General features: G+C 36.8%; 113 protein-coding genes (2 of these 113 running past the window's edge). 30 read left to right on the top strand and 83 right to left on the bottom strand.

The window, feature by feature from the left end:
- Positions 1-168, bottom strand: partial view of an MFS transporter gene (locus BM260_RS11865; protein ID WP_093537560.1) — the start only. The gene continues 1128 nt to the left of window position 1, outside the view; the window shows 168 of its 1296 coding nt (coding positions 1-168); the start codon lies at positions 166-168; its stop codon lies off the left edge, out of view.
- A 127-nt stretch (positions 169-295) separates the two neighbouring features.
- On the opposite strand from BM260_RS11865, the gene BM260_RS11860 reads away from it, so the two are divergent.
- A complete protein-coding gene (locus BM260_RS11860) occupies positions 296-1525 on the top strand; it encodes a helix-turn-helix domain-containing protein (RefSeq protein ID WP_093537559.1) in 1230 nt (409 codons plus the stop codon).
- 222 nt (positions 1526-1747) lie between these two features.
- Here the strand turns inward: BM260_RS11860 and BM260_RS11855 are convergent, their stop codons facing one another.
- The 5 genes from BM260_RS11855 to BM260_RS11835 all read right to left on the bottom strand — a co-directional run bounded on the left by BM260_RS11855 (position 1748) and on the right by BM260_RS11835 (position 8337).
- Positions 1748-3307, bottom strand: coding sequence for a GNAT family N-acetyltransferase (locus BM260_RS11855; RefSeq protein ID WP_093537558.1), 1560 nt, complete (start codon positions 3305-3307; stop codon positions 1748-1750).
- A gap of 15 nt (positions 3308-3322) precedes the next feature.
- Positions 3323-4432, bottom strand: a complete 1110-nt coding sequence (locus BM260_RS11850; RefSeq protein WP_093537557.1) for an ABC transporter permease — start codon at positions 4430-4432, stop codon at positions 3323-3325.
- Positions 4429-5703 (bottom strand): ABC transporter permease, encoded by a 1275-nt coding sequence (locus BM260_RS11845; RefSeq protein ID WP_093537556.1) that lies wholly within the window; start codon positions 5701-5703, stop codon positions 4429-4431. The genes BM260_RS11850 and BM260_RS11845 overlap by 4 nt, the downstream gene beginning before the upstream one ends.
- 16 nt (positions 5704-5719) lie before the next feature.
- Positions 5720-6649, bottom strand: a complete 930-nt coding sequence (locus tag BM260_RS11840; protein ID WP_093537555.1) for an ABC transporter ATP-binding protein — start codon at positions 6647-6649, stop codon at positions 5720-5722.
- A gap of 293 nt (positions 6650-6942) precedes the next feature.
- On the bottom strand, positions 6943-8337 hold the full coding sequence (locus BM260_RS11835; RefSeq protein WP_093537554.1) for an L-cystine transporter: 1395 nt from the start codon (positions 8335-8337) through the stop codon (positions 6943-6945).
- Between the two features lie 171 nt (positions 8338-8508).
- Here BM260_RS11835 and cls point away from each other — a divergent pair, with 171 nt between their 5' ends.
- The gene (gene cls, locus BM260_RS11830) at positions 8509-9963 is read left to right on the top strand and encodes a cardiolipin synthase (protein ID WP_093537553.1); all 1455 of its coding nucleotides are present in this window, start codon (positions 8509-8511) and stop codon (positions 9961-9963) included.
- Positions 9964-10168: 205 nt separating this feature from the next.
- Here cls and BM260_RS11825 read toward each other — a convergent pair whose 3' ends face one another.
- The 5 genes from BM260_RS11825 to BM260_RS11805 all read right to left on the bottom strand — a co-directional run bounded on the left by BM260_RS11825 (position 10169) and on the right by BM260_RS11805 (position 14128).
- Entirely contained in the window at positions 10169-11014 is an 846-nt protein-coding gene (locus BM260_RS11825) for a M15 family metallopeptidase (RefSeq protein ID WP_093537552.1), read from the bottom strand.
- Positions 11015-11192: 178 nt separating this feature from the next.
- Complete coding sequence (locus tag BM260_RS11820; RefSeq protein WP_093537551.1) at positions 11193-11438, bottom strand: hypothetical protein; 246 nt, start codon at positions 11436-11438, stop codon at positions 11193-11195.
- A gap of 53 nt (positions 11439-11491) precedes the next feature.
- Positions 11492-12259: a membrane protein insertase YidC gene (gene yidC, locus BM260_RS11815; RefSeq protein WP_093537550.1), complete on the bottom strand. Its 768-nt coding sequence runs from the start codon at positions 12257-12259 to the stop codon at positions 11492-11494.
- A gap of 78 nt (positions 12260-12337) precedes the next feature.
- Positions 12338-13129 carry an AraC family transcriptional regulator gene (locus tag BM260_RS11810; RefSeq protein WP_093537549.1) on the bottom strand — a complete coding sequence of 264 codons (792 nt, stop codon included), beginning with the start codon at positions 13127-13129 and terminating at the stop codon, positions 12338-12340.
- A gap of 111 nt (positions 13130-13240) precedes the next feature.
- A complete protein-coding gene (locus BM260_RS11805) occupies positions 13241-14128 on the bottom strand; it encodes a diacylglycerol/lipid kinase family protein (RefSeq protein ID WP_245762715.1) in 888 nt (295 codons plus the stop codon).
- A 104-nt stretch (positions 14129-14232) separates the two neighbouring features.
- On the opposite strand from BM260_RS11805, the gene BM260_RS11800 reads away from it, so the two are divergent.
- Positions 14233-15357, top strand: a complete 1125-nt coding sequence (locus BM260_RS11800) for an MFS transporter (RefSeq protein WP_093537547.1) — start codon at positions 14233-14235, stop codon at positions 15355-15357.
- Positions 15358-15402: 45 nt separating this feature from the next.
- Here BM260_RS11800 and BM260_RS11795 read toward each other — a convergent pair whose 3' ends face one another.
- Positions 15403-15741: a hypothetical protein gene (locus BM260_RS11795; RefSeq protein WP_093537546.1), complete on the bottom strand. Its 339-nt coding sequence runs from the start codon at positions 15739-15741 to the stop codon at positions 15403-15405.
- A 218-nt stretch (positions 15742-15959) separates the two neighbouring features.
- On the opposite strand from BM260_RS11795, the gene BM260_RS11790 reads away from it, so the two are divergent.
- Positions 15960-16451, top strand: coding sequence for a GNAT family N-acetyltransferase (locus tag BM260_RS11790; protein WP_093537545.1), 492 nt, complete (start codon positions 15960-15962; stop codon positions 16449-16451).
- Between the two features lie 17 nt (positions 16452-16468).
- Here BM260_RS11790 and BM260_RS11785 read toward each other — a convergent pair whose 3' ends face one another.
- From BM260_RS11785 to BM260_RS11755, 7 genes are all read right to left on the bottom strand, one after another.
- Positions 16469-16936, bottom strand: coding sequence for a DUF4064 domain-containing protein (locus BM260_RS11785; protein WP_175496280.1), 468 nt, complete (start codon positions 16934-16936; stop codon positions 16469-16471).
- Positions 16937-17278: 342 nt separating this feature from the next.
- Positions 17279-17560, bottom strand: a complete 282-nt coding sequence (locus BM260_RS11780; protein ID WP_093537543.1) for a GNAT family N-acetyltransferase — start codon at positions 17558-17560, stop codon at positions 17279-17281.
- Between the two features lie 33 nt (positions 17561-17593).
- Entirely contained in the window at positions 17594-18562 is a 969-nt protein-coding gene (locus BM260_RS11775; protein WP_093537542.1) for a ring-cleaving dioxygenase, read from the bottom strand.
- 290 nt (positions 18563-18852) lie between these two features.
- Positions 18853-19770, bottom strand: a complete 918-nt coding sequence (locus BM260_RS11770) for a DUF1002 domain-containing protein (protein WP_093537541.1) — start codon at positions 19768-19770, stop codon at positions 18853-18855.
- A 96-nt stretch (positions 19771-19866) separates the two neighbouring features.
- Entirely contained in the window at positions 19867-20727 is an 861-nt protein-coding gene (locus BM260_RS11765) for a CvfB family protein (RefSeq protein WP_093537540.1), read from the bottom strand.
- Between the two features lie 242 nt (positions 20728-20969).
- Positions 20970-21398: a transcriptional regulator MntR gene (gene mntR, locus BM260_RS11760; RefSeq protein WP_093537539.1), complete on the bottom strand. Its 429-nt coding sequence runs from the start codon at positions 21396-21398 to the stop codon at positions 20970-20972.
- Between the two features lie 335 nt (positions 21399-21733).
- Complete coding sequence (locus BM260_RS11755; protein ID WP_322788088.1) at positions 21734-22012, bottom strand: late competence development ComFB family protein; 279 nt, start codon at positions 22010-22012, stop codon at positions 21734-21736.
- 108 nt (positions 22013-22120) lie between these two features.
- Here BM260_RS11755 and BM260_RS18210 point away from each other — a divergent pair, with 108 nt between their 5' ends.
- Positions 22121-22276, top strand: a complete 156-nt coding sequence (locus BM260_RS18210) for a lmo0937 family membrane protein (RefSeq protein WP_139219921.1) — start codon at positions 22121-22123, stop codon at positions 22274-22276.
- Between the two features lie 62 nt (positions 22277-22338).
- On the opposite strand, the gene BM260_RS11750 is transcribed toward BM260_RS18210, so the two are convergent.
- From BM260_RS11750 to BM260_RS11725, 6 genes are all read right to left on the bottom strand, one after another.
- Positions 22339-23463 carry a GNAT family N-acetyltransferase gene (locus BM260_RS11750; RefSeq protein WP_093537538.1) on the bottom strand — a complete coding sequence of 375 codons (1125 nt, stop codon included), beginning with the start codon at positions 23461-23463 and terminating at the stop codon, positions 22339-22341.
- Positions 23464-23482: 19 nt separating this feature from the next.
- The gene (locus tag BM260_RS11745; protein WP_093537537.1) at positions 23483-25579 is read right to left on the bottom strand and encodes a heavy metal translocating P-type ATPase; all 2097 of its coding nucleotides are present in this window, start codon (positions 25577-25579) and stop codon (positions 23483-23485) included.
- Positions 25563-25937 carry an ArsR/SmtB family transcription factor gene (locus tag BM260_RS11740; RefSeq protein WP_093537536.1) on the bottom strand — a complete coding sequence of 125 codons (375 nt, stop codon included), beginning with the start codon at positions 25935-25937 and terminating at the stop codon, positions 25563-25565. Before BM260_RS11740 ends, BM260_RS11745 begins: the two co-directional genes overlap by 17 nt.
- A 199-nt stretch (positions 25938-26136) precedes the next feature.
- Entirely contained in the window at positions 26137-28494 is a 2358-nt protein-coding gene (locus BM260_RS11735) for a penicillin acylase family protein (protein WP_093537535.1), read from the bottom strand.
- A gap of 234 nt (positions 28495-28728) precedes the next feature.
- Positions 28729-29646, bottom strand: coding sequence for a UDP-N-acetylmuramate dehydrogenase (murB, locus tag BM260_RS11730; protein WP_093537534.1), 918 nt, complete (start codon positions 29644-29646; stop codon positions 28729-28731).
- Positions 29647-29725: 79 nt separating this feature from the next.
- The gene (locus BM260_RS11725) at positions 29726-30031 is read right to left on the bottom strand and encodes a winged helix-turn-helix transcriptional regulator (protein ID WP_093537533.1); all 306 of its coding nucleotides are present in this window, start codon (positions 30029-30031) and stop codon (positions 29726-29728) included.
- 250 nt (positions 30032-30281) lie between these two features.
- Between BM260_RS11725 and BM260_RS11720 the strand changes: the two genes are divergently transcribed.
- The 8 genes from BM260_RS11720 (at position 30282) to BM260_RS11690 (ending at position 38640) form a co-directional block, all read left to right on the top strand.
- On the top strand, positions 30282-30809 hold the full coding sequence (locus BM260_RS11720) for a YceI family protein (RefSeq protein WP_093537532.1): 528 nt from the start codon (positions 30282-30284) through the stop codon (positions 30807-30809).
- 183 nt (positions 30810-30992) lie between these two features.
- Positions 30993-32180, top strand: a complete 1188-nt coding sequence (locus tag BM260_RS11715; protein ID WP_093537531.1) for a hypothetical protein — start codon at positions 30993-30995, stop codon at positions 32178-32180.
- Between the two features lie 111 nt (positions 32181-32291).
- Positions 32292-33467 carry a M20 metallopeptidase family protein gene (locus tag BM260_RS11710; protein ID WP_093537530.1) on the top strand — a complete coding sequence of 392 codons (1176 nt, stop codon included), beginning with the start codon at positions 32292-32294 and terminating at the stop codon, positions 33465-33467.
- 136 nt (positions 33468-33603) lie between these two features.
- Positions 33604-33885, top strand: a complete 282-nt coding sequence (locus BM260_RS11705) for a hypothetical protein (RefSeq protein WP_093537529.1) — start codon at positions 33604-33606, stop codon at positions 33883-33885.
- A gap of 132 nt (positions 33886-34017) precedes the next feature.
- Positions 34018-35739, top strand: a complete 1722-nt coding sequence (locus BM260_RS11700; protein WP_093537528.1) for an ABC transporter ATP-binding protein — start codon at positions 34018-34020, stop codon at positions 35737-35739.
- 354 nt (positions 35740-36093) lie between these two features.
- On the top strand, positions 36094-37380 hold the full coding sequence (locus BM260_RS11695; protein WP_093537527.1) for a helix-turn-helix domain-containing protein: 1287 nt from the start codon (positions 36094-36096) through the stop codon (positions 37378-37380).
- The gene (locus tag BM260_RS18795) at positions 37377-37499 is read left to right on the top strand and encodes a hypothetical protein (protein ID WP_281249753.1); all 123 of its coding nucleotides are present in this window, start codon (positions 37377-37379) and stop codon (positions 37497-37499) included. The genes BM260_RS11695 and BM260_RS18795 overlap by 4 nt, the downstream gene beginning before the upstream one ends.
- 106 nt (positions 37500-37605) lie before the next feature.
- The gene (locus BM260_RS11690) at positions 37606-38640 is read left to right on the top strand and encodes an LCP family protein (protein ID WP_093537526.1); all 1035 of its coding nucleotides are present in this window, start codon (positions 37606-37608) and stop codon (positions 38638-38640) included.
- 42 nt (positions 38641-38682) lie between these two features.
- Here BM260_RS11690 and BM260_RS11685 read toward each other — a convergent pair whose 3' ends face one another.
- The 5 genes from BM260_RS11685 to BM260_RS11665 form a co-directional block, all read right to left on the bottom strand.
- Entirely contained in the window at positions 38683-38988 is a 306-nt protein-coding gene (locus tag BM260_RS11685; protein WP_093537525.1) for a DUF4288 domain-containing protein, read from the bottom strand.
- Between the two features lie 172 nt (positions 38989-39160).
- Positions 39161-40852, bottom strand: coding sequence for an ABC transporter ATP-binding protein (locus tag BM260_RS11680; protein WP_245762722.1), 1692 nt, complete (start codon positions 40850-40852; stop codon positions 39161-39163).
- A gap of 118 nt (positions 40853-40970) precedes the next feature.
- Positions 40971-42713, bottom strand: coding sequence for an ABC transporter ATP-binding protein (locus tag BM260_RS11675; RefSeq protein WP_093537523.1), 1743 nt, complete (start codon positions 42711-42713; stop codon positions 40971-40973).
- 12 nt (positions 42714-42725) lie between these two features.
- Positions 42726-43187 carry a PadR family transcriptional regulator gene (locus BM260_RS11670; RefSeq protein WP_093537522.1) on the bottom strand — a complete coding sequence of 154 codons (462 nt, stop codon included), beginning with the start codon at positions 43185-43187 and terminating at the stop codon, positions 42726-42728.
- Between the two features lie 140 nt (positions 43188-43327).
- Positions 43328-44860 (bottom strand): FAD-dependent oxidoreductase, encoded by a 1533-nt coding sequence (locus BM260_RS11665; RefSeq protein WP_245762714.1) that lies wholly within the window; start codon positions 44858-44860, stop codon positions 43328-43330.
- Between the two features lie 100 nt (positions 44861-44960).
- Here BM260_RS11665 and BM260_RS11660 point away from each other — a divergent pair, with 100 nt between their 5' ends.
- Entirely contained in the window at positions 44961-45317 is a 357-nt protein-coding gene (locus tag BM260_RS11660) for a DUF2500 domain-containing protein (RefSeq protein WP_245762713.1), read from the top strand.
- A gap of 90 nt (positions 45318-45407) precedes the next feature.
- On the opposite strand, the gene BM260_RS11655 is transcribed toward BM260_RS11660, so the two are convergent.
- From BM260_RS11655 to BM260_RS11640, 4 genes are all read right to left on the bottom strand, one after another.
- Positions 45408-46805, bottom strand: a complete 1398-nt coding sequence (locus tag BM260_RS11655) for an alanine/glycine:cation symporter family protein (protein WP_093537520.1) — start codon at positions 46803-46805, stop codon at positions 45408-45410.
- Positions 46806-46911: 106 nt separating this feature from the next.
- Positions 46912-47559, bottom strand: coding sequence for a DsbA family oxidoreductase (locus tag BM260_RS11650; protein ID WP_093537601.1), 648 nt, complete (start codon positions 47557-47559; stop codon positions 46912-46914).
- Between the two features lie 240 nt (positions 47560-47799).
- Positions 47800-48729, bottom strand: coding sequence for a manganese-dependent inorganic pyrophosphatase (locus tag BM260_RS11645; protein ID WP_093537519.1), 930 nt, complete (start codon positions 48727-48729; stop codon positions 47800-47802).
- A gap of 38 nt (positions 48730-48767) precedes the next feature.
- Positions 48768-49217, bottom strand: coding sequence for an RrF2 family transcriptional regulator (locus BM260_RS11640; RefSeq protein WP_093537518.1), 450 nt, complete (start codon positions 49215-49217; stop codon positions 48768-48770).
- A 154-nt stretch (positions 49218-49371) separates the two neighbouring features.
- Between BM260_RS11640 and hmpA the strand changes: the two genes are divergently transcribed.
- The gene (hmpA, locus tag BM260_RS11635; RefSeq protein ID WP_093537517.1) at positions 49372-50559 is read left to right on the top strand and encodes an NO-inducible flavohemoprotein; all 1188 of its coding nucleotides are present in this window, start codon (positions 49372-49374) and stop codon (positions 50557-50559) included.
- Positions 50560-50742: 183 nt separating this feature from the next.
- Positions 50743-51507 carry a GNAT family N-acetyltransferase gene (locus tag BM260_RS11630; protein WP_245762712.1) on the top strand — a complete coding sequence of 255 codons (765 nt, stop codon included), beginning with the start codon at positions 50743-50745 and terminating at the stop codon, positions 51505-51507.
- 623 nt (positions 51508-52130) lie between these two features.
- On the opposite strand, the gene BM260_RS11625 is transcribed toward BM260_RS11630, so the two are convergent.
- The 4 genes from BM260_RS11625 to BM260_RS11610 all read right to left on the bottom strand — a co-directional run bounded on the left by BM260_RS11625 (position 52131) and on the right by BM260_RS11610 (position 55937).
- On the bottom strand, positions 52131-52730 hold the full coding sequence (locus tag BM260_RS11625; protein ID WP_093537600.1) for a DNA-3-methyladenine glycosylase: 600 nt from the start codon (positions 52728-52730) through the stop codon (positions 52131-52133).
- A gap of 1 nt (position 52731) precedes the next feature.
- Positions 52732-54003 (bottom strand): acetyl-CoA hydrolase/transferase family protein, encoded by a 1272-nt coding sequence (locus tag BM260_RS11620; RefSeq protein WP_093537515.1) that lies wholly within the window; start codon positions 54001-54003, stop codon positions 52732-52734.
- A 105-nt stretch (positions 54004-54108) separates the two neighbouring features.
- Entirely contained in the window at positions 54109-54639 is a 531-nt protein-coding gene (locus BM260_RS11615) for a DNA topology modulation protein (protein ID WP_093537514.1), read from the bottom strand.
- Positions 54640-54734: 95 nt separating this feature from the next.
- Complete coding sequence (locus BM260_RS11610) at positions 54735-55937, bottom strand: MFS transporter (protein ID WP_093537513.1); 1203 nt, start codon at positions 55935-55937, stop codon at positions 54735-54737.
- A gap of 180 nt (positions 55938-56117) precedes the next feature.
- Here BM260_RS11610 and thrC point away from each other — a divergent pair, with 180 nt between their 5' ends.
- Both thrC and thrB read left to right on the top strand, forming a co-directional pair.
- Positions 56118-57176, top strand: coding sequence for a threonine synthase (gene thrC / locus BM260_RS11605; RefSeq protein ID WP_093537512.1), 1059 nt, complete (start codon positions 56118-56120; stop codon positions 57174-57176).
- Positions 57176-58087, top strand: a complete 912-nt coding sequence (thrB, locus tag BM260_RS11600) for a homoserine kinase (protein ID WP_093537511.1) — start codon at positions 57176-57178, stop codon at positions 58085-58087. The genes thrC and thrB overlap by 1 nt, the downstream gene beginning before the upstream one ends.
- Positions 58088-58183: 96 nt before the next feature.
- Here thrB and zupT read toward each other — a convergent pair whose 3' ends face one another.
- The 11 genes from zupT to BM260_RS11545 form a co-directional block, all read right to left on the bottom strand.
- Positions 58184-58993, bottom strand: a complete 810-nt coding sequence (gene zupT, locus BM260_RS11595; RefSeq protein ID WP_093537510.1) for a zinc transporter ZupT — start codon at positions 58991-58993, stop codon at positions 58184-58186.
- A 284-nt stretch (positions 58994-59277) separates the two neighbouring features.
- Entirely contained in the window at positions 59278-59610 is a 333-nt protein-coding gene (locus BM260_RS11590; protein WP_093537509.1) for an antibiotic biosynthesis monooxygenase family protein, read from the bottom strand.
- 34 nt (positions 59611-59644) lie between these two features.
- The gene (locus BM260_RS11585) at positions 59645-60001 is read right to left on the bottom strand and encodes a hypothetical protein (RefSeq protein ID WP_245762711.1); all 357 of its coding nucleotides are present in this window, start codon (positions 59999-60001) and stop codon (positions 59645-59647) included.
- Positions 60002-60096: 95 nt separating this feature from the next.
- On the bottom strand, positions 60097-60747 hold the full coding sequence (locus BM260_RS11580; RefSeq protein WP_093537508.1) for a uracil-DNA glycosylase: 651 nt from the start codon (positions 60745-60747) through the stop codon (positions 60097-60099).
- A 45-nt stretch (positions 60748-60792) separates the two neighbouring features.
- Positions 60793-61404, bottom strand: coding sequence for a phosphatase PAP2 family protein (locus BM260_RS11575; RefSeq protein ID WP_093537507.1), 612 nt, complete (start codon positions 61402-61404; stop codon positions 60793-60795).
- A 339-nt stretch (positions 61405-61743) separates the two neighbouring features.
- Positions 61744-62781: a siderophore ABC transporter substrate-binding protein gene (locus tag BM260_RS11570; RefSeq protein WP_093537506.1), complete on the bottom strand. Its 1038-nt coding sequence runs from the start codon at positions 62779-62781 to the stop codon at positions 61744-61746.
- A gap of 121 nt (positions 62782-62902) precedes the next feature.
- Positions 62903-63670: an iron ABC transporter ATP-binding protein gene (locus BM260_RS11565; protein ID WP_093537505.1), complete on the bottom strand. Its 768-nt coding sequence runs from the start codon at positions 63668-63670 to the stop codon at positions 62903-62905.
- Complete coding sequence (locus tag BM260_RS11560; RefSeq protein WP_093537504.1) at positions 63667-64623, bottom strand: iron chelate uptake ABC transporter family permease subunit; 957 nt, start codon at positions 64621-64623, stop codon at positions 63667-63669. The genes BM260_RS11565 and BM260_RS11560 overlap by 4 nt, the downstream gene beginning before the upstream one ends.
- Positions 64610-65566: an ABC transporter permease gene (locus BM260_RS11555; RefSeq protein WP_093537503.1), complete on the bottom strand. Its 957-nt coding sequence runs from the start codon at positions 65564-65566 to the stop codon at positions 64610-64612. The genes BM260_RS11560 and BM260_RS11555 overlap by 14 nt, the downstream gene beginning before the upstream one ends.
- A 328-nt stretch (positions 65567-65894) precedes the next feature.
- A complete protein-coding gene (locus tag BM260_RS11550; protein WP_093537502.1) occupies positions 65895-66740 on the bottom strand; it encodes a DUF6612 family protein in 846 nt (281 codons plus the stop codon).
- Between the two features lie 75 nt (positions 66741-66815).
- Positions 66816-68312: a peptide MFS transporter gene (locus tag BM260_RS11545; protein ID WP_093537501.1), complete on the bottom strand. Its 1497-nt coding sequence runs from the start codon at positions 68310-68312 to the stop codon at positions 66816-66818.
- A 324-nt stretch (positions 68313-68636) separates the two neighbouring features.
- On the opposite strand from BM260_RS11545, the gene BM260_RS11540 reads away from it, so the two are divergent.
- Positions 68637-70355, top strand: a complete 1719-nt coding sequence (locus BM260_RS11540; protein WP_093537500.1) for an ABC transporter ATP-binding protein — start codon at positions 68637-68639, stop codon at positions 70353-70355.
- 159 nt (positions 70356-70514) lie between these two features.
- On the opposite strand, the gene hflX is transcribed toward BM260_RS11540, so the two are convergent.
- The 4 genes from hflX to BM260_RS11520 all read right to left on the bottom strand — a co-directional run bounded on the left by hflX (position 70515) and on the right by BM260_RS11520 (position 74874).
- Positions 70515-71786, bottom strand: a complete 1272-nt coding sequence (gene hflX / locus BM260_RS11535; protein WP_093537499.1) for a GTPase HflX — start codon at positions 71784-71786, stop codon at positions 70515-70517.
- Between the two features lie 13 nt (positions 71787-71799).
- Positions 71800-72546, bottom strand: coding sequence for a VOC family protein (locus tag BM260_RS11530; RefSeq protein ID WP_093537498.1), 747 nt, complete (start codon positions 72544-72546; stop codon positions 71800-71802).
- 94 nt (positions 72547-72640) lie between these two features.
- The gene (locus BM260_RS11525; RefSeq protein ID WP_245762710.1) at positions 72641-73159 is read right to left on the bottom strand and encodes an RDD family protein; all 519 of its coding nucleotides are present in this window, start codon (positions 73157-73159) and stop codon (positions 72641-72643) included.
- Positions 73160-73242: 83 nt separating this feature from the next.
- The gene (locus BM260_RS11520) at positions 73243-74874 is read right to left on the bottom strand and encodes an AMP-binding protein (RefSeq protein WP_407691713.1); all 1632 of its coding nucleotides are present in this window, start codon (positions 74872-74874) and stop codon (positions 73243-73245) included.
- A 173-nt stretch (positions 74875-75047) separates the two neighbouring features.
- Between BM260_RS11520 and nhaC the strand changes: the two genes are divergently transcribed.
- From nhaC to BM260_RS11505, 3 genes are read left to right on the top strand one after another with little or no spacing between them, the layout of a single operon-like run.
- A complete protein-coding gene (gene nhaC, locus BM260_RS11515) occupies positions 75048-76427 on the top strand; it encodes a Na+/H+ antiporter NhaC (protein ID WP_093537497.1) in 1380 nt (459 codons plus the stop codon).
- Between the two features lie 52 nt (positions 76428-76479).
- Positions 76480-77643 (top strand): class I SAM-dependent methyltransferase, encoded by a 1164-nt coding sequence (locus BM260_RS11510; RefSeq protein ID WP_093537496.1) that lies wholly within the window; start codon positions 76480-76482, stop codon positions 77641-77643.
- Between the two features lie 36 nt (positions 77644-77679).
- Positions 77680-77943 carry a hypothetical protein gene (locus tag BM260_RS11505; RefSeq protein ID WP_093537495.1) on the top strand — a complete coding sequence of 88 codons (264 nt, stop codon included), beginning with the start codon at positions 77680-77682 and terminating at the stop codon, positions 77941-77943.
- 50 nt (positions 77944-77993) lie between these two features.
- Here BM260_RS11505 and BM260_RS11500 read toward each other — a convergent pair whose 3' ends face one another.
- From BM260_RS11500 to BM260_RS11470, 7 genes are all read right to left on the bottom strand, one after another.
- On the bottom strand, positions 77994-79280 hold the full coding sequence (locus BM260_RS11500) for an ABC transporter permease (protein ID WP_093537494.1): 1287 nt from the start codon (positions 79278-79280) through the stop codon (positions 77994-77996).
- On the bottom strand, positions 79280-79969 hold the full coding sequence (locus BM260_RS11495; protein ID WP_093537493.1) for an ABC transporter ATP-binding protein: 690 nt from the start codon (positions 79967-79969) through the stop codon (positions 79280-79282). Before BM260_RS11495 ends, BM260_RS11500 begins: the two co-directional genes overlap by 1 nt.
- A gap of 270 nt (positions 79970-80239) precedes the next feature.
- Entirely contained in the window at positions 80240-80731 is a 492-nt protein-coding gene (locus BM260_RS11490; RefSeq protein WP_093537596.1) for a PCYCGC motif-containing (lipo)protein, read from the bottom strand.
- 339 nt (positions 80732-81070) lie between these two features.
- Positions 81071-82447, bottom strand: coding sequence for a class II fumarate hydratase (gene fumC, locus BM260_RS11485; RefSeq protein WP_093537492.1), 1377 nt, complete (start codon positions 82445-82447; stop codon positions 81071-81073).
- Positions 82448-82461: 14 nt separating this feature from the next.
- Positions 82462-83397, bottom strand: a complete 936-nt coding sequence (locus tag BM260_RS11480) for an HD-GYP domain-containing protein (RefSeq protein ID WP_093537491.1) — start codon at positions 83395-83397, stop codon at positions 82462-82464.
- A gap of 126 nt (positions 83398-83523) precedes the next feature.
- On the bottom strand, positions 83524-85041 hold the full coding sequence (locus BM260_RS11475) for a flotillin family protein (protein ID WP_093537490.1): 1518 nt from the start codon (positions 85039-85041) through the stop codon (positions 83524-83526).
- A 19-nt stretch (positions 85042-85060) separates the two neighbouring features.
- Positions 85061-85579 carry an NfeD family protein gene (locus BM260_RS11470; protein WP_093537489.1) on the bottom strand — a complete coding sequence of 173 codons (519 nt, stop codon included), beginning with the start codon at positions 85577-85579 and terminating at the stop codon, positions 85061-85063.
- Between the two features lie 288 nt (positions 85580-85867).
- On the opposite strand from BM260_RS11470, the gene BM260_RS11465 reads away from it, so the two are divergent.
- Positions 85868-86488 carry a DUF47 domain-containing protein gene (locus tag BM260_RS11465; RefSeq protein WP_093537488.1) on the top strand — a complete coding sequence of 207 codons (621 nt, stop codon included), beginning with the start codon at positions 85868-85870 and terminating at the stop codon, positions 86486-86488.
- A 12-nt stretch (positions 86489-86500) separates the two neighbouring features.
- Complete coding sequence (locus BM260_RS11460) at positions 86501-87499, top strand: inorganic phosphate transporter (protein ID WP_093537487.1); 999 nt, start codon at positions 86501-86503, stop codon at positions 87497-87499.
- Positions 87500-87570: 71 nt separating this feature from the next.
- On the opposite strand, the gene BM260_RS11455 is transcribed toward BM260_RS11460, so the two are convergent.
- A complete protein-coding gene (locus BM260_RS11455) occupies positions 87571-88203 on the bottom strand; it encodes a pentapeptide repeat-containing protein (RefSeq protein WP_093537486.1) in 633 nt (210 codons plus the stop codon).
- Positions 88204-88308: 105 nt separating this feature from the next.
- On the opposite strand from BM260_RS11455, the gene BM260_RS11450 reads away from it, so the two are divergent.
- Positions 88309-90438: an MMPL family transporter gene (locus tag BM260_RS11450; protein ID WP_093537485.1), complete on the top strand. Its 2130-nt coding sequence runs from the start codon at positions 88309-88311 to the stop codon at positions 90436-90438.
- A gap of 165 nt (positions 90439-90603) precedes the next feature.
- On the opposite strand, the gene BM260_RS11445 is transcribed toward BM260_RS11450, so the two are convergent.
- From BM260_RS11445 to BM260_RS11410, 8 genes are all read right to left on the bottom strand, one after another.
- Complete coding sequence (locus BM260_RS11445; RefSeq protein WP_245762709.1) at positions 90604-92157, bottom strand: histidine kinase N-terminal 7TM domain-containing diguanylate cyclase; 1554 nt, start codon at positions 92155-92157, stop codon at positions 90604-90606.
- A 173-nt stretch (positions 92158-92330) separates the two neighbouring features.
- A complete protein-coding gene (locus BM260_RS11440; RefSeq protein WP_093537483.1) occupies positions 92331-92936 on the bottom strand; it encodes an alpha/beta hydrolase in 606 nt (201 codons plus the stop codon).
- Positions 92937-92993: 57 nt separating this feature from the next.
- On the bottom strand, positions 92994-94034 hold the full coding sequence (locus BM260_RS11435; protein WP_093537482.1) for a hypothetical protein: 1041 nt from the start codon (positions 94032-94034) through the stop codon (positions 92994-92996).
- 132 nt (positions 94035-94166) lie between these two features.
- Positions 94167-95339: an MFS transporter gene (locus BM260_RS11430; RefSeq protein WP_093537481.1), complete on the bottom strand. Its 1173-nt coding sequence runs from the start codon at positions 95337-95339 to the stop codon at positions 94167-94169.
- A 119-nt stretch (positions 95340-95458) separates the two neighbouring features.
- Entirely contained in the window at positions 95459-95836 is a 378-nt protein-coding gene (locus BM260_RS11425; protein ID WP_093537480.1) for a YobA family protein, read from the bottom strand.
- A 13-nt stretch (positions 95837-95849) separates the two neighbouring features.
- Positions 95850-96323 (bottom strand): hypothetical protein, encoded by a 474-nt coding sequence (locus tag BM260_RS11420; RefSeq protein ID WP_093537479.1) that lies wholly within the window; start codon positions 96321-96323, stop codon positions 95850-95852.
- 154 nt (positions 96324-96477) lie between these two features.
- The gene (locus tag BM260_RS11415) at positions 96478-97416 is read right to left on the bottom strand and encodes a dipeptidase (RefSeq protein ID WP_093537478.1); all 939 of its coding nucleotides are present in this window, start codon (positions 97414-97416) and stop codon (positions 96478-96480) included.
- 27 nt (positions 97417-97443) lie between these two features.
- Complete coding sequence (locus BM260_RS11410) at positions 97444-97944, bottom strand: DinB family protein (RefSeq protein ID WP_093537477.1); 501 nt, start codon at positions 97942-97944, stop codon at positions 97444-97446.
- 141 nt (positions 97945-98085) lie between these two features.
- Here BM260_RS11410 and BM260_RS11405 point away from each other — a divergent pair, with 141 nt between their 5' ends.
- Positions 98086-98460 (top strand): nucleotide excision repair endonuclease, encoded by a 375-nt coding sequence (locus BM260_RS11405; RefSeq protein WP_093537476.1) that lies wholly within the window; start codon positions 98086-98088, stop codon positions 98458-98460.
- Between the two features lie 173 nt (positions 98461-98633).
- On the opposite strand, the gene BM260_RS11400 is transcribed toward BM260_RS11405, so the two are convergent.
- The 3 genes from BM260_RS11400 to BM260_RS11390 all read right to left on the bottom strand — a co-directional run bounded on the left by BM260_RS11400 (position 98634) and on the right by BM260_RS11390 (position 100724).
- Complete coding sequence (locus tag BM260_RS11400; RefSeq protein ID WP_093537475.1) at positions 98634-99626, bottom strand: NAD(P)/FAD-dependent oxidoreductase; 993 nt, start codon at positions 99624-99626, stop codon at positions 98634-98636.
- Between the two features lie 61 nt (positions 99627-99687).
- Positions 99688-100077 (bottom strand): thiol-disulfide oxidoreductase DCC family protein, encoded by a 390-nt coding sequence (locus BM260_RS11395; RefSeq protein ID WP_093537474.1) that lies wholly within the window; start codon positions 100075-100077, stop codon positions 99688-99690.
- A 161-nt stretch (positions 100078-100238) separates the two neighbouring features.
- A complete protein-coding gene (locus BM260_RS11390) occupies positions 100239-100724 on the bottom strand; it encodes a TraR/DksA C4-type zinc finger protein (protein ID WP_093537473.1) in 486 nt (161 codons plus the stop codon).
- Positions 100725-100985: 261 nt separating this feature from the next.
- On the opposite strand from BM260_RS11390, the gene BM260_RS11385 reads away from it, so the two are divergent.
- The gene (locus BM260_RS11385) at positions 100986-101612 is read left to right on the top strand and encodes a YfbR-like 5'-deoxynucleotidase (RefSeq protein WP_093537472.1); all 627 of its coding nucleotides are present in this window, start codon (positions 100986-100988) and stop codon (positions 101610-101612) included.
- 87 nt (positions 101613-101699) lie between these two features.
- Positions 101700-102344, top strand: coding sequence for a GntR family transcriptional regulator (locus BM260_RS11380; RefSeq protein ID WP_093537471.1), 645 nt, complete (start codon positions 101700-101702; stop codon positions 102342-102344).
- 251 nt (positions 102345-102595) lie between these two features.
- On the opposite strand, the gene brnQ is transcribed toward BM260_RS11380, so the two are convergent.
- The 8 genes from brnQ to BM260_RS11340 all read right to left on the bottom strand — a co-directional run bounded on the left by brnQ (position 102596) and on the right by BM260_RS11340 (position 110136).
- A complete protein-coding gene (gene brnQ, locus BM260_RS11375) occupies positions 102596-103951 on the bottom strand; it encodes a branched-chain amino acid transport system II carrier protein (RefSeq protein ID WP_093537470.1) in 1356 nt (451 codons plus the stop codon).
- Between the two features lie 421 nt (positions 103952-104372).
- Complete coding sequence (locus BM260_RS11370) at positions 104373-104732, bottom strand: Na+/H+ antiporter subunit G (protein ID WP_093537469.1); 360 nt, start codon at positions 104730-104732, stop codon at positions 104373-104375.
- Entirely contained in the window at positions 104710-104994 is a 285-nt protein-coding gene (locus tag BM260_RS11365) for a Na(+)/H(+) antiporter subunit F1 (RefSeq protein ID WP_093537468.1), read from the bottom strand. The genes BM260_RS11370 and BM260_RS11365 overlap by 23 nt, the downstream gene beginning before the upstream one ends.
- Positions 104994-105476 (bottom strand): Na+/H+ antiporter subunit E, encoded by a 483-nt coding sequence (locus tag BM260_RS11360; protein WP_093537595.1) that lies wholly within the window; start codon positions 105474-105476, stop codon positions 104994-104996. Before BM260_RS11360 ends, BM260_RS11365 begins: the two co-directional genes overlap by 1 nt.
- Before the next feature lie 17 nt (positions 105477-105493).
- Entirely contained in the window at positions 105494-106978 is a 1485-nt protein-coding gene (locus tag BM260_RS11355; RefSeq protein WP_093537467.1) for a Na+/H+ antiporter subunit D, read from the bottom strand.
- Complete coding sequence (locus BM260_RS11350) at positions 106971-107309, bottom strand: Na(+)/H(+) antiporter subunit C (protein ID WP_093537466.1); 339 nt, start codon at positions 107307-107309, stop codon at positions 106971-106973. The genes BM260_RS11355 and BM260_RS11350 overlap by 8 nt, the downstream gene beginning before the upstream one ends.
- A gap of 3 nt (positions 107310-107312) precedes the next feature.
- Positions 107313-107738, bottom strand: coding sequence for a Na(+)/H(+) antiporter subunit B (locus BM260_RS11345; protein ID WP_093537465.1), 426 nt, complete (start codon positions 107736-107738; stop codon positions 107313-107315).
- Positions 107725-110136 (bottom strand): Na+/H+ antiporter subunit A, encoded by a 2412-nt coding sequence (locus BM260_RS11340; protein WP_093537464.1) that lies wholly within the window; start codon positions 110134-110136, stop codon positions 107725-107727. Before BM260_RS11340 ends, BM260_RS11345 begins: the two co-directional genes overlap by 14 nt.
- Positions 110137-110477: 341 nt before the next feature.
- Here BM260_RS11340 and BM260_RS11335 point away from each other — a divergent pair, with 341 nt between their 5' ends.
- Positions 110478-111161 (top strand): adenine nucleotide alpha hydrolase family protein, encoded by a 684-nt coding sequence (locus BM260_RS11335; protein ID WP_093537463.1) that lies wholly within the window; start codon positions 110478-110480, stop codon positions 111159-111161.
- Between the two features lie 46 nt (positions 111162-111207).
- Here the strand turns inward: BM260_RS11335 and BM260_RS11330 are convergent, their stop codons facing one another.
- Positions 111208-112416: an MFS transporter gene (locus tag BM260_RS11330; protein ID WP_093537462.1), complete on the bottom strand. Its 1209-nt coding sequence runs from the start codon at positions 112414-112416 to the stop codon at positions 111208-111210.
- 144 nt (positions 112417-112560) lie between these two features.
- On the opposite strand from BM260_RS11330, the gene BM260_RS11325 reads away from it, so the two are divergent.
- Positions 112561-113268, top strand: coding sequence for a YetF domain-containing protein (locus BM260_RS11325; protein WP_093537461.1), 708 nt, complete (start codon positions 112561-112563; stop codon positions 113266-113268).
- 81 nt (positions 113269-113349) lie between these two features.
- On the opposite strand, the gene BM260_RS11320 is transcribed toward BM260_RS11325, so the two are convergent.
- Both BM260_RS11320 and nagZ read right to left on the bottom strand, forming a co-directional pair.
- The gene (locus BM260_RS11320) at positions 113350-114126 is read right to left on the bottom strand and encodes an alpha/beta fold hydrolase (protein WP_093537460.1); all 777 of its coding nucleotides are present in this window, start codon (positions 114124-114126) and stop codon (positions 113350-113352) included.
- A 4-nt stretch (positions 114127-114130) separates the two neighbouring features.
- On the bottom strand, positions 114131-115343 hold the 3' portion of the coding sequence (gene nagZ, locus BM260_RS11315; protein ID WP_093537459.1) for a beta-N-acetylhexosaminidase. The gene runs 428 nt beyond the window's last position; the window shows 1213 of its 1641 coding nt (coding positions 429-1641); its start codon lies beyond the right edge, outside the window; the stop codon is at positions 114131-114133.

Here is a 115343-nt window from a genome sequence, read left to right as displayed (position 1 = left end):
ACTACAAATCAAATTTAGTGCAAAGCTAGATGCAGATCCTGTTAACTGTAAAATATAAAAACTAATTGCAAATGCATAGACCTGTGCTCCAAAAGTGGAAACTAATTTGCTTACTGTGAACGTCCACAAATGATATGTTGCCTTCTTAAGTTTTAGTGTTTCTTCCATTTCTCTAACCCCTTCGTTTTGTGAATTGTCAAAAAGTTTAATGTGATTAAACAAATAATATCATGAATATACTTTCATTTCAAGAAAAAGTTTAATATAATTAAACTATTGTAAAGAGGTGAAAAAGTTGTCCACATTAGGCGAACGCATTCGAACATTACGGAAACAACAGAAAATGACACTTGAAGCTTTAGCAGGTACAGAATTAACAAAAGGCATGCTCAGTTTAATAGAAAACAACAAAGCAAATCCTTCTATGGAAAGCTTGAATTACATCGCGTCACAGCTAGGCGTTGAAGTAAGTGAGTTACTGGAGGAAATAAGCGGACAAGAGGTACGAGAAGTATTAGATCAAGCAGAATTACTGCTCAACACAAAGGATTATGACTTTCTAAATGAACTTGAGCAGGTGAAAAATCTAATAGAGCCGTATATACCAAGACTAACTCAAGGCTACGAGGCAACGCGGTTACTAGATATATACGGTCGATGCTTAGCTTACTCTGCTCCCGAAGAATCTGTCACGCTGCTGAAAAAGGTTGCAAAAATGTATGAAGACTTACACTTGATAACTAAAGCAGCTGACATAGGGAGAAATCTTGCGATCATTCCATTTATGAATCACCAGTATCAAATCGCACTAGATGTATTGTTAGAAGAACGAAAAAAACTGGAAGCAAACCCTCTATGGATTGATCCATTATCGCGGATGGATTTCGACTATTTGGAAGCTGTACTTTACTTTGCAGTAGGAAGAAATACAGATGCCATTCAAATGATGAACGAAGCTATTCAATATTCCAGTGAACATAAAATTTTTAAACAAATAGATAATTTATTTAGACTAGCAGCAGTTCATGCGATGATGGAAGAAGACGCGGGGAAAATGGCGCATTATTTAAAAAAACTAGAAGCCTATAGTGAATTTGCTGATGATGAGGATTCCAAAGCTTTTATCCACTATGCTAACTTGCATTACTTAAATACCTATCAAAAGATGTATATGGAGGCGGATGCTCTATACCATAAATTCTCTCTTGATAAGATTAATACGAAGTTATTTACCCCCTACTTCCAACTGGAAAGAGCTAAGACTTTATACGGATTAGGTAGAGTTTTTGAAGCATTGAAGATATTTGATGAGGTGAAAATTCCTGACATCGTTCACCATCCAATCGATCTATCTATTTTCTATGAAAAGGATGCATACATTGCATTATGCTACCTAGAACTAAACCAGGTTAAGAAGGCTGTTAATGCTGTAAATGTCGCAATAAACAACGTCGAAAAAATGCCCGACACGCCGTATAAAGTTTTTATCTACACTACGTATGAGCAAGTAATGATACGTTCTTAGGGGGAACCAATGTTTTTATTATCGAAGTTTCATTTCTTGTTTACTTACGTAACTTACAAAAACGAAGGGTTTTGGACAGACGTCTCATTTATAGTGATTACCAAGTGAGTAAAATTTCAGGGATGCTAATTGGTTGTGATATCCGTCACAACCAATTAGCATCCCATTTTTCAATAATCTTATAATATTAGTCGGAACCTAGAGAAAAGCAGTATGCGTTTATTAGTCATGATACCTTCGATAGTTCCCTAACCAATTCATAAACTTCACCCATGCGTCTTCAAAATCTGGTTGAATACAAGATACTTGCAGCAAATTTTTTACGATTAAATAATCACTTTTATAGTGAAGGTCAAAACCAGACATTCTTGCATCTTCTGCTAAGTAAGGAAACTTAACCTCTTTCCATGTGAAAATCATTGGATAGTGATTATCTGAGAGCAATTCGATCCCATGCTTGGACACTTCGTCTTCGATAAATCGCATGCGACGATGTAACAGATTGTACCTCTCTCCATTTTCATAGGCTTTTAAAGCTACCTCTAGGCTATGTACAAACTGAGAAGGAATCGTAAAAGGTATTGCATTATTCACGCTCAATCCCAGATCTAAATATGAAGGGATATTATTACTCGATGTTACTTCTGTGTTAGCGAATACAAAAGCTAATCCACTCATAGTCCCGATAGCTTTACCACTTACACCAGTTGCAAGATATACTCCTTCTAAGCTAAATGGAAGTGCTCCAAATGAACTCACACAATCCATACAAAGCAGCACACTATAACGGTTACATAATAACTTTATTTCTTCCAGGTTATTTAACATTCCAGTGGACGTTTCACCGTGGACCATTAAGAGCCAACTATAAGCTCCAGTGGCAAGTTTTTCTTCGATTAGCGATAGATTATAAGGGCTTCCCCATTCAAAAGATGCAACATCAAAAGATAACTGCCAACGTTCCGCTTGTTTTTCCAAGCGGTCTCCAAAGGCTCCATTTTTAACGATTAAGCCTTTCTCTCCTAATAAGTGTAACTGCGCTATCATCGCTTCATTTGCAAGCGTCCCACTCCCTAAAAGCAAGTGGGCATATGCTGCACCACTCATCGATAATAGATTGTTCTTCACTCGCTCTAGCATGACCTCGAACTCATGCGTTCGATGAGACAATGGACTGGCAGAAAACGCTCGTTGTATGGCGTCCGACTGTTGTACAGGCCCAGGATAAAATGAATATCTTTTTTGTTTAAACCGAGAGGCCACTGACTGGTCAAAACGATCCCTAGTTAGTACCATCGGGATAAATTTAGCTTCTTCTGTACCCACTGGATCAGCAAAAGGTTCAAAACCAAGCTGATTATACAACTTTTGTTCCCGTACCGTTCCCGATATTAGCGCTGCTCCATATCCATTTTCGTACGCATAATCGGAAAGAGCACGTGCTAAGTAATAAAACACCCGTCCATTCCGGTGAGCCTTATCTACAGCCATTAATCGAACCTCACATAACAGTCCACCTAATGCATCCTTCGGCAGATACTCCTCCACTTGCCCAAGCTTTAAATCTAGAGAAAAAGGACGGGCAGCTCGAAATGCTACCATTCCTGCTAACTCCTGATCCTTTAAAACAATGACATACACATTCTCATGGTGAAACGCATCGACCCGCATCCCACTAGGATCCGGCTCGTGCTGTGGAATCTCCTCCACAAATGTTTCATAATTTAATCGCGCTATCGCTTCAAACTCTTTTTCTGTTCGTGCAATTTTACACCAATACATCCCTATCTCCCCTATCTATTCACTGGAATGATAGCGTTCCGTTCTTTTTTCCAATAAACTAATCCCTACCATCAATAGAACTATTGCAATAACCACCATCATACTTACATACGTCCAAATACTACCAAAAGTTCCCTCATATACCGTCACTTGTTTCATAGACTCCATTGCATAATATATTGGAGAAATCCATTTCATCGCCAGTAATGCTTCCGACTGAACTATTTCTAATGGCCAGTAAGCCCCGCCAATCATTGCAAATGCTACCGCTACAAGAGAAATGATAATACTGCTTTGACTTACTGTTTTTACTAATGAAATAACAAAAACAGAAAATGCCATTACAAGCAAAACATAGATAGCAGCAATAATCCCTACTTTCCAAAATCCACCGTACATATTGGTACCTAACACATACCTGAAGACAAATAAAACAAGCATCACTTGGAGAAGCCCGATAATGTAACTAAAAGACAGATGCCCGACATAAAGTTGAAATTTACTTACTGATGCTAACTTTAATCGATTCCATACTCCCGTGCGCTTGTCTTCTAATATAAATTGAACATTAATTGAGACCGTATAAAAAACAAAGAATAGCGTAAATCCAAACAAACTTTGAAGTGCATTGTCGTAACGAAATACTTCTGACTCATCCATTGCTTCTGTTTGAATATGGAATGCTTGGTCTTCTTGCAAACTTATTTCAATGTCTTTCCAAGCTTCCACGCCACCTACCTGTATAACTTGCTTTTTAAAACTAATATTACTATAAGCCGATTCAATTCTCAAAGATAGGTTTCTCACATTATCAGAATCTGAGGCAGAATAAATAGTATAGGAATTTTCCTTCAACCCAATACCGACCATTCGAATATCTTTTTTCGCTTTTTGCTGCAACTCTTCGGCTGTAATTTCTATAAGGGAATATCCGTCCTCTTCCTTCAACTTCTCTAGTACTGCTTGAGACATTTCAGTACCGTCGACAGCCACCGACACACTCATCTTTCCATTACTAGAGCTGCCTACTACGTATGCCATTACTAATGTCATTACTGTCATCATGATTAAAACGACAGGCTTTCGTTTTAGATTTAAAAATCTAGCAATCCAAATCCCCTTCATCCTGCTACACCTCTTCTCGGAAAGAAAACAATGGCAAATAGCACGCACACAACTACTAGAACATATATAGCCAACATAAAAGGCCAAATAACTGATAAATCTTGCCCTTTTTGTATAGAGAGTATGGCAGACATTGTTGCACCATTGGGAGTAAAGTCACCAATCTTTCCGAGTGTTTCCGAAATATCACGAATATTAAAGAAGGATCCACCTAAGAAAGAAAATACCGTTATAAACAATCCATTAAACACATTCGCAATACCTTCTGTTTTTGTTCGAAATTGGAGAGTAGTTATCAAAGCAGACAATGCACCAACAAATACACTATAACTAATAATTATAAGGCCCATTCCCTCTAGAGTGATCCATTCTATACCTAATACAAGCATTCCAAATGAAAGCATAATGGCTTGCTGGATAAAGGCTACAAATGTTCCTGTAAGGAAAATAGAAAGTGTATATAAAACAGGAGACACCCCTGCAAGTAATATCCGGTCATATACTTTCCATTGTACTTCTTGCAGTGCAAAGCCTGCTAGGAAAGCAGGGATATATAATGCGAACATCACCATCATTCCAACTGTGTAGTAAATAGTGGCAGGTATTTTCCGCTCACTTGCCTCTAAAACCTGTTCTACCTTCTCTACACTACTGACGTTACTCATAATTTCCTGAGGTGATAAGTTTGCCGCTAAAAGTGCCGCGGATTGGGAATAGCCACTTTGCCAGTCTGTTAAAACAGCATCAATTATGGATGCACGAATTTCATTATCTTGATTTAGATATAAGGATACACTAGGAAAATCGGGATTATTAAAATAGGCAAATTTTATATAATTCAATCGGAAGTTAGAAGGGATATTTAGGATGCCATCTATATTTTCATCCTGTCGAGCGGTCTTTAAATCTACTTCCTTTTTATATTCCACAGCAATATACTTCTTCATTTCGTCAGCAGCTAGAACGGTGCTGTTTAATAATTCTACTGGATCACCACTTTTAAACTGAGTGAGCAAAGCATCCAAGGCTACGCCTGTTACCCCTTCTCCTTCTAAAAACAGCTTAATTTCTTTTTCCTCTTGAACCCATGATGAATTATCTAGGATGAGTAAATTTGCTTGAATCGCCGCTTCTTCTCCACCGTCCATTATGCTTCCTAACGCATTTGAAAGTATGGTTATTAAAACGAGTGGCATGACCAATAAAATAATTAACGGTTGCTTATTTCGAATCAGCATTTTCATTTGCTTCGCAATTAAACTAAACAGCATCACTTCATCTCCCCTCTTAATCCCTTAGTGCTTTTCCAGTCAAATGCAAGAACACATCTTCTAGGGATGGCACTTTGACAATCGCAGAGGTAATCACTACATTACTTGCCGCAGCAATCGCAAAAATATTAGCTAGTGGCTCTTCACTTTTGGACATTGAAATCGTTAGTATCTCTTCATCTATACGAAAAGTTGCTTGTGGGAACTGCTCTTTCAAGTTCTTTTCAAAGTTCTCCGTAAGTAAATTAGTTTTCAATTCAATTGTTTGGTTGTCGGAGACCAGTTCTTTAAGCTCTTCTTTTGTACCGTGTGCAATTATTTTCCCTTGATCCATAATATATATTTTGTCACACAGCATTTCTACTTCTTCCATATAGTGACTCGTATATAAAAGAGTCATTCCATCTGCCACAAACTGCTTAACAGTTTCTAAAATATACGCTCTCGATTGTGGATCAATTCCGACGGTCGGCTCATCCATTATTAAAATCGAAGGTTTATGTAAAAGTGCAGAACCAATATTCAGACGTCGTTTCATCCCACCTGAAAATGTTTTAACTATATCCTTTTGTCTATCCAACAGCCCAATCTTTGTTAAGACTTCTGTGATCCTCGTTGCCAAAAGTTCCCCTTTTAATCCATTAACTCTACCGAAAAAAGCGAGATTTTCCCTAGCAGAAAGCTCTGGATATAAGGCAATTTCTTGTGGAACTACTCCTAACGCTTTACGCAATGGGTCTGGATTTTTTGCAATGGATTTTTCATTCCATAAGACGTCTCCGCTTGACGGTTGGACTAAGGAAGATAACATAGAAATAGTCGTTGATTTGCCCGCCCCATTGGGACCTAGTAATCCGACCGACTCTCCCGCGAACAGTTCCACATTGACTTCTTTTACAACTACTTTGGTTTTATATTTCTTAGAAAGATTTATGGCTTGAAGCATTTCTCCATCTCCTTACAACCTAGTTATTTCGATTATAGCAAACTACTAGATTAGTTTATGTAGAAATATTTTTAATATTTAGTATTTCGATAAGTTATCTGAAAGTATATTTCTAAACATGAAAAAAACCGAGCAAAAAATGCCCGGTTCCTTAAAAATAAAATGTGCATATGCCGTTGATATCCGCTCCGAGCCACATAACAGAAAGCAGTAGTATTATTCATTCTTTAAATTTCTGTAGAACCATAAAAAAACTGCCCTTTGATGAAAGGACAGTTTTTTTGCGAGCCATATTAAACTTCGTCTGTTGCAATTTGGTTTAATGGTGTATTGTATAAATCTTTATCTAATTCACCAGTTAGTTTCGCAGTAGCTACACCAGCGGTCATTGAACCACTAACGTTTACTGCTGTACGGCCCATATCGATTAACGGTTCAACCGATACTAGGAGACCCGCTAAAGCAACTGGTAAATTTAATGCAGATAGAACTAGAATTGCAGCAAATGTTGCACCGCCACCAACTCCTGCTACACCAAACGAACTAATTGCTACTACTCCGACAACAGTTAAGATGAACATCGGGTCTAATGGATTGATGCCTGCTGATGGAGCAATCATGAACGCTAGCATCGCTGGGTAAATACCTGCACAACCATTTTGACCAATAGATAGTCCGAACGATCCAGAGAAGTTAGCAACTCCTTCTGATACACCCATTTTAGTTGTTTGTGCATTAATGTTAATAGGTAGAGTTCCTGCACTTGAACGTGAAGTGAACGCAAAGATTAATGGTTCTGCTGCCTTTTTAACATAAGTTATTGGATTTAATCCAGATAAAGTAATGATTAATAAATGTATCGCAAATACTACTGCCAATGCTACATAAGAAGCGAGAACAAACTTACCTAAATTGTATATGGCACTAAAATCTGATGTTGCAACGGTTCTTGCAATAATTGCTAAAATTCCGTATGGAGTTAAACGAAGTACTAGCTTAACTACTCGCATGATTAATGCGTAAATCGCATCAATGCCTGTTTTAATGGTTGCTGCAGTTTCTTTCTCTTTACGTGCTATTCCTAAATAAGCGAATCCTAAAAACGCTGCGAAGATAACTACCCCAATAGTGGACGTTGGTCTAGCTCCTGTAAAATCTAAAAATGGATTTGCAGGTAATAATTCTAGTATTTGATCTGGAAGTGCTTTGTCTGCAACTTCTGCAGAGCGACCTTCATAGTATTCTGCACGTTCAGTTTCAGCATCTCCTTGAATGATTTGTTCTGCATTCAAATCGAATATTGCTGCAGAGCCAATACCAATAACAGCAGCAATGGCAGTAGTTCCGATTAAGAAACTCAAAATAATTGCTGCCATTTTACCAAAGTTTTTACCGATTGTAATTTTTGTAAACGCCCCTAATATTGAGATGAATACTAATGGCATTACAATCATTTGTAGTAATTTTACATAACCAGTACCGATAAGGTTATACCAAGGTACAGTTTCTGCCAACACTTCCGAATCTACCCCATAGGCTAAATTCAATACTAAACCTAGTAAAATACCTAGTCCTAGAGCCGTGAATACACGCTTCGAGAATGAAACATGTTTCTTTTGCATTATGATTAGTACTCCAACTAAAAGGAGTAAGGCAACTATGTTTAGAATAATAAATAATAAATTCATATAAAAACCTCCATTTTTTGTGCTCATCATATATTAATACTTTTATCCCTATTGGTCAAGTAGGAATTACTTTCTATTTAATATATGTCTTCCCTACTTTCTTTGAGACAAATCAGCTATACTATAATTTAATAGCAAATGATTATATAGACATGCACCGGGGGTGAAAATTTGATAGCAAGCTTTTATGGTATTATTGTTTCTGGCATCCTCATTTTAAATATTTCTTTGGCAATAGCCCTAATATTTTTAGAACGTCGAGATGCTTCCGCTACTTGGGCGTGGATTCTAGTCCTATTCTTTATACCTATTTTAGGATTTGGTATTTATTTATTGTTTGGACGAAAGCTACGTAAAAAAACGTTATTCCGTTGGGAAGGAAAAAACAAGATAGGTATCGATAATCTCATTGAATTTCAAATGGAAGCTATCGAAGATGACTCATTTGATTTTCGTTTAGATGATGCAATGCATTATAAAGAGTTAATCGTTATGCACTTACATAATAACCAAGCAGTCTTAACTCAAGACAATAAAGTCGAAATTTTCACTGATGGACGAGAAAAGTTCGATGCTCTCCTTCACGATATCGGAAATGCAAAGGATCACATCCATATTCAATACTATATATTCCGATTAGATTCCTTAGGGCAGGAGATTTACCAGGCAGTGTTAGCCAAAGCAAAACAAGGGGTTAAAGTAAGAGTTTTATACGATGATACTGGATCACGTTCCTTAAGAAAAAGACATTTTAACGAACTGATTGAGTTAGGTGGTCGTGTAGAGGCATTCTTCCCTTCTATCTTTCCACTTATCAATCCCCGGATGAATTACCGGAACCACAGAAAAATCGTTGTAATAGACGGACGAATCGGTTATATCGGAGGATTTAATGTTGGAGATGAATATCTTGGACTAAAAAAGAAATTTGGATACTGGCGCGACACGCATTTACGTATCGAAGGTAGTTCTGTTCATCCTCTTCAAACCCGATTCATTCTCGATTGGAACCAAGCCTCCGCAGAGCATGATATCGAGTATTCTGATAGATTTTTCCCAGCCATTCCGATGAAAGGTTCTGTTGGCTTGCAAATTGTTTCTAGTGGACCCGATTCCGAATGGGAGCAAATAAAAAATGGCTACCTTAAGTTAATTATGATGGCTAAAAAGTATATTTATATTCAATCTCCATACTTCATCCCAGATGCTAGTTTCATGGATACGTTACGTATTGCATGCCTTTCAGGTATTGATGTACGAATTATGATTCCAAATAAACCCGATCATATTTTTGTCTACTGGGCGACTTACTCCTATGTTGGCGAGTTAATAAGAGCTGGAGCTAAAGTATATATTTACCAAAATGGATTCTTGCATACAAAAATGATTGTAATTGATGACGAAGCTTCTACAGTGGGAACGGCAAATATTGATGTGCGTAGTTTTAAATTGAATTTTGAAGTAAATGCCTTTATATATGATCGCGAAACTTCTCATCAGTTAGCAGAGTTATTTGAAGAGGATATGAAGTTATCTACCGAGATGACGGCAGAAATATATGAAGAAAGATCAACCATGATTAAATTTAAAGAGTCATTAGCTCGTCTAATTTCACCGATACTTTAATAATGTTTTCGAAGGGCTTTGGATAGATTTATCGCTATAAGATTACCGTTTGATTTTTTTAAGAGGCTAGTCGTGACTGACGTCACAACTAGCCTCTTTTTTCTCGGTATTCTTATGGCTTTTTACTGTCCGTAGCGCTCTGACAACTTTTAGAAATTGGTTAGTTCATTTTTGGAAACCTCTTTTTGTATTCTAATCCTGTCTACTAAAGATTTAGGAATTCTTCTAAAGTCACGTTTGCTTCGTATACTTGAGGCGCAAGTTCTTTTCCGATATACCTAAAATGCCACGGCTCATACATATAACCTGTAATTTTTTCTGAGCCATTCGGATAACGCATAATAAATCCATACTTATGGGCATTGGCTGCAACCCATTTGCCTGCTTCTGTTTCTCCGAAGCTTTCTCTAGCGAAATGTTGTTCAAAATGCTGCTCTCCGATGTCAAAAGCTAGCCCTGTTTGATGTTCGGAATAGCCCGGGCGTGCACTATAACGATCCGCAGCCTCTTGACCGTCATTTGTTACATAACGTTCATATAACTGAGTTTGATAGTCAAAAGATCGATACGTACTGAAAGCTACAAGGTCATACCCAGATAAAATTGCCTCAGCAGCCATTTCTTGAAATGCTGTTCTAGCCTCTTTGCTTTCACCAGGTGCATAAGTAGATGGCAGGGGATACTTTTTACTAGCAATTAATACACCTTTTACTATTGTAGGCTCCTGGGGTAAAACTTCGTTACCAATATAGCCTTTTGCGCCAGACATATCTACCTCTTCCACTACCGGCTCCTCCACAATAGGAATTTCCTGTTTTTGTTCTTCTATAACTGGTTTATCCACATTAGCTTCTTCTGTTTTATCAACATCGACTATTTGCTTAACACCTGTCAAATCACGGAGTTCCTCTATACTTTTATCTATATTCCATTCATTCATTCCTACCCACACTACCGCTGTGGCTACAAGTATTCCTGCAATGATTCCAGAAATAATATATGGCCATTTTTTCTTCTTTTTTTCTTGTAAAAAGCTATATCTTGACTGCATATCTTCGGACTTCCTTCTTTCTTATTACGTTATTTCTAGTTTACCATTTTTCTAATAACTATTCTCTTATTGAAATTCAACTTCGCCAAAATAATTATAACCATCCTGAACGATAAATGAATCCTCCTAAATAAGTAAAAGCGTATCTACCCATGATAGGTAAATACGCTCTCTCTTATTAAAAAATTAGCAAAAATAACACGACAAAAAATAACACTGCAAACAAAATGGACATACCTTTCATCCACTTCGCCTCTTTGACGAATCCTTTTTCTTTAAAACTTATTGCTCGGAAACCATTACTTAGAGCAAAGATTGCTGTCATAAACAAAACAGCCATATTAATATTTCCTTTAATGATAAATACCAACGCAGAAATACTAACTGCTGCAATCAGTAGTCCAAATATCCAATTTCTATTCATAAACACCTTACCTCTCAAGAAAAAAACGAAGCAACAATCGCTTCGTTTTTGTGTTATACAGATTCCTCTGCTTTTTCTGGATGATTCGAGTAAAATTTACGCCCCAAATATGTTTGGAATATTAGCAATAGTCCACCGACAGCCCAATAAACTGGAAGTGCCGCCATAGAACTGAAGGAAATAAACATAATCATAATTGGCGAAATATAAATCATCATTTTCATTTGTTTCTGTTGCTGCTCAGGTACTGTCCATAATGAAACTTTTGCTTGAATGAAATAAACCGCTCCAGCAATAAGTGTCATTGCAATATCAGGAGATCCTAAGTTAAACCATAAAAATGGATGCGCTTTAATATCCGCAGAATAGAGAATCGCAAAATACAATCCCATTACAATAGGCATCTGAATAATCATCGGTAGACAACCCATGTTCAGCGGATTTACTCCATGCTTACGGTATAATCCCATCATTTCTTGTTGTAGAGCCATTTGCTGTTCTTTATCTTTTGTTTCCTTTAATCTCTTTTGGATATCGTCCATTTCTGGTTTCAATTTATCCATTTTCTGTTTCATGCCTTGTTGATTTTTATAATTTTTAAGCATCAAAGGCATCAGAATAAGACGGATAAGTACGGTAATAGCGATAATCGCCAGTCCATAACTACCATTGAACATTTCTCCAAAGAAATGTATAAGAAATTCAAAAGGTCGAACAAAAATATTATAAAAAGTACCTTCTTTGTTTTCTACTCCAGAACATCCACTAAGCACTAGTGCTGCAAATACAAGAATAGAAAATAAACTAATCTTCTTTTTCACTCTATTCACCTTCACTCATCAAACTATAAAGAAGTATACCTTACTATGAAGCTATTTATCAAATTTAATCCAAAATATTTAAACTGATTGTTGTTCATTAGGAAAATTATATTTAAAACTAGGATATTCCTGGTTATCGCGGTATTGCTTCGGTGTTATTCCGGTATACTTTTTGAATATGCGAGTGAAATAGCTTTGATTGCAAAAGTGAAAACTACTAGAAATATCGGAAATAGCTTTATTTGTTGTTCTTAAAAAGTATTGGCATTCCTCTACTTTTCGAACATTTAAGTATTCTACAAGCGTCACTCCTGTGTGCTCTCTAAAAATACGAGAAAGATGACTTGTACTTATAGCAAATCTTTTAGCAATATCCTCTACCGTTAAATTTGTCTCTATTTCATCATTAATATAGAGGATTACTTTGTTAACCGTTTGATGGCCAAATGATGGCTTTTTCCTTTCGGTTATGACCATCACAAAAAACTCAACCAACTCATCTGCACATAATAAAAATTGTGCATCACTCATCTTCGTCTCAATAGTTTCTACACATGCAATGTTAAACGCGCTAACTTTATCAGTAGGAACTTGACTCTCATTTAGTTTTCTTCCCATAATAGCCGCTAGCTGAATGTAGTAATACTTTACATTTTGGATCATATTCTTACGTGTTCTAGCAATTATTAAATCTATCATGCTTCTTAGAATTTCTTTTGCTTCCGTTACTTCAAAAGAAAACATTTTTTGAAATAGCTGTTCTTCTAATTCTAGGAAAGAATCTAAACCTTCTACTCTTGTTGTTGTACCTATTTCTCTAGTGTATATTTTAGAGAAATTATCTAAAAATTGCTTCTCTACAGTCTTCATATTTCCCTCTTTTTCCCTAAGTAGGTCTTAATGTTTATATAACCTTTTGGGTATGTTGTATTAGTCTATATCATTATCCTGGAAATTATATATTTTTTCAACCTTTTAGACTCAGTTTTTTTGAGGGACTAGCATTTTTAAATGTTTAGGTAATATTTGAATGTTCAGTGGCGTGCAATCTCCTTCATCCCCGTCTACATTACAATATAGAGGATTTCCAGATTCGATTAATACATTACTAGATTCGATTACTTCCACTCCAGTATCTTCCTCTAGTGTACCCAACAGGACTTTTGCTCCCATTCTTGCTATAGAAGCCAATCCTGCTTGTTTTATAATATAAATATGTAACTTTCCATCATTTACTTCCGCTGCATTTACCAATTTTTCAAATCCACCTACAGAATTCGTTAAAGCCACAAGTATAAGCATAGGTGTCCCTTTCCAAATTCCTTGATCATGCGTTATTGTCATTTCTATTTCTTCGTTCGAAATAACGGCTTTTGCTCCTTCTAGCAAATAAGCAAGTGAACCCATTTTTGTTTTTTGTTCAACAGTAGTATCCGCAACACGACTAGCTATCTCACCAACAGCTACTATATTCATAAAATATTTATCCCCAATTTGCCCAATATCCACTAATCGTGTGTTCGTCATTTTTAAAGCTTCAATAGCAAGCTCAGGCTCCAATGGAATGCCAAGTGCACGAGCAAAATCGTTCACAGTACCGAGTGGAATAAATGAAAATAGAGGCCGGTTAGGTTGTTCAGCGAGACCATTGACAACCTCATTTATCGTCCCATCTCCACCCATTGCTAACAAAAAGTCTACTTTCTCAGCACACGCCTGGGTGGCAAATATGGTGGCATCATTTTGTTTACTCGTTTCCTTAATAATCACTTCATACCCCAAACCTTCTAACACATTAACTGTTGTTTCTTTATATTGCTCGGCATCCGCTTTTCCTGAAGATGGGTTATAGATGAACATTGCTTTCATAAGACTTCCCCCTTGCATGATTTGTTTTGTTCCAAATTCCCTTTATCGATACATTTAAAACCTTTATACTAGAATAAAAGCTACTATAGAAAAGAGGAGCAGTATTGCACTTTTTTATATATATTATTATCTTCATCTCATTTTTTGACTTATTTTCTCAACTACCAATTATGAGCCCCTTTGCAGAATCTCTTGGTGCCACTCCTTTTATAACTGGTTTAGTTGTAGGGATGTATTCTCTTTCGAATACATTTGGTAATATTATTTCTGGATTTCTAACTGATCGAAAAGGACCCTATTACATACTCATCACTGGTTTATTTGCAACGAGTTTCTCCTTATTCCTTTACCAATTTGCTAGCGAGCAGTTTGGATTATTACTAATACGTTTTATACATGGTTTAGTAGCTGGACTAATTGTACCTGCAGCTTTTACCTACTCAGCTAATAGGACTTCGCATGAAAAACGAGGTAAAGGAGTTGCACTATCAGGTGCATTTGTTGGACTTGCTGCAATTGTTGGTCCCGCTACAAGTGGTATTCTCGCAAGCAAAAAAAATGAGGTATTTGTGTTAGGAATGACAGGTTCTATTATGCTTGCTTTAAGTATACTGTCTTTAGTTTTGTTAAGAAAAGTAGCTATCGAAAGAAAAGAGCAGGATGTCTCTCACCATTCCGTTCACTCTATTTTCCAAAAAAGTGGAGTGATTAAGTCATTTGCAGGTGCTTTTTTCTTAATGTTCTCGCAAGGGGTATTAGCGTATATGCTCCCTTTAAAAGTAGTGCATTTAGGATTTGACACTAAAACAAGCGGATTTCTTCTAAGTACTTTCGGCTTTGTCGCAATTTTAGTGTTTATCCTTCCGATAAATCGAATATTTGACCGAGTAAAACCCATCTATACACTTACATTTGGCATGAGCATCATGGGAGTAAGTATGCTATTGCTTGGCCATACAGATTCACTGAACTTACTATATATTTGGATGGGGTTATATGGAATAGGATTTGCATTTCTTTTCCCATCTATTAACACATTATTAATAGATTCAACAGAGCAATCCTATAGAGGAAAAGCATATGGCTATTTCTATGCTTTCTTTTCTATAGGAGTAGTTGTGGGATCGAGTATCACTGGCTTTCTAGAATTGGATGCTACGAGCGGGTTTACTATGACAGGAATCATATTGTTAATAGTGTCTATCTTGACCATTACGTGGAGAAAATAAATAGGACAGGAATGTGGTTTTTGACACATTCCTGTCCTATTAAGATTATAAAGTTATTTGGTCATTAGGATTAGACTTCTTTTCTCCGTCTTGCTTATTTGTATCGTCTTTCTTCTGGTTGTCCTGAACTTCATCATTATAGTACTGGACGCTTGTAAGAGCTCCTTCATCGACCATATTATTATCTGATGTATCGTAAGGATCTGGATGTCCCGCTGCCGTTAAATCGGATCTTTGATGTTTTTGTGAGTCTATGTAAGCATTCACTTTAGATTTTGTATTATTAAAAGCCACTACTGCTTTCTCACGATTTTCTTTCTTACTGAAATATGCATACGCTCCTGCCGCTAATCCTGCCAATAATAGTGATTTGTTTTTTGCCATCCTAATTACCTCCAAGGTTTTCTATATATAATGTATATACCCACTATTAAATAAGTTAACACCTTAACAAACTAATTCTTTAGAGGTATATGATTTTAATGCTTCATTACACATCTTATATTACAGTTTGATATCTAAATGATTTTAATTGTATATATATGTAGAAGATTATAGTTATTTTTGTTATGATTACAAAAAGAATCTAGAGGTGATTTCAAATGATTAGAGCGACTACGTTAGATGACATTCAAGTAATTCAACAGATCGCAAAGGTCAGTTGGAACGATACATACAAGAATATTATACCTGATGACATACAAACTCTTTTTCTAGAAAAGGCTTATTCCCCTATGATGATTGTGAAGAGAATAGAGAAAACTATCTTCTTAATCGCTGAATATGAAGGCAATCCCATCGGTTTCGCTAACTTTACTTATACCGACGAAGATGGAGATGCAGAACTAACTGCTATTTATGTGTTACCTGAATATAAACAAAGTGGATATGGAAAAAAACTATTATTAGCTGGGCTAAACCAAATGCCAGCTGGACGACAATTATTTGTTTACGTGGAAAGCTTAAATGATAATGCCCGTCAATTCTATGAAAACTTCGGCTTCGAATGTTTAGAAGAATTCGATGAATATTTTGAGGGTCACCCTTTATCTACTGCTAAATACGTATATCTATTGAAAACACCGGCCTTATAGGTCGGTGTTTTTGTTTGTTAAAGTGACTTTTCAGTTGTATAGTATTCCTCTTGTATTTGAACTGGTGGTTTGCGAACGAAACACATGATAGCCGCAATATACAATAGAATTGATGTTAGCGATATTACACCAGCAAAAAGACCTGCAAGGATGAACATAATTCCTGCTAACTTCGGGTTTTTATTTTTGGAAATAGACATGATTCCGATAATATTTAGGATTAGACTAATGACAAGAATAATTATAAATACCCAACCAAATATGCTAAATGCATCGATTGCTAAACTCATATTATCATTTATCAATTGTTGGTCAGTTTCCGTAAATGTAGGCTCATTCGAAATCGTATTCTCAAATTCTTTTTTAAATTCTTCATCTTTCAATATGCTGCTTCCACTTACCACTAAAACTGTTACTAAAATAATACTAAGTAATGTCATAATTGCACTAATAACACTTAATACCATTTCTCCTGTACGTGACATAGAATTCAGTCCCTTCATTTTTACACTTCTTATCATTCTACGATTAATAGTTGAAAAGGTTTCGTATAATTTTAAAATCCCCTTCATAAAATAATTTAAACCTGTTTAAACATTTATAAACCAGGGTAATATTTAACTATCAACATAAAAAGAGAGGGTGGAATTTATGGAAAAAGAGATAATTTTTAACCAAGCAGATTTCCTTTATACGTTAGCAGGTGCATCGGTATTAACAGGAATTTTAGTGTTTTTCACACAAATTTAATAATGCTATTATAAAAAGGCAATCCATTTCTAAATAGAAGCGGATTGCCTTTTTGTTATGAAGTATACAAATTTCTTTTATGCTTTTACATCATCATATTCGTTAGACTTTGAGAAGGCTGCCACTACGTATGAGCAAACCGGCTCCATCTTTAGCTCCTGCTCTCTTGCATAAGAAGCAGCGCTATCTAATAACTTTTTGGCAACCCCTTGTCCTCTCAGTTGATCCGATACATATGTGTGATCCATCACCATGACATCTCCAAGTAACGTCCAAGTAATTTCGCCTAATCTTTCCCCGCCTTGTATATATTGAAACGCATATACATCGTTTCCTAATTCTTTAAATTCAAATTCCATCAATAACCACTCCTTTTCTGAATTTTAGCACATTTATTTATTGATTGACAACGGACGCAACTTCGCTTCAATTTCCACTCTTCTCATTTCTAGAAAAGGCGGTAGTGCTAATCGTTCTCCCAAGCTATCCATTTGTTCATCCGTATCGAATCCTGGCTCATCGGTAGATAATTCAAATAGAATGCCATTTGGTTCTCTGAAATAGATTGCCTTGAAATAGTATCGGTCTACTAAACCAGAAGTGGTAAAGCCATTTTCACGTAAGCGCTCCTCCCATTTTGGGTAATCTTCCATTGAAGGAATTCGGAATGCTACATGATGTACACTACCCCTTCCAGGTCGCTCCATTGGTAAATCTGTGCGTGTCTCGATATGAACTTCTCCACCTGGACCGCCTTTTCCCGTCGTATAAACTTGAATATCTGGCATGTCCAGTACCTCCGATGGGTAGGAACCAGCTAACTCAAATCCAAGTATTTCTGTTAAGACCTTTTCAGTAGGTGCTAATTTTCGAACTGTAAGCTTTACGGGACCTAAACCAACAATTGCATTGTCCGCTGAAATCTCCTCTCTAACCCATGCTTCGCCATAAGGTATTCCAGCCCCGTTGTCGACCACTATCATAAGTCTTGCCCCTTCAAAATCTTCAAAGTAAAGTGTTTTACGACCAAACCTTTCTATAATAGAATCATGTGGTACATTAAATTTTTCAAATCTACTTTTCCAAAAATGTAGAGCTTGCTCATTTTTGACCCGGAAACTTGTATTGCTAATACTAGATACACCAGGATATGTTCTTCCTGCATTGGGTATGTCAAAGTAAGTCATGTCTGTTCCTGGAGTACCTACAGCATCTGCATAAAACAAATGATAAGAAGAAGGATTATCCTGATTTACACTTTTCTTCACTAATCGCATTCCTAATATTCTTGTATAAAAGTCATGATTTTTATCAGCGTCTGCAGTAATTGCTGAGACATGGTGGATACCTGCTAATTTCATTTCTTTACCTCCTCATTATTTTATCTTGAAGTCGAGATATATTACTTCCATAATAACAAATCCTTGTATTTTGTGCAAATAAAGAAACAAGGCTTTAAGAAACTCAGTCCAGGGTCTTCAGCTCGCGCTGTTCCCACTGCAGTCACCGCTCTTCCCTCCAATCAACTAGATCCACTTTATATAATCTGCAATTGTATATAAAACCACATAAGTATTGGTGCATTTTCTTAAAATATAAATTTTGAACAAAACAACGCCCTCCTATCTATTTAAGAAGGAGGGCTCATACATTAGTTAAAAATAGAACGAATCGAATCTATTAGATTCGTAAAGAAGTTTTTGACACCTTCCCAAAATCCTTCATTATCGACTATTTTTCCAATCTTGTCTTCAATTGTTTTACTTAAATCATTCAGTTGATCTGACCATTGACTGAAATCGATATCTAATTGACGAATACGGTCCATTAAATCGATCAACAGCTGACGATCCTTTTCCGAAAGCTCAATTTTTAGATTAGCTAATTGCTCCGAAACAATTTTTTCCACCTCTTCACGAGAAACTGGATTTTGTTCTGCAATTTGCTTTTTAATCTCTGTTAGTAACTCGCTCACTTTTGCCTCATCAATACCTGCATCTTTTGCTAGATTAGTAGCAATAGATAGTTCGTCATTGGCCACATCTGTACGTTCGGGATCAAGTTCTTCCCCCGAAACCTCATAGGCTTTATATATCCCTACTAGTGCTGAATGACCCGTTACAGGCTTAGGTGCAGCAATTTCTACTACTGCGTCCTTAATGCCCGCAGTTAGCATTGCATTTGCATACATCTCGGATGTTACTTCAGTAATATTATCCGGTGTAACTATGCTTATCACTAGACCTTTACCAGCGTCTTTTCGAGTGATCTTAGCAGAAGAGAACATTCTTGCAGATGCATCTCCGTCTTGTAAATATGTTGCTAAATCTTTGCCAGTTACCTCTATTTCTTGAACATCTGATTTATCCGTTATTTTTAAGCTCTTTTTTACACTGTCTTTTTGCTCAGCAGTTAAATTTCCACCATATACGATGATAGGTGCACCAAATTTTTCATTTACAACTTCTTCTTCAGTGGAGCCATCTGAGTCTGCTAATGAATAAGTAGGCGCAATAACCATACCTATTAATAACATTGCTGTAATGAATGGCAATAATAATTTCTTCATACTATTTAACCCCTTTCCTTTCTCTTCCATTCCCTCAATAATACGAAAATAGGAGTAAAAAGTTCCGACTAATCGATTCTTTTTACTCCGTATGAACTACATTTTCAATTGTGTCCAACCATCTTCTTGAACAATTTTTTTATCTTTCATAAGTTTACCTAGGGCGCGTTTGAAAGCAGCTTTACTCATACTGAACATTTCTTGAATTTCATCTGGAGAAGACTTATCTGTGAATGGCATTTTACCACCAACATCATTCAGGTAACGGAATATAGATTCTGCATCGTCTCCTAGACGTTCATGTCTACGTGGCAAAAGGGAACCATTCAAAGATCCATCCTCTTTCACGTCAATAACGCGTACTGTTAAATCTTCACCTAACCGCGGTTCATTAAAGCGTTCTGACTCATGTACAAAAATTCGATAGTTTTCAGGAAAACTTAACAAAAACGTACCTACAGGAAGCAAGCGGTATGCACGTGCTTGTAGATTTTGATTGAATAATGTCGTTGGTGCATCTATATATAGCTCTTCTACTCGGTCCTCAGTTGCTAATCGACCGAATAACTCACCATCTTTATCGGTACGGAGTGTCATATATAAATGATCTCCAACAGCAGGCCATAGTTCTTTTATTTTTGGTAGATCATCTTCTTTAACCTGAACTTCCTTAGAAGTACCGATATCAACAAAAACGCCATCTCTATCGACTACTTTAATGACACGAGCCCATCCGTATGTGCCTTTTTGAATAGATGGAAGCTGTGTTGTGGCAGATAGATTTCCACGTCTGTCCACAAATAAGAATGCTTCTATTGTGCCACCTACCTCTACGCCCTCTGGTGCTTCAGATGCATTTAACGGAATATCCATTCCATCATATGTTAAAATCCATTTCGATCCGTCCTGTTCTTTCACTTGTAACTTTACTATTTCTCCTGATGCTGTTCCTATCAAAATTACCGCTCTCCTTCTCACCAAATATGGTATCGATCTTTACTCGCTTCTTCTGAATTATATATAAAGTGATTAGACTGCAAAAAAGGTTATGCTACTTCCCTATAGCCGATTCATATAAATCATAAACTCTATTGTAAACTCATACACACAAAAGATTATATTCTACTTTTTGTGTTAAAACTCAACCTCTATCATTCCCAAAGATTGTATGTATCATGTGGTATTCCTTTAAACAACATTTACAAGGTTTGCTCATTTTCTGGTTCTTGTAATTCCATTAACTTGGATTGTAATGCTGGATTTTCCTCTAAAAATAATACCAAATCTGCAATACGGTCGATGGAGTTCCAACTTAAATGGTGTTCAATTCCCTCTACGTCATTGTAAATATTCTCTTCCTTTACGCCAATAATTCTCAAGAAATCTTCTAAAAGTTCATGTCTTTTTACTAATTTTTTTCCGAGCTTCATTCCTTTTGCCGTAAGAGTTAACCCTCGATACTTTTCATATATTAAGAAGCCATCTTTATCAAGTTTTTGAACCATTTTGGTTACGGAAGATGGTAATACAGACAATGCTTCTGCAATATCAGACACACGAGCATATCCTTTTTGCTCTATCAACAAATAAATTTGTTCAATATGGTCTTCCATGCTTGGTGTTGGCATATTTATCTTCCTCTCATCTTTGCTCTATATATTTTACTACAATAAAGACCCTATCACAATTCTAGATATTTATTCCTATATCTTGAAAGGTGCAAGCGCCTATGTTAGCCCCGAAATGCGTTGGAAGAATTGGAATAAGGCGCTCATTGCCCAGTCGAAGTCAGTCGAAGTTCGCGACATCGTGTCGCAACGACTGACTGACCCGCATCCTGCGGCCCCGCAAGTCTGAAACGACTCGAGGGGCTAGGCGCTGGAACTAGAAAAAGTCTGAGCAAAAAGCATTTATCTATTAATATTTAAACAGAGGAAAAACCTTATCGAAAAAAGACAAGGTTTTAGTGACGATGCGGGTACTTACCCACAACATAGATGGAGTGGATAATTCTTTTGTTGATCCATTCTAAGTTTTCTGCTGTATTTAAGCGCTCAAAAACGGCTATTCTTCCTTTTTCTGTTGTAACGTAATGAGCAGGTAATGTATTTAAACTCAAGGCAATAATATCTCGTTCGCATTGTTCGCATTTGCAAAAGGTTTGATACTCGGACCCTCTCATCATCACTCTGACAAGGCTATGAACTATTTCTTGCATCACATTAGTAAGCAATGATAACACTCCTTTCATGCATATAAAAAGTGAAGCATGTTTAATACTATACCCAAACGGGTAAAATTTAAATATCAACATCACTTGATAAATTAAATAAAGAGAGGAAGATATGAAATGGGTAGAATTTTATGGGGAATTATCGTAGTATTAATCGTACTTTGGCTACTTGGTTTAGTATTAAAGATTGGCGGCGGATTTATTCATGCACTACTAATCATTGCGGGTATCATTTTTGTAGTTCAACTAATCAGTGGAAAACGATCACTATGAAGAAAGGTGTTGCCTAAACGGCAACACCTTTTTATTTTTTCATTGATATTCAAATTGAAATTTTAAATAGAATCTTGAGATTCCCTGACTTTGGCATATATGCAGGTGTCCCTCAATTTTTCCCCATCGGCAGATAAAGAATCATTTTGAAGTATGCCCTCCAACTTAAACCCAGCTCTTTCGGCTACAGAGCGACTTCGAACATTTTCACTATCACAACGAATTTCTACTCTATTGGCCAGTAGTTCCTCGAATGCAAATTGTGTTATGCGTTCACATGCTTCTGTCATTAAGCCTTTCCCCTCAAACTTACTATCAATCCAATAGCCAATTTCAAATTTCCGAACGTTCCAGTCAATTCGATGCAATCCAGAAGCACCTACAAATTCTCCTGTTTCCCTTAAATACAATTGCAGGCGTAAATCCTTTCTAGTTATAAAGTCGGCAACTGCTTGACGTATATTCGTTGTAATTTGCTCCAATGACTGCTTTTTTTGGGCCCATGGCATCCATTCTTTCAGTGCAGCATCCGAATTGACTACCGCCTTCCAAATTTCATCCGCGTCTTCTACCTTTGGAGCTCGTATCAACAATCGTTCTGTGTAAAACTCCTCCGCAAAGGTTAGCTCTTCTTTAGCAGGATAAGTCTTAGGGAAATCTTCATCCCACTTCACGGGAGTTGCAGTTCCTTTTAAGAAATCTTCTCTCGTTAGACCATACGTTACAGCATCGTAATAGGAACTCTCTTTAGGAGAAAACCATGCTTGTCGAAGTTGTGCTTCTTTTACAAATCCAGCTCGTTCAAAAGTTTTGCGCATTGCAAAGTTATCCTGTCTTGTATGTCCTTCTAAACGAATTTTCGCTTCTGGTAGTTGGAATACATACTCAGCTACAAGCTTTAATGCCTCCGGTCCGTAACCACTACCTCTCGCATGATCTGCAATTCGCAAGTCAAAAAGAGGAATTTCATCTCGTAGGTCATAAATTTTTACGAAACCAACCTTTTCATTTGTTTCATTTTCAATCCAAAAGGTTTTAACTTCATCCGATTGATATCCGCCTTCTTCAATCGTTTTTTCGATTAGTTCTCTTGCTGGGTGTGAGTTTCCATGATACGGCCAACTATTCGTCGTCATGAAGTGGATCAGTTGTTCTTGTTCTTCCATCGTCCATTCCGTAAGCTTCATTTTCCCGCCTCCGTACACGCTATTTATTTATCCTTATAAGTCTTAATGAATTAAGCACTACCAATAGAGTAGCCCCCATATCTGCAAAGATAGCAATCCATAAAGTTAACCATCCTGGAATAATGAGTAGCAATGCAATTATTTTTAATCCTAATGCAAACATAATATTTTCTTTAATAATATGCAATGCTTTTCGACTTAATCGGATTGTATAAGGTAACTTATCTAGGTCATCAGCCATTAAAGCCACATCCGCTGTTTCAAGTGCCGCATCTGTTCCTGCTCCACCCATCGCTATACCAACTGATGCAGCTGCTAGTGCAGGAGAATCATTAACACCATCTCCAACCATTGCAACCGTGCCGTACTCTTCTTTTAATGCTTTTATGGCAAAAAGTTTTTGTTCTGGCATTAACTCTGCTTCTACGTCCGTCAGACCTAGTTTTGTTGCGATAGCGTTTGCCGTACGTTTGTCATCTCCTGTTAGCATGACAGTATGCTTTATCCCTGCTTTTTTCAGTTGCTCTAACACATTTACACTAGTTTCACGGATTGGATCTGCTACAGCTATAAACCCTTGATATACACCATCTGCCGAAGCTAGCATGACTGTATTACCCTCCGTTTGTAACCGTTCAATTTTAGTAATGACTTCAAAGGAAACAGTGCTGATAGTAGAAATCCAACTAACACTTCCAACTGACCATTTTGTTCCGTCCACTATACCCTCTGCCCCTTTGCCAGTGACAGATTGAAAATGCTCGATTTCTACACTTTGAATATGCTCTTTTGCACCATATTTTACAATAGCCTTTGCCAATGGATGCTGAGAGTAGATTTCAATGGACATTACTTTTTGGATAAAGTCTTTTGGTGCATCTGCTTCTACATGCGTTACCTCTGGATACCCTTTGGTAAGCGTGCCAGTTTTGTCAAATGCAATTGCTTGAAGTCGACCAATCTCTTCTAAGTGAATACCACCTTTGATTAATACACCTTGTTTTGCTGCATTTCCGATTGCCGTAACAATGGCAACGGGAGTTGATACTACTAACGCACATGGACAACCCACAACTAATACCGCAAGCCCTTGGTAAATCCATGTTTGCCAATCTGATCCGAACAACGGAGGAATTATAGCTACTAATATAGCTATCATGATAATTGCAGGTGTATAATATTTTGCAAATTTATCTACAAATTTTTGAGAAGGTGCTTTTTCCGCTTGCGCCTCTTCAACAAGGTGTATGATTTTCGCAATTGTTGTATCTTCTACTCTCTTAGTCACTCGTACTTCAAGTGATCCTTCTTCGTTTAACGTACCAGCAAATACCTCATCGTCTACCGATTTCATAACTGGTAATGATTCACCGGTGATAGACGCCTGGTTGATTGTAGAAGTACCTTTCAGTACAATTCCATCCATTGCAATTTTTTGCCCTGGTTTCACAATTAGTACATCGTTTATTTGTATAAACTCTGTATCAACCTCTATTAACTTTCCATCTTTGCGGATCGTTGCAGTAGGTGGCGCAATATCCATTAAATGACTGATGGATTGACGCGCTTTATTCATCGAATAAGCCTCTAAAGCTTCACTCACCGCGAATAAGAATACTACTACCGCTCCCTCGCGCCACTCTCCAATAATTGCTGCACCAATAATAGCTATAGTCATTAACGACTTCATATCGAAGTAAAAACGAGATAAATTGGCTAATCCACCTCTAAATAAATCGAAGCCTCCTACTACTATAGAAATCATGAATAACCCTATAGAAAGTGGATGTGCTTCCTCATAAGTGAACGATGCGATAATCCCTATAACTAGAAATACAAATGAAATAACCGTGAGTATATTTTCTTTCCGTTTGAAAAAAGGAATTTTTTCTAATTGACTTTGTTTGACTGTAGTCACTTTTATGCCATCAAACGCCCCAGCTTTTTCAATATCCCCTATTGTTGCTTTACCAATGACCGATACTTTAGAAGCACCAAAGTTAACTGTTGCATCCTCTACATCAGGAAGTTTTTTTATATTTTGCTCAAATTTCATGGCACAATTGGCACATGAAAGATTTTCTAATCGATATTCTTGTTTAGCTACTTTTACCATCCTTTTCACCTTCTTCTATTGCATGTTCATATGCGATTTTTACTAACGCGTTCACATGATGATCTGCTAAGGAATAATAAACTTGTTTTCCCTTACGTGTTGATTTAGCAAGGGATAAGTCTCTTAAAAATCGCAAATGATGAGATGCTGTAGCTGTAGATGAACCTATAATCTCACCCACATCACAAACGCAAAGTTCTTCCTCTATTGTTAATGCAAATGCTATCTTCAACCTTGTTTCATCTGCTAGTGCTTTAAAGATTTGAGCTGCTGCTCCTAAATCTGGTATTTGGTTCTTTATGGAAAACACTATGTCTTCGTTCACCTTTGTTACTTCACACATATCCTTTGTCTGCATATTTCCACCTCATTCAAATGATTGTTTGATTGTTATATTCAGTATATGTTCAGAATATTTAATATGCAACTTATTCTAATGAGTATTTGAATGTTTTTACTATTTTAGATTTTATCGCTTAAAAACAGGGTAGCTTTTACTCTTCATTTCCTCTTAATATAAAAAAACAGCCGAAGATAAACACCTTCGGCTGCCAATTTTAGTTTGCTTTTAATATTAGTTCATATCCTTCTTTGATGTCTCCGTCTATTACGGTAGTGTGATAGTTTCCTTCTGCCCAGTCATCTACTTGGCTATGATACCACTCGGATTTCATATGACCGCTTTGTCCCGGCCCTACGATGTGATAGGCCTCATTTAAATCAGCCAAATCTGCTACAAATCGCCAGGACGCTCCGTGGTCCACTTTTCCATCCTCTCCAAAACCGGCTGCTTGCACGGTAATATTGGATCCCCCTATAGGAACTGGATCTGGATTTAAGAGATAAGCCAAGATTGGAGAGGCCCCTCCCAGTGGATGATCAAATGTTAACTGGTGGTAATCTCCCCACTTCCATTTCTTTTCATTTGAACCAAACTCTTCGGATATTTCTTCGGTTGCTTTCACAAATGAGTCATATACCCACTTGTCTACACCGCCATATGCTTCTAACCAAGCACTTTGTTCATTATTATAGCCTTTTCGTAATAATTGATCTGAAATATTACCTTTTCCTGGCAACATCGAATATACATCCTCTGGCATTTCTTCCTCGAGTAATGTCTGAGGTAACTCCTTCATCCATTTATGAAAAACTAGCGGAGCAGCTTGCTCTTTATCATCTACCTGATCCCACTGCTTCACTAAGGAAAGGATTTCTTTATATTCATCCTTGGTATCTAAGTTTTCAACTGATCCAAGCATCTGTGTCAAGAATTCTTTAGCGTATAGATTCGTTTGATCCATCTGTAAATCCATCATATCTTCTTTTGTGAAATCCGATTTGCTCTCCAGTACTTCAGCAATTCGCTCATACCGATATGATTGAGCCCAAAAATCAGTAATATGGTATGGATAGGAATCATCTACGACCTCATTATTTGCAGTCGCTATATAGCCTTCCTCCGGGTTCACAACAACAGGTAGCTCGTTATAAGGAACGAATCCTTGCCAATCGTATTCCGCCGAGTCTCCAGGAACAGGCAATTGGCCATCCCCGGTCTTTCTTAAAGGTATCTTCCCATTTGCTTTATAGGCAATGGTCCCATCTTTTGCAGCAAATACAAAATTTTGAGCTGGTGCATGGAAGTCTTCTAGTGCTACTTCAAATTCTTCCCAATCAGCAGATTTATTCATTTTTAAGATTGCTTGTAATTCAAGTGTTGGAGCTAACGCAGTCCATTGCATGGAAAATAACGCTGATGCTTCTTCCTCTTTGAATACGACATCTGAAATAATTGGGCCATGTCGAGTTACCACTACTTCAAAAGGTATATCCTCCTGTCCCTTTACTTTAATAGGTGAATTACGAACCTCTGCTTGCTCCCATTTCCCCTCATATAAGAATTGGGTCCGATCCTCTGGGTTTGGTGTTTCAATATAAAGATCCTGCACATCCGGCCCTACATTGGTTACACCCCAAGCAACATCTTCGTTATGACCAAGAATAATGCCGGGTATCCCAGCAAATATAACACCACTAACATTCTGTTCTGGTGATTCTAAATGCATTTGATACCATACAGATGGTGTGCTCAATCCCAAATGTGGATCATCTGCAAGTAGTGGAAGACCACTAGCTGTCTTGTCCCCACTCACAACCCAGTTATTACTACCGTTAAATTCATTCGGTAAAACCGATGAGTCAAAGTGACCACTTACATTTACTGGTTTACTTATATTCGCCTCTATAATCGATTTTGCATTCTCAGGATAAGTAATAAAAAGTTCCTTCGCCTTTTCTTCATCCAATTCATTTATAGCCCAATGTCGTATTGCAAGTGTCGACCAATTTCCACCTAAGTCATATGCCATATACTTTCCAATTGCTAATGAGTCAGTTGGAGTCCACTCTTCTGGCTCATATCCAAGTAATTTAAACTCATAGCTTAATTTATTTTCTTCTTTCGCAAATTCGATAAAATCATTGACCCCTTCTGCATAGAACTCTAATACTTCCTTCGCTTCCTCACTATATCCATCATAAGATTTCTCAGCAGCATCACGTAAGCTAAAGGTTAAGAAAAACTTATCTGTATCTACCGCAGATTCTCCTACCACTTCTGCTAAACGCCCACTAGCCTGTCTTCTAGCTAAATCCATTTGAAAAAGTCTATCCTGTGCTTGCACAAATCCTTGCGCACGGTAAAGGTCAGCATCTGATTGTGCAGTAATATGTGGTACCCCATCTGCATCACGTACTACTTTTACATCTGCGTCTAGCACCTTCATTGCAAGTTCACCTTCGATAATGGCTTTTGTGCTAGATAAATACAGGTTCAAACCTACAACGACAATAACTGCTAACGCAACGATAGTACCTATAAGCCAAGCAGTTATTTTCCATCCTTTTCTCATATACCTTGCCCCCTTTGTTCCTTTACAGTATTCGACATTTCCTACTTTTTTCCTTCTATATATCTCGCTAGAATACAAATAGAGAAATAGGAAACCATCCCAAAAGACCTCTAGTCCCATCCTCAACCTTCACACAATTTTTTTGGAGTGTTTCACGCTAAAAATGGTTACAATGCTCGTTCAAACATATAAAAAAGGCCCATGAATAATTATATTCATGGGCCTAGGCTTGTATTAATCTATATTTTCTCCAACAATTTTTACTTCTAACTCTAGCTCAACACCAAAGTTTTCTTTCACTTTCTCTTTCACCATTTCTATCGTGCTAATATAATCAGTTGCTGTAGCATTATTTTTATTGACGATAAAGCCTGCATGCTTCGTGGAAACCTCTGCACCACCAAAGCCTTTACCCTGTAAGCCACTGTCTTGAATGAGTTTCCCGGCAAAATAACCTGGTGGTCTTTTGAATACACTACCAGCAGAAGGATATTCTAATGGTTGTTTAGATTCTCTTTGAAAAGTAAGATCTGCAATTTTTGAGTCAATCTCTTCTTGATGCCCTTTTTCCAATAAAAATTCTGTCGACAATACGTAATAGCCTTTTTTCGTAATAATACTCTTTCGATACCCTAGCTCCAATTGCTCTTTCGAAAGAACTAACTTTTCTCCAGATGGTGTTAGTACAGTACATTGCACAATTACGTCTTGAATTTCACCACCATATGCTCCTGCATTCATCGCCATTGCTCCACCGATAGAACCGGGAATACCACAGGCAAATTCCAAACCAGTTAAGGATTCTTGTGCTGCCGCTTTTGACACATCAATAATATCCGCACCACTCTCGGCAATTACACGGTTACCATCTATTATAATATTATTTAAATTTTCCAGTCGAAGTACGATTCCTCTTACTCCACCATCCCGTACGACCATATTAGATCCATTTCCTAATAGTAGCATTGGTATATTATGTTCATAAGCATACTGCACAACAAAGGCAGCTTCATCCTGCGTGGACGGTGTGACAAACAAATCTGCCATCCCACCCATTTTTGTTACTGTATGCAAATTTAATGCTTCATCTATTTTAATATTCTCCGGGTTTAACTTTTCACTTAGGTTTTCAAACCATTTTTGTTTACTCAAAGAGAGACAATCCTTTCTTCATTAACCTTGTATCCTTACATAGTATGCATTTTCACACATAATATATCAAGAGAAAATGCTATAACCATTCTTTAGACCAAGTCTCAATTCCTCCAACTACTTCTTTTAGAGCAAGACCTTTCTCTGTCAAGTTATATTCTACCCGTATTGGCACCTCGGAAAAGACAGTTCTTTCAACAATCCCCTCTTTTTCGAGTTCTTTTAGACGCTCTGATAACAAACGACCACTTATAGGAAGGGACGACTCAATCTCATTAAATCGTTTTGCTCCATCCATTAGTTGATATACGATTAGGGCAGTCCATCTTTTACCTAACAACTCCATTGCTTTTGATAAACGTGGACATAATAACGTTTCTTTCATCTGATTCACCTCTATTACCTTCTATTATATTCTTTTTTTCTTCTAAAGTAAAATTAAAGTAATTTAATTACTTGACGTAAGTAATATATTAATCTATATTTAGTTACATAAAGTAACCTTATGTTTGCTATTTGTAAAAGAAGGTAAACGAAATGATGGCAATATATATTACTTCGAAATAAAAACTCTTGATTTCGAAGTAATATTGGTTTATAGTTAGAATAACAACAAACTTAGGAGGAAATAAAAAATGACAAAATTTAATCTTGACGCAGCGCATTCTACGATCGACTTTTCCGTAAAACATATGATGGTTTCAAAAGTAAAAGGAGCTTTCACTAATTTCACAGCAGACTTAGAAGGTAATACAGAAGACTTAACAGGTGCTACAATTAGTTTTGATATCGACGTAAAATCTATCAACTCAAATAACGTAGACCGTGATAACCACTTACGTTCTGGAGATTTCTTTGATACAGAAACATACCCAAGCATCAAATTTGTGGCTACAGATATTAAGAAAAAAGACGATGGTGAGTACGACGTAACTGGCGACCTAACGATTAAAGACGTTACAAAACCAGTAACATTCGACGTTGAATATGGTGGTAAAGGTACTAATCCATGGGGGCAAGAAGTAGTCGCTTTCTCTGCTGAGTCTAAAGTTAACCGTAAAGAGTTTGGTTTAACTTGGAACCAAGCATTAGAAACTGGTGGCGTTCTAGTTGGAGAAGACATTAAAATTACTGTTGAACTTGAGTTAAACCCAGCTCAATAATCATCTCATAAGTACAAAAAGCTATCCTTTTGGATAGCTTTTTTGTTTTTATTATTAAATAACCTGAGTAAAAAATAAGCAATTAAAATTAACTGAATATTAAGTGATATATTATATACTTTATATTGAGTAAAGAATGTGTTATTGTATGAATTATCTTATTTTCAGAAAGGACGGAATATTATGCCACAAATGCTAGCTTTGGTTATTGTTGTCGCTATTTTATTTATTGGAGACTTTGTCTCTATACGAACTAAAGCTTGGATCCCGTCTGTTTTCATAGCTGCCATATTGTTCATTCTTGGTTACTGGACATTTTTCCCTAAGGAAATCATTTCAATAGCTGGTGTACCTCCAGTAGTTGCAACAATGATGATTTATCTTCTCATCACAAATATGGGTACACTCCTTTCTCTTAGACAATTAAAGGAACAATGGAAAAGTATATTAATTTCACTAGCTGGGATTTTAGGTATAATTGTCGCATTATTCACAATAGGTACTTTACTATTCGGAGTTAAAACTGTTATCGTGGCTATTCCTCCATTGGTTGGGGGTGTGGTATCAGCGCTAATCATGTCAGAAGGTGCTGCAAATGCAGGTCTTACCACTTTGTCGGTGTTTGCAATAGTCATATATGTTATGCAAGGATTCGCCGGGTATCCACTTACTTCAATTGTACTTAAAAAAGAAGGAAAAGAACTTCTTCAAAAGTTCCGCATCGGCGAAATTACTATTGCAGGACAAACTAAAGATGAAGTAGGAAAACCAAAAGAAGAACTCAAAATGTTTCGTAAATTGCCAGAAAAATATAATACCGACTACTTTAAATTGTTTCGGCTAGCTTTCGTCGGATTCCTTGCTTATGGGGTATCTACTCTATTAAATCCTATTCTAGAAATTAGTCCTTTCGTACTTTGCTTATTATTTGGGATTATCGCGGGAAGTATTGGTTTCTTAGAAAGAAACGTCCTTCAAAAGGCAAACAGTTTCGGTATTTGTATCTTAGTATTAATGTTATTTGTTTTTGATGCCTTGAAAAACGCTACACCTTCTATGATTATGCAACTGTTTTATCCACTTGTAGGAACAATTGTCATAGGTGTCATAGGAATGTACATATTCTCCTTCATCATTGGAAAAATTCTAAAAGTCAGCAAAAATATGGCCTTTGCAGTTTCATTGACCGCACTTTATGGATTCCCTGCTGACTACATTATTACAAATGAAGTTATTAAATCTTTAACAGAGGATGAGAAAGAAAGAGAAGTTTTAACTAGTCACATGCTTCCTCCCATGCTTGTAGGAGGATTTATCAGTGTAACTATTGTTTCTGTTATTCTAGCAGGTATATTCGTAGGATTTTTATAAGACCGCTTAATGCTTGCATAGAGAGCCAATCTAATAACCTTTTAAGTGCCGCATAATTTAAAGAAACCATAAAAATATATAAAGTCATATAAAAGTTAACGGGGGATCAGCATGATAAACAATAAAATAAAAGAATCCATTAAAAATAATAAGGAAGAATTAGTTCAACTTCGCAGAAAATTGCACAGCCAGCCTGAACTATCATTTGAGGAGTTCCAAACGACTCAGTTTATATGCGAGTATTTAGATAATCTTGGAATCTCTTATCGTAAAACGGAACCTACTGGAGTTATCGCCGAAATCAAAGGCGCAACAGGTGGAAAAACCGTTGCTCTTCGAGGTGATATGGATGCCCTTGCGATTCAACAACTTAATAAACACGTCCCATATGCCTCTAAAACTGAAGGAAAAATGCATGCATGTGGTCATGACGCACATACTGCTATGTTATTAATAGCAGCGAAGGCACTTTCAGCGGTAAAAGATCAGCTTTCTGGAAATGTGCGCTTGTTATTTCAACCAGCAGAGGAAATAGCGCAAGGGGCAAAGGCTATGGTTAAACAAGGCGCAATGGATGATGTTGATAATGTATTCGGTATCCATATTTGGTCTCAAATGCCTACTGGTAAGGTTTCCTGTAATCCAGGTCCTTCCTTTGCTGCAGCCGATATCTTCAAAGTGACATTCAAAGGACGAGGCGGTCATGGCGCCATTCCAGAGGCTTGTATCGATGCAGCTCTTGTTGCTTCATCCTTCGTCATGAACGTTCAAACAGTTATCTCTAGGACGATTGACCCGCAAAGCCCTGCTGTTTTAACAGTTGGTAAAATGGTCGTTGGTACTCGATTTAATGTCATTGCTGAGAATGCCGAGATAGAGGGAACTGTCCGTACCTTCCATTCCAATACTCGCGATCATATTGAAAAGTCTATTGGTCAATATGCGGAAAGTGTTGCGGCTATTTACGGTGCAACCGCTGAGGTACAATATACAAGAGGAACAGACGCTGTAGATAATGACGAAGAAAGCGCTAATCTTGTCCAACAGGTGGCATCTGCTTCGTTTGGTTCAGACGTTGTCTATTATGAGAAGCCGACAATGGGCGGAGAAGATTTCTCGGAGTTTTTAACAAAAGCACCTGGTAGTTTTGCCCTTGTCGGTAGCGGTAATTCTAAAAAGGACACAGAATGGGCTCATCATCACGGTAACTTTGATATTGATGAGGATGCACTTTCTACTGGAGCTGAACTCTATGCTCAGTATGCTTGGACATATTTGAATAAATAAAGATTTTAAATGCATTCGGATGGAGAAAACAGTTAGTAGTTTTCTCCATCTTTTTTTCATTAATTTTTATCTGACTTTTTAAACTATTTATATAAGAAATCGTATATACTTATGTAAAAGGCTTGGAGGGATATGTATGGAGGATTTTATAGGATTAGTTGCTGTAGTGATGGTTTTTTCCATACCACTGACTGCAATATGGACAACACATCTACGAAAGTCTCAAAAAGTGAAATTAATCATTGTAAAAGATGAAATTGAACTGGAAAAACTCAAATATAATAACTTTTTGCTCGAAACAGAAAAAATGCGAATGGATCTTCAGCACAAACAAGCTAACTTACTAGAAAGCTCAGATCCACTTGTTTTAAATTTACAAAAAAGTGCACAACAAGAGGCAAAAACTATATCTTCTTAAAACAATCGTGCTGATTTCATTTCTGCACGATTTTTTTGAATGCTTATTTCCATTGTAACCCCTCTCATTCGCTACTTTAACAGTGCATCGATTACAATAGAAGTATTCTACTAAACGAAATAGGAGCTTACTATGCAAACATCTACTAAAGGATTCTTTCAACTACTCAAAAGTCTTAAATGGCCCGTCAAGATAACAATTATAGCCGTTGCTCTATCCTTGATAAGCACTGTTATTGGGTTAATCGTTCCACTTGTCACGAAGAATTTAGTTGACACATTAACTACTAGTTCTTTCAACTGGAAAATGATTGGAATATTGCTAGTCGTATTCCTTCTACAAGCGATTTCCGGTGGATTCTCATTTTATCTATTATCTTATATAGGAGAATTTATAGTTGCGGATCTTCGAAAAAAACTCTGGAGCAAAGTACTCCATCTCCCTGTCCCCTACTATGATCAAAATGAAAGTGGAGAGACGATGAGTCGTATTACACAGGACACGACTACTTTGAAATCTCTTATTACGGATCATCTAGTAAATTTTGTATCTGGGATTATTACCATTATTGGGTCGGTTATTATCCTATTTTTTATCGATTGGAAAATGACATTGATCATGCTTGTTAGTGTGCCATTAAGTATAGCAATCATGATGCCCCTTGGATCAATGATGCATAAAGTATCCAAATCCACACAAAAAGAAATGGCATTATTTTCAGGACTTCTGGGCCGAGTGTTATCAGAAATTCGGCTAGTTAAATCTTATCGAGCCGAGAAAACGGAAACTATTAGTGGAAATGAAGCTATTCAAAATTTATATCGATTTGGCTTAAAAGAAGCAAAAATACAAGCTTTCATCTCCCCTTTTATGACCCTTATTATGATGGCCATTTTAGTCGTCATTTTAGGCTATGGCGGTTTGCAAGTATCTCAAGGAATATTATCAGCTGGTGATCTTGTTGCGATTATCTTTTACTTAGTAAATATTATTGTGCCTTTTGCACAAATGGCTACCTTTTTCACATCTTTCCAAAAAGCCGTTGGGGCTACAGAACGAATTCAAGAAATTTTCTATATGGACAGTGAAGCTGTTGAATTAGAAGCACCAAAACATTTAAAAGACGGTGTTATCACATTTGAAGATGTCCATTTTTCTTATGGTCCCGATAAGAAAATAATAGATGGCATTTCCTTAATAGCACATCCTGGAACTGTCTCCGCTTTTGTCGGGCCTAGTGGTGGCGGTAAAACTACTATATTTTCCTTAATTGAACGGTTTTATGAACCCGATTCTGGAACCATCTTATTTAACGAGTCTCCTATCACCGACCTATCGTTAAATGCATGGCGTTCTAAAATTGGATATGTTTCTCAGGAAAGTCCATTAATGAGTGGTACTATTTTATCGAATATCACCTATGGTATGTCGACTATTCCTTCTATGGATACAGTCATCGGAGCAGCGGCAGCAGCAAATGCTGCAGACTTCATCGATAATCTACCAGAAAAGTATGATACGCTTGTCGGAGAAAGAGGCATTAAACTTTCTGGTGGCCAGCGCCAACGTATCGCAATTGCAAGAGCCCTCTTGCACAACCCAAAAATATTATTACTGGATGAAGCGACCTCTAATCTTGATAGTGCGTCGGAGACATTGGTGCAAGAAGCGCTCGAACGGCTAATGAATGGAAGAACTACCCTTATCATTGCACATAGACTAGCAACGATTATTCACGCCGACCAAATATTCTTTTTAGAAAAAGGAAAAATTACTGGTAGCGGTACACATGAAGAATTGCTTGCCCAACATCAGCTTTATCGGGAATTTACTCACGGACAAGGCTTGTCTTAATCACCTGTCATAATAAATAACAAAAAGAAGGATTAGAAAGTGACAAGGTCACTATCTACTCCTTCTTTTCTTATGATATTTGATTTGATATCTAATAGTCGGTATCAAACTCACAAAGAAGTAAAGCTCTCCTTGTAGAAGGTATACAAAATAATAGGTAGTAGAATTAATCCAATTTAAATATATTAACATTATTAGATCATGAAAGTTGAACTAAAATATGGGCATTATTTCAAACTTTTCATAACTTCTTTCATATTTTAAATTTTCTATGTATTACACTCTATAATATGGTATCTTATTTATAATTGGATTTGATTTCCTTTTATTGATTTAGAAGAGGGTGTGGGTTTTATGAACCTTGGGCAATTGATTAAGTTAGAGCGCCAGAGACAAAATATTAAGCAAGAGGCTTTAGCTTTGGGTATATGCGTTCCCTCTTACTTAAGCAGAATTGAAAACGGCTTAGTCATTCCAAGCGAAGATATAAAGCACCTTATTCTTATGCGGCTAAACATCTCGGCAGATACATTAACGAAAAGACCCAATGAAGAAAATACTACGCAGTTTAAAATACGGTTCAAGCAAGTTATAAACTCTCGAGATAAAGAGTTGGCTAAACAACTACTAGTTGATATTCACCTTCATATTACCGAACATCCCTTAGAAGCAGATCGACTTACACTGCTGTTATTGGAAGCTCGATTGATGCTTATGTTACCTGAGGAGTTGGAAATACAAAGGAATATAAATATTTTAGTAGATTTCAAAAAGGAAATGACAATAGAACAACTATTTTATCTGTACACGATTCAAGGTATTATTGCGTATCAAGATAATCAGTTTAGTCAGGCTTCTCATTTCTTTAAGGAAGTTTTTCAATTAATCAAAGGCTATCGTATGGAAGACTGGGAAATGGCTGAATTGCATTACATATCAGGATTATCTCTATTATCTGAGTCTCGTTACATACTTGCTATCGACTATGTAAAGGAAGCAATTTTTTATTTCAATCAAGAAATATTAATCGATCGATCCATTGAATGTTTAATGATTCTGGGGATTGCACAAAAGAATTCGGGTGTCTTAAAGGATGCTCTTGCTACTTTTGAGAAGGCAAAAGATATAAACCTGAAGATTGAATCCTCTGAGTTTAACGGGATGATTGAGCATAATCTGGGTTCATGCTACTCTTTGCAACTGCAATCTGACCAAGCCTTACAACATTTTTTTAATGCTCTGGATTCCAAACACAACCCAGAGGATAAGATTGTCACTATTCTATCTATACTTAAGGAATATCACAAAAATGGGGATTTACAGAATGCTTTAGTATGGTTGGAAAAAGGATTAGAAACTGTCCAATATGTAGGAGATAGTAAGAAAGATCTTTATACCAATCATTTTTCCGTATATGGAGCGATATTACTGGAAAACCAAGTGCTTATACCTATATTTAAAAAAAGCTTGGACTATTTCGAAGGAAAGCAAGATTATAAACATTGTATGATTTATTGCAACGTATTGGCTAAACGACTAGCTGAAACTAAACAGTATAAGCAAGCGTCCATTTACTATGAGTTAGGATTCCACTATCATTTGAAGCAATCAAAAGTATTTAGTTGGGAGGAATTGTCATGAAAAAAGTTGTATTTGGTGTTCTACTTTGTTTCGTCTTATTCACATTTCCAGTTCTAAGTTCAACCCATTCTACTGAGGACGACAAACCCAAAATTACATCTATTGGTGAGCTTATTTAATTGATTGATTGATTGAAAAACTAAGGCACAAGATTCGATTTGGAATTTTGTGCTTTTTTATTACTTATTATCATTACTACATAAGTTGCCAAAAAAAGGAGGACCTATGTCTACACGTAATTCTAAAAGAATTGGAAAGAAAAAAAAGAATTTAAAATATACCTTTATTATTATTTCTGCACTACTTTTAGTGGGTATTATTGCTTTTGCTGTAAATCTATCATTGGAAGCAAAGACAGCAACAACCAAGATGTACGTACCTTTAATACGCGATGAGAAAGCTCAGAGTGATAAGTCTCCACTTAAAACAACACCTTTTAGTCTATTAGTAGCTGGTGTGGACGATAAGAAAGAGGAAACATACGGTCGTTCTGACATGCTCCTATTAGTCACCATACATCCTAAATTAGGTAAAATTTCCATGGTGAATATCCCTCGAGATACTAGGGTTTATATCGAGGAATTGGAACGAGAGGACAAAGTGAATCACGCCTACTCACATGGCGGGATAAACTATACGATAAATTCGCTTGAAAAGCTCTTAGATGTTCCAATCGATTATTATGTTTCTACAAATTTCCAGGGGTTCGAAGACATAGTCGATACACTTGGCGGAATTGAAGTAGATGTGCCGTTTACAGTTGATATTCAAATGGCAGATACATTGGAATGGAAAACTTATACCGAAGGGCCAATGCTATTAAAGGGAAACGAGGCGCTTGCCTATGTTCGAATGCGTAAAAAAGATCCAGAAGGCGATATAGGTCGCAATAAACGTCAAAAACAAGTGATTCAAGAAATCCTAAACGAATCCACTCGTTTTAGCAGTGTAGCTAAACTAGATGATTTGATAAAAAATGTCGGTGAAAACGTCAAAACAAATATTTCAACTGCTGATTATTGGAGCTTTGTACAACTATTTCAACAAATGAAGGATTCCCCTATCGATCAATTAACGCTAGAAGGCCAAGATGAAAGAATCTACAGTAAAACAGAAGGAAAAGAATTATGGTACTTTATACCAAACGAAGCTTCCTTAGAGGAATTAAAGAAGAACCTAAAAACCAACTTGGGAAAAAAAACACAAAAAAACATCTCCCCAAGTAATATCAACTTAACACTCCACTATGAATATGAATAACAATAAAAAACGAGTCCTCAGACTCGTTTTTGTTTATAACTTCTATTCAACTGTCACTTCTTCTTCTGCAATAATATGCTGACTGTATACTTCAACAAATTCCAAAGACTCTTCAATATTATCTACTAACTCAAAAACATCCAGAATCATTACAAGTCTGATCGTCGTATCTTCCCCAAAAATGTTTTTGTAAATAACATCTTTATAATGGGATTTCACTAGCTTATCGACATCCTCTAGCCTAACGGCACGTATGATATTAATGGTCTCTTCATAGATTTTATTAGACATAGAACCGGATATGGAAATGTGTTCAAACAACAATTTAACAGAAAAAATTTTATACATTACGCTCACCTCTTACTTATAACTTTAGTATGTGAGCACGTAGATTGCTAGATATTTCATGTGTGAATGTAGTGTTGTAAATCCAACATTAAACGTCTATTTTTGTTCTTGCTTTCCTAGATGAAATAACCTAGCTAATACCTTTATATTTGTTAGGGTATTTCTCTCCCATTTAAATATTAAACTGACTTTCATATAGCTCGGAGTAGAAACCTTTTTGTTTCAGTAGCTCTGTATGGGTCCCGACTTCAATTAATTCACCTTGATGAATAACTAAAATTCTATCCGCATTTTCAATCGTTTTTAGACGATGTGCTATGACAAAACTGGTACGGCCTTCTGAAAGTCTATTGAGTCCTTGTTGAATATCTATCTCTGTTTTCGTATCAATGCTTGAAGTTGCTTCATCTAGTATTAATATATCTGAGTCTGCTAAAACGGCACGAGCAATCGCTAATAACTGTCGCTGTCCTATACTTAAATTAGATCCATTTCCGGTAATCTGGGTATCATACTTATCAGGTAAATGCTTGATAAATCGATGAGCAGACGCTAGTTTAGCTGCCTCTATTACTTCGTCATCCGTTGCTTCTAGTCTACCGTATCGAATGTTCTCCAAAATGGAACCAGTGAAGAGAAAAGTATCCTGTAAAACAACCCCAATTTTTTCTCGAAGCTTGCTTATTTGATAATCGCTAATTGATCTCCCATCGATTTTAATATTTCCCGAGTCCAATTCATAAAAACGCATAAGCAAGTTAATAATTGTCGTTTTCCCCGAGCCTGTTGGACCTACTAAAGCAATCTTTTCACCAGCTTTTGCCTCGAAGCTAATATTTTTTAGAATTGGTTTGCCACTCTCATATGAGAAGTGAACATTGTTAAAAGTAACGTCTCCTTTTAAATGATCTATTGTAAGTGCGTACTCCTGATCCTGAATATCTGGAGCTTCATCCATTATTTCAAATACTCGCTCTGCTCCTGCTATAGCAGACTGAAAAGTGTTCAATAATGTTGAGAGCTGATTAATAGGTCTGAAAAATTGTCTAGAGTAATTTACAAATGCTGCAATTATACCGATAGTTGCCAATTCTTGAACAGTCATTAGAGCTCCAATTCCAATTATTAATGCAAGACCTAAATTGTTGATAAAGTTGTTGATAGGTCCTAAAAACCCCGACACAGTATCGGCAGCTGTTGCAGAACTGCGAAGTCGTTCATTTACAATTGAGAACTTTTGGATGTTCTTTTCTTCTTGACCAAAAAGGGTAATTACTTCATTGCCAGATATGGCTTCTTCTACAAATCCATTTAACTCACCTAAATCACGTTGTCTTTTGATAAAGTTGCTACTACTATAGCTGATAATCTTTTTCGTTGTGAATATAACTAATGGAACTACCAACAGTGACACAATAGCCAACACCCAGTTAAGTATAAACATAGCTATCGTAACACCTGTCACCATCATTACAGTTGAAATAATTTGAATCACACTTTGACTTAATGCGTTATTCAAACTTTCAATATCGTTCGTCACACGGCTCATAAGGTCTCCATGGGTACGTTTATCGAAAAACCGAAGAGATAGAGTTTGAAACTTTTCATATAGATCCTGGCGTAGTGACCGAATAGTTTTTAACGACACTCTAATCATTAAAAAGTTTTGTAGCCAAGTAAATGCAGCCGCCGCTGTGTACACAATTGCTAAGATTACTAAGTACCGTAACGTTCCATCCATATCCTTTGGAATTATAAACTCATCAATGGTTACACCTATCATGTAGGGAACTAACAAGTTTAATAGAGTAGAAATAATAACTAGTATGATTGATACTACAATTGCTATTTTCTGTTTCTCCATATATCGCCATACTCGTATAAGCGTTCCTTTTTTATCTTTTGCTTTCTCTACTGGCCCTCCAAATCCTCTTGGACCCCTTGCACGACCTATTGCATTAGATACCGGTGGAGCGGAAGTTTTACTCATATGAAAGGACCCCCTTTCCACTTTGCGTCGCATAGATACTGCGGTAAACCTCACTATTTTCAATCAGTTCATCATGTGTGCCACTGGCAACAATCATGCCGTCTTCCATTACTAAAATTCTGTCAGCATTAATAATGGAAGAGACTTTGGAAGATACGATGAATACAGTTGTATCAGGTAAATCATGTGTAAGTGCTTGCTGTACTTGCACTTCCGATATGGCATCTATCGCAGAGGTAGAATCATCTAAAACTAGTATTTTCGGTTTACGGATAAATGCACGAGTCATCGATAATCGTTGCTTTTGCCCACCCGAAAGATTTGTAGCCCCCTGCATAAGCTCATGCCCAAATCGTCCATCTACTTTGTTGATAAACTCGCTTGCAGCCGCAGAGTTAGCCGCTTTTTCCATGTCCTCTATAGTTGCCTCTTCTTTACCGAAGCGAATATTTTCCTCTATGGATCCTGCAAATAACGTTGCCTTTTGCGGCACAAAACCAATTAAATCTCTTAAATTTTTAATAGAATACTCTTTTATATTTATGCCATTGATCATTACCTCTCCTAAATCCGGATCATACAATCGAGGGAGAAGTTTTATAAGTGTCGACTTTCCGCTTCCGGTCGGTCCAATAATTCCAATCGTTTCTCCACTATTCACATGAAATGAAATATCCTTTAATACATATTCTCCGTTTTTACTATAACTAAAATAAACTGATTTAAACTCAACTTCTCCCTTGAACTCGTTATTCGATAAAGGATTCACAGGATCAGTTATATCAATTTGAGTTTCCAATACTTGTTGAATTCGACGTGCCGAAGTAAACGACCTTGTAATTTGCATTAATACATGACTACTCGATACCAACCCGTTCATGATTATTGTTAAATAATTGATGAATGCTAAAATAACACCAACCTGCAGTGTTCCTTCATTTACTTTTATGGCACCCATCCACATACCAACAACCACTCCAATATTGACGATGAATAGCATCACTGGCATAAGCGTAAGAATGAGTTGTTCTGCCGACATATTACGCTTCGTTAACTCCTCGTTCACATGTTTGAATGCTTTTACCTCAAAGTTTTGTCTATCAAATGCTTTAATCACACGTATCCCTGCGAACGTCTCTTGAAGTTTTGTATTTACTTTATCCATAGCTTTTTGTACTTTCGCAAATAATTTCCCTGTTTTATACGAGAAAAAATAGATTAAAATCATCAAAATCGGAATTACTACCAATAACACTGGGAATAACTCTCTTGCTGTAAACCAAACAATCGCAACTGCTCCTATAAATAATAGTGGTCCTCTTACAAACACTCGAAGCGTCATCATAAGTGCCTGTTGAACGGCAGTAATATCATTTGTCACAATCGTTATTAGCTTACCTACACCAATATTGTCCATATTTTCACTAGAAAATCGCTCGGTCATTTTAAATACATCTTTTCGAATATCAGCAGCAAAATTCACAGCCGCTCTAGTACTATATATCGTACACCCTACTCCACCTATCAGCCCAATAACTGCGGTTACAAGCATTAACACGCCTAGTTTTATGACATAGGCTGTATCATCATTCGCAATACCATTATCAATAATATGTTGCATAATTGTCGGGGAAAGTAAATCCATGGCAACTTCAATGCACATAAACATTGGGGCTAATATTGCAAAAAGCATATATGGTTTTAAATAAGGAAGTAATTTCCAAAATGATTTCATAAGTCTCACTCCCTAATAGTTATCTGTCTTTAATCGTTCCGTTATTTCTTTCATAAATGAGATTAGTCTTGGCGAATTTTCAGGAGTCGTTCGAGTTTGCTTTATCGCCTTTCTAAGCTCAGACTCCCATAAATCTATTTGTTCCTTTAGATGAATTGCTTCTTCAGATTTTTGCCAGATCCAACGAGCCTCCCAATTACTCCAGAATAGTCCTTCGTTACGGGTTTCAAACTCCTGCAATCGATTATTTCCCTTTTCTTGAATGATATAAGTTTTTTTTTCGGCTGAAGGTTCAAGTTTTATCAATTCCTGCTCCAGTAATTCCTGAAGTGCCGGGTAAACTGTTCCCGCACTTGCAGTATAATGTCCGCTTGATCTAATTTCTAATTCCTTCATAATCTGATAGCCATGCATCGGTGCCTCTTCTAATAAATGTAAGATAGCCAGTTGAACAAAACCTCTACGCCTTTTCATGTAATCCAACTCCTTTAACTATATCGATAATTTTAATCGATATATCGATTAAAAACAATAGTAAAGGAGTTACCCATTTTATATGTGGGTAACTCCTTTGTAATCAAATTATTTAAAAGGAAATGTATATGTCACTTTTGTTATTCCCCGTATTTAACCTTCTCTAACGGTTCAAATGCTGGTCCCTCGAGTACATCACCCTTATAACTAAATCTAGAACCATGACATGGGCAGTCCCATGAACTTTCTGCATTATTAAAGGAGACATTACAGCCCATATGAGTACACGCCGGTTTTACCAAATAAACTTTTCCTTGGTCATCCTTATAGGCACCGACCTTTTTGCCATCTAGCATTATTAAATCTCCACTACCATTTTTTAAATCGTCCAGCTTCAAATCTAGTAACTCTGTCTTTCCTTTAACAAGCTCTTTTGCAACACTTGCATTCGTCTTAGCAAAACTGGTGATATCTTCTTTTTTCATCTTAGATCGGGTTGGATCATACAACTCTATATACCGATTTTCTTTTTCAAGCACTAGATCTGCCATTATTTGTGCTGCAACTGTACTATTTGTCATACCCCATTTAGCATAACCCGTAGCTACTAATACATCAGTCTTCCCCGCTGTCATTGTACCGACATAAGGAAGCTGATCTAAGGTCACTAAATCCTGAGCAGACCAACGATAATCATAATTTTTCACCTTAAACTGTTCTCGACCAAAAGCTGCGAGGTTTTCATAATTTACATTGGTATCTCCTTCGAATCGTCCAGTTACATGTCCTTCTCCACCTAATATCAAATACCTTTTACCATCTTGTCCTAACGCAGTTCGTACAGATCTGGTCGGTTTCTCTACATTTATATACATCCCTTTTGGATAATTAGTCGGGGCGATAGAAGCTAGAGCATAAGATCGTTCAGGATGCATTCTAGCAAAGTACAAACCATCCCCATCATTAAACGGGAAATGACTACATACTAGTATTTTGTTTGCTCGAATATGCTGTCCTTCCATTAGTTCTACTGTGTTCGATTTCACAGTCTTAGCACGAGATTCTTCATAAAATTCCACACCGTTTTCGATTGCTTTTTCCATTAAAGCTTTTGCATATTTTATCGGATGGAACTGCCCTTGATCTTCTAACTTAAGTGCTTGCTTCACTGTATAAGGAAGTCCAGTATCCTTTGTTAAGGAAGCACCTTCTATTCCTAGAGTGTTATAAGCTTCCATTTCTTTTTCTACTTTTTCTATACCGACCTCCGTATCTGCATAAATATAAGCAGGCATCGTCTCGTAGTCACAGTGAATGTTCAATTGTTCAATCGTTTGTTTGATATATTCTTTTGCTTGCGTATTTGCATCATAATATAATCTCGCTTTTTCTTCTCCAAAAGTAGAAATTAGTTGCTGATAGATAGGACCATGCTGCGCAGTCACCTTGGCAGTTGTGAATCCCGTAGTACCTTCTAATATTCGACTACCCTCTACCACAATCACCTTTCGACCGCTATTACTTAACAAATATGCAGCAGTGATACCTGTAAGACCAGCACCAATGATGACAATGTCCGTTTCGATATTGTTGTTTATTTTAGAGAATAATGGAAAGTCATTATTTGCTCTCCAGTAGGATTTAGATTCTGTGGGTAAAATTTGATCTGACAATGTGTATTTCCTCCTTTTTACTACAGTGTCTATCTATTGATGAAACTTTATTCATTTTTTTGCGTATAACAGAAAAACAGTTTTAGTAAGGGGAATGACTGTGGATACTTTTGGTTTATATTTTGTAGGTTTTGCTCCTATTTTTATCGGTGCTGTATTTGTCATAGTTTTTGGATTTATTATTTTTGCGATTATTAGCAGTGTAAAACAGTGGAACAAAAACAATAACTCTCCTAAGTTATCTGTACCCGCTCAAATAGTGGCGAAACGTGCTAATACACGTGGTGGTTCAGGCAATAGTTCAGCTTCAACAACCTACTATATTACTTTTCAGTTTGATAGTGGCGATCGTTTGGAGTTACAGCTTAGTGGAAAAGAATACGGAATGTTAGCAGAGGATGATCTTGGTGTATTAACATTCCAAGGAACTAGATATCATTCTTTTGAAAGAAAATAAAACCGTGCATTCTCCAAATGGAGCTGCACGGTTTTTGAGGGTTCGTATACTGTTAAACTGTCCTAATAAGTTTTGCTTTTGCCGCTGACTTTAACGATCCTCTTCTTCCCAACATTCGGTGTTCTTTAACCCAGGAATTGTTTTTGCATAAAATACTGGATTTACTCCCTTTTTACGTTGTTTCGTATAATCATTAAGCACTTGGAATGCTGTCTTTCCAAGTAAAAGTATCACTGCAATATTCAATATCGCCATTAGTCCCATGAATAGATCCGCTAAGTTCCATACGAGTTGTACATGTGCGATAGAACCAAACATCACCATAACTAGTACTAGCATACGGTAACCGGTCATCCAACCCTTATGCGCATGGATAAATTCAATATTCGTTTCACCATAATAATAATTTCCTATAATAGAACTGAACGCAAAGAAGATTATTGCAATCGCGATAAAGTATGGTGCCCAACTACCAACATGTTCGGCCAATGAGTTTTGAGTTAACACGATTCCATCATTTTCTCCGGTCTTATAGAGACCCGCCAAAATAATTATGAAAGCAGTCGCTGAACAAATAATAATCGTATCAAAGAATACTCCTAGACTTTGTACTAAGCCCTGTTTAGCAGGATGTGAAATACTTGCAGTCGCTGCCGCATTTGGCACACTCCCCATACCAGCTTCATTGGAGAATAGTCCACGACGTACCCCTTGCATGATTGCAGCACCAAGAGTTCCTCCTGCTGCTTCTCGAAGACCAAATGCTTCCGTAAAGATCAAGCTAAATACTGCTGGAATTTCTGTGAAATTCGTCACCACGACATACATCGCGACGATTAAATAAAATATAGCCATTACTGGCACGATGACTTGTGTCACCTTAACAATTCTATGTACTCCTCCAAATATAATGGTTGCGGTTAACAATACTAGCAAAATACCTATTACATAAGGCTGGATACTAAATACATCCCCTACTGAAGCAGCGATTGTATTAGATTGAACCGCATTAAAGATAAAGCCAAAGCATAGCGTTAATAGAATACTAAATATGATTGCTAATTTGCGTGTGCCCAATGCTTTCTCCATATAATATGCAGGTCCACCTCTAAAAGTATCTCCGTCCTTCACCTTATAAACTTGGGCAAGTGTACTCTCGATAAAAGCAGTTGCCATCCCGATAATTGCAATAATCCACATCCAAAAAACAGCCCCTGGTCCACCAACACCAATTGCCAGTGCTACACCAGTAATGTTCCCAGTCCCTACACGGGAAGCTGTACTAATGGTAAAAGCTTGAAATGGTGATACTCCTCCCTTTTCTTCCTTTTTTTCAACAATCAGTCGGAACATTTCTCCAAACAGACGAAATTGTACAAACTTCGTACCAATAGTAAAGTACAGTCCAGCGATTATTAACAAAGCTATCAATATGTAAGTCCATAAAATATTATTTACTCCATCGACTAAGTTCCCTAACCAGTCCATAATTTTCTCCTCCAATTTTATTAACTTTGTTTATATACCCTTTTCACTCATTATAAAAACCAATAGAATAATTCCTATTGGTTTAGTGGAATGGCATTATTATATTTTAGGCTTGAAGTCCTTCTTCTTCTACTACTTTTTGTAAGGCACCAACAAATGTTTCCGTTGGTTGAGCTCCTGAAATGGCATACTTGTCGTTTATGACAAAGAAAGGTACTCCACGGACTCCGATTTGTCCTGCTTTAGCAATGTCTATACGTACATCTGCTAAGTATTCCTTAGAGTTTAATACTTTTTCTGCTTCTTCTCTTGATAGATCGAGCGATTCCATCAGATCCAACAGTACATCATTATTTCCAATTGCTTTTCCTTCGATAAAATAAGCATGTAGCAATAGCTCGTTAGCCTCTTTTGCTTTACCTTGTGCAGATGCCCATTTTACTAACCGATGTGCATCTAAAGTGTTGGCAGGCTTCATTTTTTCAAAATTATAATCAAGACCTACAGTTTTTGCTTGCTCTACTACTCCTGCTGTCATCGTTTTCGCAGCTTCTACAGTAGAACCATATTTTTCTGCTAGCACTTCATACATCGTTTTATCTGATTGTTTTGGTGTATTCGGATCTAATTCAAAGCTTTTAAATTCTACTTGAGCTTGTGAAGCAAAACCGGTTTGTTCTAAAGCTTCTTCTAACCTTCTCTTTCCAATATAACAAAAAGGACATACAAAATCGGACCAAACTTCAATTTTCATTATCATCATCACCTCTTCTACATTGTAATAGGAACAAATCTTGAATTCAAAATTACTGCCTCATAATATGAGTGGACTAAATTAAGAAAATAAACGAGCAGTTATCTCAAATATTCCACTAAACTAACAACCAATATATAACCGCAAATAAATCCCTTTAAACGGGAGGGGATACTTGAGGTGAAATTACCTGTAATAGAAAAAACGATGCAAATTAAATGCATCGTTTTTTAGCGATTTTTATTCAGCTAGAGCTTCTGTAAGAGCCGGTACTACTTGTTTTTTACGGGATACTACACCTTTTAGAAGGGCGGTATTATTTACAAATGGCACATTGAATGCCGCTTCTGCTTTTAACGCTAATTTTCCTAGAGCTAATGCTACAGAATCGTTATTTAGGATGTCCGTTACAACAAAGAAGAATAAATCTAATTCTTTTTCTTGGATTTCACGTGTGATTAACTCTTCTAGTTCAACTTGACGATCCATTACATCATTGACGTCTACAGCATTTACTTGTGCAATGATTACTTTCGATTCGCCCATTCCAAACTCTTTAGCATCTAGTGTAAGCAGGTCTTCTAAGCTCTTGTCACTTAAATCTGCCCCTGCTTTTAACATTGCAAGTCCGTACTCTTCTACATTGACTCCAGCAATTTGTTCCAACTCTCTTGCAGCTACTATATCTTCCTCTGTGCAAGTAGGTGATTTGAATAATAATGTGTCTGAGACAATGGCAGAAAGCATTAATCCTGCAATATTTGCAGGCACTTCTATGCCTTTTTCTTTATATATTTTATTGATAATTGTTGCTGTACAGCCTACTGGCTCAGCACGATAATATAGTGGGTCAGCTGTTTCAAAGTTTGCGATACGGTGATGATCGATTACTTCTGTTATTTGAACCTCTTCTATACCCTCTGCACTTTGTTGTTTTTCGTTATGATCAACTAAAATGACCTTTTTTGCTTCTGTCGATACGTTTTCTATAAGTCTTGGTGAGTCGAAGCCAAATTTTTCTAAAGCAAACTTCGTTTCATTATTTATATCACCTAAACGAACCGCCTCTGCTTCCATACCAATCTGATTTTTTAAGTGTGCATAAACGATTGCTGATGTAATTGTGTCTGTATCTGGGTTTTGATGACCAAAAACGAGTACCTTTGTCATGAATAATCCTCCTAAAATCTATTTCCGATTATATTTTATCATACATCTTGGGTGTCATTGAAAAGTAAATCTGCTAGTTTATGCTTTTGATGCAGATAATCTTGAAGCGTATATTCGTCTAACACCTTTAAATAAGCATTCAGCGCTAAGCGAAGGGTTGCCCGTAGCCCACAAACTGGGGTTATAACACAACTATTTGTTTGACAATCAAAGCATTCGACGAGATGAAAATCGTCCTCTGTATGCCTTACGACTTGTCCTATATTAATATCCTCCGGTTCCATCGCTAAACGGATGCCGCCACCTCTACCTCTAACAGTTTGTATATATCCAAGCTTTCCAAGTTCATGGGTCACTTTCATCAAATGGTTTTTAGAAATACCATATGCATCTGATATAGCTTGTATTGTAGAGAGTTTATCCTTTTCCTGTGCTCCAAGGTATATTAACACGCGAAGTGAGAAATCTGTATACATAGTCATTCTCATATTGCCACCGCCATTCTTCCATATCATTATAACGATTTTGACAACATTGTGGTATAAATGTGTCTGATTTATTAAAGATGTATTTTAAATATTGCTTTTAAAAAATTACAGGAGTATATTGTGGATATAAACAAAGAAAAGGACGTGGATTAGAATGTTATCTCAAAAAACAATTGATATTGTAAAATCTACAGCACCCGTTTTAGAAGTACATGGTGTCGCTATTACCACCGCTTTCTACAAAAATATGTTTGAAGCTCATCCAGAATTATTAAATATATTCAATCATGCTAACCAAGCAAAAGGACGTCAGCAAACTGCATTAGCTAATACCGTTTATGCTGCTGCTGTTCATATTGATAATCTTGCTGCAATCATTCCTGTAGTAAAACAAATTGGTCAAAAACATGTAAGCTTAGGTATCAAACCTGAACATTATCCAATCGTTGGTGAGCATCTTCTCGGTGCTATTAAAGAAGTACTAGGTGATGCAGCAACCGATGATATTATCAATGCTTGGGCAGAGGCATACGGAGTAATCGCTGATGCATTTATCGGTATTGAGGAAGAAATGTATACCGCTACGGAATCCAAGCAAGGCGGTTGGAGATTCTTCAAGGATTTCGTTATTGCCGAAAGAGTAAAAGAAAGTGATAATATCACTTCTTTCTACTTAAAACCTGCTGATGGTTCAGCAGTTCCATCTTATGAACCTGGTCAATTCATCACGATTCGAGTGAGTATTCCTGGTGAAAAATACTTGATGAATAGACAATATAGTTTATCAAAAGCTGCGGACAATGAATCTTTCCGTATTTCTGTAAAAAAAGAGGATGAAAATAACCCCGAGGGTAAAGTATCGGTTCACCTTCACAATAATGTGAAAGTTGGCGATAAAGTAGAGCTTACCGCTCCAGCGGGAGATTTCGTTTTAGATCCATCACAAACAACACCAGTTACTTTTGTAAGTGGTGGGGTTGGAATCACACCAATGATGAGTATGTTTGAGACGGTTGCAAAAAACAACCAGAGCCGTCCTGTATCCTTTATCTATAGTGCCCGCAATGAGAACTTGCATCCATTTGACCAAGATATCCGTTCTTTAACGGAAAATATGGATGATGCAAAATATGTAACACTTTACTCTGAAAGTGGCGATGGTTTTATCACGAAAGACGTGCTTAAAGAACATACTATTGCAGATGGTGACGTTTACGTTTGTGGTCCAACAGGATTTATGGAAGCTATGATCAACTACTTATTGGAATTAGGAGTTCCAAATGAAAGAATTCATTATGAATTCTTTGGACCTGCCATACAATTAGAGCTGGCAAACGCTTAATAAAATAATCTCAAAAAAGTGTCACTTCTATATGGAGTGACACTTTTTTATAATGGAATAATTATACATTGCGAGAGATGTGAAGTTATCAACAATAATGTTATAATTAGGATATATTCCTAATTCAGAAGAAATGAGTGAACATGTTCAATGCCCAAAAATTCCGAGAGCAAGTACATTCCATTGGCAGCCTTTTTTAAACAATCGACTACCCAAGAAATTACATTAACATATGTTGAAATTGAAGCAATTATTGGTCATGTTCTGCCGAATGCCGCCTATTTAAGTAGTAGCTGGTGGAAAAAAACAAAGCCCCCTGCTCTTCATTATTTTGCATGGACCGAATCTGGGTATTCTGTAAAAAACGTGGATCTTGGAAAAGCCATTCATTTCCAAAGTATTTTACATGAATCCAATGAACGGAATTCTGATGATGATAGTCAGGATATCCTTATAATTCGGGAAGCTGATTTAGAGGATGCTCGCCCTTTCATTAACTTACAAGAAACTATCTTTACCGAGACTGATTTTATGCTATTTGGAAAAGCAGATAGACAATTAACAGTCCAAAGTATCCGTAAAAGCATGAACACTTGGAAAACTTCACCAAATTCTACTTTACTTTTAGCAATTATGAATGGCCAATATGCTGGTTATGTACAGTTTATCGGAGGTCCTGCTCCCCGTGCTGTCCACCGAGCTTCCGTAGTTATCGGGGTCAAACAGGCCTTCTCTAAGAAAGGAATTGCTTCTTCACTCATGCTTCAAGGAGAGAAATGGGCAAAGGGATCTGGTATTTCTAAGCTAGAACTTACGGTTATTAAAGAAAACACGAATGCTCAAAAGCTGTATAAGAAACTGGGGTTTGAATTAGAGGGCACTCGAAAAAACGCATTGGTTATAAATGACCAATTCGTTGATGAATATTACATGGGGAAACAGATTTAAGGAAATGAACTAAGTTACTTAAGAAACATAGATATGCCGTTGATTTTCGCTGCGAGCGGACGCTTTCCGTGGGCACGGCTTCAGCCGCTTCCTTCGCTTATGCTCAGTCCAGGGTCTTCAGCTCGCGCTGTTCCCACTGGAGTCGCCGCTCTTCGCTCCAATCAACTATGACCACTTTATATACACGAATAATTGGATATAAAACCACCTAAGAATACTTGTTTTATCTTAAAAAAAGTAATAATAAAATGGACTCTGAAAAATGAAGATTTATTTTCTTCTTTCATTATAAAATAGTATTCCTAGCCGGGCAGAAGGTTTTATCCTTCTATTAACTTTGACTACTCTTTTCATCTAAGCGAGAGGCTATGCCAAATCTTATAGTGGAGTACTACTCACTTAGTTGATTGTAGTGAAATGTGGCGTCTCCAGCGGGATAAGCGAGAAAGTCGAGACCCCGCAGGGAGCGTAGCGTACGAGGAGACTCGGCCTCGCCCGCAGAAAGCGTCCACATGTAACGGAAATCAATAGTATTATTCATTCTTTTAAGTCTCATGAACTCAATGTTCACGTTACCTTTTTATAAATTCTTATCTTTCAACAAAACCAGTGAGGACCTAATTTCAGGTCTTCACTGGTTTTCTTGTTTTTGATACGAATGGATTATCTGTTTCCCAAAATCTATAGGGGTAATGTACAGCCTCTCCGCTGTTTTCGATGCCTATTCTCGGACCCGTTGATACAGCGGTTACTGGCTCACCCTCTGCTATATACAAAGGCTTCTCAGTCCAATGGGAACCATAATGTTCCATGGATATACCCATGGCTTTTGTTAGCTTTCCGGGTCCGTTCGTCCACTGCTTCATCGGAAGATCATTACGGAATTCCTTCATCAATTCTAAGCCCTCTACTGGTTCCACAGCACGGATTAATATCGCATTAGGAATATCTGGAGGTGCCGAGACAACATTGATCAGGGTATGGGTGTGCATTTGATAACTGTATATCAAACCTGGCTCACCAAACATAATCTCTGTGCGCTTCGTTCTTCTATTTCCAAAACTATGCGCGGCTCGATCATCTGGTCCCATATACGCTTCCGTTTCTACAATCCTACCGATTATTAATCCACTTGGATGCTCATGAACAATATAGTTGCCTAATAATTGGCGGGCAAGCTCTAGAGTCGGTTGTTGAAAGAAACTTACATCAATTGGCTCCATATTAAATATAACCATTTTGTTTTGCTTCAAATGTTAACTCTTCCCTAAATTTCGGGTGTGCTATCGAGATAAGTTGTTTCGCACGTTCTGAAATTGGTTTTCCAAACATTTTAGCTACTCCGTACTCCGTAACAATCATATCTACATCATTTTTAGAAGTCGTAACAACTGAACCTGGACTAAGACTTAGTTTTATACGAGAAATTTCATCATTTTTTGCTGTAGAAGTCATACAAACAAAGCCTTTTCCTTCTTTAGCAAATCGAACACCACGAGCAAAGTCAGCTTGCCCACCAGTAGATGAATAGTACTTTCCAGCTACTGTTTCGGAAGCACATTGCCCGAATAGGTCAACTTCGGTAGTGGCATTAATCGAAACAATTCGCTCTTCTTTAGCAATTTCTCTTGGGTCATTCACAATACTGACAGGTAAAAACTCTACCGAAGGATTATTGTTTAGGAAGTCATACATTTTCTTTGAGCCATGAGCAAATGTTGCAATAATCTTCCCTTTATTCGTAAACTTTTGTGTACCATCTATAGCACCAGCTTGTACTAAATCAACAATGCCATCGACGAACATTTCTGTATGAACTCCTAAATGACGATGATTTTTTAACAAGCTTACTACTGCATTGGGAATTGAGCCAATACCTATTTGGAGCGTGTCTCCATTTTCAATCGACTCCGTCACATACTCAGCAATTTTCATGTCTTTCTCACCAATAGGAGCAGCAACATCCTCGAATAAAGGACGATCATTTTCAACAAATCCTGCTATTTGGCTAATGTGTATTTGGTTTTGGCCAAAAGTACGAGGCATATGCTGGTTTACCTCTAATATAAATGGTACTGTACCGATAAACTCACTTACGATATCTGCTTGTGTTCCAAGTGAAAAGTAACCAAATTCGTCCATTGGTGAAGCAACAGCCATAATCATGGAGAGATTTGTGGAGCTTTTTAATATACGAGGCATTTCATGAAAATGATTTGGCACTAAGTCTACTAAACCTTGGTAAAACTGTTTTCTTGTTGCCCCACTTAAGAAGTAAGAGACATGGTGTAGTTGCCCAGGAAACGCACCATTCATATACTTTCTAGATTGCAATGCAAGCAGTTGATGTATTTTCACATTCGTTAATTGATGTGCTCGATCTTCTAAAATGTCCAGTAATTTATGTGGTTCACCGTTCGTTAGTGGAAGAATAATATCTGCATTATGTGGAATCAAATCGATTACTTGTTGTGCTGTTAGTAGTTTGTTATTCATATTGGCATACTCCTATGGTATTCGATATTTTTTTATGCTCTTAGAAATCATAAAATCTACGACCTGTGGATAAACTTCTACAAATAATTATCCGTCCAGCGTTTTTCACGATTTACTACTTGGTGCAGTCATTAGAAATCCTTCTACTTCTTTAGGATTTCTTAAAATGCATATATCTGTATTTTTGACGTTCCTTAATATGTCGAGGGTATGCGGACGTACATCCTGTGGAAAACGCCATACCCATTTTGCAAATTCCATATCCATTTTTTCCTTACAGCCCACAGCCATATCCGGTCGTGTTTTACCCCGATAGATCCATGCTCTCTTCAAGACTCTGTACGAGCATAATACTCTAGAGAAATCCAAAAAGACTATTAAATCTGCATAGGAAGCCCGCAACTCTAATGTCGAATCAAAATTTCCATCTATAATCCATTTATCCTTTTTTAACTCTTCTTGAATTTTTCCACGAAATTCTGGCTTTGGTGTAGGGACCCAACCCTCATTCCAAAAAAGGGTATCGAGATGTATTAAAGGCAAACCCCATTGTTTAGATAATTGTTTGGACAATGTAGACTTACCAGCACCGCTTGAACCGATGATGAGTATGCGTTTATGTTTTAATTGATACATCCTCTGCGCCCCTTGTATAGCCATTCTTCATTTTACTATGTTTTCACCCTTAGGCAAAACAAAACCTGCTCCCAAGGAGGAACAGGTTTTGTTTTCTACTCTAATTCTATTTGTTTTGTTTCTGTGCCTAGGAACAGTACCGCCAATACTCCGATTACAATCGCAATACAGAAAATAGTGAAGATGTAGCCAATTTCATAGCCTCTCATAACTAGAGTCCCAACTAATAGAGGTCCTAAAATGCCTCCAATACGTCCAACAGAGGCAGCCATACCAGAACCAGTAGCTCGAATGACAGTTGGATATTGCTCTGGAGAATATGCATATAAGGCTCCCCATGCACCAAGGTTAAAGAATGATAGAAGAATTCCTGAAACCATCAATAGCGTTGTTGTCTCCGCAGAACCAAAGACGAATGCACTTGCCGCAGTTCCCAATAAATATGTAATTAATACAAATTTACGTCCTGCCTTCTCTATTAACCAAGCTGCTGAGAAATAACCCGGTAATTGAGCTATCGTCATGATCAATACATATTCAAAGCTTTTAATAAGCGTAAATCCTTTAATGACCATTACACTTGGTAACCATAGGAACATTCCATAATAGGAAAATACAACTGTAAACCATACTATCCATAACATTAACGTTCGCTTCGCATATTTCTTTGACCAAACCTCACTCATATTTTGCATAATCGTTCTAGTTTCGGACTTTTTCTCTGTATATTTAGGCGAATCGGGTAATTTTAAACGTAAGTAAATTGCATAAAATGCAGGTAATGCAGTAATTATTAAAGCAATTCTCCAACCGTAATCAGGAATAATAAAATAGGCAATGATTGCGGAAATAATCCATCCTGCGGCCCAAAAGCTTTCTAAAAGAACAACTACTTTTCCTCGTTCTTTTGCTTCCACACTTTCAGATACTAATGTTGACGCTACCGGTAGCTCTCCACCGAGACCCATTCCTACAAAGAATCTTAAAATTAAAAATGCCGCAAGTGTTGTTGTTAGTGCGGACAATCCACTTGCAATAGAAAACAACAGTAATGTAATCATAAATATTTTCTTACGTCCTACTTTGTCTGCAAAAACTCCAAAAACAAGAGCCCCTACTGCCATTCCAATAGAGTTGACACTACCAATCCATCCCATTTGCTCTGGTGATAAGTTCCAATCTATCGCTAAGGCTGCAATTACAAATGAAAGAATCCCAACGTCCATTGCATCGAACATCCATGCAAGTCCTGCTATCCCGAGTAATTTATTTTTTGATATCTTTTTTTGTTCTTTCATGCTACTTTTTCACTCCTGTCTTTACACCTGTAAAGTTTTTAGTTTACCTGTTTAGTATACGCATCCAATATCAAAGTTACAATATAAATTTTACCTTGTTTTTTCCACTTTATTAGAGTAAAATGTCCTTTATACAAATACATATGTTTGTTCGAGGAGAACAGAGAGGTGGAATACATCATGGCTTGGCAAGGACTAATCGAAGAATATAAGGAGTTTTTACCAGTAACAGAAAATACCCCTAAATTGACTTTGCTGGAGGGTAATACTCCTCTCATTAAACTAGAAAATATTTCAAAAGAATTAGGCGTCGAAGTATATGTGAAAGTAGAAGGAGCAAACCCTACTGGATCTTTTAAAGATAGAGGGATGGTTTTTGCAGTTGCAAAAGCAAAAGAAGAAGGAAGCAAAGCAGTTATTTGTGCTTCTACAGGAAATACGTCAGCCGCGGCTGCTGCTTATGCGGCTCGTGCTGGAATGCGCGCAGTTATTGTTATACCCGAAGGAAAAGTAGCTGCAGGAAAATTAGCTCAAGCATATATGTACGGAGCAGAGGTTATTCAAATAGAAGGAAACTTCGATGTAGCACTCGATATGGTACGCGCAATTAGCGAAACCTCTCCTATTACACTAGTGAACTCAGTTAACCCATATCGTATTGAAGGACAAAAGACTGCTGCCTTTGAAATTTGCGATGTGTTAGGAATAGCTCCAGACTATCTAGCAATACCAGTAGGAAACGCCGGTAATATTACGGCTTACTGGAAAGGTTTCAAAGAATATAACGACAAAAAACAAACAGGTTTACCTCAAATTTTTGGATTTGAGGCAGAAGGCTCTGCTGCTATTGTACAAGGAAAACCTATCGAATTCCCTGAAACAATTGCTACTGCAATTCGTATCGGTAATCCAGCAAGTTGGAAAGGTGCTGAAGCTGCCCGCGATGAATCTAATGGTGTCATCGAAGCTGTAACGGATGATGAAATTATCGAAGCCTATAAACTAATCGCAAGCAGAGAAGGCATCTTCGCAGAGCCTGGCTCATGCGCTTCAATAGCTGGACTACTACGTTCCGTAAAAGAAGGAAAAATAGCAGCAGGAAGTACAGTAGTTGCAGTATTAACTGGCAATGGCTTAAAGGATCCACAAACTGCAATTGATGTTAAAGTTGCTGAGCCCCATAAACTTGAAAGTAATGCTTCAGCTCTTAGCGCATTTATAGAGGAGGTGCTAGTCTAATGGTTTGGTGTATTTCAATACCAGCAAGTACAGCGAACCTTGGACCAGGCTTTGACTCCATCGGTATCGCCCTAGACAAATATTTAGAACTGGAAGTCGAATTAGGATTTGATTGGAAAATCATTAACTTGTCCGGTAATCTTCCGGATGTTCCAAACCCACTAGATCACTTAATTGTCCAAGCAGCCGAAAAAACGGCCGAGTTACATGGTTTTTCCCTCCCTCCATGCACAGTGAGAGTGAAGAGTGAAATTCCACTAGCAAGAGGAATGGGGAGCAGTGCTTCAGCCATTGTTGCTGGTATTGAGTTAGCCAATCAAATTATGGAATTACATCTAACTGCACAGGATAAACTAAAAGTTGCAACACTAATGGAAGGACATCCTGACAATGCAGCAGCTTCCATTTATGGAGGTTTTACCATCTCTTCTAATGCAGCAAACGGGGAGATAAATGTATTTCATGCAAATCACATCGAGGCCTCATTTGTGTTATTTATACCCAACTTCGAATTAAAAACAACAATGGCGAGACAAGTTTTACCGGATTCTTATTCACGTCAAGAAGCAGCACAAGCAAGTGCAATCGCAAACTTATTAACTGCGGCTTTCCTATCATCAGCTTTTGAACAGGTTGGAACTTATATGGAACAGGATTTGTTACACGAGCCTTACCGACTTGATATGATTCCACAGAGCAAAGAGATAAAAATAGCAGCTAAACAAGCGGGTGCTTATGGAACTTGTATCAGTGGTGCAGGACCTACCCTGCTCTCGTTAGTGGAAAAAGGAACAGAACAGGATTTCATCTCTAAGTTAAAAGGTCAATTTCCTGATTATAATCTCGTTGAAGTACCTATGAATCGCACAGGTATTGTCGTTACGATTAAAGATACAGAGAATGCCCACTAAAGGAAACTTTCACTAGTCAGAAGTTATACATTCCATTATAAAAGGCAGTGCAACTTCGTTTGAAGGTTACACTGCCTTTTTATGATTAAGCTTTTATTAAGCTAGGAGAACAAGACTTAAGGCCATTACTGCCATTCCTGCAACGAGTCCATAAATAGATGAATGGGTTTCATCATATTTTTTCGCTGCTGGCAATAACTCATCTAAAGAAATAAAGACCATAATCCCCGCTACTCCGGCAAATATTACTCCAAACATGACTCCATTTAAATAGGGCATCAGTATTAAATAAGCTACGAACGCTCCAACCGGTTCCGCTAAGCCAGACAAGAAAGATAACTTGAAAGCTTTCTTACGACTACCAGTTGCATAATATATAGGAACTGCTACAGCAATTCCTTCCGGTATATTGTGAATAGCTACGGCAACGGCAATTGCAATCCCTAAATTGGGATCTTGTAGAGCAGATGCAAAGGTTGCAATTCCCTCTGGAAAATTATGAATCCCTATTGCAAGTGCTGTAAAAACACCCATTTTCATGAGTTTTGTCTGCTCAGCATTACTGATTTTGACATCCATATCTTCTACACTTTTAACTTCATGTGGGTTACCAAGACTAGGTATTAATCGGTCAATTACCGCAATTACGAACATCCCACCGAAAAAACCAACTAATGTCATCCAATACCCATTTGTCTCTCCAAGTTCAGCAACGAGAGAGTCCTTAGCTTTCACAAAAATTTCTACCAAGGATACATAAATCATGACACCTGCTGAGAAACCTAGTGCAACGGATAAAAATTTAGTATTTGTGCGAGATGTCAATAATGAAAGTAGACTACCAATACCAGTTGCCAGACCAGCAAATAATGTAAGTAATAAAGCAAACGCTACATTTCCATCCATTGACCCAACTTCTTTCTATTTATCGATTTTCATTTATTATACGCAAAATGTTTCCTTTGCGCAACTCTTTTCAACTAGTGAAAATATATTTTTTTTATTTTTACGAATTCTACAAATTTATTACTAATTATGGAGACATCACTTCGTTATTTATTTCTTCCCTAAGCAACAGTGGTTTAACCTATAGGTGATGTTATTAAACAAAAAAGCATTGGAAGAAGTGTATACCACTTAATCCAATGCTAATTTTTTTATCATAATATGACTACTTTTGTTATTATATTCTATTCCACTACAGTATAACTTCCATGTTCCATAGCAATTACAAATTCAGGCTGTGGTGGTTTTCCACCATGCTCTTTTATTTTCTTTTTATGTCCGGCAATATGCTCAGGACTCTTTTCCCATGCTTTCCAAGCCTCTTCTGATTCCCAACGAACAATCATTACTACTTCTTCTTCACCTCGACGAACATTCTTAACTAATAACTCACGCCCGATGAATCCTTCACGTTGTTCAATCAATGATGGACCTTGATCTGGTTTCTTCTTAAAACGTTCAAGAATCTTATCGGCATTTCCTTCTGTCACTGTCCATTTACGAATTTGTACTAACATTTCTATTCCCCCATTTTTATCTTAGCGATTGTTTTTAATTTTGTGTATCAATTGGTTTTTCTTCATTAATTGTGTCTTGAGTTGTGGGTTCTTCTACTTCATATAGTTCAAATAATTGTGCAAACTCTTCCATAAGAGTTTCTACTGCCTTCAATTCACCAACTATAATCGGATTAATCGATTGTAATTCAGGAGTTTCTAATTGCTTCTTTAATGCGTTTGATTTCATATTCATCATATCATAAAACGCTAACGCTCTCCCACGTCGGAACGTTTTCGCACCATGTCTTTTTTCTTTGTCTTCTGCTTGTATTGGTCTTCCTCTACGTCTACCCTCCCGATGATTTTCGTCTCGGTCATGTCTCCCTCGAGGATGTGATTCACTTCTCATACAAAGCCCCCTTTGTATACGTTTGTATACTTATATATATATATTGTATACAAACGTATACATCGAGTCAATCAATTAACTCAATTCAAATACAATCAATACTTTCTATTCGTTAAATAATTCCCAATATTAATCCAATCTTGCTCAAGAAAATCGCGGTTGGAAGGTCTATAAAACACAGAGGCAGGGTGGTAGGTAGGAATAATCATATAGCTTTCATCCGACCATTCAAATTCAATAGAATCTAGTGATTTTAAGTGACGTACTGGTCGATGAAGCAGTTCTCCATGTAACTTGGAAACCTTTGCCTCTTTTCCTAACAAACGCTGTAAACCTACATTCCCTAACGTAACAATAATATTAGGGACAATATTTTTTAGTTCATAATCTAATATGGGTGCATGTGCCACTATTTCTAATTGGGTTGGTGGGCGATTATACTTTTTTTGTATTAACTCACCATTACGAGTCTTCTTATCTCTCCATACATATGGTCGGCTACGAACTGCACTAGTCATATATACGTCTTCTCTGGTCAATCCAATACTTTCTAATGACTTGTTGAGTTCGTCACCTGCTCTACCGATAAATGGAACTCCTTTTATAGCCTCATTCTCTCCAGGAGCTTCGCCTATAAGTAAGATACTTGGGTTTTTAGGTCCCTTCCCTTTAACAAATCCTTCTACAGGAAAACCCTCTATCCGGTTGATCCCAAGTTTAATAAGCTCCTTTGGTATTTCAAACATATACCCCACTCCTTTAGAAAAAACCTTTCCAACGAGGAAAGGTTTCTACTCTGTATACTTTTTAAAAACTCTGTTTCTGTATTCATACCACAATGCTACGATGACAAACCAAGAATACCCAATCATCCACCCAGCTAAAACATCTGAAGCATAATGCCTATGTTCCGCAATCCGTGAAAGTCCAACCATTATGGTAGCAAGTATAGCGACTAACCAGATTAGAACCCGTTTCGGTTTACTCGACTGATGCTCTGTTAAAAAGTAGGCAATGGTAAATAAATATAAAAGCCCCACCATTGCATGTCCAGATGGAAAGCTAAAGGTCTCCAACTGTTGTGGAATATCTGGTCGTTCTCTTTCCACCCACTTTTTAAGCATTTGATTCAGAACATTTCCAAACCCTACAGAGAGTAAAACAAAGAGCATTCCTCGATAATTTTTTGAGCGTAACCAAAGATAAATAACTAATAACAGCGTGACAAATATAATAAATTTAGTGTCCCCGAAATTATGAAAAAATCCTATAATATTATTATCTCCAAATATTTGGGTCATCTGATTATCAAACTGTGCTATTTCTTTTGAATTGAAATATACGAACAGTGCTGCAAAACCTAATAATGTTACCAGACTAAGTGGATAAAACCATTTCTTCAAAAAATCCCTCCTATCCCATAACAAAATTATAAGCTAGTAATATATGGATGTACAATGAATAACTACCCTTTAAGCAAAATCTATTTCCAATGTCTTCGAAGCACTGTGGACAGAATTCTGCCTAATTATTAACCGAGTTATTCTGATGGAGATTATGAGAAGTTGGAAAATCAGGAGGGATGATTGAGTCAGATAAGACATCAAATGACGCGTTAGAGATGATAGTAGCTCATCGATCCTCTGTAACTGAAATCAGCAGTATAAGTGCCGTTATAAACGTATAAAAAAAGAGCTACTCTACTCGTTTACACGAATAGAGTAGCTCTTGGTTACTATGAATTATTTTAATTCATCTAAGATTTCTTGTAATTTTGCTGTTTCAGTTGTTACACCGTTGCTTGAGAAGTACCAGTTCGTACCATCTAAGTATACGATTTTGCCTTCTTTATAAGCACGAGTTTGTTTAATAATATCATTTTCGATATCCGCTTTAATCGTTTCTACATCCGAAACTGTGCGGTCAATTACTAATAATACTTCTGGATCTACTGAAAGTATTGACTCATAAGAAAAGTCTGATCCGTGTGAAGATGCTTCAATATCAGTTGTTGCTGGTTTGAAACCGAAATCATTGTACACATATGCAAAACGTGATTCTGCACTGTTATCAAAGCCAGACATTTTTTTGTCATTATACATAGCAACTAATGCATTTTCATAGCCAGTTGCTTTTTCTTTCACTTCATCTACTTTTTCTTGTAATGCAGCTTTTAGCTCTTCACCTTTTTCCACTTTATCAAACATATTAGCCGCTAAGTCTACTGTTTCATAAACTGCATCAATATAGTTAGAGTTATCTGAACCGATAAATACTACATTTGGTGTAATTTCTTTTAACTCTTCATAGAAGGCTGTTTGACGACCAGAGATAAAAATGATATCTGGATCTGCAGCTGCAACTGCTTCGAAGTTAATAGATTTTAAAGTTCCAACATCAGCAATTTCATCACTTGGTGCATACTTTTCTTTCAAGTGTTCTGGAATATTCCCTTGACCACCGTTAGCTGCTACACCTACGATACCTTCAACACCTAAAGCATCAAGAGTATCTAAGAAACCGTAGTCTAAAGAGATAATGCGCTTAGGCTCTTCTTCTAATGTAATATCTTCAAAAGTAACTGAAGCACCTTCTTCTGTTTCACGAGCAGTACTTAAAGAAGATACCGTCATCGGATATGCCGACTCTTCTGCTACATCTTTTTCTGTATCACTTGCTTCGTTTGTTTCAGTTGCCTTTGGTGTTTCTGTTTCTTCTGATCCACATGCAGCTAACATTAATGCTAATGCAGCAGCAGTTATTATATTCCATTTCTTCATTCTAAATTTCTCCTCCTAATAAATGCTCTTTCAAGTTTCGACTGATAATGAAAATCATTCTCAATCAACTACCTCAAATTCTAATTTAGTTTGCTTCAATTGTCAAATACTATCTTGAAAATTAATTGTGTGAATTAAAATAGACGCAAATTCTACATCCATCTTGCACTTGAACAGGAATGTGCATATCATACACTTCACGTAAAGATTCTGAGTTGATAATCTCTTCCGTAGGACCATCTTTTACTAGACGTCCATTTTTTAATGCAACAATTCGGTCTGAATAGACAGAGGCAAAGTTAATATCATGCAATACGATTACAACTGTTTTACCTAGCTCATCCACCAATTTACGCAAAATTTTCATAATTTGTACAGAATGCTTCATATCGAGATTGTTTAAGGGTTCATCAAGCAAAATATATTCAGTATCTTGCGCAATAACCATCGAAATAAATGCACGCTGTTTTTGACCACCTGAAAGCTCATCTAAAAACATATCTTGCATATCTGTTAAGTTCATATAATCTAACGCTTGGTCAACGAATTTGTGATCTTCTGCGTTTAACCGGCCTTTTGAATACGGATAACGCCCAAAAGCTACAAGTTCCCTAACAGTTAAACGAATATTAAAATGATTTGCTTGCTTCAAAATTGCAACACGTTTTGCAAATGCATCAGACTTCATTTTCTTTACGTTTGATTGATCTAACAATACTTCTCCTGTATCCGCATCTAACAATCGACTTACCATTGATAATAGCGTTGATTTACCCGCACCATTAGGTCCAATAAAGGACGTAATGGCTTTCGAGTGAATTTTTAGAGTGACGTCTTCGACAACAGTTTTTTTCCCAAAGCTTTTAGAAAGCCTTTTAATCTCAATCATGCCGCTTTCCTACTTTCCTTTAGTAATAAGTATATAAAGTAAAGACCACCGATAAAGTTAATAATGACACTAATCGTTGTTGTTAAATTAAATACATGTAGCACTAAAAATTGTCCGCCGACTAATGCAATAATGCTTATTAAGCTTGCACCTATTATTAAGACTGAATGTTTGTATGTAGCAAAATATTGATATGCCAAGTTAGAAACTATTAAACCTAAAAACGTAATTGGTCCTACTAACGCTGTGGATACAGCTATTAAAATCGAAGATAAAATCAAAATACGTAATACCATTTTGTCATAGTCAACGCCTAAGTTCATAGCATTGTCACGCCCTAAAGCCATAACATCCAACTTATGTAATATGCGTGAACCATAAAGAAATGCTAAAACTAAAATACCTGCGGATAAAAATAGCAACTCTGTTTTTACGTTCATAAAGCTCGCAAACAATCGAGCTTGTAAACTTTCATATTCTACAGGATCAATTATTACCTGCATAAAGGTACCTAAGCTTCCAAGTAGCGTACCGAGAACCATCCCTGCTAATAGTAATAAAAAAATTGGATACTTATCTGCACGGAATAAGAAACGGTATAATATTAAAGCAAATAAAACCATCGCTATAATGGATACTCCAAAGTTTAAGTAGCGACTTACAACAAAAATGGAAGTCGATCCTAGCGCAAAGTAAATAATCGTTTGAACTATCTCATACATAGAGTCAATACCCATAACCGACGGAGTTAATAGTCGATTGTTCGTTACGGTTTGGAACGCTATAGAAGCAAAAGCGATTGCTGTTCCTGTAATGACCATCGCAAACATTCGTTCTAAACGTTTCGGAAATGCATAACTAAACCCACCTTGGATATTATAAAAAGCAAATAACAGCATACAAATAATTGCAATAACTGCTAATATAATTAGCTTCGTACTATTTTTGCGCATATGCTTTCCCCCTAAACAACATAATTAAGAAGATCACACTACCGATTACTGCAACGGTTGTGTTAACGGGAATTTCATATGGATGTACGATTAAGCGGCTAATAATATCACAGAACAATAAAAATGCTGCACCCATAAAAATAGTATGGGGTATCGTTTTACGCAAATTATCCCCTAAATACAGAGAAACAAGGTTTGGCACTATTAATCCCAAGAACGGAATTACACCAACAGTTAAAATAACTGTTGTCGTAATAATAGCCACAATTATTAAACCAATATTCAACACTGTTCGATAACTTAAACCTAGATTTTTAGCAAAATCCTCACCCATACCTGCAACAGTAAACTTATTGGCATATATATAAGCAATAATGATCGCTGGTACAGCTACATATAGAAGCTCATAGCGCCCAGATACAACTAACGTGAAGCTTCCTTGGAAAAACGCATCTACATTTTGTAAAATGTTTGCTTCGTATGCTAAGAAAGTAGATAGTGCTCCAATAACATTTCCGTACATAATCCCGATAAGTGGAACAAACACGGCATCTTTGAACTTAATACGCTCAAGTAGTTGCATAAAGATAAATGTACCAATTAAAGCAAAAGCAAAACTAAAAAGGATTTGTCCAATATAAGATAAACCTGTAAAGAATATCATTGATATGATAATCCCTAATTTTGCTGCATCTAATGTACCAGCCGTTGTTGGCGACACAAATTTATTTCGACTTAAACTTTGCATGATTAAACCTGCAATACCCATCCCTGCGCCAGCTAAAATTATAGCTAATAATCTTGGTAAACGACTTATTAAGAAAATCTGTGTCTCTAACGATTCCCAATTAAGCAAATGACTCGGTTTTATGTCAATCGCACCAATAAATAGCGAAATAACTGACAGGATGATCACTGTAACTATCAACATCCACAGTCTCATTTTAAACCCCATATTTCTTTTATTCTCAGACGATAGTGAAATTTCTTCCACACTGAGTAAACATTTATTTATTGTACATAGAAGATATTTTTATAATAAACAGCATTGAAAATCATTATCAATTACCATTAGTTTAATTATAGCATCCTGACTATTTAAGTCAATGTCTAAATGAAAACGCTTGTCATTTAGATATAGGAACGAGTGACTTTTCCCCTATATTAATCCCACCCTATCCTACTTTGGTTTAATTAAAAAAACTGTTTCAATTGTCGAATTTCATAACAATTGAAACAGCCTATTAGCTAAAACCTATTCTATTATTTTATTAAATTGATGTAGCGCTATCAATAATCTCTTGAGGAACGACAATTTCCCCTATTTCATTGAACTTAGAGAAGTCTGTTTTAGCATCCATTTTTAGATTAATCGTTTCTCCTTCCATCGTCATATCCATATCTATCACTGTATCTAATTTGGTCGTTTGATACGATTCTTTATCAATATGGACTACGTAGTCAACCGAGTTAATCGTAAAGTCTAAGTTAATATTTTCACCTGCAGTTAAATTTTGAAGTGCTTCATCTACCTGGTCTTTCACAAGGGCAGTAAACTCTTCACCACTGCCTTTCAGTGTTAGAATATAGGTGTCATCGTCTTGTTCAAATTCTACTTGTTCTAAATATTCTTGTAAGGGTTGCAGTTGAGTAGCTGGATCTGTTTGGTTTGCAGAACTCTTGATTTGGTCTACCATTTCCTGAGGGAACTTCTTCCATTGTGCAGTGGTGCCTTCATACACATACATTGCATCTTCTGTAATATAAGTCTCCATCTCAGTTTCTTGAGACTCTCCACCTTCACCCATACCCATCATAGTCGTTGTGCCCTTTTGGTGCATTTGCATTGGTTCCAGTATATATTCCATATCTAGAACTGACTTAATGTCCAAAGTCATTTCCTCACTAGGCATTGTCATCGTCTGATTCATATCTATCGTGCCTTTTACGCTTTTTAACTCTTCAGAAACTTTCATTGACTTGTCATATACTTCTTGTAAAGTCAGTTTACTAGTTTCTGTTACCTCTTTTTCTTGTACGGGTGTTGCAGTTTCGTTACAAGCAGCTAAGCCTAATGTTAAGGTTGCTATAGATAATAGAGCTGTCCATTTCTTCATAAAAATAATCATCCCTTCTCAGTAAGATACTTACTTTACGGGATGATTACTTAAAAAGTTTCATTATTTCGAATTTTACTTAACGCCACGCATATATTTTTGGATTAATGGAGTCATTAAATAGAGTAATAAACCAATTACTAAAGCTACTACACCTATAACACCTATAACACCGAAGTATATAATTTCGTTTTCTGGTGAGTAAAATTTAACAACTTGGGCATTGATAGCCTGAGCTGACGCGTTCGTCATAAACCATAAACTCATCGTTTGTGCTGCGAATGCTCCCGGTGCAAGTTTCGTTGTCGCAGATAATCCTACTGGTGATAATAATAACTCACCTAATACTACAAGGAAGAAACTCAGTACTAGCCAGAAAGGACTAACTAAAGAGTCAGTACCATTGAAGTAAGCTGGAATAATCATGACGATGAAGGACATCCCCGCAAAGAACAAACCAAATGAGAATTTCTTAGGTGTAGATGGTTGTCTGTCTCCTAGTTTTACCCACATCCACGCAAACACTGGTGCAAGGGCAATGATGAACAATGGATTTAAAGATTGGAACCAGGCAGGTGAAATCTCAACAGATCCAATCATTAAGTCTACTCGTTCATCTGCATACTGTGCTAAAATGTTGGACCCTTGTTCTTGAATTGCCCAGAACATCATAGCTGCAACAAATAATGGGATGTATGCAAGTAAGCGAGACTTTTCATCCTCTGTTGTTTTACTGCTTCTATACATAACGATAAAGTACAAGGTAGGAATAACAATACCTAAAATAGAAACTGTCATGATGAAACTATCAATTGTTAAAATACCTTGTTGAATCAATATGAATCCAACAATTAAAATAATGACTAAAGCAATACCAATTCTAGTTAGTACTTTTTTACGTTCATCTTTGGCCATTGGGTTTGGCACATATGTACCTGCTAACCCTAGATATTTCTTTTTAGTTACTAAAAATACGACTAAACCAATTGCCATACCGACCGCAGCAAGACCAAATCCTAAATGGAAGTTATACTCAAGACCAATTGTTCCAACGATTAAAGGTGCGATAAACGCTCCCATATTAATCCCCATATAGAAAATGCTAAAACCTGAATCGCGACGAGTATCTTCTTTAGAATACAGATCCCCGATAATACTTGAAATATTTGGTTTCAACAAGCCTGTCCCAATGATGATTAATGCCATCGAGGCAAACAAAGTAGTTAAACCACCAGGGAATGCCAAGACGATATGACCGAACATGATGAGAACCCCACCATAGAATACCGTTTTCGTCGTACCGAATAGGCGGTCAGCTATCCAACCTCCAATAATTCCAGACATATAAACTAGTGAACCATACACAGCCATAATGGAGTTAGCAGTAGAACGTTCTAGTCCCAATCCTCCCTGCGTTACTTCGTAATACATATAGTAGATTAGTATTGCGCGCATTCCATAGTAAGAAAAACGCTCCCAAAACTCCGTGAAAAACAATGATAGTAATGCTTTCGGATGACCAAAAAATCCCTTCTGAGGGACGGATTTAACTATCTCTTCTTTTGTTGCCATTTTTTTACCTCTTTTCTAATTTTGAAAACATTAGGAATACACTCTATCGCCATATTAATGGATTACATGAAAAGTAACCTAATGCCCATAAAACTAACAAGACACATATTATAAACTGCCCTTTTGCAATTGTCAAAAAACCTTTTATATTTCAACTAGGAAGATTTCTAGTAAAAAACAGCGTAATATCAACGTTCTAATATAAAATACAGAGCAAATTTTTACTGAAATTGGAATTTTATTTATTCTATCGAATTTAATTATTTCGACTTTTGAAATTGTTGGTTATAATAGTCGTTATGACAGAAGGAAGGAGCTAAGAAAATGCTCAAGAAGTTTTTTTCATATTACAAACCGCATAAACGACTATTTATCATTGACTTCAGTAGTGCTGTATTTGTCGCAATTTTAGAGCTCGCATATCCAGTTGCAGTTCAATGGTTTATCGATGACTTGTTACCTACTGGGGATTGGAGCATGATAACAAAAATCAGTATCCTACTATTGGTAGTATTTATCCTCAGCACTTTTCTACAGTATGTCGTAAGTTATTTTGGCCATAAACTCGGCATTAATATAGAGACCGATATGAGACAGCAATTATTCACCCACGTTCAACGCCAATCATTCCGGTTCTTTGATAATACGAAGACAGGTCATATTATGAGTCGAATTACAAATGATTTATTTGATATTGGTGAACTTGCCCATCATGGTCCGGAGGATTTGTTCATTGCTATTATGACATTAATCGGTGCTTTTACGATTATGTACAATATTAATCCCGAACTTGCGATTATCGCTATTGTCATGGTGCCGATCTTATCCGTCGTAGCAACGTACGGTAACATTATGATGAATAGAGCATGGAAAAACATGTATGGAAAAATTGCAGATGTAAATGCACGAGTGGAAGACAGCGTTTCTGGTGTTCGTGTTGTTCAATCATTTACCAATGAAACTTTTGAAATTGCCCGTTTCAAAGAAGATAATGGACAATTCCGTTTAGCTAAACTGGTGGCCTATAAAGTGATGGCCGGTACACATTCTAGTATTTATATGTTAACTCGTCTCGTAACATTGGTCGTGCTTGTTGTCGGAGCTTGGTTTACATATAAAGGAGCTCTTACCACCGGAGAACTTGTAAGTTTTGTACTATATGTCAACGTGTTGATAAAACCTGTTGATAAAATTACGGCACTACTTGAGCTATATCCTAAAGGAATGGCTGGTTTCAAACGCTTCTTAGAGCTAATTGAACAGGACCCTGAAATTCAAGACTCTCCAAACGCCCTAACTGTTCAGCATTTAAAAGGAGATATAAATTTCGAGCAAGTTGGTTTCCGATACGATGAACATAAACCTGTATTAGATAATATTAACTTGTCTATTAAAGCAGGAGAAACTATCGCATTCGTAGGTCCATCTGGAGCAGGTAAAACTACTATTTGTTCCCTAATCCCAAGGTTTTACGATGTTCAAGAAGGAGCGATTTCCGTAGATGGATTGAACATCCAAGATATTACGATGAAATCATTGCGTTCTCAAATTGGAATTGTTCAACAGGATGTATTTTTGTTCACGGGATCTATTCGTGAGAATATTGCCTATGGTAAACAAGATGCAAGTGAGGAAGAAATTCGAGACGCTGCCAAAAAGGCACATTTAGAAGATATGATTGCTTCTCTACCAGAAGGTTATGATACACAAATCGGGGAACGTGGACTTAAGTTATCAGGTGGACAAAAACAACGCCTTGCGATAGCTCGTATGTTCTTAAAAAACCCACCAATTCTAATTCTGGATGAAGCTACATCAGCTCTTGATACGGAAACAGAGCGGTTTATCCAGAAGTCTTTAATGGAGCTAGCCGAAAATAGGACTACCCTCATCATTGCACATAGATTGGCAACTATCCGTGATGCCGACCGCGTCCTTGTTGTAACAGAAAACGGAATCGAAGAAGATGGTTCCTACAGTGATTTAGTAGCACAGGACGGAATATTTGCTAGATTGCATAACATACAGTTCCAAGAGGTTTAATATTAAGGCAACCAAAAAAGTTGTCTCCCAGTAGAATATCTACCGGCGAGACAACTTTTTAATTTGTTCTATTAGTTCTTGCGACTTTGCGGTGATTCTTGACTACATTGCGATGGTTCTTCGTTACTTTGGGGTGTTTCTCTACAACATTGCAGCTATCTATTGGACAAATAAAAATTCTTGAAAACGATCATAATCTGATTTTTTCATTTCTACTTGTACAACGGTACCCTCTTCCTCATACGAAGTAGTGGAGACTGACGCATGCTCATTTAAGTAAGATACAATATCTCCACGGTCAAACGGGATTAGTAAGGAACAACTAACATAATTAGAGAAAATATGTTTTCTAATAATCTCTATCAGCTCATTCAACCCTGCTCCCTCTTTCGCAGAAATCCAAATATTATCACCTGCGATATGTGGGTATTTCATATCTGCTAAATCAGATTTGTTGTAAACAAATACAGTAGGTACATCTTCAACACCAACAGCATGAAGTGTGTCGTTCGTTACGTCCATCATGAAGCGATGCTCTGCGTTCGATACATCCACAACGTGTAGAAGTAAATCTGCATCACGTGCTTCTTCCAATGTTGAACGGAAGGCTTTTACTAAATGATGGGGAAGCTTACTAACAAAACCTACCGTGTCTGTTAATAAAAATTCCTTTTGGTCCGGAAGTTTAATCTGTCTGACGGAAGTTTCTAGCGTTGCAAAAAGCATGTCTTTTTCAAATACTTGCTTCGATTCCATTTGTCCGACTTTGTTTAACAATTGGTTCATAATTGTAGATTTACCAGCATTCGTATAACCTACTAAAGATACAACGGGAATTGCATTTTTCTTACGTTGCTTGCGCTGCGTTTCACGTTGATCTTTTGCATGCTCGAGGTCTCGTTTGAGTTTGGCAATCTGATCTTCAATTTTACGTCTATCCAGCTCTAGCTTTGTTTCCCCAGCACCACGGTTTTTAAATCCACCGCCAGTTCCCCCACCTTGTCGCCCTAGAGATGCTCTAAGTCCCACAAGACGTGGAAGCATATATTGAAGTTGCGCTAAATCTACTTGCATTTGAGCCTCGTTAGATTTTGCACGTCGAGCAAAGATATCAAGAATTAGCATAGTACGGTCAATAACTTTACAGTCCAAGTCACGTTCTAAGTTCCTAATTTGTGATGGGGAAAGCTCATCATTGAAGATAACTAGATTAGCTCCGGCTTCTTCATATAGGCTTCTAATCTCCTCTACCTTACCGGTCCCCACATAATGAGATGAGGTAACTCGTTCAAGATTTTGCGTTACTTCCCCAACTACCTCTACATCTAATGCCCCTGCTAAATTGTGTAGTTCTTCCAATCCGTATTCAAAATGCTCATCTTTTTGTAATTTTACAGCTACGAGTATTGCCTTTTCTATTATTTCATCCATATAATTTCTCCTTTTAAAGAAAGCGATAGGTTGCTTGTTCATATGTGATTTCTTCATGTAGATTAGAACCATCAATATCAATGCTTGCAAGTCGCTCTTTTGTTTCGATTTTACTTTGTTTAAATATTAATCGTGTATTTTCTAAAAGTAATGTTTGTTCATCATACTTGATTAGTTGAAAATAATTTTTCCACTTATTCATTACTTCCCTTGGATCTCGAACGTGAAACTCACAAGCAGTAATAGATAACTTCAGATTACTGGCATTTATTGTTCCATCCTCTTGCAGTGAGTGATATCTAGCCTCATCGCTCTCCTCCCATTCTATAAAGAACGGAAAAGGCAAAGCATTACTAACTTCCTCGTGGATAAATAACATTTTCCATTTACGTATTAATCCACTAGTTGTCTTTCTCTCAGCATGTAGAACTCCCGAAGTTTTTATACCCTGGTCCATTAGCTGGTTACTAAGATGAGCTATATTAGTAGTGCGGATACAGATTGTATTGAATCCTGCTCCACTTGTTTTCAAGTCATGAAGCATAAGATTTATAAGAGGATGATCAGCGTTGTTCGCAACTTCCTGCCGTTCTACGGAAAGCCACTCAATATAGCTGGTTTTCGTATAAAGAAGTGCGTTGTATGTTCCCCATTGAGTATGTTGACCACCCACTACTGTATGAACTTCATTTTCCATCCAATCTTTCGCTACCTCTAGCGGTTCTTTTGTAACGCTATGAACGATATGATCCAAATACATCGTAGCACCTCCTTTCAATAATTCCCATGCCATCAGTATATCAATAAATATGAAGAGCATCGATCGGAAAACTGATGCTTCTCAATTACTAAGATCACACCTTAATAACCTGTGTTTCGACAACCATGTCATAAAGTGATTTTTTACGCTTACTAAATAGAGCGGTAAGGATATAAGCAAGCATAAGCCCATAGATAATTCCACCAATTGCATAGTAGCTAATTGGAACTTCTGCATCTCCAAGGTAAATCAGGCGATACACTAGATAATGTGAAAGTTCCCAAGGGAGAAATTTCACAATGGTTCTAAAAACGGACTGGAGTATCGAAAGGTTTTGATTATGTTTATTGACTACTTTAATTCCCATATATTTCTTGCCTATGGACTGTTTCCCTAGCACTGAATCACTAATAATAAAATAGAGCGAAACCGGCAATGTTACCATTAGAAATCCTGTGAACTGCGCAACTACAAGTGAGTTAATAAACAAACTCTGTACAGAAGGAAATACAAATATATTGAAGACAGCAAGCACACTCAAGTAGGCAAATATAAGCAAGTAATCCAGCATAAACGCTTTGAATCGCATTATGAAAGTTGCATTCACATTCACTTAAAGTTACTCCTCGTAATGGATTTGTTTTCTTACCTTTCTATTCACATGAAATTTGTCGATTTCCCAGGAAATAATACGAATTATACTTTGGCCTTCTCTTTAGACATTTCACGAAGGAGAAACTTTTGAATTTTGCCTGAAGCTGTCATTGGATATGACTCTATGAATTCAATATACTTTGGTATTTTATGATATGAAATTTTCCCTTTACAGTATTCTTTTAATTCATCAGAAGTTATGTGTTCGCCGCTTTTTAGAATAACCCATGCCATAAGCTCTTCTCCGTATTTAGGATCAGGTACTCCAACTACTTGAACGTCTTGGACCTTAGGGTGCTGATATAAAAATTCTTCTACTTCTTTTGGATAGATGTTTTCTCCACCACGGATTACCATGTCTTTAATACGTCCCGTGATATCTATATACCCTTCCTCATCCACCACTGCGATATCACCCGTGTGAAGCCAACCATTAGGGTCAATTGCCGACCTAGTTGCTTGTTCGTTTTTATAGTATCCTTTCATCACTAAATAACCTCGGGTACAAAGCTCACCAGGGACTCCAGTTGGTGTATCTTCCCCTGTAAGTGGATCTATAATCTTCACTTCAACCGCAGGATGAGGCTTCCCGACAGATGACACTCGCTTCTCAATAGGATCGTCCGTCTTCGTTTGTGTAATGACCGGAGAGGATTCTGTTTGTCCATAAGCTATTGTTATTTCACTTGCACCCATATCGGTGATCACTTTTTTCATCACTTCAATTGGACAAATAGAGCCTGCCATAATACCTGTTCGCAGTGTAGACAATTTAAACTGCTTAAAATCTGGATGGTTCAATTCTGCGATGAACATTGTTGGTACCCCGTGCAATGCTGTACATTTTTCGTCCTGAACTATTTGAAGTACTTTACCTGGATTAAATTGCTCGATAATGACCATGGTAGTTCCATGTGTTACAGATGCGATTGTTCCCATTACACACCCAAAGCAGTGGAAAAAAGGAACTGGAATACAAAGACGATCTTCTTCTGTTAAATATATATAGTCGCCTACGAGTTGTCCGTTATTTACTACATTTTTATGCGAAAGCATTACACCTTTTGGAAAACCAGTCGTTCCAGAAGTATATTGAATATTAATCACTTCTTCATTATGAAGTGACTTCAATGCGTTCTCCAACGTGTCGTCCGACACCTTATCTGCATGTGATAATAGCTCCGCCCATGAATACATACCTTTATACTCATTGTCAGTCATTACTATGACTCTTTTAAAATGCGGGAACTTTTCTGAGAGAATATTGCCTTTTTCTGAATGAATAATTTCCGGGCAAATTGCAAGGACAATATCTAAATAGGATGTTCCTTTAAAAGATTCGCATAATATGAGCGTCGTAGCATCTGATTGTTGCAACAAGTATTCTAGTTCTTTCTCTTGATAATTTGTATTCACTGTTACGAGTACGGCACCCATTTTTCCTGTTGCGAATTGGCTGAGTAACCACTCTCTCTTATTGTCAGACCAAATGGCCACATGCTCCCCTTTTTGAATGCCCATACCGATAAAGGCTTTTGCAAGCTCATCCGTTTCTTTGTCAAACTCCTTATACGTCTTTCGAATGCCATGCTCTGGATACACATACGCTTCTATATCTGGAAATTTCCTGGCTGCTTCTTTCACAATTTCCCCAACTGTTTTTTCATTTAACAAACCAATCACCCCTTGATTGTTTATATACACTCTATTTTATCACAAAATTCTGATGAAATAGACTTTTCCTTTTCCGATTGACAGTTTGTTGAAACCTGGTAAAATCCTAATTACTTTAGTGATTGAAAGCGTTGAATCGCCAAAGTGTTAAAATTAGTTTAGGAGGATATTTTATGTTTCGAATTTCATCTACAATTACGCCTCCTTTTCGAGAGGCATTATTTCTAATCTTGTTAATAGTTTCTTTGATGGTAGTTTGTATTATAAAATTTGATGCTGTACCACATTTACCAATTTTATTTGCCATTCTACTTTTAATTGGTTATGGGCTATTAAAAAGGGTTCCATTCGAGTCATTGGAAGAAGGACTAATAGAAGGTTCTAAAACGGGACTCGGCGCTGTTTTCATCTTTTTCTTTATAGGAATTTTAATAAGTAGCTGGATGATTGGCGGTACTATTCCGACGCTTATTTATATAGGATTTAAGTTAATTTCACCTCATTTTTTCTTTGCAATAGTCTTTTTAGTAACATGCGTTATCGGTCTTGCTATTGGCAGTTCATTAACAACCGTTGCCACAGTAGGTGTTGCTTTTGTTGGTATAGCAAGTGCTATGGATATTTCATTGGCTATTACTGCTGGGGCCATCGTTTCAGGAGCCTTTTTCGGAGATAAGATGTCTCCATTATCAGATACCACGAATCTAGCTTCAGCTATAGTTCGCGTTGATCTGTTTGAACATATACGTAATATGGGCTGGACGACAATCCCAGCATTTTTTATAGCGATAACTGGATATGCACTACTTTCGCCTAACAAAGAAATTCAACAATTAGAGCAAATAACTACACTGAAAGAAGGTCTACTTCAAACTGGTATGGTCCATTGGTATTCATTACTTCCATTAGTTTTGCTCATTGTACTTTCTGCCAAAAAAGTGCCTGCTATGTTAGCACTTGCTCTCACTTCAGCAAGCGCAATAGTTGTAGCTTATTTCCATCAGTTTTTCACAGCAAGTGAAGTATTACACATCCTATTTAGCGGCTATACATCTCAAACTGGTTTAGAAGCGGTTGACTCCTTATTATCTAGAGGTGGAATGACTAGCATGATGTTCACTATCTCCTTAGTCTTACTGGCTTTGAGTATGGGGGGGCTTTTATTTACTTTAGGAATAGTGCAAAGTTTACTACGGAAAATAGAAAGTTTACTAACGAGTGTAGGAAAGGTCATTTCAGCTGCAGCTTTCACAGCTATAGGAGTGAATGTACTAATCGGGGAGCAATACTTGTCTATTTTATTGACAGGCGAAACCTTTCAAGCCCATTTCCAAAAAGTTGGGTTAGCAAACAAAAACCTTGCTCGTGTGATGGAGGATGCGGGGACTGTAGTAAATCCACTAGTCCCTTGGAGTGTATGTGGAATCTTCATAACAGACGTACTATCTGTTTCAACAATTGATTACTTGCCATTTGCCTTCTTCTGTTTACTTTGTCCGGTGCTCACCATTTTGTTTGGACTGACTGGCAAAACACTTACTTATAATAAATGAAGTCGATGTGATACACTATTTCCAAGTATATTACGAAAAAGTAGGCGATTTTATGGAATTTCAAGAAATGAAAGAATACATGCTTGAGCAAATAATAACGAAGCAGTTAGTCACGGCAACTATTAGTCAACCACGCGCAAAGTCTAATGAAGTGAAACGTGTAAAATTGAAACCAATCGAGATAAAGAATACGTATCATATCCAATTAGAATACCAGTACGAAAGAATATTAAAGCATGAGAATATTGCTTTAGATGCTTTTTCAGAGACATTAGATGGACTCTTAGAACAGTTCCGTCAGTTTCATATAGATTTCAGAGAGGAAAAAGTACAGGCTCAGCTTTCCAAGAAAAACAAAGTTATGTGGAAATCAGAAAAAGCCACTGTCTCTAAAGCTGTAGACCTCTCTCATAACCGTAAAAAGAATTATTTATTGGATGCGAATACACCATACCCTTTTCTTATACGCTTAGGTGTCCAAACAGCAGATGGAAAAGTCAAAAAGCAAAAGTACGATAAATTTAAACAAATAAATCGTTTTATCGAATTTATCGATGACACCCTTGCCTATTTACCAAAGGATAAGGCCGTTAGAATTCTCGATTTTGGTTCAGGTAAATCTTATTTGACATTCGCACTGTATCATTACTTGAAAATCGAAAAAGGACTCGATATTCGAGTTACTGGTCTTGATTTGAAAAAAGAAGTAATTGAAGAATGTGCTCAAATAGCCAATGATTTAGGATACGAGCAGTTAGAGTTTCTAGTAGGAGATATAAATGACTATAATGACGAAACTGCGGTAGATATGGTGGTGACGCTTCATGCCTGCGATGTGGCAACTGATATGGCACTTGCCAGAGCAGTTAAATGGAGTGCTAGTGTTATATTAAGTGTACCTTGCTGTCAGCACGAATTAAATACACAGCTAGAAGCACCTGGTCTAGATATAATGTTAAAACATGGTTTGATAAAAGAACGTTTCGCTGCTTTAGCGACGGACTCCATTCGAGCAGAGATTTTAAATATGGTCGGGTACGAAGCACAATTAGTAGAATTTATCGATATGGAAAACACCCCTAAAAACATATTGATACGTGCCTATAAAACAGGGAAAAAACCTACCTCTGAACAAATGGCAAGTTATCAGCAATTTAAACAGCTACTTAATGCAAAACCATTTTTGGAGAATGAATTGAAAGATTATCTGAATTGAAAAGATTGAAATACTATGCCGCCGGAGGATCTTATGATGAAAGAACCAACAATTAAAAAAGTGGCTTATGGTTTTGCTATGGCCATCGCAATTATTATTGTGCATTTTATTGATGCCCGCGTTTATGCAATGCCTCCAATATTAGCTTTGTTTTTGGCAATTTTCGTCACCTATCTGGGGATTGTATTAATAAATAAATCGGATAAACTAAATAAACCGATCTCTAGAACTAAATATAATTTAATAAATGCAGTCGTTGTGTTTATACTGTTTATCGCTTATTTTACGATTTCCGTATAAAAAAGAGTGAGCAAGAAATGTCTTAAGACACTTCTTACTCACTCTTTTCTTTATAACTCCTGACGTAATGCTTGAATCACGTCTATTTTTGTTGCTTTGCGAGCTGGTCTCCAACCAGAAATCATTGCGACTCCGATACTCATAGCTGATGCAAGAAGCACTAACTGCCAAGGGATTAACGAGAACGTGATAGATAAATCTGAGAACTCATCCTCTCCTAGAGCAGCGCCAACAACCAGCGGGAGTAACCAGTTAGCTAGGAAGCTCACTGCGTAGGAAATAACGATCGCTAGTAGAGTTCCGATTATCCCAATCCACGCACTTTCCATCAGGAACAATCGTTCAATTAGCTTAGGACTAGCTCCGATTGCTTTCATCACGCCAATCTCACGAGTTCGTTCAGTTACGGCCATTGTCATTGTGTTGAAAATACCTATAGATGATATAAGAATTGCAATAGTCCCAACAAAGATTAGTCCAATTTTAAAAGCCATAAAAAATACATCGATCTGTTCTAATTGCTCTGATACAGAAAAGACGTTATAGCCCATATCCTTTAAATCTTTTGTAACTGATTTCACATGCTCTAAACTAGATGTATAAATTTTTGTGTTTGTATAAATTTCAGGAACTTGTTCTCCATTTGCTTCATAAGCTGCTGTTAATTTCGGTAACCATGATTCATCCATTAGAATGCTTGAATCTACTATCCAATCTTTTGCTGGATTTTCCATCACTCCAACTACAGTAAAATCCCACCGTTCTGGAAATGCACCGTCCGATTCATACGGTTGTAAGGATAGAGAAACTTCTTTACCTATAATCGACTTTTCATATCCCTTAGGAAGATCCGCTTCCTCTACTCCCTCTTCTACTTTTATACGTTCTGCATCTGTCCACAAGTTCTTAGCAAAGTGATACCCTACTATTATCTCCGATTCATTTTTGGGCAATCGTCCTTCTGATAATTTAAGGTTTGATTGTTCTTCCTCTTTCATGTCAGTTAAGCGCAAGTCTCCTGACATCATTCGATCCTCAAAATGGAAGCTTGTCATTGTATCCATGCTAGTTCTTTGGACGATTGCTCCAATAAATGGTACAGCTTTGATTTCTTTAAGATTCAATTCTTCATTTTCACTCGGGAAAACTTCTACCTGCGTGATGGCTTGATCTTGCAGTATTTCCTTGCGCATCGTATCTTGAATACCAAATCCAATAGAAGCTAATACGATTAAAAATGCACAACCCATCGTTGCGGCAAGAATAGTCATAAATACACGTAATTTATTTTTCTTAATATGTTGGCGAACAAAATCGACCTGATCTTTAAATAACATTACTGTAAATCCCCCTTCACTAATTCCCCGTCGCGCATTTTAAATGTTCGATGGGCAATACTAGCAACTTCCTCATCGTGTGTAATCATTACAAACGTTACACCAAGCGTTTGATTTAAATTTTGTATTAGCAATAATATATCTTGCTCCGTTTCAGAATCTAAACTCCCCGTTGGTTCATCTGCAAATAATATCGGTGGATTCGTTATTAATGCTCGAGCAATACTTACACGCTGCTGCTGTCCCCCCGACAATTCATTTGGATAATGATCTCCAACCTCTGTCAAACCTACCTTGTCCATCATTTGTTTAACACTCGCTTTTCTTTGCTTAGCGGATATACCTTTTAGTTTTAGTGGTAGTTCTACATTTTCAAAAGCCGTTAATCCAGGCATCAGTTGAAAATTTTGAAAGATGAAGCCGAAGTTATTTAATCGGAATGCTGCTCTTTCTGTTTCATTTAAATTAGCTGTTTCCTGTCCATTTACTGTTATGGAGCCTTGTTCAGGGCTCATAAACCCTGCTATCGTATGAAGCAAAGTTGACTTACCCGAGCCGCTTTTCCCTATAATTGCCACGATTTCTCCCTTTTCCACTTCGAAGGATAAGCCTTTTAAGACCGGTACTTTCTTTTCCTTTCCTTTTTTCCCTATTAGGAATGTATGATTCACTTGCTTCACTTTTATCATCTTTTTACCTCCCGTTTCACTACTCATTTCATTGTATCCTTCATTTCTTAACATTTTAGAAGGATAAAAATGAAGAAATTCTTAAGATAGTCTGAAATGCGGAGGGGGCCTGGTAGTCCTGAATAGCTCTGGAAGATTTGAGGAGCTAGGGTCAGTGATGATTACATTAGATGATTTCAAGGATCATATTTATTCACCAGTTACTAAAATGATGGTATTTAAAAACTGCTCCTTCTCACGAAATGTGAGAAGGAGCAGTTTATTTTTTAGTTATGAGGGCATCGGTGTTTCGGTTGGTTTTGCATAGCCTTCTTTATACGTTTCATCAATTGTATTACGAATTTCTACTAGTGATTTACCCTCTTGTATCATTTGGATTGATGCGATAGCTGTTTCTAAACAGGCTGCGCAACGAGTTCCATGATCATCCCAAACGACCTCTCCATTTTCCTTTATCTCATGGACGAAGCAGTTGAAATTACTTTTGTGTCCTGCACTATCTCCACAACCACAATAACAAGGCATCCATTTTAGTACATCATTCGCTTTTGCAGCTGCTTGATAAACGAGCTTCATGTCCTCGGACTGAGCATCTAAAAATGCAGGCAATATATCTGATGAAGCTGTTGTTTCTTGTAAATCCCCATTTTCTAGATGACCAACATGATCCTCGTGTTCTTCATGATTTTCTTGCTTATTTTCCTGTCCACATGCGGAAAGCAATAATATACCGCTTAGTAACATAAGTAATACTTTTTTCATAATCATATACAATCCTTTTTACATATTATCAGTCTAGCTCCAGCACCTATCCCTCGAGTCACTTCAGACTTGCGGGGCCGCACGATGCGGGTCAGTCAGTCATTGCGACACGACGTCGCGAACTTAGACTGACTTCCCCTAGGCAAAAACCGCCTTTATTGCATTTCTTCCAGCGCTTTTCAGGGCTTACATAGGCGCTTTCGCTTTTCTTTCTGTCTAGCTACAGCGCCTAGCCCTTCGAGTCGCTTCAGAATTGCGAATAAAGGCAAAAACCGCCTTTATTGCATTTCTTCCAGCGCTTTTCAGGGCTTACATAGGCGCTTTCGCTTTTCTTTAATATTAAATCATATTTTCCGGTTTTACGATTTCATCAAATTTGTCAGCAGTCAGAAGTTCTAGCTCGATTGCTGCCTCTTTTAATGTTGTACCGTTTTTATGTGCATGTTTAGCTATTTTAGCGGCATTCTCATACCCGATATATGGGTTTAATGCTGTTACGAGCATTAATGAGTTATTTACATGGTGCTTAATCGTATCTAAGTTAGGCTCAATTCCCACTGCACAATTATTATTAAAGCTAAGAATAGCATCACTTAATAATCCAACTGATTGTAGGAAATTGTAAATGATTACTGGTTTAAAGACATTTAATTGGTAATTTCCTTGGCTTGCTGCAAAGCTGATCGTTGTGTCATTCCCCATTACTTGGGCAACAACCATTGTCATCGCTTCACTTTGAGTTGGATTTACTTTACCTGGCATAATGGAACTTCCTGGTTCGTTTTCTGGAATAGAAATTTCTCCAATACCTGAACGCGGTCCACTTGCAAGTAAACGTACATCATTTGCAATTTTCATCAAGTCTGCAGCTAATGCTTTTACAGCACCATGGACATAAACAACATCATCATAACTTGTTAACGAATGAAATTTGTTTTTAGCAGAGGTAAATTCGATTCCTAGTGCTTTAGAAATTTCTGCTGCCACTTGGTCACCAAAGCCTTTGGGAGCATTTAAACCTGTTCCAACGGCTGTTCCACCAATTGCAAGTTCCTTCATATCTTCTACGCTTTGTGTAATCATTTTTGCTGATTTCTCTAGCATCCGATGCCAGCCACTAAACTCTTGTCCTACTGATAGAGGAGTCGCATCCTGTAGATGTGTACGACCGATTTTTATAATATCCATAAATTGCTCGGATTTTTTTCCTAATGTCTCCTTCAAGACATCAATTGCTGGGAGTAGTTGGTTTTCTATTGCAAGTACTCCAGCAATATGAAGCGCCGTTGGAAAAGTATCATTGGAGCTTTGTGATTTATTTACATCATCGTTCGGATGAAGACGCTCTTCGCTTCCCTTTTCCTCTAATAACTGATTCCCTCTGTAAGCGATCACTTCATTAACATTCATATTAGATTGAGTACCGCTACCTGTTTGCCATACAACTAAAGGAAAATGCGCATCTAGTTTACCAGCTAATATTTCATCTGCTGCTTCTGCGATAGCATCTTTTTTCGCTTCCGACAGATTGCCTAACGAATGACTTACAACCGCTGCAGATTTTTTTAAAAGGGCCAATCCATGAATTACGCCAATTGGCATCTTTTCTGTACCAATTTTAAAATTTTGTTTGGATCTTTGAGTTTGGGCTCCCCAAAGACTATCTTCTGGAACTTTTATTTCTCCCATAGAGTCATGCTCAATACGATAAGACATTAACCTCGCTCCTTTTAAATCCATTTATTTTGTTTTTCTTCCAACATTGCTAAAAATTCATCCACTACCTCTGGGTGAAATTGAGTGCCTTTTCCATCTTTCATCTCTTGGATCGCTTCCTCAATGGTCATCGCCTTGCGGTATATTCGATTCGTAGTCATTGCATCAAATGCATCTACTACAGAAACAATCGAAGCCTCTATAGAAATTTCATCTCCTATTAAGCCATATGGATATCCTTTTCCATCATACCTTTCATGATGTTCTTCTACAATAAAAGCGGCTTTTCGTATACGTTCAATTTCATGATTACGCATCATTTCTGCCCCTAGAGTTGTATGCATTTTAATGACTTTCCATTCTTCGTCAGTTAACTTACCCGTTTTGTTTAGTATTTCTAAAGGAATTGCCAACTTACCTATATCATGAAAGTACGAACCCATCGATATAATAGCAACGCCTTGGCGACCTGGTCTCATTTTTTTCCAGAGTTCGATAGAATAATCACGAATTCGCGAGCAATGATGATAAGTATATCCGTCTACTTCTTGAATACGTTTAGCATCTCTTTGGATAATTTCACGCTCAGAAAAGCTTTTTTCAAATATCGAAGAAGTCATTTCAAATAAAATCTCGACATGTGATTCTGCATTACAGGTGACGACTCCAGTACACTTATTGACATCAATGACATCGCCTTGATGCAATATAGACTTTTGTCCATCGCAATCTATGTCTAAAACACCAGTTAAAATCGTATATCGCTCTACAAAATCAGCGGAATTATTTGAGTTATTATAAACCCAAGTTGTTGTGTTAGGAAACAATGTATATAGAGAGTAAGAAATATCTTCTGCACTTCCAAGATAGGTTGTAACCGATTGATCGGTAAATACTCTCGGTAGGTATGCTTTTATACGTATATCCTGTATTTGTTCAACGGTTAACATATTTCATCCCCCATACCTATGACAACATTCTGCTTTATCTGCTTTTATTATACAATTCAATTAACTTAAAAGAAATACAATAAAAAGAACCTATGAACATTTTCATAGGTTTTTTTCATTAAAACGTTATGGAGTTTCATTTACATTTATTATTTCTTCCGTTAAACGGTCAATACTTGGACGTATATTCCCTTTACCTGCATAGCTTTCAAGCATTTCTTTTACATCAATTCCAGAAGATGCTTTTAGAGTTTCTTGAAGAGTAGACATCAAGTTCGTTGCATAAGAGGTGACTTTGTTAGCTCCTCCACCTTCTCCGCTACCAGTGTCCACAACCGTAATTTTATCAATATTAGCAAGAGGACTTGCAATTTGTTTAGCGTACTCAGGAAGCATATGAACAATCATATCGAGAACAGCTGCTTGACCGTACATTTCAAAAGCTTCTGCTATCTTACGTTTAGCTTCTGCTTCGGCAAGACCTTTCAATCGAATAACATCTGCCTCTGATTCACCCTGTGCCCGCTGAGAATCTGCTTTTGCTTGACCATCTAAGCGTACCTTCTCCGCATCAGCCTTTGCTTTAGCTTCTATTCTATACTTCTCCGCATCTGCCTCTGCCATTTCACGAGACTTAGAAGCTTCTGCATTTTGTTCAATAGCATAGCGATCTGCATCGGCTTTTTTCTTCACCTCAGAATCATATTGCTTCTCTCTTCTTAGAATTTCTTTTTCTTCTAGTTCTATTTGTTTTTGACGCTCAATAATTTGAATTTGCATTTCTTGCTCAATAACATCCTGCTTAGAACGCGCCGTTTCTAATTCATATGCTTGGTCTGCACGGGCTTTGGCAATATCCGATTCGCGACGATATTCCGCTACCTTTAACTGGTTATCTTTTTCGGATTCAGCAATTTCCGTAGCTCTTTCTATTTCAGATCTTTGCGCATCTTTGGAAGCCTCTGCCCGTTTAATACGAGTTTCTTTTTCAGCTTCTGCAGTAGCAATGTCTGCATCACGCTTTACTTGCGCAATTCTTGGTTTCCCTAAGGAATCCAAGTATCCGTTTTTGTCACGTACATCTTTGATAGTAAATGATACAATGACCAATCCCATTTTCGCTAAATCTTGAGAAGCTACCCTTTGCACTTCCTGTGAGAACTTATCTCGATTTTTATAAATTTCTTCTACAGTCATGGAACCTAATATAGAACGAAGATGACCTTCTAATACTTCCTTGGCTTCGTTTTCACGATCTTCTTTCGACTTACCTAAAAACTGTTCGGCTGCAGTGGCAATTTCCGAAATAGAACCACCAATTTTAATAATTGCCGTTCCATCTGCCATTACTGGAACACCTTGTTCCGTATATACTTCAGGTGTAGTAACTTCTAATTTACTAGATAGTAGACTAAGTGGTTTTGCTTGTTGAAACACTGGGAAGATAAATGCACCACCACCACGAATAATCTTAATGCGGTTGCCAGATTCATCTGTGTGTACATTTCCAGAACCCAAATAACTTCCCGTTACAATTAGTGCCTCATCAGGACCAACTGTACGATACTTAGTAACAAAAACTGCTAAAATGGCAATAATCACAAAAACTACTATTCCTATAACAATAAACATTTCCATTTGCATTTCTAATTCCCCCTATTATTTATACTAGTGGTACATATTCTTTTACTAAAAAGGTGCCTTTGTCTACATCAATAATTAACACCTTTTTGTCATAATCTATTTCCTCATTGTCATAACCTGTCGCTCTTTTAGAAATGATCCCATTGACTGTTTCAATTACTATTTCACCAAACCCGTCTATTGGTATCGGGACAATAACTCTTCCAACCTGTCCTTGAAGTGACTCATCCGTATATGCTGTCGATACTTCTGCAGAAGCGAGCGGAACTAGTATGAAAAAGTAAAGTAAAAATGTTAATACACTAGAAATAATAAGAGCTACTACAATGACAATTTTTTCGTCCCATTCTGTTAGCTTCAATAAGATAAAACCGGATGCACAAATAAATAATAGGAAGGAAAGAACCGTTGTTGGATTTAATATTCCATTGTCCATTCCATCAATTGCATCTGCAAATAACACATACAAAATTGTAATTAGTCCAATACCAATTAGGCCATATAAAAAGAATTGTTCTATTTCAATCACCTCTTCCATTATATAAATCTCTTTGTACTATATACGGAACTAAAATCAGAAGGTTTCATATATTCTACTTTTTGTGAGAACTTAATATTGCGTAAAATTTTTCGCTTATTCTTTAAATTCTGTCAAAAACCCTCCATTTTCAACAAAAAATACGTATATTAGTTCTAATTTGTCGAACTAATGTTACAGGATTGTAAATTTGTATAATCTAGAGTAAAAAATGTGTTGATTTAGTAATTTTTTTGTTATGCTATTTGAGGAAAAAGTAAATATATTAATTAAGTCCAGGAGGCTTTTATGATTAGTTCAAAAAAACCCGATCCATTTTTCGTGTCTCTATTAAAAATTGCCGAAAACGTACGTGATAGTGCTCACTATGCAGATGACTTCCGCATTAATACGGTTGCAGATTTAAAAGAAATCAGCGTACATTTAAAAAATTACGAAACTGCTGGAGACACATTAATACACGAATTGATCGTTATGTTAAATAAATCCTTTATGACTCCAATTGAGCGTGAAGATATTCTTGAACTTGCGATACGTATGGATGACATTTTAGATGGTATTGATAATTTTACCGCTCATTTAGAAATGTTTTCATTAATCGAAATTGATGAATCTATGCGTACATTTTTAGGGTATATCGTGAAAAGTACAGATGAAATTGTGAAAGCAATGGAGCTTCTAGCGAGTAAAAAACTTTTGAAGATGCATGAGCATTCCATCCTTATCAAAGATTACGAGAGAAAATGTGATGACGTACTTCGTTCATCGATTAAACAGTTATTCTTAAATGAAAAAGATCCAATTCGCATTATTCAATTTAAAGATATATATGAACAATTAGAAGAAATCGCTGATTATTGCCAAAACGTTGCAAATACGTTGGAAACAATTATCATGCGAAACGCGTAGGAGTAAACCTTTATGGAAACAGTATTTATATTAACCATTCTAGTAGTAGTCTTTGCTCTTGCATTCGATTTCATCAATGGGTTTCATGATACTGCAAACGCCATTGCCACATCCGTTTCCACAAGAGCATTGAAACCTAGAGTGGCAGTATTAATGGCAGCTGCTATGAACTTTGTAGGTGCTTTAACCTTTACGGGAGTTGCTAAAACAATAACAAAAGATATTGTAGATCCTTTTGCTCTGCAAAATGGCTCGCTAATCATTTTAGCTGCATTACTCTCTGCAATTATCTGGAACTTAGTTACTTGGTATTACGGAATTCCTTCCAGTTCGTCACATACATTGATCGGCTCTATTGCCGGTGCTGCAGTGGCATCTTCTGGTTTTGCAATATTAAACTGGGAAGGTTTCATAAAAATCATTCAAGCATTACTTATTTCACCATTTCTAGCCCTTGCTGTCGGATTCTTAATGATGTCATTATTTAAAGTAATATTTAAAAACGGTAGTTTATATGGGACAAACAAGAAGTTCCGTATATTCCAAATTGGGACTGCTGCCCTTCAATCCTTTACGCATGGTACAAATGATGCGCAAAAAGCAATGGGGATTATTACGATGGCTTTAATCGCTGCAGAATGGCAAACAAATGATGATATTCAATTATGGGTTCGTATTGCTGCAGCTACTGCAATGGGACTTGGTACTTCTATTGGTGGTTATAAAATCATTAAAACTGTTGGTGGTAAAATCATGAAAATACGTCCTATTAACGGAGCGGCAGCTGACTTGTCTTCTGCAATGATTATTTTCGGAGCTACCACTATTCATTTACCAGTTTCCACTACACATGTTATATCCTCTGCTATTATGGGAGTTGGATCTGCTCAACGTGTGAAAGGTGTAAAATGGGGAGTTGCGAAAAAAATTGTTTTAACATGGATTATCACTTTACCAATTTCCGCTGTAATGGCAGGCATTATTTTCCTAGCATTAAATTTATTCTTTTAATATAAAAAATGATCCTTTGTCTTTTTGGACAAGGGATCATTTTTTGTTCATTAGAACTCTCCTAAAACAACTTATTCTTTAATTTGTAAACCTAATGATTTGGCAAAGCCGATTGCTTGTTCTGTGGATACAGTACAACCTTGCATTTTATCCAATGATACGGTTAGTTGTTCGTATGTATTCGAGCTTAAGTCTACACCGTTTAGAGCTGTGCCATTGAAATTTGCTTCATTTAATTCACAGCCTTCAAAATTTACTTTATCAAACGTCGTCTCTATAAAATCTGCACGATTGAATGACGTTTTAGTGAAGGAGACTTTTTTCAATTTGGAAAAACTCAAACTCACATAGTTGGCAACCGTATCTACTACTTTTACATCCGTCATCCTGCTTTGTGATATGTTAGCTCCCACTAACTTCGAACTAAGAATTTCTACACGATGGAATACAGCATTCCCAAAATCCACATTGGATAAGTCACACTTTTCAATAATACAATCAATAAACTCTACTTGTTGAAATCGAACACCTTCCATAGAGATATCCCGAAAATGTATTTGATCGAAAACGATTTTATCTTCTTGCTCCTCGTCTAACTCTAGCTTAGTGACCAATCCATCTGATACATAATAATCTTCCAACAGTGCTTGTCGCACATCTAGCTCTTGTAATGATTTTGATATTTTTGGTACTGCTATCTTCAATGAAATCCCTCCTGTGGAATTGCTCTTCATATTCTACCATTATATTAGTATTTTAGTCTTTGTTTGCTTTACAATGTAACTAGGTTTTAATGGAGGAGGAATTACATGAAAGGCTTGTCTAAAATAGTGACTCGTCACTATAAGGTAATACTAGGTATTTGGTTATTATTATTTGCCGCTTTAGCTGTATTAGCTATTCGTTTGCCTGGACTATTGGAAGGTGATGGATTTAGTACCGATGGGGAACACGCAGAGGTAATGGATGAATTAACGAAAACATTTGATTTTCCTGCTGAGTCCCTTTTCGTGGTTTTTGACCAAACATCCGATGATACCATCAAAGAAACGTTACAGGAGATAGAAAAACTTGAGATTGCAGAATCTATTCAATCTCCTTTAGAGGATGACGCTTTATATAAAGATCACGTAGCCTATGCCATGCTTCACTTCGACTCAGATGCCGATATGACAAGTGCAGTTGATGACATCAGAGAAGCTATTGACGGGGAGAAAGGCGTTACGTTAACTGGTGGTGCTGCTATTAACAAAGATATTAATAGTGCTAGTCAGAAAGACTTAGCGAGTGCAGAGGCAATTGGATTACCAATAGCAATTATTGTATTACTTCTTGCGTTTGGTAGTGTCGTTGCAGCATTTATCCCACTTGCTATAGGAATTGTCACAGTGGTATCCGCTTTCGGTGTGATGACCTTATTTAGTGAGACGATGGATTTATCCATTTTTGTTATGAACATTATTCCAATGCTCGGATTGGCATTAAGTATTGATTTTGCTCTATTACTCATCAATCGCTACAAAGAGGAACTTGCCAAGAATTCCACAATAGACGCTGTACAAACCGCTATCCAAACTGCTGGTAGATCCATCATCTTCTCAGCAATTTGTGTATTTATTGGTTTGGGAGCTATGCTTGTTATGCAAGTAGAGATATTCCAAAACATTGCACTTGGTGGAATGCTTGTCGTAACGATTGCAGTACTTTCGTCTATTACTTTGCTTCCTTCTATATTAATGCTATTAAAAGAACGTATAAACAAATGGACAATTATTCGTGTTAAACCAGGTGCTACAACTAAATGGCGTAACTTCGCTTCATTTGTCATGAAGCGTCCCGTGACATTAATACTTGTCGCACTAATTTTGTTAGGTATCGGAATAATTCCTGTGAAGAATATGGAATTGACAATTCCACAGGTCGATTCACTTCCAAAAACTTATGATTCTAGACAAGCATATGAACTAATGGACCAAGAGTTTGGTCTAGGTGATCAATCGACTGTCTATATGATTGCTGAGAGAACAGATGGCTGGGATAGTACTGCCGGCTTAGAAGATATTAAAAAAATTGAAGAGAGACTACTTGAAGATAATGATGTCACCACGGTTGACACTATCTTCACAGCAAGTGAGATCCCAACTGTAGAGCAGTGGGAACAGAGTCTAATGGTTCCAGAGGTGGAAGCACAGCTCTCACCATTACTTGATACTTTTGTTCAAGACAACAAATTACTAGTACCAGTAACCTTAAACTTAAATGGATCTTCCAATGAAGCACAAGATTGGGCACGAGAGTGGGCTGAAAAAGATTTAGGTGTCGACTTTAAGCTAGGGGGCCAACCTAAATTCAACCAAGAAATTTTCGATGAGATATTTGATAAAGTAGGATGGTTATTAGCGATTATTCTAGGCTCTACTTTTATCATCTTGATGATTGCATTCCGTTCCATTTTAATACCATTGAAAGCAATCATTATGAATATTATTGGTCTTGCATCGACTTTTGGAATTCTCGTCTATATATTCCAGTACGGCCACTTTGGAATTGAGGAAACTACAATTGCATTAATTATTCCTGTTATTGTATTTAGTCTCGTATTTGGTTTAAGTATGGATTATGAAGTTTTCTTAATCTCCCGCATTCAGGAAGAATACATGAAGCATCAAAATAATACTTTGGCAACTGTTGACGGTTTGACCTCAACAAGTAAGATTATTACATCCGCTGCCTTAATCATGATTGTTATTACAGGGGCTTTTGCATTTACTGAGGTAATGCCCGTTAAACAAATTGGTGTCGGCATCGCAATTGCCGTAGCGATTGATGCTTCCATCATCAGGCTATTACTTGTACCAAGTCTTATGAAACTATTTGGCAAATGGAATTGGTGGCTACCTTTTAGAAAAGGACCTTATAAAGCCAAAAAGCTTCATTAATAGTTGCAGTTCACTTATGTCACAAGCACCGTAAAAATACGGTGCTTGTTTTTTTAAAAAAGGCTCTGTTAAAGAAAAAAGGTTATACCCATCTAATAAAAGCCTAGTTCATTATGAACTAGGCTTTTGCTGATGTGCACTTGTCCTTTTGAAGAGTTAAGTATACTATAACTCTACCAAATGTTCGTTTACCTCATAAATCTCCACTCGGTTTCTACCTTTATGTTTGGCAGCATATAATGCTTGGTCAGCTTCTCTTATTAGTTGTGGGATGGAGTAGCTATCATTCCATACTTCTAGCATTACATTAGATATACCAAAACTTGAAGTCACGACAATTTCCTCCCCATTCACAATGGTGGAACTCTCTGCAATTGCTTGTCTAATAATATTCGCTCTATTCGTCGCTTCGATTAAAGAGGTTTCCGGCATACAAATAACGAACTCTTCTCCACCATATCGTCCTATACAGTCTTTCACTAACAAGTATTCCTTTACTACGCTTGTAACACGAGTCAACACCCTATCCCCTGCCTCGTGACCAAACGTGTCATTTATCCTCTTAAAATAGTCGATGTCAAACATGATAACGGAAATACTTCCGCCACTTCTCATTAATTCATCAAAAATCATTTCTGATTTTCTCATAAAAAATGTGCGATTAAATATCTGTGTTAATCCATCCATACTTGCTAATTGTTTTAGTTTTTCTTCCATCTGCACCTTTTCCGTAACATTTACAAACGTAATAATTTTACCGACCAGTAATCCACTTTTGTTTAGCACCTCTGAGAAATTTACACGGAAGTGTGTAGCTCTTCCTTCTAAGATGCTAGTATAGCCACACTCCACTTCTTCATCTAAATTTGACCAAAGTATAGGATTTTTACTAAGAACTTCTGCAATTGGTTTACCAATATGATGTGGCATTATATTCGGGATGACATTGAGTATAGCTTTATTAAAATCGACGACCACCCTGTTTTGATTTAATACTATTATGCCCTCTGTTAAACTCTCAAATACACTTTCTCTAGCAATAGGTGCCACATTGAACATTTTCAATGATAAAAGAGCCACACCGTGAAACAGAAAAGTAATACTCAAAGATATTGGTCCAACATCAATTCCATTACTTGAACCATTTAGATAAAAGTAATTCGCTATTATCGGAGTAAGTAACCCCGCCACCATCAATGCAGTTTGCATACGAAACAAAAACAAAGACTTACGGTATTCCTTTAGCAATACCAGGATGGATATTGTTAAGCATAATAACAGGGAAATAGCATGAACATAAAACCAGGGCCCCCATTCTAACTCTAATAAAGGGAATGGGCCATTATTATTAATCCTCATCGATTTATAATAAAGATGATGTAGGTCATTTGTTTGCATCATAAATACCGTAGTGATAGGAATAACGAAAAGTGTATATATCCAGGTTTTAATTTTGTATCCAACATACTCCAAACACATGAACAGGACAAATACTGGTATAAAAGGCATTGCAAGGTACTCGATCCCAAGCCAAAATTTCATCTCCGTTAAGGAGGTACTTGCCAATTCAAAAGCATAAGCAAATGTGAAAATCGATGATAAGAGTGTAACTTTAATATAAGATTGTACACCTGGAGCATCCTTAGCTTTTACTCGTAGAAAAAAGCTTAGAAACAAACTTATTGTACCCGCCAATATGACGATCAGAATGTGTGACAAGAATATTTCTCCGTTTCCATTTTATTCATTTAATAACATTTATTATATATAAATTATAAACACCTGACTAGAGATGATTACGGGTAACAGTCCTCTTTTATTATCAATATATCTTCTCTTTTAACCATAAAAAAAGGCCAAACAGAACAATACTTTCTGCATGGCTTTATTTATTAGAATTTCGACTGGTACCAGCGTTTCGCCGCTTGCACTTCATCTTGTGTTAATTGATGACCATAGGCATGCCAGTATAATTCTACCTCTGCTCCTACTCCTTGCAATAATTCCCGTAGATCCTCTGACTCTGTGGCTGGACACATATGATCATTCTTACCAGCACCGATGAATACTGGTGTTTCTTGCATTTCTAGGATTTCTACACCACGTCTAGGAACCATTGGATGATGAAGAATAGCACCTTTTAATACATTTTCAAATTCAAATAAAAGATTTGCTGCAATATTAGCGCCATTCGAATAACCAATCGCTACTATATTATCTCGATCTATTTCATATTTTACAGCTGCATCATCGATGAAACGTTTTAACTCTTCCGTTCTAAGCTGAAGATCCTCTAGATCAAAGACCCCCTCTGCTAAGCGTTTAAAAAATCGGGGCATGCCATTCTCCAATACATTTCCACGGACACTTAAAATACTCGCAGCTGCATCTATTTCTTTACCTAAACCTACTAAATCATGCTCATTTCCACCTGTCCCGTGTAAAAGTAAAAGTGTCGGTCTAGAGGAATCTTCCCCTTTATAAAATATATGGTTCATATTATAACTCCCTCTCAATTATCTTGAATTTGAGATAATTATAACGGATGCTTATTTCTAGGTCAAACTATTAGGATCGTCTCGATTCGAGAGGATTAATTTTAGTTGCTCTGGTTCATCAATCCTAATAGCAAATTCCGAAATGCTTTTTTTTATACCCATGAACATAGTTGTCTCAATAGGATTGCTCAGGTGAATAATGGCATCTGGCTCAACAGTCTCAAAATCTTTATAAACAAACTGTACTGTATGCTTATTTGGAACTTTTGCTCCCCACTCAACTTCATGTATCAGATTAAGCGGGACAACAATTCTAGTGCTAAGCCCTTTAGAGATATATAGATTCCCATTTTTCACTTCCAACGGGTGTAATTTCATAATTTGAATTTCTGCCATAAAAAAAAGTACTGAGTATATATTTAAGGTTAATAATATTATTGAAAGAATGATAGATTTATCATGTAACCACCAATGGAACCCTATTGTCTCGATTATAATTCCATGGATCAACATCAAGTGGAAGGCTACTGCACTGTTTTTTTTATGCATTGTTACAACACCTTCGTGTTGAGGGGCTTTCTTCTTCCACGTAAAAAACGCATAATATAGCATTAAAAGCTCCGACATGAGAACCCGAATTAATATATTTTTAGTCACTACTTTTTCAACTGCAGGAAGTAAACTGTACAATGCTTTCTCATTCATTTGTTTCATCTGCAATCGAATCTTGGGTATTTTCCAAATGACTAAAAAGATTAAGGCTATTTCTGCGACTATTAAGAGTATCTCAATTGTGATACCAGCATATAGTATTCCAGTAAACGGAGTGAACAATTCGTTGGGTATGAGTAATCTTGCTATAACTAATCCTGCTACCATTATTCCAATTGTTTGCTTGATAGATAATTTAAAAGCTACAAACATTAAAAGTGGCACGATAATGGCTAAATCAATTAGTGATCCTACTACAGCTCCAGTATTTAGTTGTATAGAGAAAAAGTCTAGAACTGTGGACTGATAAATAAGAAAATTGCTGGAAAGAACTAGGAAAAGTAAAGCAACGGCCATGTTTGCGTATTTGTTTTTACGATAAACCATAAAATCCCCTCCCTTATATATCCTTTCTTAAATTATATATTTCTTTTCACCTGGAAATCTATAGTAATATTCTAAATAATGGCACATTTTAATGACAAAAAAGCTGCTCCCTCATTTTAGGAGCAGCTTCTCTTAAGCTATTTTCTTTGGACCCTTCCAAATAATAGAACCAATCGTTGTAATTACTAGTACAATAAGTCCTAACACGAATGGATAAATAATATTCACATCATATAATGCCCCAGCAAGCAATGGTCCCAGAACATTCCCTATACTCATATACGCATTGTTCATACCCATCGCAAATCCTTGCTCATTTCCAGCTAATTTAGAGATTAAGGTTGTCAGCACAGGACGCAGAATCGAAGTGGACAAGAAAATAATCATCGTAATGACAAAGAAAAATGCATAGCTAGAAATTAGAATAGACAGAAGGAAGCCAAATGCTGCTACGCCTAGAAAAATTCTTAACACATTTGCTTCACCAAAACGTCTAACAACTTTATCCACTACGAATACTTGAATTATTACACTTACTATTCCAGTGGCTGTGATCATCCACGCAATATCCTGTGGTGAGGCAGCAAACTGATCATCAACAAACAGTCCTAGCACCGATTCATAAGCAAGTAGTCCAAAGCTCATCACTAATGTAATAACAAGTGGGATGAAGTATGGCTTTTTAAATGATTGAGCAATCTCTTTTACCATAGTTTCAGATTTACCATCTGGTGTTACTACATCCGCTGGTTTACTTTCTTTCAGTACTAAGGTAGAAAAGATTACCGCAACAACTCCAACTAGCGCAGAAATTAGAAGCGGCATTTTTAAGCCGAATTCCGCTAAAAACCCACCAATCCCAGGTCCCACTACTATACCTAAGGACATGGCCGCAGATATTAAACTATTTCCTTTAGCACGTTGTTCCATAGTAGTGATATCCGCTACATATGCAAAAATAGCAGGCACCAATAACGCAGCTCCAACTCCACCAATTGCACGCGAAACATATAAAACTCCGATAGAATCCGAGAAATAAAACACAAACATCGACAATGCAAGTCCGCTTAAACCTGCTATAATCATAATTCTTCTTCCGTACTTATCAGCCCATTTACCTGCAATCGGAGACATAATAAGTTGCGCTCCAGCAAATATAGAAATCATTAGACCAGCTGCTATCCCACCTTGATCGATAGATTTTAAATAGGCTGGCAAAATAGGAATAACAATTCCAAAACTTGCAATAGCTATAAACATATTAATCATTAATATAAATAATTTCTTTCGTTGTTCTTTCGTCATCCTATCCCTCTTTCTTCCATCACACTAATACATAAGGAATAGATTAACATGATTTATTCTCATAAACAACAAAGCTACCTTACACCAAGAAAAACTGGTGGAAGATAGCCTTGTTTTATTTACTCATTTAACTTTTCAATCGTTCTTGCAGTCCCTTTAGCAGGATATGATTCGTTGAGAGTAGTATATCCAACCCTCACTTCATCATGTAACTTTAGTCTACTACGCTGATCCATCGCCAAAGAAAACCATATAGCATCTTTACCAGCTTCTAATGCCTCTTCTACCGACATAATTTTTGCATCGTCAACTGATAAACCACTAATTACTAAAACAGAAGTATCTTGCATATCGATAATAATTCCCTCTGTAAAACTTGTCGGTTGTTGAGGTTGATTTGGATTATCTTCAAAAAATTGCATGATAAAATAAAAGCTAGCACCAATCGCTGTTAATAGAATGGCTATTAATATTCCTACCGTATATTTCCCTCTCATAGTAGGAACCTCCTTATCTTTTGCTGTCTAGGCGGAAGCCTTCTGCTAATAGATAAGTTTTTGCTTCGCTGTAAGAACCAAAGCTTTCTTCTAAGTTATATCCATGATAGATATTCCATAGTGTATCTTCTTGTAATAATGTTAGTGTAGAATCTTCTTTGTTTTTCCACACTTCTTCTATTTCTTCATCTTGCAGCTCTTCTTCCTCTGTTGAAAGATAAGCAATCGAATCTTTAATAATTGCTCTAAGTTCATCAGCAGAAGCTTCACGAATATTCAACAATCCTTTGTCATCAGCTTCTTCATATTGAGGAAGATCTCCTACATAGACAAAGCCATTTCCATTCGGATGGAGATGATAAACAACTGTTGTTTTTTCATATAAGCTCTTTTCGTAATGATAATTTACTCGCTTCATCGATACTTCTTTACGAACTAGCTCCGAAAATTCTTGGATAATTAATTCTTTTTCTTCAAATGTTAACATGCGATTCCTCTTTCTATACGTTTTTTCATTTACCTAGTATAGCACACTCTTTACCCTCTTCGCGTCCACCATTCTGCTAAAATAACGAAACAAATAACAACTCCAATCACTACTGCAAAAAACCAATCGGGTAAACTCCCCAAATTTATACCTCCTAACTAATGCCCATCACAAATCGTTCGAAATTCTGTGATGTGATTCCTACGACTTCCTCTGTTGTATAGGTTTCTAATAACTTCATAACTAAATTTTGTGTTTTAGATGCATCCTCTAATCCTAAAATAACTTCACTGATCCCGTCAAAATCAGAACCTAATCCTATCAAATGCTTACCACCTAGTGAAACAATATGTTCAATATGTTTTACTAAGTCCTCTAACCCTACTACTGACTTTTCTGCACCATTTATAAAAGGTGGGTAATACACCACATGGATTGGACTATTTCTGGCAATAAGTGCATTTATCTGTTTGTCGTTTAAATTTCTGGCTGAATCACATAGAGTCCTGCTATTAGAATGACTTGCCATCAACCATTTTGCTTTAGGAAGAACATCCCAAAAAGATTGTTCGCTCAAATGGGAGACATCCACAATTACTTTTTGCTCGTTCAACAAAGAGAGGACCTCTTCTCCAAATGGTGTTAATCCTGTACCCGATTCTTCGAAAGAACCATCTGCTACTTTGTTTGCTCCGTTCCAAGTAAGACCTACTAACTTCACTCCATGGGACAAGAGTAGTTTTAGCTTATAGAGGTCCCCACCTATCATATCTAATCCTTCTAGAGATAACACGGCCCCAATCTGTCCATCCTTTAATGTTTTAAGCTGTTCCCACTCATATATTGGAATGATGTTGTCATGCTTTCCTACAATTTCCGTGTGGAAAAATTCAATTTGACGAATTGCCTCCAGGAATAGTTGTTCCTTAGGAAAGCCTTCAGAGACAAATACAGCAAAAACTTGAAGAGCTATTTCCCCAGCTTCTAAATTTTTTTTACTAGCTTGTAGTTTGGGGGAGTCAACAAATGACATAGGACCCTCTGCTTTCGCTAATTTATACAGCACATCACAATGTAAATCATAAACTTTCATTTCATCCTCCTAAATCTCGAACTTCTATCATTCCGGTGCTTCTTCACCATATGCTAACCATTCGTCTTTCGATGGTCCGTACATTCCCGGCACCGTTAATCCCGCTTGTCGCATTAATATCGTCATCTGCCCACGGTGATGAATTTGGTGTTGGATCAAAGTTTGCAATACGGTCGCAATGGTCCATTGCTCCCCGTACATATCTTTTTCTACTAACAGGCTCTCATCCGTCCATTGTTCCTTCATCGGCATTACGATAGAATCTCTAGACTTTCTGTAGGCATCCGACATTTCCTTCACCGTGGAAGGTTGAGGAGTTTCATGTGGAGTTGCCGAAAACTGTAATCCTGTTCTGCCGATCATTTCATCGATACTTGTAACGAGATGCCATGCAATTTTCCCAAGTGTCCGACCGTCTTCATTTACTCTTTGTTGTAACGACTCATCTGTCATGGCTTCCAAAATTTTCAGGGTAGAATCACTTTCATGCTGCCAATCCATTACAAAGTCTTCTAGATTTCTAATCATGACCATTCCTCCAAATTATATGATGTAATTTATTTCGTCATTAGTTTAAAATTATCCTGCTGTAGGTAAAATACCTTTCGAATAGATATTGCAGTGCAGTTCTGATATACTTAAGGATAGACAATAAGAGGACGTGAGCGAATGATTAAAATTGAATTACCAAAACCAACTGTAACAATCACACAACGTGAACAAGTACTAAAAGAGGGAGAACTAGAAATTCCAGCAATTCATGGATTTATCGACTTTCATCAAATCCCTCGTGATAAAGGTGGCATTTTCTTTTTCTACAATAAGAATAATGAACTTTTATTCGTAGGTAAGGCTCGTAAAATTAGACAGCGTATTAAAAAACATTTCGAAGATAATGTCTCGCCAATGATTAAACATCGTGATGAAGTGTACAAAATTAGTGTTTGTATCGTAGAAGAGGCAATGGATCGCGAAATTTACGAAACATATGCAATCAATACTCAAAAAGCGAAATACAATATCGATAAAGCGTTTTTTAAATAAGATGAAATCCCATGTTCTTCTATTGAAGAGAACATGGGATTTTTTTATTTGTCTAGCTCCAGCACCTAGTCCCTCGAGTCGCTTCAGGGCCCACAGGATGTGGGTCAGTCAGTCGTTGCGACACGATGTCGCGAACCTAGACTGACTTCCAATACATAGGCGTTTGCGCTTTTCTACTTTACTTCTTCAAAGATACTTGTGCTGTGCTTCGGCTGAACGCGTGCTTTTGGATCAATGAAAGCTTTAATATGGCTGATAGCAATTGGAACCTCACCAAATCCTACAGCAATCAGCTTTACTTTCCCATCATGTGTGGATACATCGCCAGCTGCGTATATACCTTCTACACTAGTTTCCATTTTTCCATTGACTACTACTGAATTTTTTTCCATCTCTAAACCCCATTCTTTTAAGGGGCCGAGGGATGCAACATTTCCGTAATTCACTAGAACATGGTCTACGGAGATTGTTTCCTCGATTTTGTCTTTGCCAACAATCACGACTTCATTAGCCTTTTCCCCATCACCTATTACTTCTTTTATGCCATAAGGTGTTTTTATCTTGACCGTAGAGTTTTGGAGTTGTTGAATGGTCATCTCGTGAGCAGTAAATTGCTCTTTACGATGACAAATAGTTACACTCGAAGCAACCTCTTCCAACATTAATGACCAGTCGAGTGCAGAATCTCCTCCACCCAATACAAGAACATCAGAATCTCTAAATTCCTCCAAGCTTCTCACTTTATAATGAAGGTTTTTGCCTTCATAATCAGCAGCACCTGGAACATTTAACTTACGTGGTTGGAAAGAGCCAATTCCTGAAGTTAATAAAATCGTCTTAGAATAATGCACATTCTTATCCGTAGTTAGCGCAAAATAATCCGGTAATTTTTCTAGTGCTATTGCTGTTTCCTCTAAGCAAATCGTTGGATTACTATAGGCCGCCTGCTCTTCTAAATTAGCCACTAAATCTTTTGCTAAAATTTTCGGAAGACCACCAATATCATATATATATTTATCAGGATAGAGCTCCATCAATTGTCCACCTAGTTGTGGGAGACTATCAATAATCTTTACTTTTAAGTCACGTAACCCACCATAGAAGGAAGCAAACAGACCTGTGGGACCTCCACCAATAATCGTTACATCGTATAATTCGCCATCCATGTCATTTCACCTCATACCTATTTATATATATTATTTGTTGCATACCATAAAGCATTAATTACTATAAAAAACGCTTTCTTATCTCGGGAGGTGGAATCATACAGCTATCTTTTTTCCCAAACCATGCATAACGATTTTTGGCTATAAATTTATATGCTACATCACGAAGAGGTTTAGGAGTTGCCTTTAGCATATATAAATAGCTCCAAAGTCCATTTAAATGTTTGCTAATATGAAGTGCAGCATCTGAAGAATAATACACCTTATGTTGGTCAATAACTATTATACTATCCATACTATTAGGTACTTTATATTGATGTTTAAGCGTTTCCCCAATATCACTTTGCTGAGCTGCAAATTGAAAATAGCCCTTCGGATCTCGTTTAATAATAAACTGGACACTTGCATCACAAAAATTGCATTCTCCATCAAACAAAACGATAGCTGCCATAGGATTCCCTCCTTTCCCCTAGTGTACTATAATGACCTCTGAAAAGCGCTTAATCGGTTTCTAAATTACACATATTAAGTAAAGTTTCACGCTATACGTTTTCCTCTCTAGACAAAAAAAGATGCCCTAAAGTCCAGAAGGAACTAATAGGACACCTCTATTCATTGCTTGTCTTGTGGCGTATCAGAAGAACCGACTTCTTCTAGTACCTCAAAGCTGTTAGAATAATCACGAAGTCTATCGTCTTCATCTTCTACCGGTTGATCCGTAGTGGAATTTAAGATTGATTCTTCTACTGGTCGAATATCTTCATTGACCTGTTGATGAGCGTGCTCTACACATGTCAGAGCTGTAGGAACAGCTTCTAAACGAGCAAGCGGGATTTCTTCACCACACTCTGTACATTTCCCGTAAGTACCTTCCTCGATAGCTGCCAAGGCCTTTTCAATATCTACCATTTCTTCATCGAAGTGTCTATTTAATGCCAGTCGAGTATGCTGATCAGTTAAATCTGTCGCATTATCCGCTGGATGGTTATCATAATTGGATAACTCAGTAGTCTCGAATTCTTCTTCATTTTGCTTTTGATGTTCTAATTCTTTAAAACGTTTTTCCAATGTATTTTTTAATTTATCGTATTTTGTCATTTAAATTCCTCCTTGGGTTATTTAAGGATTACCCAAAAATCAGTGAAATAAAACAACTTACCTGTTTCTATTTAATCCGCAAACAACATTTAACAACTATTAAATTTTCGGTTGGACGTTTAGAAAACAGCTTTTCGTCTATATATTCAAATAGTTGGATTCAGATCTAATGCTAAGTGATTTTTCCCCTTCAATTCAGAGTGTTTTAGTATGGTATTTTTTGTTTTTCCAGTATGATTAATATTAAGGGAGTGATTGTTAATGGGTATACATAAATTTTTTATGAGCATGAATGATTTAGAAAGAATTATACGATGTCCTGGACGTTTTAAATTTGAAGAGCATAATGTAGCTGCGCATTCATGGAAAGTTTCACAATACGCTATGTTTTTTGCGACACTAGAAGAAAATAATGGTGCAACGATTAATTGGAAATCCCTTTATGAAAAGACGATTAATCACGATTTTGCTGAAATTTTCATCGGAGATATTAAAACACCTGTGAAGCACGCGTCTCCCGAACTTAAACAAATGTTATCGCATGTAGAAGAAAAAATGATGGAGAAGTTCATAATGGATGAGATTCCAAAAGAATTTCAACCCATATTTTTTGACCGCATGAAAGAAGGAAAAGACGAAACTATTGAGGGTCGTTTACTTGAATTAGCAGACAAATTAGATCAAGTATATGAAGCTTTTGCTGAATTACAACGAGGAAACACGGATATTGAATTTGTGAATATGTACGAAACTGCCTTAAGAAAAATTCTCCATATCCCGTTAGAAACTAGTATCAGTTATTTTAAAGAGGTAATTATGCAGGACATTATGAAGGAAAAATCAGTCATTGATGTAAAATCTATTACTGTACAATTACTTGTAGAATAATTTTTTCCATTTTTATACGATATATTGTATAATTTGTTGTATACTATTTTGGAACTATTAAGACAATTGAAGGGGGGGAATCTTTTCATGCCTATTCCTGTTAATCACACTAAACCTGTTCGTACAACTGCTAAGTTACACGCGTTTAACCAGTTACAACAATGGATTATCGACGGAACATTACAACCAGATGAAAAGCTTAATGATATTGAACTTGCACAAGCCTTGGGAGTTAGTAGAACGCCTATTCGAGAATCCTTACAACTTTTAGAGTCTCAAGGTTTTGTTACCATGCAACCAGGAAGAGCAACTCAAGTCACACCCGTTGAAAAAGAAGATATTAATAATCTATTGCCTCCATTGGCAGTATTACAAGCACTTGCGGCGGAGCTTGCAACTCCCCATATGGATGAAGAAGTTCTCAGTCTACTAGAAGAAAGAAATAGACAATTTTCCGATGCTCTCCAAGAGAAAGAATTTACTACTGCTCTAAGAGTAGATGAAGAGTTTCATCAGCTCATTGTTGATACAGCTAATAATCCATACATACATTCCATGGTAGAAATGCTTCAAGCACATGTTCGCAGATTATTTTATTATGAAAAAATTGTTTTGCGAGAATACTCCGTTATTCAACATGAAAAACTAATTTCTGCATTCCGCGACAAAAATACGCAGGAACTCGCAGAAGTGATGCGCGCAAATTGGATTTATACTATTGAAGAATTTTAAAAAGAGATATAAGCTTATAGATTACGGGTGAACCAATAAGACACCCGACTTCTTTTTGTCCAAATCTATTCCTAACGTTTGCAAAAGGCTTTGAACAAAGGAATTTCTATATGATTACCGAGTGAATTTTTAGGGCTGTTGTTATTTGTGAATTGTCACAAATAACAACAGCCCTTTTTTTCAGTTGGAAACAGAAAAAGTGACCAGAAAAGTTGTTGTTCACAACTTTTCTGATCACCTTTTTATCATACTTAAACTGATTTTACTTCCTTTTTTTCAAACCTTGCGATGACACCTGTCACTAGCGTTACTATTACAAATGGTATTAACCATCCTAAACCAACACTATAAAACGGTAATACGTTCTCGTAAAAATCTACGATTGGTTGTAGCCATCCATAATACTCAATGTCTAATGAGCCGCAAAGAGCTTTGAAGCCATCTACAATACTTATTAAGAACGTGACGAACATTACACTAACATATACAATTCTCGCATGATTAAATAGTGGCGATAGGAAAGTTAAGAAAATAAGCACTATTGCTAATGGATACAATAACATTAATACAGGAATAGAATACGTAATAATATTAGATAATCCAAAGTTTGCAATAATACATGTAAATATACTAAAGAAAATAACAAATGCTTTATAACTAATCTTAGGCATTAATGTGTGGAAGTATTCACCACATGCAGTAGTTAACCCGATACTTGTAGTTAAACAAGCTAAGAAAATAATTACGGATAAAAGTATAGCTCCAAATGAACCAAAGTAATGCTCTGATGCAGCGCTTAATACTGGCCCTCCATTAGCAAATAGACCATATTCGTTCACACTAGTAGCCCCTAAGTAGGCGATGCCAGCATAGATTAAACCTAAAAACAAAATGGCAATCCCACCTGATTTGGCAGTGGCAACTAAAATCCCCTTAGTTGATGTTACGCCCATAGATCGAATTGCTTGAATAACGATAATACCAAATACCAACGAGGCTAATGCATCCATCGTATTATAACCTTCCGTAAACCCGGTCATAAATGCATTTGATACGTAATTCCCTTGTGGCGCTTCGAAGCTACCCATTGGCTTAATAATTACAAATATCAATAAGAAGAACAATCCTATTATTATTCCTGGAGAAAGATATTTCCCAACATTGTCCACAATTTTAGTTGGATTCAATGACAGTAGTAACGTAAGTCCGAAGAAAAGAATTGTAAATATCAATAAACCAATTTGTGCATTATCTTGACTCATAAATGGTAAAATTCCAATTTCAAATGAAACAGCACCTGTTCGTGGTAGAGCAAAGAATGGTCCTATTGTTAAGTAAAGTAATGAAGTGAAGATAACCGCAAAGACAGGATGGACTCTACTAGAAAGCTCTTGCAAGTTTTTACTTCCCGAAAATCCCATTGCTAAAGTTCCTAGAAATGGCAACCCAATTCCTGTTAGTAAAAACCCAGTGATTGCTATCCAAACTTGTGTCCCGGCATTTTGTCCTAAACTTGCTGGAAAAATTAAATTCCCTGCTCCAAAAAATAATGCAAACAGCATAACTCCAATCACTAAATGATTAGAAAATGACAATTTGTTTTTCATTTTGTTGTTCCCCCTGTGATAAGAAATAATCATTTCTTTTGTTTTCTGGATGTTTTGTTATGAATGCTATACAAATGATTTGTTCTAATCACGTAAGTATGCAATATATCAATGTTGATAATACTATGGAAATTGGTAGAATGCAATATATTACTCAAAATTAATTGAACATTTATTTTATTTAAACAAATTAATTTATTTAGGTAATCATATTTTCAATGAGAAGTTTTGGCTATAGATTCCCTGTATATCAACGAATCGATCACTTGACTCTTGATTATGAAATTACTTTCCCTTCGTAAATATTAACAATAATTACCATATTTTTTCAAGTGTACACCACACAATTTTCAAACTCCAAATCTATTGTCTTACTAAAAAAGCTATGCAATCGGAGAACTCTCCCACTGCATAGCTTTTACTATTTATCCTCAGGGAACAATACCTCTTTTAAAGCATCATCAGAAGAATTTTCCGTTAACTTTACTTTAGATCGATACGCTGCCCGAGTAAGCAAGTGCCCTGATACAGGAGCAGTTAAAAACACAAATAATATACCGAGTATTAGACGAACGCTTATTAAGTTCTCGCTAACCCAAAAGTATATAAAGGCACCAGTTAGAGATAATAGTACTGCTACAGTTGAGCTTTTAGTAGCTGCATGTGAGCGAGTATAGACATCTGGAAGACGTATAATACCGAAAGCACTAATTACACTCATGACACTTCCCAAAAAAATGATAATTACCGCAACGTACTCAATTATCTGACTTATGTTCAATGATAGCGCCCCTTTCAATATACTTAGAAATGGCAATTGTACTTATGAAAGCAAGTATACCAAGTATAAGAATGGCCTCTAAAAAAGCCTTAGTCTTCAAGACAATTGAAATAATAGCGATCATCGATATTAAATTTACACCAATCATATCCAATGCTACTGCTCTATCTGGCATAGAAGGACCTTTAATGATTCGAAAAAGAGCAATTGCAATAGAAACTGCAAATAGAGTTAATGAGATCAACAGTATTTTTTCTACCATTAGCGGGTCACCTCCATAATTGCTTTTTCAAATTTAGTAATCGATCGCAATACATCCGCTTTAGACTGCTCTATATCCATTGCATGTATATAAAACATATTTCCTTCTGGGTTAACTTCCATCACAACAGATCCTGGAGTTAAGGTTAACAACATTGCTAACGTGGTAATTTCCCAGTCCCCTTTAAGTTCTGTCTTATAAGTGAAAATCCCTGGCTTTAAATCCCAGCGAGGATTTAATATTTGCTTACTTATCAACAAGCTAGACTGAGCTAACTCGGATATAAATATGAAAACTAACTTAATAACCGAGAATAATCTCTTCAAATAAAACTGGGTCCCAAAAAAGCGATGCATTAAGAAGATGATGAAGATACCTACGATGAAACCACTAAAAAACGTCGTTAGTCTCAGTTCATCTTCGTCCTGTAAAGTTGTCCACAAAAATGCGATGAATAGGTTTAGTAAAAATTGTGCAGGCATATTTCTCACCTCTCCCATTACTTATCCCCTCCCATTACTGCATCAATATATACAGATGGATTAGATAGAGTATGAGCTGCATCCGCTACATAACCGGATAGAAACTCTGCTCCTAAACCTAAAGAAATCGTCGCTATTCCCAACAAAACAATTGGGATAATCATTCCCATTTTCATTGGTTTTTCATCTTCTAGACTAATAATAGTTTCCCCAAATATTGTATTTAAGAAAATTCTAAGAAGTGAATATAACACAACAATACTCGAGAGAAATGCTAGCGTTAGAAGTACGTAAGATCCTGATTCAATAGCACCTTGTCCAACTAATATCTTACCCACAAACCCACTTAACGGTGGAATACCTGCCAATGAACAAGTGACAAGGAAGAACATCCATCCAAATAGAGGATAATTTCGTATGAGTCCACTCATTTCATCAATTTTAGACTTTCCAGTCAAATAAATCATTGTACCAGCTAGCAAAAATAACATTGCTTTTGCAATCATGTCATGAATTATATAGTAAATAGACCCTGCAATAGACGTTTCCGTTCCAACCGCCAGGCCAATTAGTATAAACCCAACAGCAATTACTACATTATAAGAAACGATTAAACGGACATCCTTAAAAGCAATGGCTCCGATACATCCCACAATTAGTGTAATTCCTGCCATTATCCCAATCAGTGTTTGGGATATTAATGGGTCATGGTAGAAGATGAGTGTGAATGTACGAAAGAGTGCATATATCCCCACCTTTGTCAGTAACGCTCCAAACAAAGCAGCAACTGCAGTCGGTGGCACAGAATAAGATCCAGGGAGCCAAAAGAATAATAATAATCCCGCTTTTAAACTAAAGACAATTAAAAACAAAATACTAATGGTAGTAAGTAGAGGTCCCTGCCCTGCCTCCGCCACCCTTTCTGATATATGAGCCATATTTAAAGTACCAACCGTACCATACAAATAGGCAAGAGCTACTAAGAAAAACCATGAAGCTAGAATATTTATGACTACATACTTAATGGATTCTCTTAGCTGAGGCTTGGTCCCACCTAAAGTAATTAATACATATGAAGCTAATAACATTACTTCGAAACAAACAAATAAGTTAAACAAATCGCCCGTTAAAAACGAACCATTAACTCCTGCAACTAAAAATAAGACAAATGGATAGAAGTACATTTTTTCATGTCTTTCTCCTATAGAAGAAAATGCGTGGATTAGACAGATTGCTGTAACTATACTCGCCGTCAGTACTAGTAACATCGCAAAGGAATCTGCGACAAATAGTATTCCAAAGGGAGGTTGCCATCCTGCAAAATCTAGTCGAATAATTCCATCTGTCTGAATTCTATTTAAAGTAAATATACTTACCACAGCAATACCAATCATCGTTATTAAACTAATTGCACGTTGTAATTTCACATATGGTCTTAAAAACACTAAAATTATTCCAACCATAATTGGAATGATCAACGGTAATACAATTAAATTATTCATTTTTTGCCCCTCTCAATTCATCGAGATCTTCCGTACCCACATCCTGATAGGTACGGTAGGCTAGTACAAGTATGAAAGCTGTTACTGCAAAGCTAATCACGATAGCAGTTAATATTAATGCTTGTGGTAAAGCGTCTGCGTATGGTGCATCTGCTTCCTTCAGTAAAGGAACGTTACCTTGCTTTAACCCTCCCATTGTTAATATGAGCAAATGGACGGCATGTGAAAACACAGCTGTCCCTAAAATTATCCGAATTATATTTCTTGAGAGGATTAGATATGTGGCAACCGCAACTAGAATCCCTATTAACATAATTATTAATGTTTCCATTCGTTATCCACCATCCTCACTTATGCTTAAAATAATCGTTACTAATACACCGACAACCGTTAAAGCTACACCTGCTTCAAATATGGTCACCGTTGTCAGTTCTGTTACACCGAAAATCGGTAAATCAAAATAGGCAAACGTCTGGGACATAAATGGAACTCCAAATAATATAGACCCAAAGCCTGTGGCTGTTGCGAGTAATACACCAACTGCTGCAACATATTTAAAATCTAACGGAAGACTCTTCTGTACCGTTTCAATATCTGTAGACAAGTATAGGAGTACAATGGCACTTGCTAACACTAGTCCACCTATAAATCCGCCACCGGGTGTATTATGACCTGAAAGAAATAAATACACACCAAATGTCAAAATGATAAATACAACAATCCTACTAATTGTCCGGAGTATGACATCATTGATCTTCAATGTTTTCATCCTCCTTTTTTGCTCTAAGCTTTATCATGGAGTACACACCTAAACCTGCTATAAATAGGACTACCACCTCAAGCATCGTATCAAAGCCACGGAAATCTCCCAATATAGCATTTACAATATTGGCTCCTCCAGCTAGTTCATAAGCATTCTCAAAGTAACTTGAAATTGGATCGAATTGATTGAAATCTACAACTGACAATCCTACTAAAACAACTAATAAGCCCACTGCCACAGATATTATTCCATTGATCCCTTTTGTACGTTTGGAAAGCTTTTCCTTCTTCCAATCTGGCAAGTGAGAAAAAGCTAATAGGAATAAGGCAGTAGTTACAGATTCTACGACTAACTGAGTTAAAGCTAAATCTGGTGCTCGGAAAATAACAAAAAAGATAGCGATAGAGTATCCTAATACTCCATTCAATAAGGTCGCTGTCATACGTGATTTTGCAAATAGCATTGATACTGCAGCAACCGCCATAATAGCCACTAAGCACACTTCATACACTCTAAACCCTGCATTTGTTGAAATATCAAATGCAAACGCTTTTGAATAAAACAAGTAACCACCTACGGTCACTATAAAGAATACGAATATATATAGTAAATAATGTCGTAATAATCCGTTCATATATCGATTAGTAATGAGATTAGATTTGCTCACTGCAGAAGCCAAAAAGTTACTATAAAGTGCATTAAATGTAAATCGCGAAGAAAACAATCCATAGATTGGTTTCCACAATTTAAGAAATTTAAAGAGAATTGCACCTACTATAATAACTCCAATGGTCATGAGTAATTCAGGATTTACTCCATGCCAAGCCGATATTTTTGGAGTTAAATCTGCTGAATCTCCAAAAGTAGGATAAATACTACTCATCGCAGGTTGCAATATATATTGACCTAATAGATTTGGAAAAAGGAATATACCAATAACCAAAGCGGCAAGAATCATTGGAGATATTAACATTCCAAATGGAGCTTCGTGAATAGGTTTGTCCAGTTTCTCTGGCTGAGGTTTCCCAAGAAATGCTTTAAAAATAATTATCATACAATATACAAATGTAAACACACTAGCAATCCAAGCTACAACAGGGAATATAATTCCAAAAGATGATAGATCAAAGATATCTACATTCATAATATGAACAGTTGCCGCAAAGAACATTTCCTTACTTAGGAATCCATTAAATGGCGGTAAACCAGCCATCGACAAACTTCCTATTAAAGCTACCGTAAATGTAAATGGCATTAATGTCATTAATCCACCAAGTCTTCGAACGTCCCTTGTTCCTAACTCGTGATCGAGAATTCCTACTACCATGAACAATGCACCCTTAAAGGTTGAGTGATTTATCAAGTGAAATAAAGCAGCAAATGTTGCTTGCGTGTACAGTACTGAATCCGCCGAATAGCCAAACTGCAATGCTATTGAACCTAAACCAAGCAAACTCATGATGAGTCCTAACTGACTAATAGTAGAAAAAGCTAGTAATGCTTTCAGATCAGTTTGTTTCACTGCATTAAAAGAACCCCAAAATAGAGTAATCATCCCGACTATACTCACTACCCAAAACCAAACTTCATCAGCTCCAAAAACTGGTGTGAAACGAGCCACCAAGTATATACCTGCCTTAACCATCGTAGCCGAGTGTAAGTAAGCACTGACCGGTGTTGGCGCCTCCATGGCATCCGGCAACCAAATATGGAAAGGAAATTGTGCTGATTTCGTAAAAGCTCCTAGCAATATTAAAATCATCGCAGGTATGAACAAAGAGTGTTCACTAAACTCACTTATACTTGCAATTATTTCTCGAATACTGAAAGAACCAGTCATTGTATGTAGCATGATAAATCCAACTAACATAGCAATTCCACCGCTTACTGTGATTAACATTGCTTTTTGTGCACCGTATCTCGATGCTTGTCGATGATTCCAAAAAGCGATTAACAGGAATGAGGAAACACTTGTTAATTCCCAAAAAACATATAACACCATTAAGTTATCAGAAAAGACAACTCCAAGCATGGCTCCCATAAATAATAATAAATAACAATAAAAGTGTTGTAAGGATTCTTTAGATGAAAGATAAAAAATGGAATATAAAATAACTAAACTTCCAACACCCGTAATTAAGAGAGCGAAAATCATACTTAATCCATCTAAATACGTCGTGAAGTTGAAATCTAATGTGGGAATCCATTCATATGTATGGACATAAGTTTTACCACTTGCTACCGAGGGAATTAGCCTAGCAAGTATGACGAATAAAACAAAAGGTACAATTAACACAAACCATCCAAGGTGAGCCTTTTTAAATCGCCTGTATGTAAAAGGCAGAAGTGCGGCCACGATAAATGGGATTAATATTACTAAATTTATAGAAAACAAATTTTAACCTCCTATTGGTTAAGCAAGAATTAGGATTGAGTGTGGGGGGGAAATACTTTTTCTAACTATAAGCTTGACTATCCTAACAACTAGTAGCATAATAGGATTCCATATGAGACCCTTCAAAATACATTAGTATTTAGGATATTTAACTTGCTTGTAAAAATACTTGAAGCATATTATGTATAGAATTGAAGTAGTTATGTTACTATACATGCACTTAATAATTATACATGAATGTAACGTACAACGCACTTTTAGTGTTTTGAAGCATATAATCTAACCCGATAAAATTACTCGAAAAATATATATAGGAATACAAAAAAGAGGTGTGTACAACCGTGAAACGCGTAAAAGGTCGAATGGATGAGAGTATACTTGTCTGCGTATACTACGGACCAAATGGAGAACGACTAATTAGAAGAGGACATAAGATGGCAAGTATGTTAGATTGTCCACTCTATATTCTAACAGTTGATCCACTTCCATATGATGCATTCAATGCTGAGAAATCCGGGTATATTGAACATTGGAAAGCTTTAGCTGAGGAGTTAGAAGTGGAAGAATTTATCATTCGTGACAACGAGAAACGTCCTTCACCAAAAGTTATTCAAGAAGTTGCTCATGGATTAAATATAACTCAAATTATAATAGGACAAACTGCACAAAGTAGATGGGAAGAAATAACAAAGGGATCCTTCATGAATGTCTTATTAAAAGAAATTCCTTTTGTTGATTTCCATGTGGTTTCAGTGGCTCGCTACATTAAAGATGAAGAAGATGGCATCTTCGAAAAAGGAGTCCGCGCTTATTTGGTTACAGACGGAGAGTCTTACAAAGTTTCTTTCACTTGTGCGAAGAATATGTGCCAAGAAGGAATTTTCTTCAAAGAAATTGGAACTGATTTTGATAATGGCATTTTCAAATTTATGCATAATAACAAAATGCATCAAGTTCATATACAAGAAAATCTTGTTACTGACCCAACTCAAGTTCCAGACAGTTGCAGCTTAAAAGCAAGATAAAAAGGAAACTCTTAGAGTTTCCTTTTTATTGTTGTTAGAAAGCACTTTAACTGGACATCGTTATTTTTCGGTCCTTCGGTAACGCCAAAGCCACTAATCCTATTATGGGCAATGTAGATACGACAATCATCGTCGTATAAACGCCTATATAATCCATCAATATACCAATTACTACTGCTCCTATTGCCCCCATACCAAATGCCAGGCCTACAGTTAAACCAGCCATCGTACCTATTTTACTCGGCACTAGCTCCTGTGCGTAGACTACAGTAACAGAGAAGCTTAGCATGATGAAAAATCCAATCGCAATAAGTAATAATATAATTGCCCAAACAGGTACATAAGGCAGTAGTAAACATAATGGAATAGGGACGGCCATCGACAATATAATGACATTGCGTCTACCCATCCGATCTGCCATTGGTCCACCAAATAATGTCCCAACAGCTCCTAATGCAAGGAAAACAAAGATAATTAACTGCCCTTCTTTAATGGTCATGCCATAGTTCTTCATCAAATGGAAAATATAAAAGTTGGTCATATTGGTCACATAAAAAGATCGCGCAAAAATTATTACCATAAGAAGCGCCAAAGCCACACCAATTTGTTTTTTAGTTAGTGCAGGGAGTGAAGAAAGAAGCGTTCTCTTTCGGTTGGAAAGTTTCTCTTCCTCCAACTGTTTTTTATACCAAGCAGAAATCTTAGACAAAAGAAATATCCCGACTGCCGCAACTACCAAAAAAAGTGCTGCTCCTTTTTGACCTAAAGGTACTAATATAAAAGCACTAATAAGTGGCGCAAGAGCTTGTCCAGAATTTCCTCCCACTTGATAAATCGATTGTGAGAGACCTCGCTTTGAACCCGCTGCCATAAAGGACACCCGTGAACCTTCTGGGTGAAATACTGCTGAACCCAATCCCAAAAATATGACCGACACGAGAATCATCCAATATTGTGGTGCTAGCGCTAATCCTGCCATTCCAACAAAGGAGCTCATCATTCCAAGTGGCAATGCATAAGGCATCGGTTTTTTATCACTTATGTACCCTACAACCGGTTGGAGGAGCGAGGCAACAATATTTAATGCGAATGAAATGAGCCCTAATTGGGTAAATGTAAGCCCTAATTCTAATTCCAATACAGGAAACATCGCAGGAATTACTGCCTGCAACGTATCATTAAATAGATGACACACACCTATTGCGAACATTATAGGATAAACTGGATTGCCCATTTTATGTTTCTCTTTAGCCATACACTCACATTCTTTCTTCATATTAACGAATAAAGTTATTATAGCGTAAATTTGACAAATTAATTAATAATGAGTGGAATAACGACTTAATTCATGGAAACACTAAGTTCTAAGCTGAACATGAAATGAGGTTAAAGAGAAAATATGGATACCTTTTTCGAGATGAACTTTTGGGAAATGATTTTGAGATCCACTCTTTCCTTTATTGCTTTGCTGATATTAGCAAGAATATTAGGAAAGAAACAACTGAGTCAACTCACATTTTTCCACTATATCACCGGTATAACAGTTGGTTCTATTGCCGCAGAAATTGCCTCTCAACATGAAACACCTTTTCTTGACGGGTTGATTTCACTTATTTGGTGGACATTACTTACTTGGTTAATGAGTTATGTATCATTGAAAATCCCTAAAGTTCGAACAATGATTGATGATGAACCTACCATTATCATAAAAGATGGTGAAATTAGTGTGAAATCTTTAAACTCAGCACGTTTACATATGGACGATTTACTAATGCTGCTAAGAGAGCAATCTATTTTTTCTATCCAAGATGTACATTATGCTGTCCTTGAAACAAACGGTCAACTTAGCGTCATGAAAAAGGTTGGTCAGCAGGGAGCAACCAAGCAGGATGTAAAAGTACCTCTTACTCTTCCTTTATTCATACCCTCTGAAATTATAGCGGACGGCAAAATTGTACAAAAGAATCTACAAGAATTAGATTTAACCGAAGAGTGGGTTATGAAGAAACTGAAAAAGCATGGGGTTGACTCGGTAAGTGACGTGTTTTATGCACAGTTACAAACAAATGGCTCGTTGTATATTAGCTTAAAAGATAATGGCATATAAAATAATCTTCATACGTCATTAGTAAATGTTTTAAAAGAAACGACAACAAGTGACATAATCACTTGTTGTCGTTTCTCTTTATTACGCTTGATTTAAATAACTTAGAATGGCACTACTCAACTTTTCTGGTGCCTCATACATACTCATATGACCTGCACCCTTTATAACTACATGTTTGAAGTTTTCGCCACTTGCTGTAAATGTCTTGTCAGCAGGAATAAGTTGATCACTTTCACCAGCTATTAATAGTACGGGTAACTTAGTATTCGCCAAAACTTCAGTACGATCCTTCCTTACTTTCATCGCGTTAAGTGCGTCTTTTGCCCCTTCTGGACTAGTTTCGTAGCCAATCTTCTTTACCTTTGTAAGAGACTGTCTATGAGTTTCTACATTTTCTGGGGCAAACAGCTTCGGAACCAGACCATCTATGAAAGGATCGATACCATCTTTGTCTATTTTACCTGCTGAAGCAGTTCTCCCTTTCTTCGCTTCTTCCGAATCCGGAAAACCTGTGGAATGAATCAATGAAAAGCCGTTTAAATATTGACTATAGCTTTCTGCGAATGCCAGTGTAATATAACCTCCGAGTGAATGGCCAAACATCGTCACCTTCTCTATTTTCAGTTCTTCTAAGAAACTCTTTAAAACGGATGCATATTGGTCAATATCTAGCACACCATCATGATTCTTCGATTCTCCATGACCAGGAAGGTCAATAGCAATTACTCTATAATCAGTAGAAAGTTCGTGGATTACTTCATTCCAATATTCAGAGCTTCCACAAAACCCATGGATAAATAGTAATACTTCTCCTTGACCTTCTTCTATATAAGCAATGTTTGAATTAGTAGTCTTCATAAAGTCATCTCCCTAGTATCTCATTAATCGATTGGTTCAACTCTTGAATGTTTACCCCATCTAGTTGTGTATTACTCAAATTATATTTCTTTTTTATAGAAAGAATTCTGTTCACACTTTCATCAATTCTTTGTTCGGAAATTTCTCCTGTTTTTACCGCTTGGAGAATTGCATCTTTCGCTTTAATAACATTTGCATAGTCATGGGCTACTAACACAATGTCATTTCCAGCTTTAACTGCAGATACTGCTGCTTCTCCTATCTCAAATGTATTTACGATTGCTTTCATCGTCATATCATCTGTGATAATAATCCCCTCGTAACCTAATTGTTTCCTCAAAATACCCTTAATAATCTTCTCAGATAAAGATGCCGGATATGTAGGGTCAATTTTAGGTAGCAAAATATGACCTGTCATTACAACTTCTGTCCCATGATTTATAGCTTTTTTAAAAGGTATTAACTCTAAGCCCTGTAAATCCTTTAAACTCTTTTGAATGATTGGAAGCTCTTTGTGGGAATCTACTGCAGTATCCCCATGCCCTGGGAAATGCTTTATAACAGGAATAACTTGCTCACTCTGAATACCTTCCATCGTTTGTATACCTAGTTCACTTACCTTCTGAGCATCTTTGCCAAAGGAACGGTCTCCAATTATAGGGTTTTCTGGATTGCTATTTATATCAAGAACAGGTGCAAAATCTAAGTTAAAGCCAAATGCACTTAATTGTTTCCCTAAAAGCTTTCCGATGCTATAAGAAAATGATGCGTCATTTCGAAATCCAATTTCTTCGTTTGTTGGTAGTTTAGTTAACTCTGGCAGCCTCGATATTCTCCCACCTTCTTCATCAATCCCTAAAAATAATGGCACTTTATTATTAGAGTTTTCTTGTTTGATGGCGTTTAGTAAAGTAACTGATTGATTGGCTTTCTTTAAATTGTCTTTGAACAAAATAATACCGCCGACTTGATGTGTAGATATAATTTTCTCTGTTTCATTGGTCATGACTTTCCCTTTTATACCTGCAAATATCATTTGACCCACTTTTTCTTCTAGACTTAAATCGGATAAAGAGACTTCTTTACCTTCTTTCACTTCCGTGAATACGGAAATGTGATGAACAGTTGGATTAGGATTTTCTTTCGATGGCTTCGGCAATATCCATTTCATTTGAAAGTCTTCAGTGACGTTATATATAAGTATCGTTTGATCTACT

Source organism: Psychrobacillus psychrotolerans (genome assembly GCF_900115805.1).
Taxonomy (GTDB): Bacteria; Bacillota; Bacilli; order Bacillales_A; family Planococcaceae; genus Psychrobacillus; species Psychrobacillus psychrotolerans.
Note: the sequence above shows the minus strand (reverse complement) of the source record. Positions and strands in the feature narration are given on the sequence as shown.

Coding starts and splice junctions, on each gene's coding strand:
- BM260_RS11365 (WP_093537468.1), bottom strand. CDS start 104,994: ATGGTAGAAAAAATACTGTTGATCTCATTAACTCTATTTGCAGTTTCT.
- BM260_RS11840 (WP_093537555.1), bottom strand. CDS start 6,649: ATGCTTCAAGCCATAAATCTTTCTAAGAAATATAAAACCAAAGTAGTT.
- BM260_RS11725 (WP_093537533.1), bottom strand. CDS start 30,031: ATGAAAGAAACGTTATTATGTCCACGTTTATCAAAAGCAATGGAGTTG.
- BM260_RS11785 (WP_175496280.1), bottom strand. CDS start 16,936: ATGTCACGTACAGGAGAAATGGTATTAAGTGTTATTAGTGCAATTATG.
- BM260_RS11465 (WP_093537488.1), top strand. CDS start 85,868: ATGATTAGTTCAAAAAAACCCGATCCATTTTTCGTGTCTCTATTAAAA.
- BM260_RS11710 (WP_093537530.1), top strand. CDS start 32,292: ATGATAAACAATAAAATAAAAGAATCCATTAAAAATAATAAGGAAGAA.
- BM260_RS11740 (WP_093537536.1), bottom strand. CDS start 25,937: ATGCAGACAAAGGATATGTGTGAAGTAACAAAGGTGAACGAAGACATA.
- BM260_RS11810 (WP_093537549.1), bottom strand. CDS start 13,129: ATGAAGACTGTAGAGAAGCAATTTTTAGATAATTTCTCTAAAATATAC.
- BM260_RS11380 (WP_093537471.1), top strand. CDS start 101,700: ATGCCTATTCCTGTTAATCACACTAAACCTGTTCGTACAACTGCTAAG.
- BM260_RS11440 (WP_093537483.1), bottom strand. CDS start 92,936: ATGAACCATATATTTTATAAAGGGGAAGATTCCTCTAGACCGACACTT.
- BM260_RS11320 (WP_093537460.1), bottom strand. CDS start 114,126: ATGAAGACTACTAATTCAAACATTGCTTATATAGAAGAAGGTCAAGGA.
- BM260_RS11550 (WP_093537502.1), bottom strand. CDS start 66,740: ATGAAGAAATGGACAGCTCTATTATCTATAGCAACCTTAACATTAGGC.
- BM260_RS11720 (WP_093537532.1), top strand. CDS start 30,282: ATGACAAAATTTAATCTTGACGCAGCGCATTCTACGATCGACTTTTCC.
- BM260_RS11435 (WP_093537482.1), bottom strand. CDS start 94,034: ATGGTTTATCGTAAAAACAAATACGCAAACATGGCCGTTGCTTTACTT.
- BM260_RS11475 (WP_093537490.1), bottom strand. CDS start 85,041: ATGCAAATGGAAATGTTTATTGTTATAGGAATAGTAGTTTTTGTGATT.
- BM260_RS11400 (WP_093537475.1), bottom strand. CDS start 99,626: ATGGATGGCGAATTATACGATGTAACGATTATTGGTGGAGGTCCCACA.
- BM260_RS18210 (WP_139219921.1), top strand. CDS start 22,121: ATGGGTAGAATTTTATGGGGAATTATCGTAGTATTAATCGTACTTTGG.
- thrC (WP_093537512.1), top strand. CDS start 56,118: ATGGCTTGGCAAGGACTAATCGAAGAATATAAGGAGTTTTTACCAGTA.
- BM260_RS11625 (WP_093537600.1), bottom strand. CDS start 52,730: ATGGAGCCAATTGATGTAAGTTTCTTTCAACAACCGACTCTAGAGCTT.
- BM260_RS11640 (WP_093537518.1), bottom strand. CDS start 49,217: ATGAGAATGACTATGTATACAGATTTCTCACTTCGCGTGTTAATATAC.
- BM260_RS11820 (WP_093537551.1), bottom strand. CDS start 11,438: ATGAATAGAAATTGGATATTTGGACTACTGATTGCAGCAGTTAGTATT.
- BM260_RS11675 (WP_093537523.1), bottom strand. CDS start 42,713: ATGAAATCATTTTGGAAATTACTTCCTTATTTAAAACCATATATGCTT.
- BM260_RS11390 (WP_093537473.1), bottom strand. CDS start 100,724: ATGACAAAATACGATAAATTAAAAAATACATTGGAAAAACGTTTTAAA.
- BM260_RS11685 (WP_093537525.1), bottom strand. CDS start 38,988: ATGTATAAAATTTTTTCTGTTAAATTGTTGTTTGAACACATTTCCATA.
- BM260_RS11855 (WP_093537558.1), bottom strand. CDS start 3,307: ATGTATTGGTGTAAAATTGCACGAACAGAAAAAGAGTTTGAAGCGATA.
- BM260_RS11735 (WP_093537535.1), bottom strand. CDS start 28,494: ATGAGAAAAGGATGGAAAATAACTGCTTGGCTTATAGGTACTATCGTT.
- BM260_RS11325 (WP_093537461.1), top strand. CDS start 112,561: ATGGATACCTTTTTCGAGATGAACTTTTGGGAAATGATTTTGAGATCC.
- BM260_RS11360 (WP_093537595.1), bottom strand. CDS start 105,476: ATGCCTGCACAATTTTTACTAAACCTATTCATCGCATTTTTGTGGACA.
- BM260_RS11705 (WP_093537529.1), top strand. CDS start 33,604: ATGGAGGATTTTATAGGATTAGTTGCTGTAGTGATGGTTTTTTCCATA.
- BM260_RS11775 (WP_093537542.1), bottom strand. CDS start 18,562: ATGAAATTAGCAGGTATCCACCATGTCTCAGCAATTACTGCAGACGCT.
- BM260_RS11415 (WP_093537478.1), bottom strand. CDS start 97,416: ATGAAAGTTTATGATTTACATTGTGATGTGCTGTATAAATTAGCGAAA.
- BM260_RS11770 (WP_093537541.1), bottom strand. CDS start 19,770: ATGAAGAAATTATTATTGCCATTCATTACAGCAATGTTATTAATAGGT.
- BM260_RS11835 (WP_093537554.1), bottom strand. CDS start 8,337: ATGAATTTATTATTTATTATTCTAAACATAGTTGCCTTACTCCTTTTA.
- BM260_RS11530 (WP_093537498.1), bottom strand. CDS start 72,546: ATGTATTTGGATCATATCGTTCATAGCGTTACAAAAGAACCGCTAGAG.
- BM260_RS11650 (WP_093537601.1), bottom strand. CDS start 47,559: ATGAAAATTGAAGTTTGGTCCGATTTTGTATGTCCTTTTTGTTATATT.
- BM260_RS11405 (WP_093537476.1), top strand. CDS start 98,086: ATGATTAAAATTGAATTACCAAAACCAACTGTAACAATCACACAACGT.
- BM260_RS11330 (WP_093537462.1), bottom strand. CDS start 112,416: ATGGCTAAAGAGAAACATAAAATGGGCAATCCAGTTTATCCTATAATG.
- BM260_RS11420 (WP_093537479.1), bottom strand. CDS start 96,323: ATGTTAACATTTGAAGAAAAAGAATTAATTATCCAAGAATTTTCGGAG.
- nhaC (WP_093537497.1), top strand. CDS start 75,048: ATGTTTCGAATTTCATCTACAATTACGCCTCCTTTTCGAGAGGCATTA.
- BM260_RS18795 (WP_281249753.1), top strand. CDS start 37,377: ATGAAAAAAGTTGTATTTGGTGTTCTACTTTGTTTCGTCTTATTCACA.
- BM260_RS11510 (WP_093537496.1), top strand. CDS start 76,480: ATGGAATTTCAAGAAATGAAAGAATACATGCTTGAGCAAATAATAACG.
- BM260_RS11715 (WP_093537531.1), top strand. CDS start 30,993: ATGCCACAAATGCTAGCTTTGGTTATTGTTGTCGCTATTTTATTTATT.
- BM260_RS11695 (WP_093537527.1), top strand. CDS start 36,094: ATGAACCTTGGGCAATTGATTAAGTTAGAGCGCCAGAGACAAAATATT.
- BM260_RS11610 (WP_093537513.1), bottom strand. CDS start 55,937: ATGAAAGAACAAAAAAAGATATCAAAAAATAAATTACTCGGGATAGCA.
- BM260_RS11500 (WP_093537494.1), bottom strand. CDS start 79,280: ATGTTATTTAAAGATCAGGTCGATTTTGTTCGCCAACATATTAAGAAA.
- BM260_RS11450 (WP_093537485.1), top strand. CDS start 88,309: ATGAAAGGCTTGTCTAAAATAGTGACTCGTCACTATAAGGTAATACTA.
- BM260_RS11825 (WP_093537552.1), bottom strand. CDS start 11,014: ATGCAGTCAAGATATAGCTTTTTACAAGAAAAAAAGAAGAAAAAATGG.
- BM260_RS11395 (WP_093537474.1), bottom strand. CDS start 100,077: ATGGCAGCTATCGTTTTGTTTGATGGAGAATGCAATTTTTGTGATGCA.
- BM260_RS11470 (WP_093537489.1), bottom strand. CDS start 85,579: ATGGAAGAGGTGATTGAAATAGAACAATTCTTTTTATATGGCCTAATT.
- hmpA (WP_093537517.1), top strand. CDS start 49,372: ATGTTATCTCAAAAAACAATTGATATTGTAAAATCTACAGCACCCGTT.
- BM260_RS11655 (WP_093537520.1), bottom strand. CDS start 46,805: ATGGACTGGTTAGGGAACTTAGTCGATGGAGTAAATAATATTTTATGG.
- zupT (WP_093537510.1), bottom strand. CDS start 58,993: ATGGATGGAAATGTAGCGTTTGCTTTATTACTTACATTATTTGCTGGT.
- BM260_RS11845 (WP_093537556.1), bottom strand. CDS start 5,703: ATGCTGTTTAGTTTAATTGCGAAGCAAATGAAAATGCTGATTCGAAAT.
- BM260_RS11780 (WP_093537543.1), bottom strand. CDS start 17,560: ATGGAATTTGAATTTAAAGAATTAGGAAACGATGTATATGCGTTTCAA.
- thrB (WP_093537511.1), top strand. CDS start 57,176: ATGGTTTGGTGTATTTCAATACCAGCAAGTACAGCGAACCTTGGACCA.
- BM260_RS11560 (WP_093537504.1), bottom strand. CDS start 64,623: ATGCGCAAAAATAGTACGAAGCTAATTATATTAGCAGTTATTGCAATT.
- BM260_RS11425 (WP_093537480.1), bottom strand. CDS start 95,836: ATGAGAGGGAAATATACGGTAGGAATATTAATAGCCATTCTATTAACA.
- BM260_RS11430 (WP_093537481.1), bottom strand. CDS start 95,339: ATGACGAAAGAACAACGAAAGAAATTATTTATATTAATGATTAATATG.
- BM260_RS11505 (WP_093537495.1), top strand. CDS start 77,680: ATGAAAGAACCAACAATTAAAAAAGTGGCTTATGGTTTTGCTATGGCC.
- BM260_RS11795 (WP_093537546.1), bottom strand. CDS start 15,741: ATGGCAAAAAACAAATCACTATTATTGGCAGGATTAGCGGCAGGAGCG.
- BM260_RS11355 (WP_093537467.1), bottom strand. CDS start 106,978: ATGAATAATTTAATTGTATTACCGTTGATCATTCCAATTATGGTTGGA.
- BM260_RS11350 (WP_093537466.1), bottom strand. CDS start 107,309: ATGGAAACATTAATAATTATGTTAATAGGGATTCTAGTTGCGGTTGCC.
- BM260_RS11670 (WP_093537522.1), bottom strand. CDS start 43,187: ATGAAAAGGCGTAGAGGTTTTGTTCAACTGGCTATCTTACATTTATTA.
- BM260_RS11850 (WP_093537557.1), bottom strand. CDS start 4,432: ATGAAGGGGATTTGGATTGCTAGATTTTTAAATCTAAAACGAAAGCCT.
- BM260_RS11545 (WP_093537501.1), bottom strand. CDS start 68,312: ATGGCAACAAAAGAAGAGATAGTTAAATCCGTCCCTCAGAAGGGATTT.
- BM260_RS11615 (WP_093537514.1), bottom strand. CDS start 54,639: ATGTATCAATTAAAACATAAACGCATACTCATCATCGGTTCAAGCGGT.
- BM260_RS11410 (WP_093537477.1), bottom strand. CDS start 97,944: ATGATTAGAAATCTAGAAGACTTTGTAATGGATTGGCAGCATGAAAGT.
- brnQ (WP_093537470.1), bottom strand. CDS start 103,951: ATGAAAAACAAATTGTCATTTTCTAATCATTTAGTGATTGGAGTTATG.
- BM260_RS11580 (WP_093537508.1), bottom strand. CDS start 60,747: ATGTTTGAAATACCAAAGGAGCTTATTAAACTTGGGATCAACCGGATA.
- BM260_RS11385 (WP_093537472.1), top strand. CDS start 100,986: ATGGGTATACATAAATTTTTTATGAGCATGAATGATTTAGAAAGAATT.
- BM260_RS11690 (WP_093537526.1), top strand. CDS start 37,606: ATGTCTACACGTAATTCTAAAAGAATTGGAAAGAAAAAAAAGAATTTA.
- BM260_RS11590 (WP_093537509.1), bottom strand. CDS start 59,610: ATGTTAGTACAAATTCGTAAATGGACAGTGACAGAAGGAAATGCCGAT.
- BM260_RS11490 (WP_093537596.1), bottom strand. CDS start 80,731: ATGAAAAAAGTATTACTTATGTTACTAAGCGGTATATTATTGCTTTCC.
- BM260_RS11645 (WP_093537519.1), bottom strand. CDS start 48,729: ATGACAAAGGTACTCGTTTTTGGTCATCAAAACCCAGATACAGACACA.
- BM260_RS11540 (WP_093537500.1), top strand. CDS start 68,637: ATGCTCAAGAAGTTTTTTTCATATTACAAACCGCATAAACGACTATTT.
- BM260_RS11565 (WP_093537505.1), bottom strand. CDS start 63,670: ATGATTGAGATTAAAAGGCTTTCTAAAAGCTTTGGGAAAAAAACTGTT.
- mntR (WP_093537539.1), bottom strand. CDS start 21,398: ATGCCAACACCAAGCATGGAAGACCATATTGAACAAATTTATTTGTTG.
- BM260_RS11700 (WP_093537528.1), top strand. CDS start 34,018: ATGCAAACATCTACTAAAGGATTCTTTCAACTACTCAAAAGTCTTAAA.
- BM260_RS11495 (WP_093537493.1), bottom strand. CDS start 79,969: ATGATAAAAGTGAAGCAAGTGAATCATACATTCCTAATAGGGAAAAAA.
- BM260_RS11585 (WP_245762711.1), bottom strand. CDS start 60,001: ATGAGAAGTGAATCACATCCTCGAGGGAGACATGACCGAGACGAAAAT.
- BM260_RS11555 (WP_093537503.1), bottom strand. CDS start 65,566: ATGAGACTGTGGATGTTGATAGTTACAGTGATCATCCTGTCAGTTATT.
- BM260_RS11750 (WP_093537538.1), bottom strand. CDS start 23,463: ATGAAGCTTACGGAATGGACGATGGAAGAACAAGAACAACTGATCCAC.
- BM260_RS11790 (WP_093537545.1), top strand. CDS start 15,960: ATGATTAGAGCGACTACGTTAGATGACATTCAAGTAATTCAACAGATC.
- hflX (WP_093537499.1), bottom strand. CDS start 71,786: ATGGATGAAATAATAGAAAAGGCAATACTCGTAGCTGTAAAATTACAA.
- fumC (WP_093537492.1), bottom strand. CDS start 82,447: ATGTCTTATCGTATTGAGCATGACTCTATGGGAGAAATAAAAGTTCCA.
- BM260_RS11745 (WP_093537537.1), bottom strand. CDS start 25,579: ATGGTAAAAGTAGCTAAACAAGAATATCGATTAGAAAATCTTTCATGT.
- BM260_RS11680 (WP_245762722.1), bottom strand. CDS start 40,852: ATGGAGAAACAGAAAATAGCAATTGTAGTATCAATCATACTAGTTATT.
- BM260_RS11480 (WP_093537491.1), bottom strand. CDS start 83,397: ATGTTAACCGTTGAACAAATACAGGATATACGTATAAAAGCATACCTA.
- BM260_RS11620 (WP_093537515.1), bottom strand. CDS start 54,003: ATGAATAACAAACTACTAACAGCACAACAAGTAATCGATTTGATTCCA.
- BM260_RS11460 (WP_093537487.1), top strand. CDS start 86,501: ATGGAAACAGTATTTATATTAACCATTCTAGTAGTAGTCTTTGCTCTT.
- BM260_RS11805 (WP_245762715.1), bottom strand. CDS start 14,128: ATGAAAGCAATGTTCATCTATAACCCATCTTCAGGAAAAGCGGATGCC.
- BM260_RS11570 (WP_093537506.1), bottom strand. CDS start 62,781: ATGAAGAAATGGAATATAATAACTGCTGCTGCATTAGCATTAATGTTA.